Annotated in this window: 100 protein-coding genes, 2 tRNA genes and 1 riboswitch (2 of these 103 only partly in view); of the genes, 33 read left to right on the top strand and 69 right to left on the bottom strand. The window is 61.1% G+C overall.

Annotation, left to right across the window (positions count from 1 at the left end; genetic code table 11):
• Window positions 1-320: the final stretch of an urease subunit alpha gene (gene ureC / locus PF1751_RS02765; protein WP_044286564.1), read on the top strand. Its footprint begins 1,381 nt before the window's first position; the window shows 320 of its 1,701 coding nt (coding positions 1,382-1,701); the start codon falls outside the window, past its left edge; its stop codon occupies window positions 318-320.
• Window positions 321-393: 73 nt separating this feature from the next.
• Here ureC and PF1751_RS02760 read toward each other — a convergent pair whose 3' ends face one another.
• Complete coding sequence (locus PF1751_RS02760; protein WP_021493229.1) at window positions 394-1,332, bottom strand: DnaJ C-terminal domain-containing protein; 939 nt, start codon at window positions 1,330-1,332, stop codon at window positions 394-396.
• A gap of 238 nt (window positions 1,333-1,570) precedes the next feature.
• On the opposite strand from PF1751_RS02760, the gene PF1751_RS02755 reads away from it, so the two are divergent.
• Window positions 1,571-2,839, top strand: coding sequence for an Hsp70 family protein (locus PF1751_RS02755; RefSeq protein ID WP_044286563.1), 1,269 nt, complete (start codon window positions 1,571-1,573; stop codon window positions 2,837-2,839).
• A gap of 134 nt (window positions 2,840-2,973) precedes the next feature.
• Here the strand turns inward: PF1751_RS02755 and PF1751_RS02750 are convergent, their stop codons facing one another.
• The 3 genes from PF1751_RS02750 to PF1751_RS02740 all read right to left on the bottom strand — a co-directional run bounded on the left by PF1751_RS02750 (window position 2,974) and on the right by PF1751_RS02740 (window position 5,343).
• Window positions 2,974-3,987, bottom strand: coding sequence for an AI-2E family transporter (locus PF1751_RS02750; protein WP_010213545.1), 1,014 nt, complete (start codon window positions 3,985-3,987; stop codon window positions 2,974-2,976).
• Window positions 3,988-4,180: 193 nt separating this feature from the next.
• Window positions 4,181-4,483, bottom strand: coding sequence for a PsiF family protein (locus tag PF1751_RS02745; RefSeq protein WP_010213547.1), 303 nt, complete (start codon window positions 4,481-4,483; stop codon window positions 4,181-4,183).
• A gap of 71 nt (window positions 4,484-4,554) precedes the next feature.
• Window positions 4,555-5,343 carry an AraC family transcriptional regulator gene (locus PF1751_RS02740; RefSeq protein ID WP_010213548.1) on the bottom strand — a complete coding sequence of 263 codons (789 nt, stop codon included), beginning with the start codon at window positions 5,341-5,343 and terminating at the stop codon, window positions 4,555-4,557.
• Between the two features lie 97 nt (window positions 5,344-5,440).
• Here PF1751_RS02740 and PF1751_RS02735 point away from each other — a divergent pair, with 97 nt between their 5' ends.
• Window positions 5,441-6,310, top strand: coding sequence for a DMT family transporter (locus tag PF1751_RS02735; protein ID WP_010213549.1), 870 nt, complete (start codon window positions 5,441-5,443; stop codon window positions 6,308-6,310).
• Here the strand turns inward: PF1751_RS02735 and PF1751_RS02730 are convergent.
• Window positions 6,307-7,197: an esterase/lipase family protein gene (locus tag PF1751_RS02730; RefSeq protein ID WP_010213550.1), complete on the bottom strand. Its 891-nt coding sequence runs from the start codon at window positions 7,195-7,197 to the stop codon at window positions 6,307-6,309. The two genes, PF1751_RS02735 and PF1751_RS02730, sit on opposite strands and share 4 nt — an antisense overlap.
• A gap of 80 nt (window positions 7,198-7,277) precedes the next feature.
• Window positions 7,278-7,919 carry an FMN-dependent NADH-azoreductase gene (locus tag PF1751_RS02725; RefSeq protein ID WP_021493231.1) on the bottom strand — a complete coding sequence of 214 codons (642 nt, stop codon included), beginning with the start codon at window positions 7,917-7,919 and terminating at the stop codon, window positions 7,278-7,280.
• A gap of 136 nt (window positions 7,920-8,055) precedes the next feature.
• Here PF1751_RS02725 and PF1751_RS02720 point away from each other — a divergent pair, with 136 nt between their 5' ends.
• Complete coding sequence (locus tag PF1751_RS02720) at window positions 8,056-8,955, top strand: LysR substrate-binding domain-containing protein (RefSeq protein WP_021493232.1); 900 nt, start codon at window positions 8,056-8,058, stop codon at window positions 8,953-8,955.
• Between the two features lie 98 nt (window positions 8,956-9,053).
• Window positions 9,054-9,584: a ferritin-like domain-containing protein gene (locus PF1751_RS02715; RefSeq protein ID WP_010213553.1), complete on the top strand. Its 531-nt coding sequence runs from the start codon at window positions 9,054-9,056 to the stop codon at window positions 9,582-9,584.
• Between the two features lie 201 nt (window positions 9,585-9,785).
• On the opposite strand, the gene PF1751_RS02710 is transcribed toward PF1751_RS02715, so the two are convergent.
• Entirely contained in the window at window positions 9,786-11,855 is a 2,070-nt protein-coding gene (locus tag PF1751_RS02710) for an AsmA family protein (protein WP_010213555.1), read from the bottom strand.
• Between the two features lie 359 nt (window positions 11,856-12,214).
• Here PF1751_RS02710 and PF1751_RS02705 point away from each other — a divergent pair, with 359 nt between their 5' ends.
• Entirely contained in the window at window positions 12,215-12,667 is a 453-nt protein-coding gene (locus PF1751_RS02705) for a hypothetical protein (protein WP_010213556.1), read from the top strand.
• A gap of 150 nt (window positions 12,668-12,817) precedes the next feature.
• A complete protein-coding gene (locus PF1751_RS02700) occupies window positions 12,818-13,450 on the top strand; it encodes a TetR family transcriptional regulator (protein WP_010213557.1) in 633 nt (210 codons plus the stop codon).
• Between the two features lie 5 nt (window positions 13,451-13,455).
• Here the strand turns inward: PF1751_RS02700 and PF1751_RS02695 are convergent, their stop codons facing one another.
• Window positions 13,456-13,953, bottom strand: coding sequence for a C40 family peptidase (locus PF1751_RS02695; protein ID WP_021493234.1), 498 nt, complete (start codon window positions 13,951-13,953; stop codon window positions 13,456-13,458).
• Window positions 13,954-14,229: 276 nt separating this feature from the next.
• On the opposite strand from PF1751_RS02695, the gene ureE reads away from it, so the two are divergent.
• The 5 genes from ureE to PF1751_RS02670 all read left to right on the top strand — a co-directional run bounded on the left by ureE (window position 14,230) and on the right by PF1751_RS02670 (window position 17,924).
• Entirely contained in the window at window positions 14,230-14,730 is a 501-nt protein-coding gene (ureE, locus tag PF1751_RS02690) for an urease accessory protein UreE (RefSeq protein WP_010213559.1), read from the top strand.
• Complete coding sequence (locus tag PF1751_RS02685; protein ID WP_042570867.1) at window positions 14,727-15,401, top strand: urease accessory protein UreF; 675 nt, start codon at window positions 14,727-14,729, stop codon at window positions 15,399-15,401. Before ureE ends, PF1751_RS02685 begins: the two co-directional genes overlap by 4 nt.
• Window positions 15,402-15,414: 13 nt before the next feature.
• A complete protein-coding gene (gene ureG / locus PF1751_RS02680; RefSeq protein ID WP_010213562.1) occupies window positions 15,415-16,029 on the top strand; it encodes an urease accessory protein UreG in 615 nt (204 codons plus the stop codon).
• 22 nt (window positions 16,030-16,051) lie between these two features.
• Entirely contained in the window at window positions 16,052-16,624 is a 573-nt protein-coding gene (locus PF1751_RS02675; protein WP_021493235.1) for a HupE/UreJ family protein, read from the top strand.
• A gap of 181 nt (window positions 16,625-16,805) precedes the next feature.
• The gene (locus PF1751_RS02670; protein ID WP_044286562.1) at window positions 16,806-17,924 is read left to right on the top strand and encodes an AGE family epimerase/isomerase; all 1,119 of its coding nucleotides are present in this window, start codon (window positions 16,806-16,808) and stop codon (window positions 17,922-17,924) included.
• Here the strand turns inward: PF1751_RS02670 and PF1751_RS02665 are convergent.
• The 9 genes from PF1751_RS02665 to amaB all read right to left on the bottom strand — a co-directional run bounded on the left by PF1751_RS02665 (window position 17,896) and on the right by amaB (window position 29,009).
• The gene (locus PF1751_RS02665; protein WP_021493237.1) at window positions 17,896-18,801 is read right to left on the bottom strand and encodes a cation diffusion facilitator family transporter; all 906 of its coding nucleotides are present in this window, start codon (window positions 18,799-18,801) and stop codon (window positions 17,896-17,898) included. The two genes, PF1751_RS02670 and PF1751_RS02665, sit on opposite strands and share 29 nt — an antisense overlap.
• Before the next feature lie 179 nt (window positions 18,802-18,980).
• Window positions 18,981-19,748 (bottom strand): SDR family oxidoreductase, encoded by a 768-nt coding sequence (locus PF1751_RS02660; protein WP_010213568.1) that lies wholly within the window; start codon window positions 19,746-19,748, stop codon window positions 18,981-18,983.
• A 786-nt stretch (window positions 19,749-20,534) separates the two neighbouring features.
• Entirely contained in the window at window positions 20,535-21,251 is a 717-nt protein-coding gene (locus PF1751_RS02655; RefSeq protein WP_010213569.1) for an ABC transporter ATP-binding protein, read from the bottom strand.
• Window positions 21,248-22,123, bottom strand: a complete 876-nt coding sequence (locus PF1751_RS02650; RefSeq protein WP_010213571.1) for an ABC transporter ATP-binding protein — start codon at window positions 22,121-22,123, stop codon at window positions 21,248-21,250. The genes PF1751_RS02655 and PF1751_RS02650 overlap by 4 nt, the downstream gene beginning before the upstream one ends.
• Complete coding sequence (livM, locus tag PF1751_RS02645) at window positions 22,120-23,397, bottom strand: high-affinity branched-chain amino acid ABC transporter permease LivM (protein ID WP_010213574.1); 1,278 nt, start codon at window positions 23,395-23,397, stop codon at window positions 22,120-22,122. The genes PF1751_RS02650 and livM overlap by 4 nt, the downstream gene beginning before the upstream one ends.
• 2 nt (window positions 23,398-23,399) lie before the next feature.
• Window positions 23,400-24,314, bottom strand: coding sequence for an ABC transporter permease subunit (locus tag PF1751_RS02640; RefSeq protein ID WP_010213575.1), 915 nt, complete (start codon window positions 24,312-24,314; stop codon window positions 23,400-23,402).
• Between the two features lie 231 nt (window positions 24,315-24,545).
• Entirely contained in the window at window positions 24,546-25,682 is a 1,137-nt protein-coding gene (locus PF1751_RS02635) for a branched-chain amino acid ABC transporter substrate-binding protein (protein WP_044286561.1), read from the bottom strand.
• A 374-nt stretch (window positions 25,683-26,056) separates the two neighbouring features.
• Window positions 26,057-27,340: an L-pipecolate oxidase gene (gene amaA, locus PF1751_RS02630; RefSeq protein ID WP_010213579.1), complete on the bottom strand. Its 1,284-nt coding sequence runs from the start codon at window positions 27,338-27,340 to the stop codon at window positions 26,057-26,059.
• Window positions 27,341-27,518: 178 nt separating this feature from the next.
• On the bottom strand, window positions 27,519-29,009 hold the full coding sequence (amaB, locus tag PF1751_RS02625; protein ID WP_010213580.1) for an L-piperidine-6-carboxylate dehydrogenase: 1,491 nt from the start codon (window positions 29,007-29,009) through the stop codon (window positions 27,519-27,521).
• Window positions 29,010-29,163: 154 nt separating this feature from the next.
• Between amaB and PF1751_RS02620 the strand changes: the two genes are divergently transcribed.
• The 3 genes from PF1751_RS02620 to nadE all read left to right on the top strand — a co-directional run bounded on the left by PF1751_RS02620 (window position 29,164) and on the right by nadE (window position 32,307).
• Window positions 29,164-30,054 carry a LysR family transcriptional regulator gene (locus tag PF1751_RS02620; RefSeq protein ID WP_044286560.1) on the top strand — a complete coding sequence of 297 codons (891 nt, stop codon included), beginning with the start codon at window positions 29,164-29,166 and terminating at the stop codon, window positions 30,052-30,054.
• Between the two features lie 207 nt (window positions 30,055-30,261).
• Complete coding sequence (gene pncB, locus PF1751_RS02615) at window positions 30,262-31,476, top strand: nicotinate phosphoribosyltransferase (protein WP_010213584.1); 1,215 nt, start codon at window positions 30,262-30,264, stop codon at window positions 31,474-31,476.
• Between the two features lie 3 nt (window positions 31,477-31,479).
• Window positions 31,480-32,307 (top strand): ammonia-dependent NAD(+) synthetase, encoded by an 828-nt coding sequence (nadE, locus tag PF1751_RS02610; protein WP_010213585.1) that lies wholly within the window; start codon window positions 31,480-31,482, stop codon window positions 32,305-32,307.
• A gap of 136 nt (window positions 32,308-32,443) precedes the next feature.
• Here the strand turns inward: nadE and azu are convergent, their stop codons facing one another.
• Entirely contained in the window at window positions 32,444-32,890 is a 447-nt protein-coding gene (gene azu / locus PF1751_RS02605) for an azurin (protein ID WP_010213586.1), read from the bottom strand.
• A 332-nt stretch (window positions 32,891-33,222) separates the two neighbouring features.
• On the opposite strand from azu, the gene PF1751_RS02600 reads away from it, so the two are divergent.
• Window positions 33,223-33,405, top strand: a complete 183-nt coding sequence (locus PF1751_RS02600; protein WP_010213587.1) for a hypothetical protein — start codon at window positions 33,223-33,225, stop codon at window positions 33,403-33,405.
• Window positions 33,406-33,451: 46 nt separating this feature from the next.
• Here PF1751_RS02600 and PF1751_RS02595 read toward each other — a convergent pair whose 3' ends face one another.
• The 13 genes from PF1751_RS02595 to rnr all read right to left on the bottom strand — a co-directional run bounded on the left by PF1751_RS02595 (window position 33,452) and on the right by rnr (window position 51,633).
• Window positions 33,452-34,342, bottom strand: a complete 891-nt coding sequence (locus PF1751_RS02595; RefSeq protein WP_010213588.1) for a transglutaminase family protein — start codon at window positions 34,340-34,342, stop codon at window positions 33,452-33,454.
• On the bottom strand, window positions 34,342-36,828 hold the full coding sequence (locus tag PF1751_RS02590; RefSeq protein ID WP_010213590.1) for a circularly permuted type 2 ATP-grasp protein: 2,487 nt from the start codon (window positions 36,826-36,828) through the stop codon (window positions 34,342-34,344). The genes PF1751_RS02595 and PF1751_RS02590 overlap by 1 nt, the downstream gene beginning before the upstream one ends.
• 157 nt (window positions 36,829-36,985) lie before the next feature.
• Window positions 36,986-40,276 carry a transglutaminase family protein gene (locus PF1751_RS02585; protein WP_044286558.1) on the bottom strand — a complete coding sequence of 1,097 codons (3,291 nt, stop codon included), beginning with the start codon at window positions 40,274-40,276 and terminating at the stop codon, window positions 36,986-36,988.
• A 187-nt stretch (window positions 40,277-40,463) separates the two neighbouring features.
• A complete protein-coding gene (locus PF1751_RS02580; RefSeq protein ID WP_010213594.1) occupies window positions 40,464-40,913 on the bottom strand; it encodes a hypothetical protein in 450 nt (149 codons plus the stop codon).
• Complete coding sequence (locus PF1751_RS02575; RefSeq protein WP_021493241.1) at window positions 40,910-41,842, bottom strand: Ssp4 family T6SS effector; 933 nt, start codon at window positions 41,840-41,842, stop codon at window positions 40,910-40,912. The genes PF1751_RS02580 and PF1751_RS02575 overlap by 4 nt, the downstream gene beginning before the upstream one ends.
• Before the next feature lie 118 nt (window positions 41,843-41,960).
• A complete protein-coding gene (locus tag PF1751_RS02570) occupies window positions 41,961-44,264 on the bottom strand; it encodes a YgiQ family radical SAM protein (protein ID WP_010213596.1) in 2,304 nt (767 codons plus the stop codon).
• A gap of 96 nt (window positions 44,265-44,360) precedes the next feature.
• A complete protein-coding gene (gene dnaB, locus PF1751_RS02565; RefSeq protein ID WP_010213597.1) occupies window positions 44,361-45,758 on the bottom strand; it encodes a replicative DNA helicase in 1,398 nt (465 codons plus the stop codon).
• A 109-nt stretch (window positions 45,759-45,867) separates the two neighbouring features.
• Complete coding sequence (rplI, locus tag PF1751_RS02560) at window positions 45,868-46,314, bottom strand: 50S ribosomal protein L9 (protein ID WP_003171376.1); 447 nt, start codon at window positions 46,312-46,314, stop codon at window positions 45,868-45,870.
• A gap of 18 nt (window positions 46,315-46,332) precedes the next feature.
• Window positions 46,333-47,226, bottom strand: coding sequence for a YybS family protein (locus PF1751_RS02555; protein WP_010213598.1), 894 nt, complete (start codon window positions 47,224-47,226; stop codon window positions 46,333-46,335).
• 36 nt (window positions 47,227-47,262) lie between these two features.
• Window positions 47,263-47,493: a 30S ribosomal protein S18 gene (rpsR, locus tag PF1751_RS02550; RefSeq protein ID WP_002551829.1), complete on the bottom strand. Its 231-nt coding sequence runs from the start codon at window positions 47,491-47,493 to the stop codon at window positions 47,263-47,265.
• A 28-nt stretch (window positions 47,494-47,521) separates the two neighbouring features.
• The gene (gene rpsF / locus PF1751_RS02545; RefSeq protein ID WP_003236224.1) at window positions 47,522-47,944 is read right to left on the bottom strand and encodes a 30S ribosomal protein S6; all 423 of its coding nucleotides are present in this window, start codon (window positions 47,942-47,944) and stop codon (window positions 47,522-47,524) included.
• Between the two features lie 309 nt (window positions 47,945-48,253).
• A complete protein-coding gene (gene rlmB / locus PF1751_RS02540; protein ID WP_010213600.1) occupies window positions 48,254-49,009 on the bottom strand; it encodes a 23S rRNA (guanosine(2251)-2'-O)-methyltransferase RlmB in 756 nt (251 codons plus the stop codon).
• Window positions 49,006-51,633 carry a ribonuclease R gene (gene rnr, locus PF1751_RS02535; protein ID WP_021493243.1) on the bottom strand — a complete coding sequence of 876 codons (2,628 nt, stop codon included), beginning with the start codon at window positions 51,631-51,633 and terminating at the stop codon, window positions 49,006-49,008. Before rnr ends, rlmB begins: the two co-directional genes overlap by 4 nt.
• A gap of 225 nt (window positions 51,634-51,858) precedes the next feature.
• On the opposite strand from rnr, the gene PF1751_RS02530 reads away from it, so the two are divergent.
• From PF1751_RS02530 to PF1751_RS02515, 4 genes are all read left to right on the top strand, one after another.
• Window positions 51,859-51,945: transfer RNA gene (locus PF1751_RS02530), tRNA-Leu, on the top strand.
• Between the two features lie 152 nt (window positions 51,946-52,097).
• Window positions 52,098-52,184, top strand: a tRNA-Leu gene (locus PF1751_RS02525).
• A gap of 144 nt (window positions 52,185-52,328) precedes the next feature.
• On the top strand, window positions 52,329-53,354 hold the full coding sequence (locus tag PF1751_RS02520) for an extracellular solute-binding protein (protein ID WP_044286555.1): 1,026 nt from the start codon (window positions 52,329-52,331) through the stop codon (window positions 53,352-53,354).
• Window positions 53,354-54,925, top strand: coding sequence for an ABC transporter permease (locus PF1751_RS02515; RefSeq protein WP_044286553.1), 1,572 nt, complete (start codon window positions 53,354-53,356; stop codon window positions 54,923-54,925). Before PF1751_RS02520 ends, PF1751_RS02515 begins: the two co-directional genes overlap by 1 nt.
• Before the next feature lie 93 nt (window positions 54,926-55,018).
• Here PF1751_RS02515 and PF1751_RS02510 read toward each other — a convergent pair whose 3' ends face one another.
• The 12 genes from PF1751_RS02510 to PF1751_RS02455 all read right to left on the bottom strand — a co-directional run bounded on the left by PF1751_RS02510 (window position 55,019) and on the right by PF1751_RS02455 (window position 69,369).
• The gene (locus PF1751_RS02510) at window positions 55,019-56,953 is read right to left on the bottom strand and encodes a methyl-accepting chemotaxis protein (RefSeq protein WP_044286552.1); all 1,935 of its coding nucleotides are present in this window, start codon (window positions 56,951-56,953) and stop codon (window positions 55,019-55,021) included.
• A gap of 139 nt (window positions 56,954-57,092) precedes the next feature.
• Window positions 57,093-58,382: an adenylosuccinate synthase gene (locus tag PF1751_RS02505; protein WP_010213605.1), complete on the bottom strand. Its 1,290-nt coding sequence runs from the start codon at window positions 58,380-58,382 to the stop codon at window positions 57,093-57,095.
• A 54-nt stretch (window positions 58,383-58,436) separates the two neighbouring features.
• Window positions 58,437-59,624, bottom strand: a complete 1,188-nt coding sequence (locus PF1751_RS02500; protein WP_010213606.1) for an ATP phosphoribosyltransferase regulatory subunit — start codon at window positions 59,622-59,624, stop codon at window positions 58,437-58,439.
• A gap of 294 nt (window positions 59,625-59,918) precedes the next feature.
• Window positions 59,919-60,785, bottom strand: coding sequence for a protease modulator HflC (gene hflC / locus PF1751_RS02495; RefSeq protein ID WP_010213607.1), 867 nt, complete (start codon window positions 60,783-60,785; stop codon window positions 59,919-59,921).
• Window positions 60,785-61,960 carry an FtsH protease activity modulator HflK gene (gene hflK, locus PF1751_RS02490; protein WP_010213608.1) on the bottom strand — a complete coding sequence of 392 codons (1,176 nt, stop codon included), beginning with the start codon at window positions 61,958-61,960 and terminating at the stop codon, window positions 60,785-60,787. Before hflK ends, hflC begins: the two co-directional genes overlap by 1 nt.
• A gap of 96 nt (window positions 61,961-62,056) precedes the next feature.
• On the bottom strand, window positions 62,057-63,358 hold the full coding sequence (gene hflX, locus PF1751_RS02485) for a ribosome rescue GTPase HflX (protein WP_010213610.1): 1,302 nt from the start codon (window positions 63,356-63,358) through the stop codon (window positions 62,057-62,059).
• 12 nt (window positions 63,359-63,370) lie between these two features.
• Complete coding sequence (gene hfq, locus PF1751_RS02480) at window positions 63,371-63,631, bottom strand: RNA chaperone Hfq (RefSeq protein ID WP_003171355.1); 261 nt, start codon at window positions 63,629-63,631, stop codon at window positions 63,371-63,373.
• Between the two features lie 95 nt (window positions 63,632-63,726).
• On the bottom strand, window positions 63,727-64,698 hold the full coding sequence (miaA, locus tag PF1751_RS02475; RefSeq protein WP_010213612.1) for a tRNA (adenosine(37)-N6)-dimethylallyltransferase MiaA: 972 nt from the start codon (window positions 64,696-64,698) through the stop codon (window positions 63,727-63,729).
• The gene (mutL, locus tag PF1751_RS02470; protein WP_010213614.1) at window positions 64,698-66,614 is read right to left on the bottom strand and encodes a DNA mismatch repair endonuclease MutL; all 1,917 of its coding nucleotides are present in this window, start codon (window positions 66,612-66,614) and stop codon (window positions 64,698-64,700) included. The genes miaA and mutL overlap by 1 nt, the downstream gene beginning before the upstream one ends.
• On the bottom strand, window positions 66,614-68,035 hold the full coding sequence (locus PF1751_RS02465; RefSeq protein WP_010213615.1) for an N-acetylmuramoyl-L-alanine amidase: 1,422 nt from the start codon (window positions 68,033-68,035) through the stop codon (window positions 66,614-66,616). Before PF1751_RS02465 ends, mutL begins: the two co-directional genes overlap by 1 nt.
• Before the next feature lie 15 nt (window positions 68,036-68,050).
• Window positions 68,051-68,521, bottom strand: a complete 471-nt coding sequence (gene tsaE / locus PF1751_RS02460) for a tRNA (adenosine(37)-N6)-threonylcarbamoyltransferase complex ATPase subunit type 1 TsaE (protein ID WP_010213616.1) — start codon at window positions 68,519-68,521, stop codon at window positions 68,051-68,053.
• Window positions 68,509-69,369 (bottom strand): NAD(P)H-hydrate dehydratase, encoded by an 861-nt coding sequence (locus tag PF1751_RS02455; RefSeq protein WP_010213617.1) that lies wholly within the window; start codon window positions 69,367-69,369, stop codon window positions 68,509-68,511. The genes tsaE and PF1751_RS02455 overlap by 13 nt, the downstream gene beginning before the upstream one ends.
• 63 nt (window positions 69,370-69,432) lie before the next feature.
• Between PF1751_RS02455 and queG the strand changes: the two genes are divergently transcribed.
• Window positions 69,433-70,497: a tRNA epoxyqueuosine(34) reductase QueG gene (queG, locus tag PF1751_RS02450; RefSeq protein WP_010213618.1), complete on the top strand. Its 1,065-nt coding sequence runs from the start codon at window positions 69,433-69,435 to the stop codon at window positions 70,495-70,497.
• On the opposite strand, the gene PF1751_RS02445 is transcribed toward queG, so the two are convergent.
• Together PF1751_RS02445 and orn are read right to left on the bottom strand one after the other, a co-directional pair.
• The gene (locus PF1751_RS02445) at window positions 70,494-71,111 is read right to left on the bottom strand and encodes a trimeric intracellular cation channel family protein (RefSeq protein WP_174555606.1); all 618 of its coding nucleotides are present in this window, start codon (window positions 71,109-71,111) and stop codon (window positions 70,494-70,496) included. The genes queG and PF1751_RS02445 overlap by 4 nt on opposite strands.
• A gap of 191 nt (window positions 71,112-71,302) precedes the next feature.
• Window positions 71,303-71,845, bottom strand: coding sequence for an oligoribonuclease (gene orn, locus PF1751_RS02440; protein WP_010213620.1), 543 nt, complete (start codon window positions 71,843-71,845; stop codon window positions 71,303-71,305).
• A gap of 108 nt (window positions 71,846-71,953) precedes the next feature.
• Between orn and rsgA the strand changes: the two genes are divergently transcribed.
• Window positions 71,954-72,985 (top strand): small ribosomal subunit biogenesis GTPase RsgA, encoded by a 1,032-nt coding sequence (gene rsgA / locus PF1751_RS02435; protein ID WP_003171340.1) that lies wholly within the window; start codon window positions 71,954-71,956, stop codon window positions 72,983-72,985.
• 51 nt (window positions 72,986-73,036) lie between these two features.
• Here rsgA and motB read toward each other — a convergent pair whose 3' ends face one another.
• Window positions 73,037-74,056: a flagellar motor protein MotB gene (gene motB / locus PF1751_RS02430; RefSeq protein ID WP_010213622.1), complete on the bottom strand. Its 1,020-nt coding sequence runs from the start codon at window positions 74,054-74,056 to the stop codon at window positions 73,037-73,039.
• Window positions 74,057-74,059: 3 nt separating this feature from the next.
• Window positions 74,060-74,911: a flagellar motor stator protein MotA gene (gene motA, locus PF1751_RS02425; protein WP_010213623.1), complete on the bottom strand. Its 852-nt coding sequence runs from the start codon at window positions 74,909-74,911 to the stop codon at window positions 74,060-74,062.
• A gap of 166 nt (window positions 74,912-75,077) precedes the next feature.
• Here motA and PF1751_RS02420 point away from each other — a divergent pair, with 166 nt between their 5' ends.
• Genes PF1751_RS02420 through asd form a run of 3 tightly spaced genes read left to right on the top strand, consistent with a single transcriptional unit; the run spans window position 75,078 to window position 78,362 of the window.
• Window positions 75,078-76,613: an HDOD domain-containing protein gene (locus PF1751_RS02420; RefSeq protein WP_044286550.1), complete on the top strand. Its 1,536-nt coding sequence runs from the start codon at window positions 75,078-75,080 to the stop codon at window positions 76,611-76,613.
• Window positions 76,614-76,670: 57 nt separating this feature from the next.
• On the top strand, window positions 76,671-77,486 hold the full coding sequence (locus tag PF1751_RS02415) for a rhodanese-like domain-containing protein (protein ID WP_021493248.1): 816 nt from the start codon (window positions 76,671-76,673) through the stop codon (window positions 77,484-77,486).
• Between the two features lie 15 nt (window positions 77,487-77,501).
• Window positions 77,502-78,362 carry an archaetidylserine decarboxylase gene (asd, locus tag PF1751_RS02410; protein WP_010213628.1) on the top strand — a complete coding sequence of 287 codons (861 nt, stop codon included), beginning with the start codon at window positions 77,502-77,504 and terminating at the stop codon, window positions 78,360-78,362.
• Window positions 78,363-78,485: 123 nt separating this feature from the next.
• Here asd and serB read toward each other — a convergent pair whose 3' ends face one another.
• On the bottom strand, window positions 78,486-79,700 hold the full coding sequence (gene serB, locus PF1751_RS02405; protein ID WP_010213630.1) for a phosphoserine phosphatase SerB: 1,215 nt from the start codon (window positions 79,698-79,700) through the stop codon (window positions 78,486-78,488).
• Between the two features lie 133 nt (window positions 79,701-79,833).
• On the opposite strand from serB, the gene PF1751_RS02400 reads away from it, so the two are divergent.
• Complete coding sequence (locus PF1751_RS02400; RefSeq protein WP_010213632.1) at window positions 79,834-81,336, top strand: AhpA/YtjB family protein; 1,503 nt, start codon at window positions 79,834-79,836, stop codon at window positions 81,334-81,336.
• Window positions 81,337-81,510: 174 nt separating this feature from the next.
• Here PF1751_RS02400 and PF1751_RS02395 read toward each other — a convergent pair whose 3' ends face one another.
• The 8 genes from PF1751_RS02395 to PF1751_RS02360 all read right to left on the bottom strand — a co-directional run bounded on the left by PF1751_RS02395 (window position 81,511) and on the right by PF1751_RS02360 (window position 90,477).
• Window positions 81,511-82,221, bottom strand: a complete 711-nt coding sequence (locus tag PF1751_RS02395; protein ID WP_031291429.1) for a PqiC family protein — start codon at window positions 82,219-82,221, stop codon at window positions 81,511-81,513.
• Window positions 82,222-82,397: 176 nt separating this feature from the next.
• Window positions 82,398-84,662 (bottom strand): DNA topoisomerase IV subunit A, encoded by a 2,265-nt coding sequence (gene parC / locus PF1751_RS02390; RefSeq protein ID WP_010213634.1) that lies wholly within the window; start codon window positions 84,660-84,662, stop codon window positions 82,398-82,400.
• Window positions 84,663-84,735: 73 nt separating this feature from the next.
• Complete coding sequence (locus PF1751_RS02385) at window positions 84,736-85,740, bottom strand: esterase-like activity of phytase family protein (protein ID WP_044286548.1); 1,005 nt, start codon at window positions 85,738-85,740, stop codon at window positions 84,736-84,738.
• Window positions 85,740-87,647: a DNA topoisomerase IV subunit B gene (parE, locus tag PF1751_RS02380; protein WP_010213638.1), complete on the bottom strand. Its 1,908-nt coding sequence runs from the start codon at window positions 87,645-87,647 to the stop codon at window positions 85,740-85,742. The genes PF1751_RS02385 and parE overlap by 1 nt, the downstream gene beginning before the upstream one ends.
• 45 nt (window positions 87,648-87,692) lie before the next feature.
• Window positions 87,693-88,301, bottom strand: a complete 609-nt coding sequence (locus tag PF1751_RS02375; RefSeq protein WP_010213640.1) for a YqiA/YcfP family alpha/beta fold hydrolase — start codon at window positions 88,299-88,301, stop codon at window positions 87,693-87,695.
• A gap of 205 nt (window positions 88,302-88,506) precedes the next feature.
• Window positions 88,507-89,322, bottom strand: a complete 816-nt coding sequence (cpdA, locus tag PF1751_RS02370) for a 3',5'-cyclic-AMP phosphodiesterase (RefSeq protein ID WP_021493250.1) — start codon at window positions 89,320-89,322, stop codon at window positions 88,507-88,509.
• A gap of 97 nt (window positions 89,323-89,419) precedes the next feature.
• Window positions 89,420-89,869 carry a DUF1249 domain-containing protein gene (locus PF1751_RS02365; protein ID WP_003171323.1) on the bottom strand — a complete coding sequence of 150 codons (450 nt, stop codon included), beginning with the start codon at window positions 89,867-89,869 and terminating at the stop codon, window positions 89,420-89,422.
• A complete protein-coding gene (locus tag PF1751_RS02360; RefSeq protein ID WP_010213645.1) occupies window positions 89,860-90,477 on the bottom strand; it encodes an NUDIX domain-containing protein in 618 nt (205 codons plus the stop codon). Before PF1751_RS02360 ends, PF1751_RS02365 begins: the two co-directional genes overlap by 10 nt.
• Before the next feature lie 193 nt (window positions 90,478-90,670).
• Between PF1751_RS02360 and PF1751_RS02355 the strand changes: the two genes are divergently transcribed.
• Window positions 90,671-91,417 carry an RsiV family protein gene (locus tag PF1751_RS02355; RefSeq protein ID WP_042571384.1) on the top strand — a complete coding sequence of 249 codons (747 nt, stop codon included), beginning with the start codon at window positions 90,671-90,673 and terminating at the stop codon, window positions 91,415-91,417.
• On the opposite strand, the gene cytX is transcribed toward PF1751_RS02355, so the two are convergent.
• Together cytX and thiC are read right to left on the bottom strand one after the other, a co-directional pair.
• Window positions 91,386-92,675 (bottom strand): putative hydroxymethylpyrimidine transporter CytX, encoded by a 1,290-nt coding sequence (cytX, locus tag PF1751_RS02350; RefSeq protein ID WP_044286547.1) that lies wholly within the window; start codon window positions 92,673-92,675, stop codon window positions 91,386-91,388. The two genes, PF1751_RS02355 and cytX, sit on opposite strands and share 32 nt — an antisense overlap.
• A gap of 166 nt (window positions 92,676-92,841) precedes the next feature.
• A complete protein-coding gene (gene thiC / locus PF1751_RS02345; RefSeq protein WP_010213648.1) occupies window positions 92,842-94,746 on the bottom strand; it encodes a phosphomethylpyrimidine synthase ThiC in 1,905 nt (634 codons plus the stop codon).
• 148 nt (window positions 94,747-94,894) lie between these two features.
• A riboswitch (TPP riboswitch) is annotated at window positions 94,895-95,000 on the bottom strand.
• A gap of 196 nt (window positions 95,001-95,196) precedes the next feature.
• Between thiC and PF1751_RS02340 the strand changes: the two genes are divergently transcribed.
• Window positions 95,197-96,636: a TolC family outer membrane protein gene (locus PF1751_RS02340; RefSeq protein ID WP_010213649.1), complete on the top strand. Its 1,440-nt coding sequence runs from the start codon at window positions 95,197-95,199 to the stop codon at window positions 96,634-96,636.
• A gap of 120 nt (window positions 96,637-96,756) precedes the next feature.
• On the opposite strand, the gene waaA is transcribed toward PF1751_RS02340, so the two are convergent.
• A complete protein-coding gene (gene waaA / locus PF1751_RS02335; RefSeq protein WP_021493252.1) occupies window positions 96,757-98,034 on the bottom strand; it encodes a lipid IV(A) 3-deoxy-D-manno-octulosonic acid transferase in 1,278 nt (425 codons plus the stop codon).
• A gap of 23 nt (window positions 98,035-98,057) precedes the next feature.
• Window positions 98,058-98,948 carry a LysR family transcriptional regulator gene (locus tag PF1751_RS02330; RefSeq protein ID WP_044286545.1) on the bottom strand — a complete coding sequence of 297 codons (891 nt, stop codon included), beginning with the start codon at window positions 98,946-98,948 and terminating at the stop codon, window positions 98,058-98,060.
• Window positions 98,949-99,049: 101 nt separating this feature from the next.
• Between PF1751_RS02330 and PF1751_RS02325 the strand changes: the two genes are divergently transcribed.
• From PF1751_RS02325 to PF1751_RS02310, 4 genes are read left to right on the top strand one after another with little or no spacing between them, the layout of a single operon-like run.
• Window positions 99,050-99,385, top strand: a complete 336-nt coding sequence (locus PF1751_RS02325) for a DMT family transporter (protein ID WP_010213655.1) — start codon at window positions 99,050-99,052, stop codon at window positions 99,383-99,385.
• 55 nt (window positions 99,386-99,440) lie between these two features.
• Window positions 99,441-100,616, top strand: a complete 1,176-nt coding sequence (locus PF1751_RS02320; protein WP_010213658.1) for an NAD(P)/FAD-dependent oxidoreductase — start codon at window positions 99,441-99,443, stop codon at window positions 100,614-100,616.
• Window positions 100,613-101,425, top strand: coding sequence for an aldo/keto reductase (locus tag PF1751_RS02315; RefSeq protein ID WP_044286544.1), 813 nt, complete (start codon window positions 100,613-100,615; stop codon window positions 101,423-101,425). The genes PF1751_RS02320 and PF1751_RS02315 overlap by 4 nt, the downstream gene beginning before the upstream one ends.
• Window positions 101,426-101,466: 41 nt before the next feature.
• A complete protein-coding gene (locus tag PF1751_RS02310; RefSeq protein WP_010213662.1) occupies window positions 101,467-102,426 on the top strand; it encodes a hypothetical protein in 960 nt (319 codons plus the stop codon).
• Window positions 102,427-102,466: 40 nt separating this feature from the next.
• On the opposite strand, the gene PF1751_RS02305 is transcribed toward PF1751_RS02310, so the two are convergent.
• The 3 genes from PF1751_RS02305 to msbA form a co-directional block, all read right to left on the bottom strand.
• Window positions 102,467-103,393: an NAD-dependent epimerase/dehydratase family protein gene (locus PF1751_RS02305; protein ID WP_010213664.1), complete on the bottom strand. Its 927-nt coding sequence runs from the start codon at window positions 103,391-103,393 to the stop codon at window positions 102,467-102,469.
• Window positions 103,386-104,810 (bottom strand): bifunctional D-glycero-beta-D-manno-heptose-7-phosphate kinase/D-glycero-beta-D-manno-heptose 1-phosphate adenylyltransferase HldE, encoded by a 1,425-nt coding sequence (gene hldE / locus PF1751_RS02300; protein ID WP_010213665.1) that lies wholly within the window; start codon window positions 104,808-104,810, stop codon window positions 103,386-103,388. The genes PF1751_RS02305 and hldE overlap by 8 nt, the downstream gene beginning before the upstream one ends.
• Before the next feature lie 113 nt (window positions 104,811-104,923).
• Window positions 104,924-106,729 carry a lipid A export permease/ATP-binding protein MsbA gene (gene msbA / locus PF1751_RS02295; protein WP_044286542.1) on the bottom strand — a complete coding sequence of 602 codons (1,806 nt, stop codon included), beginning with the start codon at window positions 106,727-106,729 and terminating at the stop codon, window positions 104,924-104,926.
• A gap of 158 nt (window positions 106,730-106,887) precedes the next feature.
• On the opposite strand from msbA, the gene PF1751_RS02290 reads away from it, so the two are divergent.
• Complete coding sequence (locus PF1751_RS02290) at window positions 106,888-108,744, top strand: O-antigen ligase family protein (protein WP_021493255.1); 1,857 nt, start codon at window positions 106,888-106,890, stop codon at window positions 108,742-108,744.
• Between the two features lie 55 nt (window positions 108,745-108,799).
• Here PF1751_RS02290 and PF1751_RS02285 read toward each other — a convergent pair whose 3' ends face one another.
• The 6 genes from PF1751_RS02285 to PF1751_RS28155 form a co-directional block, all read right to left on the bottom strand.
• Window positions 108,800-109,681 carry a glycosyltransferase gene (locus PF1751_RS02285; RefSeq protein WP_010213668.1) on the bottom strand — a complete coding sequence of 294 codons (882 nt, stop codon included), beginning with the start codon at window positions 109,679-109,681 and terminating at the stop codon, window positions 108,800-108,802.
• Window positions 109,678-110,826, bottom strand: a complete 1,149-nt coding sequence (locus PF1751_RS02280; RefSeq protein WP_010213669.1) for a glycosyltransferase — start codon at window positions 110,824-110,826, stop codon at window positions 109,678-109,680. Before PF1751_RS02280 ends, PF1751_RS02285 begins: the two co-directional genes overlap by 4 nt.
• 59 nt (window positions 110,827-110,885) lie before the next feature.
• Window positions 110,886-112,286, bottom strand: a complete 1,401-nt coding sequence (locus tag PF1751_RS02275; RefSeq protein ID WP_044286541.1) for a PIG-L deacetylase family protein — start codon at window positions 112,284-112,286, stop codon at window positions 110,886-110,888.
• Window positions 112,283-113,179 carry an antimicrobial resistance protein Mig-14 gene (locus PF1751_RS02270; protein ID WP_044286540.1) on the bottom strand — a complete coding sequence of 299 codons (897 nt, stop codon included), beginning with the start codon at window positions 113,177-113,179 and terminating at the stop codon, window positions 112,283-112,285. The genes PF1751_RS02275 and PF1751_RS02270 overlap by 4 nt, the downstream gene beginning before the upstream one ends.
• The gene (locus PF1751_RS02265; protein ID WP_010213673.1) at window positions 113,180-114,937 is read right to left on the bottom strand and encodes a carbamoyltransferase family protein; all 1,758 of its coding nucleotides are present in this window, start codon (window positions 114,935-114,937) and stop codon (window positions 113,180-113,182) included.
• A gap of 133 nt (window positions 114,938-115,070) precedes the next feature.
• On the bottom strand, window positions 115,071-115,343 hold the 3' portion of the coding sequence (locus PF1751_RS28155) for a YceK/YidQ family lipoprotein (protein WP_010213675.1). The gene runs 63 nt beyond the window's last position; only the last 273 of its 336 coding nucleotides appear in the window; the start codon falls outside the window, past its right edge; it ends in the stop codon at window positions 115,071-115,073.

Genomic DNA, 115,343 nt, shown 5'->3' with positions numbered 1-115,343 from the left:
ACGCTTCGATCCCCACGCCGCAGCCGGTGCACTACCGCCCGATGTTCGCCAGCTTCGGCGGCTCGTTGCATGCCACCAGCCTGACCTTTATCAGCCAGGCTGCGCAGGATGCCGGTTTGCCCGAAGCCCTGGGGTTGAAGAAACAGATCGCGGTGGTCAAAGGGTGTCGCGACGTGCAGAAAACCGACCTGATCCACAACGATTACCTGCCGGATATCGAGGTGGACCCGCAGACCTACCAGGTCAAGGCCGATGGGGTGCTGCTGTGGTGTGAGCCGGCGGATGTGTTGCCGATGGCGCAGCGGTATTTCCTGTTCTGACTCGAACCAACAGGCCACGACTTGTGGCGAGGGCGCTTGCTCCCTCGCCACAAGGACAGTGTTCGCTTTCGCCTTAGAACTGCTCGCGCGGATTAAAAGCAGCTTTCTGCGCCAGCTCCTGCCACAAGGCTTTCACCTCGTCATTGCCTGCCGGTGGCATCACGGCCTTGAGCTGCACGTACAGGAAGCCACGCTGCCCGGCCTTGTTCAACAAGCCATGGCCCTTGGCGCGCATGCGCTGGCCGTTCTGGCTGCCGGCTGGCACCTTGAGGTTGATCTTGCCGGTCAGGGTCGGCACGGCCACTTCCGCGCCCAGCGCCAATTCCCACGGCGCCAGCGGCAGGTTGATGATCAGGTTTTCGCCATCCACTTCAAACTTGGGATGCGGCGCAAACTTGACGATCAGGTACAGGTCACCGTTGGCCCCACCGCCAACACCTGGTGCGCCCTGGCCTTTGAGGCGGATACGCTCACCGTTGACGACACCGGCGGGGATCTTCACGTTCAAGCTCTTGGTGGTGTTGCTCACATGCCGGCCCGAGGCGTCGTATTGCGGCACCTGGAAGCTGATCTGCTTGGACTCGGTTGACAGCGTCTCCTCAAGGAACACCGACAGCTGCATCTCCACGTCCTGGCCTTTACGTCCGGCAGGGCGGCGCTGGCCGCCACCGAAGGCATCGCCACGGGAGCCGAAGATCGAACTGAAGAAGTCCGAGAAATCCTCACCGCCACCGCCGCCGCCAAAGCCGCCACGGCTCTGCCAGCCCGGTGGTCCCTGGAACGGCTGGCCATGCTGGCCGTATTTGCGCAGCTCGTCGTATTCGGCGCGCTTGTCGGCGCTTTTGAGCGCTTCATAGGCTTCGGACGCATCCTTGAACTTGGCTTCGGCGTCTTTCTCCTTGCTCACGTCGGGGTGATATTTGCGCGCGAGCTTGCGATAGGCCGCCTTGATTTCCTTGTCGTCGGCCGTCGGCTCTACGCCCAATATCTTGTAGTAGTCTTTGAAATCCATCGGCGGTTCACCATCCTTAATCGAGATCGCACAGTCCGGGGCACAACGTGCGCTGCATTGCACTTGTTGAGTCTCGTGGCCTGGGTATGCGTCAAAGTGTTATCGGCACTTGCCGTATGCAACAGATGTTGGGGCAAATACCCAACTTTCAAGCGCGATTTAGCGGATAGTCGGCCTACGCATCCGCCTTCGACTGGCATACACTGCGCGGCCGTTTTTCAACCGGAACCCGATAGACATGAAAAACCCATCCCCAGCCCGTGCCTGCGGTATCGACTTTGGCACGTCCAACTCCACCGTCGGCTGGATCCGCCCCGGCGAGGAGACGCTCATCGCGCTGGAGGACGACAAGATCACTCTGCCGTCGGTGGTGTTCTTCAACTTCGAGGAGCGCCGCCCGGTGTACGGTCGCCTGGCGCTGCATGAGTACCTGGAAAACTACGAAGGCCGGCTGATGCGCTCGCTCAAGAGCCTGCTCGGTTCCAAGCTGATCAAGCACGACACCAGCGTGCTCGGCACAGCGATGCCGTTCACCGACCTGCTGGCGCTGTTTATCGGCCAGCTCAAGTGCCGCGCCGAAGCCAATGCCGGCCGCGAGTTCGAAGAAGTGGTGCTGGGCCGCCCGGTGTTTTTCGTCGACGACGACCCGATGGCCGACCAGGAAGCCGAAAACACCCTGGTCGACGTGGCGCGCAAGATCGGTTTCAAGGACATCTCGTTCCAGTACGAGCCGATCGCGGCGGCGTTCGACTACGAGTCCACCATCCAGAAAGAAGAATTGGTACTGATCGTCGACATCGGCGGGGGTACCTCCGACTTTTCCCTGGTACGCCTGTCCCCGGACCGTCGCCACAACGACAACCGCCAGAGCGACATCCTCGCCACCGGCGGCGTGCATATCGGCGGGACCGACTTCGACAAGCAGCTCTCGTTGAACGGCATGATGCCGCTGTTCGGCTACGGCAGCCGCATGAAGAGCGGCGCCTACATGCCCACCAGCCATCACATGAACCTGGCCACCTGGCACACCATCAACTCGGTGTACTCGCAGAAATCCCAGCTGGCGCTGGGCAGTATGCGTTATGACATCGAAGACACCGGCGGCATCGACCGTCTGTTCAAGTTGATCGAGCAGCGCGCCGGCCACTGGTTGGCCATGGAAGTGGAAGAAACCAAGATCCAACTCACCCACGAAGACAGTCGCCATGTGCTGCTGGATCGGGTTGAACCGGGCCTGAGCGTGGAACTGAGCCGGGCGCTGTTCGAGTCGGCCATTGATGGCTTGCTGGAACGCGTGCGCAACAGCGTCACGCAATTGCTCAACGATGCGTCGGTGAGCGTGGCCCAGGTGGACACCGTGTTCTTTACTGGCGGTTCCAGCGGAATCCCGGCGCTGCGCCACAGCATCTCGGCGATGTTGCCGAATGCGCGGCATGTGGAAGGGAATATCTTTGGCAGTATCGGCAGCGGGTTGGCGATTGAAGCCAGTAAGCGCTACGGCTGCTGAGCGTTAGCTTGAACGGCGGTGCGCCCTTCGCGAGCAAGCCCGCTCCCACCTTTGGCTGAGTTCCAACGTTGGAACGCGTTCAAAGGTGGGAGCGGGCTTGCTCGCGAAGGGGCGGGCCCAAGCAACGTCAATCTCTAAACCATTCCCCCAAGCTTCAACTCACTCTTGAGATACGCGTAATAAATCGGCCCCGCCACCACGCCGGGTAGCCCAAACGCAGCCTCAAACACCAGCATCGCCAGCAACAACTCCCACGACTTGGCACTGATCTGTCCACCCACAATGCGCGCATTGAGGAAGTACTCGACCTTGTGGATCACGATCAGATACCCGAGTGCCGCCACCGCCACCCAGATCGACAGCGACAGCGCCACGATGGTGATCAGCGTGTTGGACATCAGGTTGCCGATGACGGGCAGCAAGCCGAGCAGGAACGTGAGGACGATCAGGGTTTTGGTCAGCGGCAGGTGAATCCCGCACAGCGGCAGCACCACGGCGAGGAACACGGCGGTGAAGGCGGTGTTGAGCGCGGCGATCTTGATTTGCGCGAAGACAATGTTGCGAAAGGCCTGGACCAACAAGTGCAGACGATCGAACAGCACGGCGGCCAGGGGTTTGCGCTTGGTCAAGTCGGGCACGCGCTGCAGGGCAATGATGGCGCCGAGCACCATGCCGATCAGCAGGGTGACAAACATGTGGGCGGCGTCTTTGCCGACCAGTTGCAGTTCACTCAGGTGCTTGCTCATCCAGTCGCCGATGGCCACGCGGAACTCGGCGGCGCTGGCGGGCAGGTAGGCATCGATGAACGGCGGCAACTGGCCGCGCGCGCGGTCGACGACGCCCATGAATTTGTCCAGGGAAGCCCCGGGGTTTTCCGCTTCGTGGAGCAGGAAGCTGATGGCACCGGCGAAGATCAGGGTCAGCACACTGACGATCAAGGTGCCGAGCAGCGCCACCGCCAGCCAGCGCGCGCGCCGGCCTTCGATCAGCCGTTGCAGTTGGGGGGTCAGCATGTTGACCAGCTCGAACACCAACAGACCGGCCAGCAGGCTGGGCAACAATTTGAGCGGCAGCACCAGCAGCAGTCCGCCGAAAATGATGATGTAGCTGGCCAGCAATATCACGTGACGCTGAGAAAACGTTGGCATACAGCCTCAAAACGAACGGCGTTAAAGGATGGGCAGTCTGCCAGCCTTGAAGGAATCAAGCGAGAGGTCTTGGTGTTGCAAACTTGTCAGCGTGGCAACGGGCTTGCTCGCGAAAGCGGGGGTTCAGTCACTGAGGTGTTGAACGAAAAACAGCTTTCGCGAGCAAGCCCGCTCCCACAGGGGATTCGCCTACTCAACTGCCTTTGAGGCAGGTGCTCATGAAGGTTTTGCGCGCATCGCCAGTCAGCGCCTTGGTTTTCGCCGACGCATTGCAATCCTTCATCTTCTGCTGCTGCGGCGTCAGGGTCTTGGCGTCATTGGCCGCCGGGGCGGACAGGCAGGTCTTCATGAAGGCCTTGCGCTCGTCCCCCTTGAGCGTCTTGGTGGTCGCTTCGGCATTGCAGGTGGTCATTTTATTTTGCTGGGCGGTGGCGGCAAAACCTTGGGAACACAGCAGCAGGCCCATCATCAACAACGGAATTCGCAGCATCTTCATGGAGTTTTCTCCCTGTTGCCGTGCAGGAGGGCACGGCCTACCGGGTAGTGTAGTCAAAGCCTGTTACATCTTCACCGACTACGGATATGCGTCCGCCGGTATTGCTCTGGGGTGCAGCCCGCCTGGCGCTGGAACATGGCGATAAAGGCCGAAGCGCTGCTGTAGCCCAGATCAAATGCGACATGTTGCACGCTGCGCTGACTGTCGAGGGCTTCAATGGCCGCCAGGTAGCGCAGGCGCTGGCGCCACTCGCCGAAGCTCATGCCCAGCTCCCGCACAAACAGGCGAGCCAGGGTGCGTTCGCTCACGTGGACTTGCTCTGCCCAGTGAGCCAGGGGGCGATTGTCGGCAGGGTCGGCCTGCAGGCCTTCCAGTACGCCCAGCAGGCCGGGGTGACGGGCGTAAGGCAGGAAGCAATCGTGGATCGGCGCCTGCTTGAGCTGGTCCACCAGCACCTGGGCCAGGCGAATGTCGGCGTCGGTCTGCGGCATGTTCACGTCACGCTGGGCGAAATCGCTGAGGATGGCCTTGAGGATATCGCTGATGGCCAGGGTGCAAGGCTGTTGCGGCAGCCGCTCACAGAGTTCCGGCGCCAGCCCTACCGAGTGATAGACGATCGCCTCGGCATTGTAGGAGCTGTGTTCGGTGTGGGGTGGCACCCACACCGCGTATTGCGGCGGCGACATGAAGCGGTTACCGGCCACTTCCATGCGCATCACGCCGCTGGCCGAATAGTCCAGCGAACCCCAGAAGTGCTGGTGCGGGGTGCACTCGGTGTCGGGCGCGAAATCCGAATAGCGAAAGTACACCGGGCTCGGCAGCCGGGGAAAATCCGGAAGGCGTACGTTGTGCTTGGCCATATTGTCTGGATACAGAGGTGGTTTGTCTGGATCGCAGTATAGGCTTCGATCCAGACAATGGATAATCCTGCCTCATCAACACACTTGGTTCATTTCGATGCAATACGCTTATCCCTTGCTGGCCATTTTCATCTGGGCTGGCAACACCGTCGTCAACAAGCTGGCCGTGGGGGCGCTGTTCCCTGCAGAAATCGGCTTTTACCGCTGGTTGCTGGCGGCGCTGCTGTTTACACCGTTCATGATCAAGCCGGTGATCGCCAACTGGGCGCTGATCCGCCCGAACCTGGGCAAGGTATTCATCCTCGGCGTGCTGGGCATGGCGGTGTACCAGAGCCTGGCGTACTACGCCGCGTCGCTGACCACGGCGACCAACATGGGGATCATCCTGTCGTTGATGCCGTTGATGGCGCTGACGGCGGCGATCATCAGCCTGGGCCAGCGCCTGACCTACGGCGCGCTGACCGGTGCCGTGCTGTCATTTGCCGGCGTCGTGGTGGTGGTCTCCGCCGGCAGCCTCGACGCATTGCTGCAACACGGGGTCAACCTGGGTGACGGCATGATGCTGGTCGCGACACTGGCCTACGCGGTCTACAGCACCCTGCTGAAAAAATGGCAGCTGCGCCTGCCGCCGTTGGTGTTGCTGTATCTGCAGGTGCTGGTGGCGGTGGTGGTGCTGTTCCCGCTGTTCCTGTTCTCCGCGAAAGCGGGCCTTGGCTGGGCGAACATTCCGTTGGTGCTGTATGCGTGCCTGCTGGCCTCGATGTTGGCGCCACTGGCGTGGATGCATTCGGTGAAGACCTTGGGCCCGAGCCGCACCACGCTGTTTTTCAACTTGCTGCCGTTGATCACTGCATTGATCGCCGCCGTAGTGTTGAAGGAAGAGTTGGCGCTGTATCACTTGGTGGGCGGTTTGCTGACCTTGGGCGGGGTGATTCTGTCGGAGCGCTGGACCACCCCGGTGCGCTAAACCCCGGCAGCCTTCAAGCGCCGGGCATGCTCGACAAACAGTCGGATAGGCTCGGCGCCCTTGCCCACCAGGCCCAGGGACTGGTTGACGATATCGAAGTGGTCCAGGGCGTAGTCATCGCCGATCACCCATCCCAGGTGCGAGCTGTAGCGTCCGACCATGCCGTCGCACTGACCCTTTTCACGCACAAAGCTGCGGGCGAACAGGCGGCAACTGCGGTGGGTGCCATCGAACAGGTTGCGACCACGGTCAGTGATGCCCGGCTGCAAAGTGCCGGACCACGAGTAATAACGCACGCCGTTGACCTCTTCTGCCCCCTGCCCACCCCATGTCTGTGGCAACCCCTGTGGATAGTGCTGATTGAACAGCGCCACGCCCGCACTCGTCAGCGAATGATGGGAGGCCTGCAAGTCCGCCTTGAAGCGCGGCCCGCGATAGCCGGTCTCCAACACGCCCATCACCCAGGCGACCAGGTGAAACAGCGCGCTCATGATCCGCCCCTTCACGCCGTCCACTGGGTAATTGAGATGAATGTGGTCCGCCAGCTCGGAGCCATGGTTGGGCCCGGCCACCGACGTGACCGACGCCACCCACTCCGGGCGCTTGGCCGCCGCATACCGCGCGGTGAGCGCGCCCTGGCTGTGACCGATCAGGTTGACCTTGTCGGCCCCCGTTTCACGGCGGATGCGCTCGATCTGCACCAGCAATTGCTCGCCACGTACCTCACTGGAGTCCAGCGGCGCCACCTGCACAGGAAACACCTGTGCGCCACCCGCCTGTAGCGCCGGGACGATGCCGTACCAATAGGGAAACCAAACGAGGCGCACGAACCCGAGCATGCCGGGGACCAGCACCAAGGGGTAACGCGTGGCAAGGGATTGCGGCATGGAGCAGGCGTCCAGGGCGATGGAAGTAATAGGTCCATCCTAGATCAACCGACGTGACCACCCCATGACATCCGGGCTTTTTAGAAGTGCCCAGCCAGGTCATGCAACTGGCGCTCGGCGTCGGCATAGGCACGCTGGAATACGCTCTTGTCCGACTCTTCACCTTCGGCAGCAATCACCCGCACATCCTCGATACCGATATAGCCCAGTACCGTGCGCAGGTGCGGGTCGGCATGGTTCATCCATTCAAACTCGCCACCCGGACCAAAGCCATTGCCGCCCCGGCTGGTGATGATGAGTGCACGTTTGCCCTGGAGCAAAGGCTGATACTGCGCGATGCCCTGGCTGTCTTGAGTGATATCAAAGGTCAGGCCCATGCGCACGATCTGATCAATCCAGGCCTTGAGGCCGCTGGGCACGCCGAAGTTGTACAGGGGCATGGAAATCACCAGGATTTCGTGGTCAATCAACTCTGCGACCAGTTCATCGCTCAGTTGCAGGTCGGCCTTCATCACCTTGGGCATGGATTGCGGTTCGGGGTAGAAATTCGCCGCGACGAACGCTTCGCTGACGTGAGGAATCGACGCTCGACCCACTTCGCGCCGCGTGACCTGCGCGCCAGGGTTGGCGGCCTGCCACACGTCGAGAAAGGATTCGGCCAGGCGCCGCGAGTGGGAACGTTCGCCACGGGGGCTGGCGTGGATAACTAGCATTTTTTTCATCTGTATGACCTTCGCGAGTTAGACTCAGACGGCCTGGATAGCCGTCGTTCTTAAGCGCAAATCTAGAGTCGCTGGGTACTTCCGACAAATGAGCAATAGTTGATCCGGATGAATCCATTTCATCCATGGAGCTGAAATGTTTGCCTCGCTACCCCTCACCGCGCTGCGCACCTTTGAATCGGCGTCGCGCCTGCTCAGTTTCAAGGCTGCCGCCCAGGAACTGTCGGTCACACCCACGGCGGTCTCCCACCAGATCCGCAGCCTGGAAACCTGGCTGGGGGTGCCGCTGTTTGAACGTCTGCCACGCCAGGTGCGCCTGACGGAGTGTGGCGAACGGCTGTTCCACAGCGTGCACGGTGCCCTGCTGGACGTGGCGCAAAGCCTCGACACCCTGCGCCCGCAACGCAGCACCGGGCACCTCACCGTATCCACCACGCCAGCCTTCGCCGCCTTATGGCTGGTGCCACGGTTGGGACGGTTTTACGCCGCACACCCTGGTATCAACCTGCGCCTGGATACGCAGTGTGAAGTCGTCGACTTGCAGCAAGATGCCAGCGTCGATCTGGTGATCCGCTATAGCCTCGATGACTACCCCAACCTCTATGGTTTGTGCTTGTTCGATGAATCTTTTGCGGTATACGGCTCCCCCGAGCAGGTGGTGCTGGCCCAAACGCAAGCTCCCACACTGATCAGCGTGCGCTGGCACAACTCCAAGCTCTACGCGCTGGGCTGGCAAGCCTGGTGCGAGAAGGCTGGGGAACGCTGGTTGCGGGACGCGCCGATATTGCGCGAATACGACGAAGAGCACTACGCGCTGCAAGCAGCCATCGCCGGTCAGGGCCTGGTCCTGGCCAGCAACATTCTGGTATCGGAAAGTCTGGCTTCGGGGTTACTGGTGCCTTACCGGCCCCGGATCAGCGTGGACGGGGCGGGTTACAGCGCGTTGTGCGTACCGGGCCGCGAGCGCCATCCGCCAGTGCGAGCATTCTTCCAGTGGATGCAGGAGGAAGTCAGGCTGTCCGGTCACGCCTTGTAAAATCCGATAAAACTTTTTGTGTTGCGCGGGACTCACAACTTGGAGCGATCACGCCGGCAGAGCGTGGCGCAAAACCGGATTAGTACCAGGAGATTGAGATGACCGAAGCAAACTTGACTGACGTTGCGACCCTGCGCAGCCGCGCCCGCCAGAACGTCGAGAACGGTGCCGTGACCGAAGGCTACGATGCCGACCGCGAAGAAATCATTCGCCTGCTGAACGCCTCGCTGGCCACCGAGCTGGTCTGCGTACTGCGCTACAAGCGCCACTACTTCATGGCCAGCGGCATCAAGGCTGCAGTGGCCGCGCAGGAATTCCTTGAGCACGCCACCCAGGAAGCCGAACACGCCGACAAACTCGCCGAGCGTATCGTGCAGTTGGGCGGCGAGCCGGAGTTCAACCCGGACCTGCTGTCGAAAAACTCCCACGCGCAATACGTGGCCGGCAAGGACCTCAAGGAAATGGTCTACGAAGACCTGGTCGCCGAGCGGATTGCCGTCGACAGCTACCGCGAAATCATCCAGTACATCGGTGATAAGGACCCAACCACGCGTCGTCTGTTTGAAGAAATCCTGGCTCAGGAAGAAGAGCACGCCGATGACATGGCGGATATTCTCGAAAGCCTGTAGGCCACCCTCGATAGGCGCCGCCAAAAAAGCCCCAAGGGGAGCGACCGCTCCTACTTGGGGCTTTTTTATACGCAATCACTGCGATAGAGACGGGCATCTACCTGTTAGCGTTGACAGTAGACGAGTTACCGTCAACAGGGCTAATGGATACTTCCCTTCAGGCTCCTGCATATCAGACGCGATTTTCATCCCTACCGGAGGCTAGCCTTTTACTGTTTTCGGCGCCTTGCCTTCCTTCATCTGCTGCAGCAACGGCGCGCACTCATTCGGCTCACCACCACTCGGCGCGACCAATGCCAGCAACCCGGCCGCCGGGCCGGCAACCACACCCAGCGCAACCATGCCCGCCCCCCGCAATGCCAGCGGAATGGCTTTCACACCCGCATTGGGCTTGATGAACGGCCCGTTGACGTACAGCGGTGAGCGCAGGGAGAACAGGCGGAAGCCTTTGGATTCCGGATTGATGGTCAGGTCCAACTGTTCCGTGGCCATGTTCGCCGTGCCCTCGATGTAAATGATGGCGTTCTCGGTATCGAACACAAACAAACGCGTGGTCGCCAGGCCTGTCTTGATGCCGAAGTCCGCCGCCGCGCAGTTGATCTTCACTTCCTTGTCGCCAAACAGGCGGCCCACCACGTAGTTGCCCACGTTGAGCCCGGCGATTTCCATCAGGCCACGGCTAATGGCGCCGTCGTTGATCAGCATCTTCAGGTCACCGTTTGAGGTGCCCAGGAGTGCCGCCACGGAGTTGCCACGCCCGGAAATGTCGGCATCGCCGTTGAGTTCACCGAAGCTGGTTTTCATCGGTTCGAAGGTCGGGAACAGCTGCTTGAGCTTGAAGTTGCGCGCAGTGAGTTTGGCGCGACCTTCCATTGGCGTGATACGGCCGTTGAGGCGAATCTGCGCGTCCAGCTTGCCGCCGGCGACGCCGAAACGCAGGGGTTCGAGGCTCAGCTCGCCATCATTGAGCACCAGGTGGGTGTAGAGGTCGGTGAAGGGCAAATCGGCACTGTGCACGATGCGCTTGCCGGTGAACTCCACATCGGCATCCATGACACGCCAGCGCTCGGTGCGAAACTCTTCCACCGGCAACACTTTGGTCGCCGGCTGTTTGCTGTCGCCGCCACGGGCTTTTTGTTTGGCGTTGGAGTCGGCGCCGATCAGCGGTGCGAGGTCGGTCATCAGCAGTTGGTTGGACACCAAGGCGCCACTGAGCTTGGGCCGTGGCTGGCTGGCGACGTAGGCGAGGTTGCCGTGGATGTCGCTGTTGCCGATCTTGCCGTTGAAATTTTCATAGCGGAACGAAGCGCCGTTGGGCTCGTGCAGCTTGGCGATGAGATGACCGTCGGTGGAATAGGCTGGCGAATCTGGCAGGGTCACGCCGGTCAGTGGGTAGAGATTGCCCAGACTGGAACCGGCGAGTTTCAGGCGCAGGTCGAGCGCGCCGAGGTTCATCGGGTCGGTCAGCGTGCCGGCCAGGGCGATGCGGGTGTCGCCAATGTTGACCTGGGCTTGCAGCGGGAACGGCTTGGCCGCGTCCTGCAGGGCCAGCAGGCCACCAATCTTGCCGCTGCCGTCGAGCTTCTGGCCGTGGTACTGACCTTTGACCTTGAGGCCGAACGCATAGTCCTGCGGGGCGGAGCCTTTTTCCAAGGCCTTCTTGGCATCAGCGTCGCCGACGATTTCGCCGAAGGGAATGGGTTTGCCCAGCGGGTCGATGATCACATCCAATTGAGTCTTTAGAGTCTGGTCGTCGAGGGTCACGTGGCCCTTATCGAAGCCGATGGCACCGATGTCCACCACCCAGTTGGAAGGCTCGGCGTTTGGGTCCTTGGGGTCGAACTTGAAGGTCCAGTTGGCGCGGCCATCGCTCAGGCGCTGCAATTGCGCGCTCGGCTCGGTGAGATCGATACGCGGGATCACCACACGCTGCACCAGCAACGCCAGGGGAGAAATGCGCAGTTCCACCTTCTTGAGGGTGACCATCTGCGGGTTCTTCGACCAGTCCGGGTTGCCCAAGGTCAGGTCTTCGGCAATCACATGAGGCCATGGCACCCAGGCGCGCCAGCCGCCTTCATCGGGTTCACGCGCCCACACCACCGCCAGGTTGCCGTTGATGGCAAATGGCCGATGCAGTTCTTCAGAAACCTTGGCATTGAGGGGCGGCTTGATGCGGTTCCAGTCAAAGAACACCAGGACCAACACCGCCACAGCGATTAACAGAGCGAAGCTGGCGCAGCTCCAAGCGACAATTTTACGAGTGCGCGTCATTGCACAGGACTCCTGAATACGACTGGCTGGGTGACAGCCTTTTAAGACAGTTTATAGAACTCCGACTGGCAAACCGCCTGGGGGTTTAACCCAATCCCCGATTTGCCTGGAAAAACCTCAATTTCTGACCAACTCGACAGATTCGGCCTACGACGGCGCACCATTGTTACCCACGAACGTGTCGAAAATACCCACCCCGGTGCAAAACCGCGTGCTTGAGAGGCCCGTTCTAGAGCCTCCGCCTAGAACAATCAATTCTGTTGATTATTACCATTGTGTTTATGAACTTTTATATCGACTTATCGAGAGTAGCATTAGCCCTGTACCCACTTTATCGCCCTCCCAAGGAGCAACCCATCATGAAACGCCAACTACTCGCTACCGCCCTGTTATCTATCCTGGCTTCCAGTGCCTTCGCCCTGCCAGCCGCCGAACAGGCCACACCCCAAGTCAAAGCTGACGCCATTCATTTCAGCCAGACCGTCGCTCGCAGCGGTTCGCAAGAAGACGAGAACCGTGACTACGCCAAAGGCGCTGTCGCTGAAAATGGTTCGGAACACGCCAACAAACGCGCTTACACCGAAGGCCTGACCGAAAACGGCCGCAACCGCCTGGAAGAAAAAGGCCTGGTTGAAGGTGGTGCTGATCGCCTGCTGGAGCGCAATGCTGTTGCCGAAGGTGGCCGTGATCGCCTGGAACAGAAAGGTCTGGTCGAAGGCGGTGCAGAACAAGCCAACAAACGCGCCTACACCGAAGGCGTTGCTGAAGGCGGTGCTGACCGTCTGCAAGAACTGCATCAAGCACAGAGCTAACCCCGTGGTGGCCGAGAAAAAAGCCCGATCTGTCGATCGGGCTTTTGCTTTCCTGTAGATCGCGTCACGCCCTTCCCCGCCAAGTTCGACGCCAACAGAACTGTTTTGCTAGAGTGCGTCGCTGTACTCGCCGACAAAGCCCGCCCGCCCATGCTGCCCCGCGCCGAACAGAAGCAACAGACCCGCCTCGCCCTGATGGACGCAGCCCGCCATCTGATGGAGTGTGGCCGTGGGTTTGGCAGCCTGAGCCTGCGCGAAGTGGCAAAAACGGCTGGTATCGTGCCCACCGGTTTCTATCGGCATTTTGCCGACATGGACCAATTGGGACTCGTGCTGGTGAGTGAAGTCGGCCAGACCTTCCGCGCCACGATCCGTCTGGTGCGCCACAACGAATTCGTGATGGGCGGCATTATCGATGCCTCCGTGCGGATCTTTCTCGACGTGGTCTCGGCCAACCGTTCGCAATTCCTGTTCCTGGCCCGCGAGCAATACGGCGGCTGCCTGGCGGTGCGCCAGGCGATCGGTGCATTGCGTGAAGACATCACCCGCGACCTGGCGGCCGACCTGACGCTCATGCCAAAACTGCAGCACCTGGATGCCGAAGGTCTGCATGTGATGGCCGACCTGATCGTCAAAAGTGTGTTCGCCACCCTTCCCGACATCATCGACCCACCGGCCCAGGCGCTGCCTGAACACCTCACGCCCCAGGCAAAAATCACCCAGCAATTGCGCTTTATCTTTATCGGCTTGAAGCACTGGCAGGGTTTGGGCAGCACCGAGTAAAGCCATCACCCTGCCGTGTGGAAACGCTTGGCGGTGGTGTAATTCTTGTTCCAGTAGCTGTTGCTCAATGAGTCGATGCGGATGTGCTTGCCTGCGCGGGGTGAATGGATAAATTTGCCCTCGCCTATATAAAGGCCCACATGGCTGACTTGTCCGCCCCCATTTCCTTTGAAAAACACCGCATCACCCGCCTTGAGCGCATTGCGCCTGATAGTGGCTGCTGTTGACCGCTGCATGGCCGCAGTGGTGCGCGGTAACTGGATATTGGCTTCGGTCTTGAACAGATAGACCAGCAGGCTGCTGCAATCAAAACCCTGGTCCGCCGAGGTGCCACCCCACTTGTAAGGCGTACCCAGCAGTTCGTGGGCGCGGTCGACCACATCCTCGATAGACGCTTGCTTCAGCGAAGTGCTGAAGGACGGATGGGACTTCAAATTCGCGGAAGCCGATGAAAGCGCGAGAGATAGGCTGACAATAACCAGGCAACAAAATGATTTGAACATGATGAACGTCGCAGTGAATTAAACACGGCGCACAGCCTAATGATCTCGCAGGTAAGGTGATGAACGCCGATTCCCCATAACGTGTAGGGAAAATCCGAAAATGCCCATCACGCGTGCAACACGCAACATTGCGCACCACTTTGGCGCACGTCGAGCATTTTTCCTCGCCCTGTTTAGTGGCATGCCGCGCTTGCCTACAGGCAATTCCTACTCCCCATCGAGGTTGGCAAGCCCCTTGCTCTAGCTGCTTCATCGCTCATAGCTGGAAGCTTCCTGATGCTGGTGATCCACCGCCGAATCGCCCCCCAAGCCCTCTGGGCCGCCGAGTTGCTGCTGAACTTCGAAGCCCGCAGCAAAAGCCGCCTGCGCTGTTTCAGTGCCGACGGTGAAGACGTCGGCCTTTTCCTGGAGCGCGGCCAGCCACCGCTGCACGATGGCGAATTCCTACAGGCCGAGGACGGACGAGTCGTACGCGTGTGCGCCCGGCCTGAACACCTGCTGCACGTCACCTGCAGCAGCGCATTTGAACTGACGCGTGCGGCGTATCACCTGGGTAACCGCCATGTGGCATTGCAGGTCGGCGATGGCTGGTTGCGCCTGCTCGATGACTATGTGCTCAAGGCCATGCTCGAACAACTGGGCGCGCAGACGGCAACCATCGAGGCGCCGTTCCAGCCGGAACATGGCGCCTACGGCGGCGGACACCACCACTCGCGCCATGGCGATGAAGATTTCAACTACCCGCCCAAGCTGCACCAGTTCGGCGTGCGTCTATGAACCCAGCCTGGGCGCTGTTGCGTCTGGCCAGTCCGCAATTGCCGATTGGCGGCTACAGCTATTCCCAGGGCCTGGAAATGGCGGTGGAGAACGGTCGCGTCAGCGATGCTGCCAGTGCGCGACGCTGGATCAGCGATCAGTTGCTGCTCAACCTGGCGCGCTTTGAAGCCCCGGTGTTACTCGCCCACTGCCAAGCGGCGGTCGATGCTGACTGGCCGCGTCTGACCCAGCTGTGCGAGGCACATCGCGCCAGCCGTGAGACCCGCGAGCTGTATCAAGAGAGCCGGCAGATGGGCTACTCCCTGCAACAACTGCTCAACGGCCTGCCGGAACTGGATGAAGCCGCCCGCGCCGTCCTTCAAGCTTGCCCCGAACCGCATTTGGCGTTGGGCTGGGCCCTGGCCGCACGCGCCTGGCACATCAGCCCCGCCGATGCCCTCGCCGCCTGGCTGTGGAGCTGGCTGGAAAACCAATTGGCCGTGCTAATGAAAACCTTGCCCCTCGGCCAGCAAGCCGCCCAGCGCCTGACCAGCGAATTGCTGCCGTTGCTGCAACAAGCCCAGCAGGACGCCAGTCGCATCGACCCCCACCATTTCGGCAGCGCCGCGTTCGGCCTGTCCCTGGCATGCATGGCCCACGAGCGCCAGTACAGCCGCCTATTCCGTTCCTAGGAGAAAAGCACATATGAACACCCAACCTTTGCGTGTCGGTATCGGCGGCCCGGTGGGCTCCGGCAAGACGGCTCTGACCCTGGCCTTGTGCCTCGCGCTGCGTGATCGCTACAACTTGGCGGTGGTCACCAACGACATCTACACCCGCGAAGATGCGGACTTCCTGGTGCGCAACCAGGCCCTCGCGCCGGAGCGCATCATCGGCGTGGAAACCGGCGGCTGCCCGCACACGGCGATCCGCGAAGACGCCTCGATCAACCTGGAAGCCGTCGACCAGCTCAACCGCCGCTTCCCTGGACTCGACCTGATCCTGGTGGAGTCCGGCGGCGACAACCTCTCGGCCACCTTCAGCCCGGAGCTGTCGGACCTGACCATCTACGTGATCGACGTGTCCGCCGGCGACAAGCTGCCACGCAAGGGCGGACCTGGCATCTGCAAATCCGACCTGCTGGTGATCAACAAGATCGACCTGGCGCCCTTGGTCGGCGCGTCGCTGGAGCTGATGAACAGCGACACCACCCGCATGCGCAACGGCAAACCCTTTGTGTTCAGCAACCAGAAAACCGGTGTCGGCCTGGAGGACATCGTCGCCTTCATCGAACGCCAAGGCCTGCTGACCGCCGCCTGATCACCCCTTAAGGAACCTGTCCATGAGCCTCAAGAAACTCTTCACCGCCGCCGCCCTGCTGCTGGCCCCAGCCCTGGCCTTCGCTCACCCTGGCCATGGCGACAACGGCCTGGTGGCCGGTATCAGCCACCCCCTGAGTGGCATCGACCACTTGCTGGCGATGGTCGCCGTCGGTTTGTGGGCCGCCCAACAAAAAGGCGCCGCCCGTTGGGCCCTGCCCTGCACGTTCGTCGGCACCATGTTGATAGGCGGCGTACTGGGTTTTGAAGGCCTGGCGTTGCCGGCATTGGAAAGCGGGATTGCTGCGTCGGTGCTGGCCCTGGGTCTGGCGGTGGCACTGGCGGTGCGGCCGCCGCTGTTCATGGCTGTGGGGGCGACGGCGTTGTTCGCACTGTTCCACGGTGTGGCCCATGGCCTGGAGCTGCCGGACATGTCCAGCCCGTGGGCGTATGCCGCAGGGTTTGTCGGTGCAACCGCTGTGCTGCACGCGGCCGGTTATGCCGTGGTGCGCTTTCTGCCGGCGGCAGCGGCGCCGTTGGTGCGGATTGCCGGGGCAGCTTCGGCGGCGACTGGGGTTTGGTTGCTCGCTGGCTGATTTGCAGCGCTGCTGAAGGCTCCTTCGCGAGCAAGCCCGCTCCCACAGTTGACCGAGTACATCCTTGAAATACGGTCCAGATGTGGGAGGGGGCTTGCCCCCGATAGCGGTAGACCAGACACCACCGAACCCAAGCCTGATACCATGCGCGCCTACACCCCTGCCGTGACGACGCCAGCCAATGCCCAGCGCTTCCCAACCCTCCTTGAACACCGTGCTTTCGCACTTCCACAGCCTGATCGTGCCGCTCTGGCAAGGTCCGGGCTGGAATGCCGAACTGGCATTGCCCTATGAGGCGCTCGACGCCGATCATCGCCCTCTGCCCCCGCAACGCTACCGCGCCATGGCCTGCGCCCGGCAGTTGTACCTGTTTGCCAGCCTGATCGACGAGCCCGGCGCAGCCTTCGCGCAAGAGCGTGCAGCGGCACTGTTCCGGTCCCTGCAACGGCACTTCCACGACGCCGAGCACGGCGGCTGGTTCTACAGCATCGACCCGTCCGGCCAGCCGCTGGACAAGCGCAAAGACCTCTACACCCACGCCTTCATCATCTTTGCCTGCGCCCATTACTGGGCCAAGGTGCGTGAGCCGTTGGTGGAATCGGTGCTCAATGCCGCTCTGGAAGTCGTTGCCAAACGGTTTTCCACAGGCGACGGCCTGTACGAGGCCGTATTGGAGCGCAACTGGTCATCGCTCAAGTCCGGCCCGCTGCAAAACCCGCTGATGCACTTGGCCGAAGCGTTCCTTGCCACCCTCGCGGTACGAGCAGACGCCGAGGTGCAAGCCGCCCTGCTGGGGCTGGCGACGGCCATGCAGCGGTGTTTCATCGACCGCCAGCACGGCGTGATGATGGAAAAACCGCTGGGCGCTGTGGATAACTGGTTCGAGCCGGGGCACCAGTTCGAATGGTTCTTCTTGCTGGCGTCTTCGGAAGTGCTGCGGGGTACGCCGCTGCATGCGTCCCTGACCCGGGCCTTCGCCTACGCGGAACTCAAGGGTGTGGATAACGCCAGCGGTGCGGTCAGCGGCATGTTGGCGCTGGACGGCACGGTCCGCGACGGCACCCAGCGTATCTGGGCCCAGGCCGAGTACCTGCGGGCACTGACCTTGCGGCCGGACAGCGAAGCGCTGCTGCAACGCCAATTGCTGGCGTTGCAACAGCACTTCCTGCATGCAAAAGGCTGGAATGAATGCCTGGATGCCAAGGGCGTCGTGAGCCGATGGGACATGCCGTCGACCACGCCGTATCACTTGGCGACCTGTTACCAGGGCCTTATGCAATCCACTTGCGATCTCCGGTAAAGCTGATCGTCAGCCAGCGCGCCGCATCCGGCGTGCCGAGCCCTGTGGATATTTCTTCGCGCAGCCCGTCCAGGGTCGCAACGTTATCCACCGGGTAATCCGCCGGCAACACCACATGTATCTCGATAAACCGTGCCCGCCCGTGCTTTTGCACGTAGGACACGTAGTCGTCGAAACCATGCCTGGCCTGGGCCGCATCCATCACTTCGCGCACCTTGTCGTCCAACTGGTCCGGAGCGATCCCCAGTACCTCGCGCAAGGCCGGGCGCAGGATCTTGAACGCCGGCGCCAGCATGCTCAAGGCCAGCAGGATCAGGATCAATGGGTCGACATACACCGCCCACTCGCCATAGCCTTGGGACTTGAGCAACAGTGCCGCGAGGAAACTGATGAGCAAGCCCACCGACAGCATCGCGTCCACCAGCCAGCTGATGTTGTCGAACTGGATCAGCGATGATTTCAGCTGGCGATTGCGATAACGCACGTAGAAGAAGTAGGCGAACTCGACGACGGTAAACACCGCCGCGTAGATGATCACCAGCCCCAACTCGATCTCGCGGCCGCCATTGATAATGCCGAACACGCCGTTGAGGAACGCATAAATGGCGATCAGCAACAGGAAACTGCCTTCGATCAGCAGCACCATGGGCTCCAGATGCCAATAGCCGAACTGGAAACGTTCGTTGCTTTTCTTCGCGATCAGCTTGGCCGTGATCAACATCAACACCTTGATGGCGGTGGCGATCAGCGAGAAAAACCCGTCGAACAGAATGGATTGGGCGCCGGATACCACACCCGTGACAATCCCGGCGATCGCGACTGCGAACATCAGGATGGTCGATTGTTTGAGCAGTGCCTGCTCACCTCGGTTACTCACATTTCCTCCCGTCAAAACCTTAAATCCGCACGGTGCGGAGGGGTTTTACCGGGTGGAGTGTACCTTATGTCGTGTTTTGGCCGATTTGGCGCCATCGCCGGCAAGCCAGCTCCCACCTTTGACTGTGTGAATACGCTCAAATGTGGAGTTGGCTTGCCGGCGATGCGGGCGAAGCGGTCTTAAGCCTTGGCCCCACGCTCGATCGCAAAGCCAGCCCAGGTCTGGCTCACCGGCATCAACTCCAACCGGTTGATGTTCACATGCGCTGGCGTATTCATGACCCAGAAGATCGTGTCTGCAATATCCTGCGGCTGGATCGGCTCGGCCCCCGCATAAGTCGCGTCATACCGCGCCTGGTCACCGCCAAAACGCACCAGCGAGAACTCGCTCTCGCACAAGCCCGGTTCGATATTGGTTACCCGCACGCCAGTACCTTGCAGGTCACAGCGCAGGTTCAGTGAGAACTGCTTAACGAACGCCTTGGAGCCACCGTACACGTGGCTGCCCGGATACGGGTAATTGCCAGCAATCGAGCCCAGGTTGATGATGCCCGCGCCGCGACCGTGAGCGATCAAGCGAGGCAGCAGCAGGTTGGTGGTGGTCAGCAGGCCCTTGATGTTGGTGTCGACCATGGTTTCCCAATCATCGAGGTTGCACTTGGGCGCAGGGTCGGTGCCTACGGCCAGGCCGGCGTTGTTGATCAGCCCGCGCAGCGTGGCGAACGACGGCGGCAGGTTGGCGATCGCGTCTTCCATGCCTTTGCGATCCCGTACGTCCACCACCAGGCCGTGCACTTCGGTTTGCTTGGACAGCTCTTCGACCAGCGCATTCAAACGCTCGGCACGACGGCCGGTGAGCACCAGTTTCCAGCCGGCTTCGGCAAAACGACGGGCGCAGGCTTCGCCGAAACCTGAGGTTGCGCCAGTAATAAACAGCGTGTCGGACATGGTGTTCTCCTTGCGGGCATCGGGAAAAAATCAGCCAGCAGAATGCCCTTACGCCGCGATTGCGGCAACCGCTAAGCACACAACTTGACACTGGACTGATCACTTTTTAACCACGTCACGCAAAGCCATACAGACCGTGGCTTGTAGCCATATGCGCGCAGGTTATCCACAACTGCGCCCACAGTCTTTGGGGGCAACTACACAATGCTTCAGGCCTCTATTCATAAGGGCTACAGGCGGTTTTAGAAAGTTTTTTGCTTGACCTTGGCCGGGGCGTATGTAGGCCCGTCGCCCCTCGAAAAAACAGAACGATGGCTCCAGGCCAGTCATTCCGGCCTCTGCGGCCGTCTTTCCAGAGTTTAGTCACAGACTTATCCACAGGCTGGCGAGACATATTTCGGTCATATACCTGTGTCTATAAACAGGTTGACAAAGACCTCTACCGGTTGCCAAAAACTTGCTGATCAAAAAACAACCGTCGCGCTACAAGCCACGCGGTTATTGGCTTTCAGCCAGCTACTCCCACGTTACCCACAGCCGGTTCCACAGCGGATGGGGACAAGTCAAAACTGTGACAAAACAGAGATTTGCGGCGGCTATATGTCGCGCTTTGGAGGGAGCCTGGATTTGTTTTCCACAATTTGGCGGAGACGTTGTGAATGCCACAAAACAAATGTGGGAGCGGGCTTGCTCGCGAGTGCGGTGGGTCAGTTTCAGGTGTACTGACTGATCCACTGCATTCGCGAGCAAGCCCGCTCCCACAGGGGGGCTGCGCCAACCTTTAGATTAGTGCCCGCCGAGGTAGGCGTTGCGCACTTCCTCATTCACCAGCAATTCCTTACCGGTGCCTGTCAGGCGAATCTCGCCGTTAACCATCACATACGCGCGGTCCGACAGGCGCAGCGCGTGGTTGGCGTTCTGCTCCACCAGGAAGATGGTCATCCCGGTGGATGCCAGCTCACGCAGGGTGGAAAAGATCTGCTTCACCACAATCGGCGCCAGGCCCAGGCTCGGTTCGTCGAGCAGCAACAGCTTGGGCCGGCTCATCAGCGCGCGGGCGATGGCGAGCATTTGCTGCTCGCCGCCGGACATGGTCATGGCGCGTTGATTACGTCGTTCCTTGAGCCGTGGGAACAGCTCGAACATGCGTTGCATGTCTTCCTGGGCAAACTTGTCGCCAATGGGGATGGTGCCCATCAACAGGTTTTCCTCGACGGTCATGTCGGGGAATACCCGCCGCCCTTCCGGTGACTGCGCAATACCGTTGGAAGCGATGTAGTGCGACGATTTGTGGGTAATGTCGACACCGTTGTAGAGAATCTGGCCCGACTCGGCCCGTGGCTGGCCGAAGATCGACATCAGCAGCGTGGATTTGCCCGCGCCGTTGGAGCCGATCAGGCTGACGGTTTCGCCTTCGTTGATATGCAGCGAGACTTTTTTCAGGGCCTGGATCGGGCCGTAGTACACGTCCAGGTCCTTCATTTCGAGGATAGGTGCACTCATACCAGCTCCTCTTCGTCGGCGCCCAGATAGGCGGCAATCACTTTCGGGTCGTTGCGGATCGCGTCCGGCCCGCCCTCGGCGATCACGTTGCCGTGGTCCAGTACCACGATGTGGTCGGAAATACTCATCACCATGCCCATGTCGTGTTCGATCAGCACCACCGTCAGGTCGTGTTCGTCGCGCAGCAGGCGAATCATCGCGCTGAGGGCTTCGGTTTCCTGAGGGTTGAGGCCCGCAGCAGGTTCGTCCAGGCAGATGATCTGCGGCCGGGTGCACATGGCGCGGGCGATCTCCAGGCGGCGCTGCTGGCCGTAGGAGAGCTCACCGGCCAGGCGGTTGGCGCAGTCCACCAGGTCCACCACTTCCAGCCAGTAGAAGGCGTGATCGAGGGCATCGCTTTCGGCCTTGCGGTAGCCCTTGGTGTTGAGGATACCCGCGAGCATGTTGCGGTTGACCCACATGTGCTGGGCCACCAGCAGGTTTTCCACCACTGACATTTCCTTGAACAGGCGAATGTTCTGGAACGTCCGCGCCAACCCGGCGCGGTTCACCCAGTGGGTGCCGCCGAACATCTTGTAGAACACCCGGCTGAAGAAGCGTTTGGGCGACACAAAGTCGGTGGGCTGGAAACGTTCACCGAGCAACTGGATCACGTTGGTCCGCTTGCCGCGAATGTTCAGTTCGATCTTGCCGCCGCTGGCTTTGTAGAAGCCGGTGAGGCAGTTGAACACCGTGGTCTTGCCGGCGCCGTTGGGGCCGATCAGGGCGAAGATCGAGTTGCGTTCGACCTTGAGACTCACATCGCTCAAGGCCTTGATGCCACCGAAGTGCATCATCAAATGTTCCACGGAGAGCACGACTTCCTTGCTCATGGCGCCACTCCTTTACGTGGGGTCACACCGGTACGGCTGATCCGAATCAAGCCGCGCGGTCGCCAGATCATCATCACCACCATCAACACGCCAAACAGCAGCACGCGGTATTCGGAGAAGCTGCGCAGCAGTTCCGGTGCGACGGTCAATACAAACGCCGCGATCACCACGCCGACCGTCGAGCCCATGCCGCCCAGTACCACGATGGCGAGGATCAGCGCCGACTCGAAGAAGGTGAACGACGACGGGTTGACGAAGCCCTGGTAGCTGGCAAAAAACACCCCGGCCAGACCGGCGGTGGAGGCACCGATGGTGAACGCCGAAAGCTTGACCAATACGTGGTTCAGGCCCATGGAACGGCAGGCGATTTCATCTTCGCGCAAGGCTTCCCAGGCGCGGCCGACCGGCATGCGGGTCAGGCGATGCTTGATGTACAGCACGGCCAGCACCACCAGGAAAAGCACGATGTAGATGAACAGGAATTTGATGTTGGGGTTGTAGTCGATGCCGAAGAACTCATGGAAAGGTATCCCGCCATCCTTCGCACGCTTGCCGAACTCCAGGCCGAGGAAGGTCGGCGATGGCACCGGCATGCCGTTGGGCCCACCGGTAAACGACAGCCAGTTGTTGAGCACCAGACGGATGATTTCACCAAAGCCCAGGGTCACGATGGCCAAGTAGTCACCGTGCATTCGCAACACCGGGAACCCGAGTATGCATCCCGCTAACGCCGCCGCGATGGCCGCCAGTGGCAGCACCGTCCAGAAGCCCAGGCCGAGGTATTGATAACCCAATGCCAGGCCGTAGGCGCCGATGGCGTAGAACGCCACGTAACCCAGGTCGAGCAGGCCCGCCAGGCCGACCACAATATTGAGGCCCAGGCCAAGCAACACATAGATCAGCCCGAGGATCACCACCGTGAGCAGGTACTTGTTGGCGAAGATCGGGAACACGATGGCAATCACGATCAGTGCCGGGATGATCCAGCGCAGCCGCGACTTGTAGTCCGGCGCCAGTACGTGCACGCCGGAGCCGGTGCTCTCGAAGCCCTGCAGGATCTTCACGCCCTTGGGGGTTTGCAGGAACAGGCTCATGGCAAAGCGGCCGACCATCACGATGGCCACCAGCAGGGCCACGCGGGCCGGTTCCAGGTTGAAGCTGTAGCCGTCGAGGACCACGCCGACGATCGGACCGAACACGACCAGTGAAATCAGCCCGGCGAGGACTGTATCGACCACACTTTTCTTGATATCGATGGGTTTGGCAGCAGACATGTTTACACCTTCGCCACAAGTGGGCGACCAAGCAGGCCCTGGGGACGGAAAATCAGAATCACCACCAGCAGGGAGAAACTGAACACGTCTTTGTAGTCAGAGTTGATCAACCCCGAAAACAACGACTCGGAGATACCGAGGATGATCCCGCCCAACATCGCCCCAGGCAGGGAGCCAATGCCGCCGAGTACCGCCGCGGTGAACGCCTTGATGCCGATGATGAAGCCGGCATAGAAGTCGAAGGTGCCGTAGTTGAGGGTGATCAGCACGCCGGCCAATGCAGCCATGGCGGCGCCGATGACGAACACATAGGAGATCACCCGGTCGGTATTGATGCCGAGGATCGATGCCATCTTGCGGTCTTGCTGGGTAGCGCGGCACATGCGGCCGAGCTTGGTGTATTTGATGACATAAGTGAGCAACGCCATGCCGGCAAACGCCGCCACAAGGATGAACACCTTGGTATAGGTGAGCTGGACGAACCCGCTGCCGATGTCGACACGCCAGGCCCCGGCCAGCAGGGTAGGAATACCCTGTTGCTTGGCGCCCTGGGCGATCTGCGCGTAGTTCTGCAGGATCAGCGAGATACCGATGGCGCTGATCAGCGGTGCCAGTCGGGTGGAGTTGCGCAGCGGTTTGTAGGCGACACGCTCGATGACCCAACCGTAAACGCCGGTGACGACCACGGTGAAGATCAAGGTGCCGAGAATGAGCAGCGGGAAGGATTCGATGCCGAAGTAAGCCAGCAGTGCCAGACTGATCGCCGCGAGGTAAGCGGAAATCATATAAACCTCGCCGTGGGCGAAGTTGATCATGCCAATGATGCCATAGACCATTGTGTAGCCGATGGCGATCAGGCCATAGACCGACCCGAGGGTCAGGCCGTTGACCAGTTGCTGCAGGAAAATACCATCCATAACGCAATCTCACGCGGTGAGCACCTGCACACCGGAGGGTGTGCGGCGCTTCTGGAGGAAAAAACAGATATTCATCACGACACCACTCCCCTCCGGGAGCGGGCTTGGGTGGGGGCTGGCTTGCCTGCGATGTACACGCCTCGGTACTTCAGCGCTACAGAGGTGATGCAATCGAAGGCAAGCCAGCGCCCACACAAACCCTGCTCCCACAGGGTCTTTGGGTGATTAGTCTTACTTCTGCTTTTCCAGCTGGTGGTATTTGCCGTCTTTATCCCACTGGTAAACCACGTAGTCGGAGATTTTCAGGTCGCCCTTGGAATCCCAGGCTTTTTCGCCCATGACGGTTTTTACCGGGTGAGCCTTGAGCCACTTGGCGGCATCTTCGCCCTTGTTGGACTTGGCACCGTTGAAGCCGGCGGCCAGGGCCTGGACCGAGGCGTAGGCGTACAGGGTGTAGCCTTCCGGCTCGGTGCCGTTTTTACGGAACTCTTCCACCACCGCCTTGCTGTCTGGCAGCAGGCGCGGGTCGGCGCCAAAGGTCATGTACACGCCGTCGACGTATTGCGCGCCGCCAGCGGTGGCAACCAGTTCGTCAGTCACTACGCCGTCATCGGACATGAACTTGACGTCTTTCAAACCGGCTTCACGGATCTGGCGAACCAGTGGACCGGCTTCCGGGTGCAGGCCGCCGAAGTACACAACGTCAGCACCGGTGGAGCGGATCTTGGTGACCAAGGCGCTGAAGTCTTTCTCGCCACGGGTCAGGCCTTCTTCCAGCACCGGCTTGACGCCGCGCTTGGTCAACTGGGCTGCGGTGGCATCGGCCAGGCCTTTGCCGTAGGTGTCCTTGTCGTTGATGACGGCGACTTTCTTGCCCTTGAGCACGTCGACGATGTAGTCGCCGGCAACGATGCCTTGCTGGTCGTCACGCCCGCACATACGGAACATGGCCCCCAGGCCGCGCTCGGTCACTTGTGGGTTGGTGGAGCCTGGGGTGATGGCGATGATGCCGGCTTCGTCATACACCTCGGAGGCCGGGATGGTGTTGGAGGAGCAGAAGTGCCCGACCACGCCGATCACTTTGTCCTGGTCGGCCAGGCGGTTGGCAACAGCGACGGCCTGCTTGGGTTCGCAAGCATCGTCACCGGCCACCAGCACCATTTTCTCGCCGTTGATGCCGCCGGCCTTGTTGATCACATCGGCTGCCGCCTGGGCACCCTTCATGTACTGCTCACCGAAAGCGGCGTTGGCACCGGTCATCGGCCCCGCGACGCCGATCTTCACATCAGCTTGAACAAACGTAGAAACACCCAGCGCCGCTGCAACGGCGAGGGCCAGAAAACCTTTCTTGTAAAACGTCTGGGACATGAGTGGTGCTCCGATATTTTTGATTTTTGGCACGACAACTTGCATTCAAACCTTTCACTGAAAGCCCAGAGCAAGGCGCGTGCCATTACGTTTTTATTCTTCAAAAAGACACGGTGTCATTGTTATTGCAGGTGTTTCGGCTCCATTCGCCAGGACGTGCAACCCTCTAGCACCTAAAGGTGCAACCAATGGATCCAAACAGTACAACCGCGACAGGTCGCACCTGCAACCAGACCTATAAACGACAGTTCCTATCGCTGTAACAAACGGCGTAACGGAACTGCACATTTACAGTGCGTGATTGCTACGACTTGCACCAATACAGATTAGTAGCCTGCTAAGAAAATGCAGGCTTCTGAGCGGTATTTCGCTGATCAGATCACGATCCTCAGGCATTGGCCCGCGTGATACAGCGAAAATCCAGCCTCATACAGACAGCTACGCAAGCCCACCCCCGCCAGGGGTTGCATCGGCGCGAAGGGAATCGGCAGCGCCTGGGGATTCTGGTGACATAAATAGTCGGCAAACGCCTTGCCGACCACGCTGCCGGTGGTCACGCCGCGGCCGTTATATCCCGTAACGGCCACAAGGCCGGGCGCCGGCTCGAACAGGCGCATCAAGTGGTCCGGGGTGAAGGCGATGCAGCCAGTCCAGGTGTACTCCCACTGCACCGATTTGAGGTAGGGGAAGTAGTGCTGCTGCACCCGATCGGCCCACGCCTTGAGGAACCACGTCGGTTTCTGGCTGCCATTGCCCAGGCTGCCGAGCAACAGACGACCGTCGGCATCGCGGCGGATGCTGCTCAAGACCTGGCGCGTGTCCCAGGAACCTTGACCACCCGGCAGGATTTGGCTGGCCGCGTCGTCCGTCAGCGGGGCCGACGCGACCTGGTAGTAATAACCGGGGAAAAAATTGCGCCGCAGTTCGGTCCACTCGCCTTCGGTGTAGGCGTTGGAGGCAATCACCACCTGTGCAGCCTGCACTGAACCCTGCGCGGTTTGCACCGACCAGTGCGCGCCCTGGCGTTCCAGCTGGGTGACAGGAGAATGGTCGAACAACTGCCCGCCCAGACCGACCGCCGCGTTGGCCAAACCACTGGTGTAGGCCATCGGGTTCAGGGTACCGGCACGCCGATCCAGCAAGGCGGCGGCGATCCTTTTGGTACCGGTGGCCTGCTCGCAGGCCTGGCCGGTGAGTAACTCCACCGGCGCGCCACGGCGCTTCCATTGTTCTTCACGGCTGCGCAAATCCGCCTCGCCACGGGCGTTGTGCGCCATGTGCAAGGTGCCTTCGCGGCGTAATTGGCAATCGATGTTGTATTTGTCGATCAGGCTGAACACCAGGGACGGTGCCGCACCCAGCATGCGATTGAGCTGGCTGCCCACCGCTTCGCCGAAACCGGCTTCGATTTCGTCCGGCGGGATCCACATACCGGCGTTGACCAGTCCCACATTGCGCCCCGAACCACCATGGCCGGTGCGATGGGCCTCCAGCACAGCGACGCTTTTACCTTGCTCCAGCAAATGCGTGGCCGCCGACAAACCGGTTATTCCGGCGCCGATCACGCACACATCCACCTTGACCTCGCCCTTGAGCGCGGCACGGTCCGGCCGGCTGGGGGTGAGGTGTTCCCACAAACATGTTTCGCGCAGTGCCATTGCCAGACTCCGATGAGACCTAACAAACAACTAAATTCAGTGTCGACTGGGTAATCCAATCAAATGTGGGAGCGGGCTTGCTCGCGAATGCGGTGGATCAGCTGTAAATCTATTGACTGACACCCTGCATTCGCGAGCAAGCCCACTCCCACATTTTCAACCGCGTTTCGTCAGTGGTTTAGTCGAAGGTAATGCCCTGGGCCAGCGGCAATTCCAGCGAGTAGTTCACGGTGTTGGTCTGGCGACGCATGTACCCGCGCCACGCATCCGAACCCGACTCACGCCCGCCACCGGTCTCTTTCTCACCGCCAAACGCACCGCCGATTTCCGCGCCGCTCGGGCCGATGTTGACGTTGGCGATACCGCAGTCGCTGCCCACAGCTGACATGAACTGCTCAGCCTCCCGCACATCGGTGGTGAAGATGCACGACGACAGGCCTTGAGGCACGGCGTTGTTCAGGCGCAGGGCTTCGTTGAAGTCGCTGTAGCCGATCACATAGAGGATCGGGGCGAAGGTCTCGGTACACACCACATCACTTTGCTCGGGCATTTCCACAATGGCCGGCGACACGTAATAGGCATTGGGGAATTGGTCTTCCAACTGGCGCTTGCCGCCGAACACCTTGCCGCCTTCGCTCAAGGCTTGCTCCAGGGCGTCCTGCATGTTGTCGAAGCCGTGCTTGTCGATCAGCGGGCCGATCAGGTTGCCCTCCAGCGGGTGGCCGATGCGCACCTTGGAATAGGCGGCCTTGAGACGGGTGACGATTTCGGCCTTCACCGACTCATGGGCGATCAGCCGACGCAGGGTGGTGCAGCGTTGACCAGCAGTGCCGACGGCGCTGAACAGAATGGCGCGCACGGCCATGTCCAGGTCGGCGCTTGGGCCGAGAATCATCGCGTTGTTGCCACCCAGCTCCAGGATGCTGCGGGCAAAGCGTGCGGCGACTTTCGGCGCCACTTCACGGCCCATGCGCGTGCTGCCGGTGGCGCTGATCAGGGCGACGCGTGGGTCGTCCACCAGTGCGGCCCCGGCATCGCGGCCACCGATAATCACTTGGCTCAAGTACTCAGGGGCGCCGTCGAATTTCTTCAGCACGCGCTCGAACAACGCCTGGCAGGCCAAAGCCGTGAGCGGGGTCTTTTCCGAGGGTTTCCAGATCACGGCGTTGCCGCATACCAGCGCCAGGGTGGTGTTCCACGCCCACACCGCGACCGGGAAGTTGAACGCACTGATCACACCAACCACGCCCAGCGGATGCCAGGTTTCACGCATATGGTGGCCTGGGCGTTCGGAGGCGATGGTCAAGCCGTACAACTGACGCGACAGGCCAACGGCGAAGTCGCAGATATCGATCATTTCCTGGACTTCACCCAGGCCTTCCTGGGTGATCTTGCCGGCTTCCCACGACACCAATTCGCCCAGGTCGGCCTTGTATTCGCGCAACACGTCACCGAACTGGCGCACCAGCTCGCCACGACGCGGGGCCGGCACTTTGCGCCAGGCCTCGAATGCATGCTCCGCACGACTGACCTGTTGCTCCACCTCGGCGGCACCTTCCCAGTGCACGCTGCCGATACGGCTGCCATCGATCGGCGAATGCACGGGCTGCTTGCCCGACTGGTACAGCGCCGGGTTTACCCCGAGACGATCAAGCAATGCGGCAACCATGGGTCACTCCTTCACTTTAAAAACAGAAAAATTGCGCCGCGGCCCGCACGACGATCCAGACCTTATTTGTAGCTGGCCCAAGACTTGCCAACAAACGACGATTAGGCGAGATATCATTCCGTTTATTCATGCAAAAAATAAAAAGAGGCGTGCCGTGCTGAACAAAAGACATTTGCCCTCGATCACCGCCCTGCAGTGCTTCGAAGCCGCCACCCGCCACCTGAGCTTCACCCGCGCCGCCGAGGAACTGAACCTCACGCAGAGCGCGGTGAGCAAGCAGGTGGCGCAATTGGAAGAGTTGCTGCAGCATCTGCTGTTCCGTCGCGTGCGCCGTCGCTTGCAGATGACCCCGGCCGGCGACCTGTACCTGGTGGAAGTGCGCAAGATCCTCACCCAGGTGGAGATGTCTACCCATTACCTGCGCTCCTACGGCGGCGAAACCGAAGTGCTGCGGGTGTCCACGCCCTACACCTTCGGCGCACGCTGGCTGGTGCCGCGCCTCAAGGGCTGGCGGCTGCGCCATCCGCAGATCCACCTCGACCTGTGCAACGAGCAGGAGCCGGACGAACTGCTGCAAGGCAAGGCCGACATGGCCTTCTACTTCGGCCAGGGTTCACGCCCCGGCACCGAGAGCCAGAAGCTGTTCAGCGAAGAACTTGTACCGGTGTGCGCGCCGGAGAGCTTGCCCGCACAGCCGTTCACCGACCCCACACAGCTGAGCAACCTGGTGCTGCTGCAAAACGCCTCGCGCCCCCAAGGCTGGCATGACTGGTTCGCCAGCCAGGGCTACCAGACCGAGCACAGCTATCACGGGCCGCGTTTCGACACCTTTTATATGTGCATCCGTGCAGCGCAGGTCGGCTGTGGCGTGGCGCTGTTGCCGCGATTCCTGGTGGAAGAGGAACTGGCCGACGGCAAGCTGGTGATCCCCTGGCAGCATGCGATGCCGAGTGAGGACGCGTATTACCTGGCCTACCCGGAGCATTCGGCGGAGGTGCCCAAGGTTCGCGAGTTCGTGAAGTGGATGATGGAGCAGGTGCTTTAGCGCCTGGAAAATCGCCACCCCAGGCAAGCCACCTCCCCCAGTTTGGCATGCGTTTCAAATGTGGGAGCTGGCTTGCCTGCGATGGCGCCAGTGGCTTCACCGAAAAAATCACTGGCAAAACCCCACAGGTCTATGCGCCACTAGCCCCCTTCCTTAATTGTGCGTAAAGGCCGGCGACCATCGCCGACCCGTCTGGAGATTCCCGTTATGAGCGAGAGTGTGTTTGCCGATCGCATCGTGCAGAACTTGCTCGACACCGACTTCTACAAGCTGACCATGATGCAGGCGGTGCTGCACAACTACCCCAACGTGGAAGTTGAATGGGAGTTTCGTTGCCGTAACAGCGAAGACCTGCGTCCCTATCTGGCGGAGATCCGCTACCAGATCGAACGCCTCGCCGAGTTGAGCCTGAGCCCCGACCAATTGGGTTTCCTGGAGCGCATCAGCTTCATGAAGCCGGACTTCCTGCGCTTCCTCGGGCTGTTCCGTTTCAACCTGCGTTACGTGCAGACCGGTATCGAAAACGGCGAATTATTCATTCGTCTGCGCGGGCCATGGCTGCATGTGATCCTGTTTGAAGTGCCGATGCTGGCCATCGTCAGCGAAGTGCGTAACCGCTACCGCTACCAGACCGTGGTCCTCGAACAGGCTCGCGAACAGCTGTACCGCAAATTCGACTGGCTGACCGCCAATGCCAGCAGTGACGAGTTGTCGGAGCTGCAAGTGGCAGACTTCGGCACGCGTCGGCGCTTCTCGTACCGCGTGCAGGAAGAAGTGGTCAGCGTACTCAAGCACGACTTCCCCGGCCGTTTCGTCGGCACCAGCAACGTGCACCTGGCCCGCGAACTGGACATGAAGCCACTGGGCACCATGGCCCACGAATGGATCATGGCCCACCAGCAACTGGGCCCCCGCCTGATCGACAGCCAGATCGCCGCACTCGACTGCTGGGTCCGCGAATACCGTGGCCTGCTGGGCATCGCCCTGACCGACTGCATCACCACCGATGCGTTCCTGGGCGACTTCGACCTGTACTTCGCCAAGCTGTTTGACGGCCTGCGCCATGACTCCGGCGACCCCGTGCAATGGGCGGAAAAAGCCATCGCCCATTACCACAAGCTCGGCATCGAGCCGATGAGCAAGACGTTGGTATTCTCCGACAGCCTTTCACTGCCAAAAGCGCTGGAGATATTCCGGGCGCTGCGTGGTCGCATTAACGTGAGCTTCGGCATCGGCACCAACCTGACGTGCGACATTCCAGGTGTGGAACCGATGAGCATCGTGCTTAAAATGACCGCCTGCAATGGCCAGCCCGTCGCGAAGATCTCCGATGAAGCGGGCAAGACACACTGCACCGACCCGAATTTCGTCGCCTATTTGCGTCATGTTTTCAAAGTACCTGCCATCTCTAGCAAGGAGTGAATCATGCAAGCCGTACAGCGTGAGATTGCTGAACAGCTCAAGGTCCAAGCGCCGTTCAACGACCAGGCCGCCCTTGAGGCCGAGGTTGCCCGCCGCGTGACCTTTATCCAGGACTGCCTGCGAAATTCCGGGCTCAAGACGTTGGTGCTGGGCATCAGCGGTGGCGTCGATTCCCTAACCGCAGGCCTCTTGGCTCAACGTGCGATGAAAGAGCTGCGGGAACATACCGGTGATGAGGCTTACCGCTTTATCGCGGTGCGCCTGCCCTACGAAACACAGTTTGACGAAATCGATGCCACGGCCTCGGTGGACTTCATCGAGCCGGACGAGCGCCACACCGTGAACATCGGTCCGGCGGTCAAGGCCCTGGCCAATGAAGTGGCCGCGTTTGAAGGCAAGGCGGCGGTGTCCCGGGATTTCGTGCTGGGCAACACCAAGGCGCGCATGCGCATGGTGGCGCAGTACACCATCGCCGGCGCGGCCGGTGGCCTGGTGATCGGCACCGACCATGCAGCGGAAGCGGTGATGGGCTTTTTCACCAAGTTCGGTGACGGCGCGTGCGACCTGGCGCCGTTGAGCGGGCTGGTGAAAAACCAGGTGCGTGCGATTGCGCGGCACTTTGGTGCGCCGGAATCGTTGGTGGAGAAAGTCCCGACAGCCGACCTGGAAGACCTGTCACCCGGCAAGCCGGACGAAGCGTCACATGGCGTGACCTATGCCGAGATCGATGCATTCCTGCACGGCGAGCCGGTGCGTGAGGAAGCGTTTAGGATTATCTGCGACACGTACCGCAAGACCGAGCACAAGCGGGTCATGCCGTTTGCGCCGTGAAGTGACCCCGATAGGTTTGTACTGATTTTCAGACCGCTTTCGCGAGCAAGCCCGCTCCCACACTTGACCGATTTCCAACATGGGAACGCGGTCGAATGTGGGAGCGGGCTTGCTCGCGAAGAACGATAACGCGGTCTTACTTGACGGTCACAGTGCCTTTCATCATCGAGATGTGGCCTGGGAACGAGCAGAAGAACGCGTAGTCAGTCCCGGCGGCCAGCTTCGACACGTCGAAGGTCACCGAGTCTTTCTCACCGGCACCAATGATCTTGGTGTGGGCGATGATGCGGTCGTCACCGGGTTTCAGGTAATCCTTGTCGATGCCGGCGGCCATGCCGTCGGTGGCAACCGGCTGCATGTTGGCCGCGCTGGTCAGCACCCAGTTGTGGCCCATGACGTTTTTCGGCAGGTTGCCGGAGTGAGTCAGCTCAACGGTGAATGTCTTGCAGCTCTTGTCGATTTCAATGGCTTTGGTGTTAAAGGACATTTGGTCGGTGGAGTCGACAGTGACCTTGCACTCTGCAGCAAGCAACTGGCCGCTCGCCAGAGTCAGCAGGGAAACAGCAACGAGTTTGGCAAACATGTGAATCTCCAAGGCAGGGTTTAGAAAACGCGAATTGCGACAAGGGTGCCTGAAGCAGGCAGGAATTCTTATGATCTGAATCAACAGATTGTATACAACTTTAGGCTATCAGCCTTATCAACACAATCTACCAGCCAAAGTACTGCTACCTGCCTATGATCGGCTCATCACCCATCGGAGTCCGAGCCATGCGCCTCGACCAACTGTTCAACGGCCTATTGGCCGCCTACGCCTGCGGTAAGTGAAGGCCAAGCGCACCCTGAAGCTGCTACCATGTCGTCCCAAGGCAGCTGCGCGCCGCCACCCTCACCTTCGACCTTAGAGGATCGCCCATGGCCAAACCTAATTACTCCTTCGCCAAACGTCAGAGAGACTTGGCCAAGGAGCAGAAGAAAGAGGAAAAACTGCAACGCAAGAAAGCCGCTGCAGAAGAAGAGGCCAATGGGCTGAACGCCGATGTTGATGGTAAAGAAACGAGCGAAGAGACCGAAACACCAAAAGATCCGGCTGAATAAATTCCTTTGTGCTGAGCCGGCCCGCCCGGCTCGACACAATCAACCGTTATTCCAGCGGCATCACCGTCACCCGCACCTCCGGGTCGTGGCTCCCTCCCCCCAGAATCACCCCTCGCAACGGCGACACATCAGAAAAATCCCGGCCCCAGGCCAGGGTGATGTGCTCCAGTGCCGGCTGCACATTGTTCGTCGGATCAAAATCCACCCAACCTGATACCGGGCAATACACCGAGACCCACGCGTGGGATGCATCGGCGCCGATCAGCCGTGGCTGGCCGGGCGGTGGCTGGGTGAGCAGATAACCGCTGATATAGCGCGCCGCCAGGCCTCGCGAGCGCAGGCAGGCAAGCATCAAGTGGGCGAAGTCCTGGCACACGCCACGGCGGCGCTCCAACACTTCGACAAGCGGCGTGGCGACTTGGGTGGCTTCGGCATCGAAGGTGAATTCGCTGAAGATCTTTTCCATCAGCGCCTGTACGCCCAGCAGCAACGGTTTACCAGCGGGGAAACAGCTCTCGGAGAATTCGACGAAGGTTTTCTTCAAGTGCACGTAGGGCGATTCGAAGCGGTAGCGACAGGCTTCAATCAGCTCATCGGACATAGCCTGGCTGCTGTAGGTCAGGCTGTCGCGGGTCTGGTCCCAGGCGGGTGATTGCTGGAAATCCAGCGCCGGCCGCGCCAGTACTTCCACGGTCAGCCCGGCGTTCACCAGCAACTCATCATGGGGCCGCTCGAATGCCAGCCGAGTGATAGGGTTACCGAACACGTCCAGCTCGTCGCGGCGCGAGGTCGGTTCCGGGCTGATATCCAGTTGCTGCGAGCTGCAGCGCTGCCAGGCGCACGGTCGTGGCCACAGGTGCGCCAGCTGCTGGGCCAGGGACACCGGGCTGTCATAGTGGTAATGGGTATCGTGGAAAATCTGGTAGCGCGCACTCATCACACCGACACCGTTTGCTGGCTGACATCATCCACATGGGCAAAGTGACGCAAGGCCAGGCGGTCCGACACTTGCCCACTCTCATCGGCCACCGCTTGCAGCAGGTCGGCCAGGCCGTCCAACGCCGCACGCACGCTGGATTCACCAAACAGCGGGTTCTCCAGGCAGCCCAGGTCGAATCGCGCCAGGCGCTCCACCAATGGGCCCAGGCCGGTTTCCCGCGGCACACCAAAGTCATCGTTGAGGCGTCGCAGGGTGCGACTCACCAGCTTGAGCTGGAACAACACCGCGTGGGGGTTCTGCTCGTCGAGCAGCAGCAAGTCGAGTACCGGGATCAACTGCGGCACCGCCAGGTAGCGGGAGCGGTAGGTGATGCTGCTGTTGCCCAACTCCAGCAACCACTCCAACCCAGCCTGATCAAATACCGCCACGCCACGCAGAAAGGCTGCCAGGCTACTGCTAAGAAATTGCAGGCGCTCGATGCGCCGGCCCATCATCAAAAAGCGCCAGCCTTCGTCACGGGTCATATCGTCCAGGGCAAACCCGGACAGCGCCGCCAGGGACATTACCAGGCGGTTGAGGAAATCCAGCAACTCGCCAAAATCCGGTGACTCGCTTTCCAGCTCCAGGGCTTCACGTTGCAGCTCCACCAAGGCCTGCCAGTTTTCCCTGGACAGCTTGCCGCGCACCTGCGATGCCGCCCACTGCAAGCGTTGCAAGTTGGCACGCAGGCTCGATGGCCAGTCATCACCGAGCAGCGCCGCCAGCAGGCGTTCGGGCAATTCGCCCTCCTCCGGCAGCAGCCGCAGGCTTTCGCCCAGCTCAACGGCCGCCTGCAAGGCCAGCGGGTCGTCGCCATCCACATAACGCGCCAGCACGATACGCAGCCAGCGCGCGCTGTCGTCACAGCGTTCGCAGTAACGGCCGAACCAGAACAGGTTTTCCACCACGCGGGAAGGTAGATAAGGATCGCGGCGCACCAGGTCATGGGCGCCAATCGCGCGCTGTGCACGCCAGTGTTCGCCACCGGCGGCGCGTTCGCCGAGCACCCAGGTGTCCTTGCTGGCGCCGCCGCGCTGCATCGACACCACTTCGGCGTCGGCTTCGGCCGCCACCCGCGTCAGGCCGCCAGGCAGCACGCGGTAACCCTCGGCACTGGCCACGGCGTACACACGCATGCCGATGGCGCGGTGTTGCAGGTGGTCGTCCACGGTGTGCCACACCGGCGCTTGGGACAGTTGCGCCAACTCTTGGGCGACATAGGCGTAAGGCCGCGCACGCATACGTTCGGCCAGGGCCTGGCGCTGTTCGTCATTGAGGTCACGGCCGAACACCGGCGCGAAACTCTGGGACGGGAATGCGGGCTTGATCAACAGCTCCGGCATTTTTTCCAGCGCTTCGGCCAGCACCGGCGCTTCACCGCACCACCAGGTGGCGATGGACGGCAGGATCAGTGCTTCACCAAACAGGAACTCGTTGATCTTCGGCAAGAAGCCCAGCAAGCCGGGGGATTCCAGCACGCCGCTGCCCAGGGCATTGGCCACCAGCACGTTGCCTTGGCGCACGGCATCCAGCAATCCAGGTACGCCGAGGGCCGAATCGGTGCGCAGCTCCAGCGGGTCGCAGAAGTCATCGTCCAGACGACGCATGATCGCGTGCACCCGGCGCAGGCCGCTGAGGGTTTTCAGGAACACCGTGCTGTCGCGCACGGTAAGGTCGCCGCCCTCCACCAACGGGTAGCCAAGCTGGCGCGCGAGGTAGAGGTGTTCGAAGTAACTTTCGTTGAACCGGCCGGGCGTGAGCAGCACGATCAGCGGCGGCTGGTCATCACCAGGCGCCTGGCGGGCAAGGGTTTCCTGCAAGGTGCGGAAGAAACCGGTGAGGTGCTGCACCTGCAGGTCACGGTAAAGATCCGGAAAGGCCCGGGACACGATGGTGCGGTTTTCCAGCGCATAACCGGCACCCGACGGCGCCTGGGTACGATCGGCAGTGACCCACCAGCGGCCATCCGGTGTGCGCGCCAGGTCCACGGCGTACAGGTGCAGGAAAGCGCCGTCCGGTGGCTGGATGCCCTGGCACGGCCACAGGAAATTGTTATGCCCGAATACCAGCTCCGCCGGCAGCAAACCTTCCTTGATCAGGCGCTGCGGGCCGTACAGGTCCGCCAACACGGCATTGAGCAGGCGCGCACGCTGGGCAATACCGGCCGACAGGTGCTGCCACTCATCAGCGGCCAACACATGGGGCAGCAAATCCAGCTCCCACGGGCGATCCGCGCCCTTGGGATCGGCGTAGACGTTGTAGGTCACGCCGTTTTCCTGGATCTGCCGGGTCAACAGCGCCTGGCGTTGGGCCAGTTGCGCGGGTGTGCTGCGTTGCAGGTGGTCCAGCAGGCGCCGCCAATGGGCACGCACCGAACCGCTGTCGTCCAGCAGTTCGTGATAAGTGCCCGCGGTCAGCGGGTAACGGTCGAGCAAGTCGGACATGGAACGCTCGGCAGAGGCAAGGGGGCTCAGATTAACTCAAATTACGGCAATCTAATGTGGGAGCGGGCTTGCTCGCGAATGCGGTGGGCCAGTCAATACATGTATCGGCTGATGGACCACATTCGCGAGCAAGCCCGCTCCCACATTTTAACTGCATTTAGTCGTTGTTATTGGGGAAACGCCGGAGATCCAGGGTCATGGGCAACTCATCGTTCACCACAACCGTCGGCACCGGAAGCTTGCCTGGTGTGTGCCCCAACCGGAAAAACCGTGCCATGCGCCGGCTCTCTGCCTCGTTGGCATTCACCGGCAAGCTGTCGTAATTGCGCCCGCCCGGATGGGCGACGTGATACTGACAGCCGCCCAGCGAACGCTGCATCCAGGTATCCAGCAGATCGAACACCAGCGGCGCGTGCACCGCGATGGTCGGCTGCAGGCAGTTGGCCGGTTGCCAGGCGCGGTAACGCACGCCAGCGACGAACTCACCGACACGCCCGGTGGCTTGCAGCGGCACCGGGATGCCGTTGCAGGTCAGCAGGTAGCGCTGCGGTGGCAGCCCGGTCAACTTGACTTGCAGGCGCTCCAGAGAGGAGTCCACATACCGCACCGTACCGCCCACCGCGCCCTCCTCGCCCAGTACGTGCCAGGGCTCCAGGGCCTGGCGCAGCTCCAGCTCGATCCCGTTGACGGCGTAGTCACCGACTTTGGGGAAACGGAACGCCAGGTGCGCGGCAAACCACTCGGCGCGCAGCGGGTAACCGGCGGCGTTGAGTTCGACGATTACGTCGGCAAAGTCTTGCTCGATGAAATGCGGCAGCAGGAAACGGTCGTGCAACTCAGTGCCCCAGCGTGCCAGCTTCGGCGGCGCGTAGGGTTCGCGCCAGAAGCGTGCCACCAAGGCGCGCAGCAGCAATTGCTGAGTCAGGCTCATGCGTGCATGGGGCGGCATTTCAAACGCGCGCAATTCCAGCAAGCCTAGGCGGCCCGTGGCGCCGTCCGGTGAGTAGAGTTTGTCGATGCAGAACTCGGCGCGGTGGGTGTTGCCGGTCACGTCGATCAGTAGGTTTCGCAGCAGGCGATCCACCAACCAGGGCGGGCATTCCTCGCCGGGCGAAGGCATTTGCGCAAAGGCGATTTCCAGCTCGTACAACGCGTCGTTGCGCGCCTCATCCACCCGTGGTGCCTGGGAGGTCGGGCCGATGAACAGACCGGAAAACAGGTAGGACAACGAAGGATGGTTATGCCAGTAGCTGATCAGGCTACGCAGCAAATCGGGTCGGCGCAGGAACGGTGAATCCTTGGGCGTCGCGCCGCCCAGCACAAAGTGGTTACCGCCGCCGGTGCCCGTATGGCGCCCGTCGATCATGAATTTTTCGGTGGTCAATCGCGTTTGCCGCGCCTCTTCGTAGAGGAATTCGGTGCGTTCCACCAATTCGTCCCAGGTGGCGGAGGGCTGCACGTTGACCTCAATCACGCCCGGGTCCGGCGTGATGCGGAAGTTGCTCAGGCGCGTATCGGCTGGCGGCTCGTAGCCTTCGAGCAATACCGGACAATGCAGTTCCTCGGCAGAGGCTTCGATGGCTGCCACCAGTTCCAGATAGTCTTCAACGCGCTCCAGGGGCGGCATGAACAGATAGAGGCGCCCTTCCCGTGCTTCGGCGCACAGGGCGGTGCGAGTCAGCCAGTCCGCGGACTCGTCCACCTTGGGCACGCGCTCATCACTCGGCGCGGGCTCACCGTGGCGTTGCAACTGCGCACTGGATGGCAGCTCCGGCTGATCCTGATTAGGATCAGTCGGATGCACAAACGGGTACTCTGCCGCCGTCACCCAAGGCTGCGAGGCCAATGGCAGGCGATATCCCAGCGGCGAATCCCCCGGCACCAGTCGGCAGTGGTTATCGCGCAGATACCAGCGCCCACTTTGCCAGCGGTCATTGGCCGCCGTGCGCGCCAGCGGCAGCACCTGGCCGATGACTTTATCCAGGCCCTGGTTGAACACCTTGCGCAGGCGCTCGCGCTCCAGGTCGTCACTCAGGCGCGGGTCCTGGGCGCTGACGTTTTGCGGCAGCGCACCCTCGCGCCACAGGTAGTAGAAATTGTCTTCGAAGGCTGGAAACACGAAACGCGCCGGCAGCTTCAGACGCTCGGCGACACTGGCCAGGAACCGCCCGGCCAGCGCACCGTCCGCGCCATAATCCTCTTGTTCATCGGCAATCAGCGCGCTGTTGTGCCAGATCGGCACACCGTCACGGCGCCAGTAGCAGTTGAGCGACCAACGCGGCAATTGCTCGCCGGGGTACCACTTGCCCTGGCCGAAGTGCACCAAACCCTTGGGCGCATAGTGCTTGCGCATGCGCTGGAACAGCTCGGCGGATAACCGGCGCTTGTCCGGGCCAAGGGCGGCAGTGTTCCATTCGGCGCCGTCGGGATCGTCGATGGAAACGAAAGTCGGTTCGCCGCCCATGGTCAGGCGTACATCGTTTTTGAGCAGGTCGCCATCGATCTGACGGCCCAAGGCCTGGATCGCCAGCCATTGCTCTTCGGTGTAGGGCTTGGTGACGCGCGGCGCTTCCCAAATCCGCTCTACCGACATCTCGTGAGTGAATTCGCACTCACACGGTTCCACCAACCCACTGATCGGTGCCGCCGAAGATGGATCGGGACTACAGGCCAATGGTATGTGGCCCTCACCAGCAAACAGCCCGGAGGTGGCGTCCAGGCCGATCCAGCCGGCGCCGGGCAGATACACTTCGCACCAGGCATGCAGGTCGGTGAAGTCCACCTCGGTACCGGACGGGCCATCGAGCGCTTTGACGTCGGCGGTCAATTGGATCAAGTAGCCGGACACAAATCGTGCGGCCAAGCCGAGGTTGCGCAACAACTGCACCAGCAGCCAGGCCGAATCGCGACAGGAGCCGGAGGCGTTCTCCAGGGTGAACTCCGGGGTTTGCACACCCGGCTCCATGCGGATCAGGTAGCCGATATCGGCCGCCAGGCGTTGATTGAGGCCCACCAGAAAGTCCACGGCAGGCAGCGGCGTGCGGTCTATTCCGGCCAGGTAGGCGGCAAACCTCGGCGTCAGCGGCAAGGTTTCCAGGTACGGCGCCAGTTCGCGCTGCTCATCGGCGGCGTAGCTGAAGGGGATGTTTTCGGCGTAGGGTTCGAGGAAAAAGTCGAACGGGTTGAATACCGCCATCTCGGCGACCAGGTCGACTTCGATGCGTAGCTCGTCGGTCTTTTCCGGAAACACCAACCGCGCAAGGTAATTGCCCTGGGGGTCTTGCTGCCAGTTGATGAAATGCTGCTCGGGCAGCACTTTCAGCGCGTAGGACAAAATCCGCGTGCGGCTATGGGCCGCCGGGCGCAAACGCACAATCTGCGGGCCGAGTTCGACCGCGCGGTCGTAGCGGTAATGCGTAACGTGGTGCAACGCGACATGAATCGACACGGCGGCCTCCTGCGAGCCAGGGCATGGGAACAAAGCGCGCAAGACTTATGCCAGAGCGGCGGTCATTGCGCTTTATCGTAAGACCCGGTGCAGTACAGCACCAAAACGGCGCCAACGTACGGGCCACGGTGCAAGAGCCGCACACATTTGTGGCGCCAGTATGAGGATGGGTGGTGAATCTACTCAATCAACGGGTTTTGCGCCTTGCGATTGCGGCTTGGCGCAGGTGGCGTATCTCGAACAGTTTTTTGCGCATTTCGCGGTGGCGTTTGCTGTTGAGCAGCAGTAACCCCAACAGCGGAAAGAGTACAGCCGAGCCATAGACCAGCATGTTGAGATCGTATTGCATCATTGGCAGTACGAACAACAGACAAACGCCCAAGTAAGCCGCCACCAGCCGCGTAGCCCAGGGATAGCCGCGGGCGATCATGACGTTGCCAAAGACCAGCACCGCCACCAGTACCAATATTGCGCCTATTGAATAGTTGGCCTTGAGCGCGGGATCAAGGCCGCGCAAATAGGTCACGCCAGCCATGGAAACCGCAGCGGAGCCGGAGAAGATCGCCATGAAAATCGTCCCCATGAATACGGGGAAATAGCGCGCGAGGAAACTGCCCATCTCGGGGAAGCCGTTCATTCCGTCAAGTCCTCGTACAGGCCAATGGCGATGGTCTCGGCAGTGCCTACGTGGCCCGTTCTATGGCTGCCCCAGATACCCAAGAGCCCGCCCAGGGCATCCTTGAGTTGGGTCAGGGTGGCATGACGGATCTCCGTGGAACTGTAGCTCTTTGTCATCTTGCCGGCGCGCTGCTGCAATTTGAGTAGCTTGGGCGTCAGGCTTGGGTCCCTGAGGCTAAGCAGTTCCCTGGTCAACTTCTTGCGTTCCTGGCGGCTCAGGCCCTTGAGCAGTTCATACCAACTCTTGCCCAATGCTGCGGCCTTGTTGGCCTTGAGCAGCCTGACGGTAGTCAACGCACCCGTGCCAATGCCCACCAAAGAGGCCGCATCGAGGATAGGTGAAACGGCGCCGTACCATTCGGCGTCGTCCATACGGTCATTGGCATCAGGATCAAGCACTTCGTTATACGTACGCGCCACACCAAACCCACATTGCGCGCTGCTGGCCAGCGCCGCCGTGATACCAATGCCAACCACGAATGCACTGGCACCGGCCGTGAACGGTACGGCGACACTGCCGCTGAACACCACAATCCAACCGATTACCGCCGCACCACAGGAAAGGCCCATATCAAACGCCTCTTTTTGAAGGCGTCCTTCCCGAGGATCGGTCTTCACTTGTTCCACAAACTGCGCAGGCGAAATGTACTTCTGCGCCTCGCGCAAAATAATGCGCTTGGGCCTGATGCTGCAGATAGGCTTGAACTCGCGCAGGGTGATCACGTTGAAATCGGCATCGATATACACGACACCCGCGCCGACAATGCCGGGGTCGGCGTCGATGGCCGCGAACAGGCGCGGCAGGTTGATCTGGCTTTCGATGCGCTGGCGCGCCATGAATTGGGAGCGGTTGGAATCCATGCCGATATTGAGCAGGGGGTTGCTCATAAGTGTTCTTCCTTGAAAGGGGTGGTGGCCGTGCGCGCCACCTTAACAAACAGCCTACCCACCGGCTAGAAAGCAAAACGCCAGCACAAGGCTGGCGTTTTGCATGTTCAGGCTGCGATCAACGCGGCACGACCGGCTTGCGCGCAGGCTTGCCGCCCTTGCCCTTGGCCGCATCGGCGCGCTCCTTGGCGGCCTGCTTGTTGCGCGCCTGGGCCGCGGCCTTGGCTTGCTCACGCTTGTCCCACGGGTTGCTGCCGTCGCTACCACGTGGCGGCAGCCCGGTGTGCTGGGTGAGGATCTTGGTGGTGGTTTCCTTGGCGACCTTATGGCTGCCGGCTGGCGTCGAGTTCTTGCGACGCGCGCTCTGGTAGCTGTCGGTAGCCGGCTGGTGCAGCGGGATCAGTTGGTCCTTGCCCGGTCCGATCAGGTCGGCGCGGCCCATGCGGGTCAACGCTTCACGCAGCATCGGCCAGCCTTTCGGATCGTGGTAACGCAGGAAGGCCTTGTGCAAGCGGCGCTGTTCCTCGCTCTTGACGATGGTCACCGCGTCACTCTTGTAGGTGACCTTGCGCAACGGGTTCTTGCCTGAGTGGTACATCGCGGTGGCGGTGGCCATCGGCGACGGGTAGAACGCCTGCACCTGGTCGGCACGGAAGCCGTTGCCCTTGAGCCACAGGGCGAGGTTCATCATGTCCTCATCGGTGGTGCCGGGGTGGGCGGCGATGAAGTAAGGAATCAGGTACTGCTCCTTGCCCGCTTCCTTGGTGTACTTCTCGAACATGCGCTTGAACTTGTCATAGCTGCCAATGCCCGGCTTCATCATCTGGTTGAGCGGACCTTCCTCGGTGTGTTCCGGGGCGATCTTGAGGTAGCCACCCACGTGGTGGGTAACCAGCTCTTTCACATATTCCGGCGACTCAACAGCCAAGTCATAGCGCAGGCCGGAGGCGATCAGGATCTTCTTCACACCCGGCAATGCACGAGCGCTGCGGTAGAGCTGGATCAACGACGAGTGATCGGTGTTCAGGTTCGGGCAGATACCCGGGAACACACACGACGGCTTGCGGCACGCGGATTCGATTTCCGGGCTCTTGCAGGCGATGCGGTACATGTTCGCGGTCGGGCCACCGAGGTCGGAGATCACGCCGGTGAAGCCTGGGACCTTGTCGCGGATCTCTTCGATCTCGCGGATGATCGACTCTTCGGAACGGTTCTGGATGATGCGACCTTCGTGCTCGGTAATGGAGCAGAAGGTGCAGCCGCCAAAGCAGCCACGCATGATGTTCACCGAGAAACGAATCATGTCGTAGGCCGGGATCTTTTCCTTGCCATACGCCGGGTGCGGAACACGTGCGTAAGGCATGCCGAACACGTAGTCCATTTCTTCGGTAGTCATCGGGATGGGCGGCGGGTTGAACCACACGTCCACTTCACCGTGCTTCTGCACCAGGGCGCGCGCGTTGCCTGGGTTGGTTTCCAGGTGCAACACGCGGTTGGCGTGGGCGTAGAGCACCGCGTCATTGCGCACTTTTTCCACCGACGGCAGGCGGATCACGGTCTTGTCGCGGGTCATGCGCGGGCTGGCCAGGATCTGTACGACCTTGGCTTCTTCCGGATCATCCTGCGGCCCCTTTTCCTGCTCGATGGCGCAGGCCTGGGTGTCCTGGGTGTTGACGTACGGGTTGATGATCTTGTCGATCTTGCCCGGACGGTCGATCCGCGTGGAGTCGACTTCGTACCAACCCACCGGCGTATCACGACGAATGAACGCGGTGCCACGCACGTCGGTGATGTCTTCGATCTTGTGACCCCACGACAGGCGCTGGGCAACTTCGACAATCGCACGCTCGGCGTTGCCGTACAGCAGGATATCGGCGGTGGCATCGATCAGGATCGAGTTGCGCACACGGTCCTGCCAGTAGTCGTAGTGAGCGATGCGGCGCAGGGAGGCTTCGATGCCGCCGAGTACGATCGGCACGTTCTTGTAGGCTTCCTTGCAACGCTGGCTGTACACCAGGCTGGCGCGGTCCGGGCGTTTGCCGGCCATGCCACCAGGGGTGTAGGCGTCGTCGGAGCGGATTTTCTTGTCGGCGGTGTAGCGGTTGATCATCGAGTCCATGTTGCCGGCCGCGACGCCGAAGAACAGGTTCGGCTCGCCGAGCTTCATGAAGTCGTCTTTGGACTGCCAGTTCGGCTGGGCAATGATCCCGACGCGGAAGCCCTGGGACTCCAGCAACCGGCCAATGATCGCCATGCCGAACGACGGATGGTCAACGTAGGCATCACCGGTGACGATGATGATGTCGCAGGAATCCCAGCCAAGCTGATCCATCTCCTCCCTGCTCATGGGCAGGAATGGCGCTGGACCGAAACATTCGGCCCAGTACTTGGGATAGTCAAATAACGGCTTGGCTGTTTGCATGACGGTGACCGGTGTTGAGATGGAAAATCGCGGGCGCGGAATATAGCACAAATTTTGACCAATTCCGACGGTAATGGTCGGAATTGAGCAGACGGGTTATTCGTCGTCGTCGAAGTTGTAGCTGCCTGGCGCGAGGTTTTCGAAGCGGGTGTACTTACCGATGAACGCCAGGCGGATAAAGCCGATGGGACCGTTCCGTTGTTTGCCGATAATGATCTCGGCAATGCCCTTGTGCTCGGTCTCGGGGTGATACACCTCGTCGCGGTACACGAACATGATCACGTCGGCGTCCTGCTCGATCGCTCCGGATTCGCGCAAGTCGGAGTTCACCGGGCGCTTGTTGGGACGTTGTTCCAGGGAACGGTTGAGCTGGGACAGCGCCACCACCGGGCAATTGAATTCCTTGGCCAAGGCTTTCAAGGACCGAGAGATCTCGGAAATCTCGTTGGTCCGGCTGTCACCGCTGGAGCCCGGGATCTGCATCAACTGCAAGTAGTCGATCATGATCAGCGCGATGTCGCCGTGTTCACGCACCAGGCGGCGGGTACGTGCACGCATTTCCGATGGGCTGATGCCCGCGGTGTCGTCGATGAACAGCTTGCGGTCATTGAGCAGGTTGACCGCTGAGGTCAGGCGCGGCCAGTCGTCGTCTTCCAGCTGGCCGGAACGCACCTTGGTCTGGTCGATACGCCCCAGGGACGAGAGCATACGCATGATCAGCGACTCACCTGGCATCTCCAGGGAGTAAACCAGGACGGTCTTGTCGCTGCGCAACACGGCGTTTTCCACCAGGTTCATCGCGAAGGTGGTCTTGCCCATGGACGGACGACCGGCGACGATGATCAAGTCGGACGGCTGCAGGCCGCTGGTCTTCTCGTCGAGGTCGGTGTAGCCGGTGGAAATACCGGTGATGGCCGCGTCAGTGTTGAACAGCGTGTCGATACGGTCGATGGCCTTGGTCAACAGCTCGTTGACGCCCACCGGGCCGCCGGTTTTCGGGCGGGCCTCGGCGATCTGGAAGATCTGGCGCTCGGCCTCGTCAAGGATCTCTTCGGCGGTGCGCCCTTCCGGGTTGAAGGCGCTGTCGGCAATCTCGGTGCTGATGCCGATCAGTTGGCGCAACGTGGCCCGCTGGCGAACGATCTGGGCGTAGGCCTTGATGTTGGCGACGGACGGCGTATTTTTCGCCAGCTCACCGAGGTAGCCGAGGCCGCCGACCTGGGAGGTCTGGCCTTCCTTGTCCAGTTGCTCGGCCAAGGTCACCACATCGATAGGTGAGTTCTGGTCGGCCAGCTTGGCGATGGCGCGGAAAATCAGGCGGTGGTCATGGCGATAGAAGTCACCGTCCGAGACTTGATCCAGCACGCGTTCCCAGGCGTTGTTGTCCAGCATCAAACCACCGAGCACAGCCTGTTCGGCCTCGATGGAATGCGGCGGCACCTTCAGGGCAGCGGTTTGCAGATCGTATTGCTCAGGAGCTGAAATATCGTTCATGGCCACTTGGAATTAGGGGTGTGTAGAAAAACAAAAGGCACGACCTGTAAACAGGATCGTGCCCGATGTTAACCGCCTGACACCGGGGGTGCCAGTCAGTTAGCTTGCTTTAAGCTGCTACCACGACAACGCGTACGGTGGCTTCAACTTCGGCGTGCAGGTGCACGGCTACGTCGAATTCGCCTACGTTGCGGATGGTGCCGTTCGGCAGACGAACTTCGCTCTTCTGCACTTCAACGCCGGAGGCGGTCAGTGCATCAGCGATGTCGTGGGTGCCGATCGAACCGAACAGCTTGCCTTCGTCACCGGCGGTGGCAGTGATAGTCACTTCCAGCTCAGCCAGTTGGGCAGCGCGAGTTTCGGCCGAAGCTTTTTTGTCTGCTGCTGCTTTTTCCAGCTCAGCACGACGCTCTTCAAACGCAGCCAGGTTGGCAGCGGTTGCAGCGGTGGCTTTGCCGTATGGCAGCAGGTAGTTACGACCGTAACCGGCCTTAACGTTCACTTTGTCGCCCAGGTTGCCCAGGTTGGCGACTTTTTCCAGAAGGATCAGTTGCATGTGAAAATCCTCTAACTTTTAACCTTCACCGTTCGCGTTATCGGCGTCTTTCGGCGCCAGACGACCGCGAAAATCAATCAGGCCGTCGACAATGGCCAAAACCACGAGTAACGGATAGATCAGTTGCATGAACACCAGCATCGTTACGTACATCCCCACCAGCCAGAACTTGGCCAGGCGCTTCTGCGCGACCAGCCCATGCATCAGGGCCAGTCCGGAAAACACCAGCGGTACGCTGCAAAACAGCACCAGCAAGGCGGCGTGTGAACCGAAGTACGGTCCGACCACCATGAGTGCCAGCAGCAACATCGCCGGGCCCACGGGGATTCTGATACTGCGAAACTCGCGACCAAAACCACCCGGGTTGTACAACAACGCCTGCCAATAACGCCCAAGCATCAGGCTCAGCAAACTGACGATCTGCATCATTACCGCCATCAGGCCGATCAGGGCCGGTGCAATCAGCGTTGCCAGTCGCGCTCGCTCTTCTACCGACAGCTGCTGGTAGAGTTCCCCGAGGGCCATCGGCAGGATCTTGACGATCTCTTGCGACAGCGCCTCGATCTGCGGGCGGAAAGCCGCGTCAATCAACACCGAAAACACCAACCCCAGTGCCACGCTGACCAGCAGCGTGCGGACCCAGGACTCACTTGCGCGCAAAACCAACGCAAGGCTCGACGACCCCAGCAGCACCAGAAGCACTTTGGGTTCGCCCAGTTGCAGCCACCAGATCAAGGCAGCCACGACTCCCAGGGCCAGGACGCCAATGGCATCCTGCAAACCGCGCCGCAGGAGCACAAGGCATCCAGCGGCAGCACCCAACCAATACAACAACGGCAATGCTGCACATCCAGCCACTACCAGAGTGGCCTGCACACGACCGCGCATGATGAACTCAGCTAAGGCGCGCATGCATTCAATCCCTTACTACTTGTCGACTGCCCGGTCTCAGCGGCCGTGGCTGTCGGTGTAGGCCAGCAGGGCCAGGAAGCGGGCGCGCTTGATAGCGGTGGCCAGCTGACGCTGATAACGTGCTTTGGTACCGGTGATACGGCTTGGAACGATTTTGCCGGTCTCGGATACGTAGGCTTTCAGAGTGTTGAGATCTTTGTAATCGATCTCTTTCACGTCTTCAGCGGTGAAGCGGCAGAATTTACGACGACGGAAGAAACGTGCCATTTGATAGGCTCCTTAAAAGGTCCGTGGATTACTCGTCAGCGTTATCGCTGTTGTCGCTGTCATCACTATCAGCGCTATCAGCGCCTTCGTGCTCAGGACGGTCGCGACGCTCACGGCGCTCACTGCGGTTTTCTTCAGCCTTGAGCATCTCGGATTGGCCGGTAACGGCTTCTTCGCGACGGATGACCAGGTTACGGATCACAGCATCGTTGTAGCGGAAGTTGTCTTCCAGCTCGGCCAGGGCCTTGCCAGTGCACTCAACGTTCAGCATCACGTAGTGAGCCTTGTGAACATTGTTGATTGCATAGGCCAGTTGACGACGGCCCCAATCTTCCAGACGGTGGATTTTGCCGCCGTCTTCTTCGATCAGCTTGGTGTAACGCTCAACCATGCCGCCGACTTGCTCGCTTTGATCCGGGTGGACCAAAAAGATGATTTCGTAATGACGCATGAATGCTCCTTACGGGTTGTAGCCTGCCGCTCAAAAACGGTCAGACAAGGAGTGAATGACACTTATGGATCTTGCCACGGGGAGGCACATCGGTGCCCGCCTGGAAGGCAAGGGGCGCAATTGTAGAGAAGGGGGAGAAGCGGCGCAAGGTGATTGGTGATTATTTGAACAATGGTTACTGACACCGGAAACCAATGTGGGAGGGAGCTTGCTCCCGATAGCAGTGTGTCAGCCAAACATCAGCTGACTGATACACCGCAATCGGGAGCAAGCTCCCTCCCACATTTTGGTTCTGTGCCAGGCTCGGGATTACTTCTTGGCCTTGGCCTTGGCGCCACGCTGGCGCTGGGCTTCGAACAGGCACACGCCGGTGGCGACCGACACGTTGAGGCTGCTGACGCTACCGGCCATCGGCAGATGCACCAGGTAATCGCAATGCTCGCGAGTGAGGCGGCGCATGCCCTTGCCTTCAGCCCCCATGATCAGGATGGTCGGGCCGGTGAGGTCCTGGTCATAAATACTGACCTCAGCCTCTCCGGCCGTGCCCACGACCCACAGGCCGCGCTGCTGGAGCTTCTCCAGCGTGCGCGCCAGGTTGGTCACAGCCACCAACGGAATCACTTCCGCCGCGCCGCATGCGACCTTACGCACGACGGGTGTCAGGGTCGCCGACTTGTCTTTAGGCACGATCACCGCCAGCGCACCGGCAGCGTCCGCCGAACGCAGGCAGGCGCCGAGATTGTGCGGATCGGTCACGCCGTCCAGCACCAGCAGCAATGGCGCACCTTCGGTACGGTCGAGCAGCTCGTCGAGCATCGCCTCGCCCCAGACCTGGCTCGGACTGACATCCGCCACCACGCCCTGGTGGACGCCCTCGACCCATACGTCCATTTCGCGACGCTCGGCCTGGCCGATGGCAACCTTGTTTTGGGTCGCCAGCTCGACCAACGCTTGCACGCGCGGCTCGCTGCGGCCTTCTGCCAACCACACTTGCTTGACGCGTTTAGGGTGGTGACGCAGCAGTGCTTCTACGGCGTGGACGCCGTAGATTTTTTCCAGACTCATGACTTGGCCTTAGGTTTGCGCGACCCGCCGCTTTTCGCGGGAGCCGAACCCGCTTTGGGCGGGCCTTTACGGTGTTTACTAGGCTTGCTCGACGGATTTTCCGCCCCGCGGGACTTTCCCCCAGACGCCGCTTTACCACCGCTTTTGGCTTCGTTGAGCAACTGCTGCTTCAACTCGCGGCTCTTGCGCAGCTCGGCGTTTTTCGCCGCAGCGTCGCTTGGGCGGTAGGCTTCGGGGGCCTTTTCCTTGGTCGACGAGCGACGACCGGCCTTGGCTGGCGCAGGCTCGGCGGCCGTTGCCTTAGCGGGCGCAGCCTTGCCTTTACTGGCCGGTTCGCTGCCACGCTTTTTACGGCTGCCAGGCGATTCGGCTGGCTTGTCAGACATGCCGAAGTCGATCTTGCGTTCGTCGAGGTCGACACGCATGACCTGCACTTCCACGGTATCGCCAAGGCGGAAGCTACGGCCGGTGCGCTCGCCCGCCAGGCGGTGATGCACAGGGTCAAAGTGGTAGTAGTCACCCGGCAAGGCGGTAACATGCACCAGGCCTTCGACGTAGATGTCGGTCAGCTCGACAAACAAGCCAAAGCCGGTCACGGCCGTGATCACGCCAGGGAAGGTCTCGCCCACACGATCTTTCATGAACTCGCACTTGAGCCAGTTCACCACGTCGCGGGTGGCCTCGTCGGCACGGCGCTCGCTCATGGAGCACTGCTCGCCCAACTGTTCCAGGGCCGCTTCGTCGTACGGATAGATCCGTGCCTTCGGAATGGTCATCGCACCGGCGCGCTTGACGTGCGGCGTGTTCTGCTTGGAGTGGATCACGCTGCGGATCGCGCGGTGCGTGAGCAGGTCCGGGTAACGACGAATCGGCGAGGTAAAGTGGGTGTACGCCTCGTAATTCAGGCCGAAGTGGCCCTGATTGTCGGCGCTGTACACCGCCTGGCTCAGGGAGCGCAGCATGACGGTCTGGATCACGTGGTAATCCGGACGGTCCTTGATGCTGGCGAGCAGAGCCTGGTAGTCCTTCGGCGTCGGGCCGTCCTTGCCTTTGTGCAGGGACAGGCCGAGCTCGCCGAGGAAGGCGCGCAGTTTTTCCAGACGCTCAGGCGGCGGACCGTCGTGCACACGGTACAACGCAGGAATCTCATGCTTCTTCAGGAATTCAGCCGTGGCCACGTTGGCCGCCAGCATGCACTCCTCGATCAGCTTGTGCGCATCGTTACGCGTGGTCGGGGTGATCGCGGCAATCTTGCGCTCGGAACCGAAGACAATCCGGGTTTCCTGGGTTTCAAAATCGATCGCGCCACGGGTATGACGTGCGCCCAGCAACACCTTGTACAGCGAGTAAAGCTGCTTGAGGTGCGGCACCACATCAGCGTACTCGCTGCGCAGAGCCTTGGCTTCGCTGGTCTTCGGCGTTTCCAGGATGGTGCTGACCTTGTTGTAGGTCAGACGCGCCTGGGAGTGGATCACCGCTTCGTAGAACTGGTAGTCGGTCATTTCGCCGGTTTTCGAGATGGTCATCTCGCACACCATGGCCAAACGGTCGACTTTCGGGTTCAGGGAGCACAGGCCGTTGGACAGCTGCTCAGGCAGCATCGGGATCACGCGCTCAGGGAAGTACACGGAGTTGCCGCGTACCTGGGCTTCGTTATCCAGGGCCGAACCGATCTTCACGTAGCTGGACACGTCGGCAATCGCGACGAACAACTTCCAGCCCCCGGAGAACAGGCGCAGCTTGCCGGGCTTGGCCTCGCAGTAGACCGCATCGTCGAAGTCGCGGGCGTCTTCGCCGTCGATGGTGACAAACGGCAGATGGCGCAGGTCGATGCGTTTTTCTTTGTCTTTCTCTTCCACTTCTGGCTTGAGCTTGCCGGCTTCTTTCAGCACAGCCTCGGGCCAGACGTGAGGAATATCGTAGGTGCGCAGCGCAACGTCGATTTCCATGCCCGGCGCCATGTAGTTGCCGACCACTTCAACGATGTCGCCCTGTGGCTGGAAGCGCGCCGTTGGCCAGTGGGTGATCTTCACCTCAACGAACTGGCCGACCTTGGCGGCGCCATTACGGCCCGGCGTGATCAGCACTTCCTGCTGGACCTTCGGGTTATCCGGCACCACAAAGCCGATGCCGCCTTCCTCGAAGTAACGGCCAACGATGGACTCGTGGGCGCGGGATACCACTTCGACAATGACGCCTTCACGGCGACCGCGACGGTCCAGGCCGGAAACCCGCGCCAGGGCACGGTCACCATCGAACACCAGGCGCATTTGCGCCGGGCTCATGAACAGGTCGTCGCTGCCGTCATCCGGAATCAGGAAACCGAAGCCGTCACGATGGCCGGCAATGCGCCCCAGGATCAGGTCGAGCTTATCCACAGGCGCGTAAGTGCCACGGCGGGTATAGATCAGTTGAGCATCGCGCTCCATGGCACGCAAACGGCGGCGCAGGGCTTCGAGCTGGTCTTCGGTGGTCAGACCGAATTCTTCAACCAACTGCTCGCGGCTAGCAGGCGAACCCCGATCGGCGAGATGCGCCAGGATCAGTTCGCGGCTAGGAATAGGGTTTTCATATTTTTCCGCTTCACGAGCGGCCTCGGGATCGAGGGACTGCCAATCGGCCATTAGAGAGTTTTCACCTTGTCTATATGCGGGTTAGTTTGGCATACGCGTATTGAAACGGGAAATTTCAGACGCCAACAAGCCTTTAAAAGCCCTTTGCAGCCCCCGACGAGCAGCTTGCACGACCATTGGCGAAATTTTCCAGGATTTTTTCGTGGCGGGGGTTTACAGCTTAATGACCCCTCCGTATAGTGCGCGCCATCGACGACGGCAACGTTGTTGGATAATGCCCAGGTGGTGAAATTGGTAGACACGCCAGCTTCAGGTGCTGGTGATCGCAAGGTCGTGGAAGTTCGAGTCTTCTCCTGGGCACCAAATTCAGATTAAACCCGCGAAAGCGGGTTTTTTCGTTTCAGGCCTTTGATTTTTAACGGAAAACTTGATTTATTTTTTCGAATCAGGGGTTTACAGATCAAAAAGGCCTCCGTATAGTTCGTTCCATCAACAGCGCAAGCGTTGCTGATAATGCCCAGGTGGTGAAATTGGTAGACACGCCAGCTTCAGGTGCTGGTGATCGCAAGGTCGTGGAAGTTCGAGTCTTCTCCTGGGCACCAAATTCAGATCAAACCCGCGAAAGCGGGTTTTTTCGTTTCCGGGCCTGAAAAACTTCCCCAGCGATTTGCCCCTCGCCCGCACCTGAGAAGCTTTATCGTTTATCCTTGCAATGATTTGTTGCACATAAGCGAGGAAAACTTCGGATGACCATCCGCGATACCCGTCTCAAGACATCTCTTCTGCGTGGCCTGACCCTCACTCTGCTCGGCCTGACCCTGCTCTCGCCCACCGCTTATTCCGCCGACAAGGTTTCCCTGACCTTGTACAACGGCCAGCACAAAGAAGTCGGCGATGAACTCGCCAAAGCCTTCAAGGCCAAGACCGGCATTCATGTCAACGTACGCAAGGGCAGCAGTAATCAGCTCGCCAGCCAGGTCGTTGAAGAAGGCGACCGCTCGCCTGCCGACGTGATCTACACCGAAGAATCGCCACCGCTGAACAAACTCGGCGAACAAGGCCTGCTGGCGAAAATCGACGCCAGCACCCTCGATGTATTACCCAAGGACTATGTCGGCGCCAATGGCGACTGGATGGGCGTGACCGCGCGCACTCGCGTTGTGGCCTTCAACCCGAAACTGATCGCTGAAAAAGACCTGCCGAAATCGGTCCTGGATTTCGCCGGCCCCGAATGGCAAGGCAAGGTCGGCTTCGTGCCCACCAGCGGCGCTTTCCAGGAACAGGCCGTGGCGATTATCAAGCTGCACGGTCGTGAAGCCGCCGAAGAATGGCTGACCGGCCTGCGCGCCTTCGGCAAGGTGTACAGCAACAACATGGTCGCCCTCAAAGCTGTTGAAAATGGCGAAGTGGCTACCGTGCTGGTGAACAACTACTACTGGTTCGCCCTGAAAAAAGAAAAAACCAACCTGGATTCCCAACTGCATTACTTCACCAATGGCGATGCTGGTGGCTTGATCACTGTGTCTTCGGCGGCGGCGCTGAAGTCCAGCAAGCATCCCAAGGAAGCCCAGCAACTGCTGGCATTCATGGCCAGCGAAGAAGGCCAGCGCGTGATCACCAACACCTCGGCCGAGTACCCTCTGCGCAAAGGCATGGAATCCAACCGCGGCCTCAAGCCTTTCAGCGAGCTGCAACCGCCGAAAGTCACCCCTGCCGACCTGGGCAACGCCGAAGAAGCCCTGGACCTGGAACGTGACGTTGGCTTGAACTGATGAACCCATCGCTACCCGCCCCCGCCCCCGCCCTGCGCGGGGGTTTCAGCCCAAGGCCCAAGCGACCGTCGATCTGGCTGTTGTTGCCGGTGCTGTTTTTGGTCGGCTTGAGCCTGCTGCCGCTGGCCTATGTCGGGCTCAAAGCCTGGCAGGCCGGCTGGGCGGAAGCGGTACACCTGCTATGGCGGCCGTATGTGTTCGGGTTGCTGCGCAACACCTTGGCGTTGATGGTCGGGGTGACGGTCACGTGCGCCGTAATCGGCCTGTCCCTGGCCTGGCTGCTGGAGCGTAGCAACCTGCCAGGGCGACGCATCTGGGGCGTGATCCTGTGCCTGCCATTCGCGGTACCGGCGTTTGTCAGCAGCTTCACCTGGGTGTCGCTGAGCGCGAGTTTCGAAGGGCTCGGCGGCGCCATCCTGGTGATGAGCCTGTCGAAATATCCGCTGGTTTTTCTGCCGGTGGCAGCGACCCTGCGCAATCTTGACCCCTCCCTGGAGGAGTCGGCCCGCACCCTGGGGCTGAATCGCTGGGGCGTGTTCTTTCGCATCACATTGCCGCTGCTGTGGCCGTCGCTACTGGCCGGGGCATTATTGATTGCACTGCATATGCTGGTGGAGTTCGGCGCGCTGTCGATCATCGGCTTGCAAACTTTTACCACCGCGATCTACCAGCAGTTCGAACTGGAATTCAGCAATGCCAACGCCGCGATGCTCTCGGCGGTGCTGTTGGTGATGTGCCTGACGCTGCTATGGCTGGAATTGCGGGTCCGCGGCAAGGGCCGGCATGTGCGTATCGGTCAGGGCGCGGCGCGGCATGCGGAGCAGGTTCGACTGGGTCAGTGGGCACCCTTGGGCCAGGTGTATTGCCTGGCGTTGGCGATCATCGGCAGCGGGATTCCGCTGGGGATGCTCGGTTACTGGTTGGCAGTAGGATCTTCCGCAGCATTCCCGGTGGCGGAGATCGGCGAGGCGTTGCTGTCCTCATTGGCGCTGTCCCTGGCAGGCGCCGCGCTGTGCCTGGTATTGGCCGTACCGGTCGGGTTGCTGGTGGTGCGCTACAAGGGCCGGCTGGCGATCTGGGCCGAACGCCTACCGTACCTCCTGCACGCCCTGCCAGGCCTGGTGATTGCACTGACCCTGGTGTATTTCGCCCTGCACTATGTGCCGGCGCTGTACCAGACCTCCGCGCTGTTGCTGATTGCTTATGCGCTGCTGTTCTTGCCGCTGGCCCAGGCGCCGATTCGCACAGCGCTGAACAAGGCTGCGCCGCAGCTTGAAGACGCTGCGCGCACGCTGGGCGCCTCGTCGTTCAGTGCATTTTGCCGGGTGACCTTGCCGATTATCTTCCCGGCGCTCGGCGCAGCATTTGCACTGGTATTCCTGGATGCAATGAAAGAACTGACGGCGACGCTGCTGCTCAGTCCGACCGGGCTCAATACCCTGGCGACGGCGGTGTGGGCGCACACCTCGAATGTGGAATTCGCGGCGGCGGCGCCCTATGCAGCACTGTTGATCCTGGTGTCTGGGTTGCCGGTGTATGTGCTCACGACACGGATATACCTGAGCCGCTGAGACCGCTATCGCGGGCAAGCCCGACTCCCACCTTTGGAATGCATTCCAAGGCGGGAGCTGGACTTGCCCGCGATGACGCCGTAACAGGCGACGCTAGGCCCGGAATTGCCCCAGGCTCGCCTTCAACTGCGCTGCCAATCCATCCAGCACCTTGCCACTGGCGGTGGTCTCCTGCACCGCCTGGGCGGCACGTTCGGCCTGGGCATGGATGACCTCGACCCGACCACGCACCGCATGGGCACCCTGGGCCTGGTGCTCTGCCGCACGCGTCGCCAAGCCTATCGCGGCATGCACCTGCTCCACCGAAGCCTGCACCGTCTGCTGCAGGCGCACGCTGTCGCGCAGTACCAGCAAACCTTCACTGGCCTGGCGCCCAGCCTTGCCGATGGTGTCCACCGCCTCCCGCGCGCCCTGCTGCAACGCCACAATATGCGCCTGGATATCGCCCGTGGAGCTTTGTGTCTTGCTCGCCAACGCCCGCACTTCGTCCGCCACCACGGCAAAGCCGCGTCCGGTTTCACCGGCACGCGCCGCTTCGATTGCCGCATTGAGCGCCAGCAGGTTGGTTTGCTCGGCGATACCATGAATCACGGTCAACACCACCTCGATCTGCTCGCTTTGCTGGGCCAGCCGCTCGATCACCTGGGACCCCGCCTGTACCTGGCCCGCCAACGCTTCGATCAGGCTGCCGACCTCGGCTGAAGTGCGCGAGTTCTCATCGGTCGCCTGGCGAATATCCACGACCTGCTGCAACGCCGCCTGCATCGCATGGCTTTCGGCCTGTGCCTCGTCGGCCATCTGCGACAGTGCGCGCAAGCTCTCGGCCACTTCATCGCGCTGCAAGCCGGCCGCTGCATCAGCACCGGCATTGCGCAAGGTCATGGCACCGATTTCCACACCCGTACGCTGGGCCACATCCCCGGCTTCGCGCACGATGGGCTGCAACTTATCCACAAAGCGATTGACCGCCGAGGCCATGTCGCCGATTTCGTCCTTGCTGCTGATTTGCACGCGCTTGGTGAGGTCGCCCTCGCCCGCAGCCAAGTCATCCATGGCCGCGATCAGCAACTTCAGGCGATTGACTACCCGGCGCCCCAGCACGATGGCGATCAACAGTAATACACTCAAACCGACCAGCGCGAGCCCCATGCCGATACGCCAGCGCAAGGTGCCAGCAGCGTCCTGGACGGCGCCGGTGGTATTGGCGGTCATCTGGGTTGCAGTGGCCTGTGCGGATTGCAGGCGGGCGCCCATGGCGGCAGCGCTATCAGCCGCCGCGCCCTTGAGACTGTCGCCCACCAGCTGGTCACCACTGGCGATCAGTGCGGCGAAACGCTTATCCAGCGCCACCAGGTCAGCCTCCACCGCGGCAGTGGAAACCCCCATGCGCACCTTGCCGATCTCCACGCCATTGGGGCTGATGGACGCTTCGACATAAAACACAGAAGGGTCGTCTTTCGCCGCGTTCAACACTTTATCCAAGGCGCGGTCACCCTTGCCCTTTTCCAACAACGCCTGGTTGATCGGGTTTTCACGATTGAGGTAGCGGGTCAAATGCTCACCCGCCGCGTCGTCATACACTACGAACAGCACGTTGGGATTACGCTGGGCACGCCGGGCGAACTCCGACAGCGTCGGCACGTCGCTGTCCCACATGGCACGCGGCGCCACCGAGGCCAGCAGCTGCGCCATGTCATTGGCGGAGTCCTGCAGGTCTTTTTCCAGGGTCGCACGCAGCTGCTTCTGCTCTTCCTGCAGGCGGGTTGAAAGCCCCGCGGTCAGACGCTGACGGGTACTGGTCGACAAGCTGTCCAGGCTGGATGTGACTTCTTTACCAGCCTGGGCCAGCTCAGCCGACAGTTTCTGGCTGTCGATACCCAGGCGATTGCCCAGATCAGCCTCCAGCGCCGTGACCGTGCTGCGTGTGAGAGCAACCGCCACCAGCACTTGCACCAAAAGAGCGATACCTAGGGTAACGAACACCGGCCGCAACAGACGGCTTTGTAACAATGAGAGAACGGCAGACATCGGGAATCCCTCGACCACGGGTGCCATTAATTTGATAGCACCGCGAAAGAGAGAACCGAAGCAAAGGTCGTGCCGCCCGAACGACAGAAACGACAAAGGGCTCCCCGAGGAGCCCTTTGCTTTTTACATCAACAGCTTATTAAGCGAACGGGTGACGCAGAACGATGGTTTCGTTGCGGTCCGGACCTGTCGAAATAATGTCGATCGGTGCGCCGATCAGCTCTTCAACACGCTTGATGTAGGCACGGGCGTTCGCTGGCAGTTCTTCCAGGGTTTTGGCACCCACGGTCGATTCGGTCCAGCCCGGCACTTCTTCGTACACAGGCTGCAGACCTACGTAGCTGTCAGCGTCAGTCGGGGCCACATCTTTACCTTCTGCGTCTTTGTAGCCGATGCAGATGTTGATGGTTTCCAGACCGTCGAGCACGTCCAGCTTGGTCAGGCAGATGCCCGAGATGCTGTTCACATCGATAGCGCGACGCAGGATAACCGCGTCGAACCAGCCGCAACGACGAGCACGGCCGGTGGTCGCGCCGAACTCGTGACCTTGCTTGGCCAGGTGCGCACCGACTTCGTCGAACAGCTCAGTCGGGAACGGGCCCGAACCTACGCGAGTGGTGTAAGCCTTGGTGATGCCCAGGATGTAGTCCAGGAACATCGGGCCAACACCCGAACCGGTCGCAACGCCACCCGCAGTGGTGTTGGAGCTGGTCACGTACGGGTAGGTACCGTGGTCGATGTCCAGCAGCGAACCTTGGGCACCTTCGAACATGATGTCTTTGCCAGCGCGACGCAGGTCGTGCAGCTCGGCGGTCACGTCCAGCATCAGCGGCTTGAGCAGCTCAGCGTATTCCTTGCACTCGGCCAGGGTCTTTTCGAACTCGATGGCTGGCTCTTTGTAGTACCCCACCAGCATGAAGTTGTGGTAATCCACCAGTTCACGCAGCTTGTCTTCAAAGCGCGGCATGTTGAGCAGGTCGCCCACACGCAGGCCACGACGTGCAACCTTGTCTTCGTAGGCCGGGCCGATGCCGCGACCGGTCGTACCGATCTTCAGCTCGCCACGGGCCTTTTCACGGGCCTGGTCCAGCGCAACATGGAAGGACAGGATCAGCGGGCAAGACGGGCTGATACGCAGGCGCTCACGCACCGGTACGCCTTTCTCTTCCAGCTTGGTGATCTCACGCAGCAGGGCGTCAGGTGCAACCACGACGCCGTTGCCGATCAGGCACTGCACGCCTTCGCGCAGTACACCCGACGGGATCAGGTGCAAGACGGTTTTTTCGCCATCGATGACCAGGGTGTGGCCAGCGTTGTGACCACCTTGGTAGCGCACTACGGCGGCAGCATGTTCGGTCAGCAGATCAACGATCTTGCCTTTGCCCTCATCACCCCATTGGGTGCCCAGGACTACGACATTCTTACCCATAACACTTGTCCTCATTCGCGCAAACTTGGTGCCGGCGATGGCCGGCAGGAAAACTCAAGAAGCCAGTGGCGATACTTGCCAAAGCCCGTTCTGCAGAATCAATTGCCGGTCGCAGTCCGCTTCACGGGCGGCGGCCAATGGTTGCCCAGGCAAAGCCTGGACGACACGCTGACCCTCACTGCGCAACTGGCAAACCTGCTGCCAGAGTGCTGCGTCCGTACTGTCGGGCATCCAAATGCCACCAGACGGTAGCTCGACCTCAGCACGCCCCAGGGTCACCAGGGTTTTCAAATCGGTGGAGAAACCAGTGGCCGGACGCGCCCGACCGAAGTCGGCGCCGATATCGTCATAACGACCACCTTGGGCGATGGCCTGGCCAACACCCGGTACAAATACCGCGAACACCACACCAGTGTGGTAGTGGTAGCCGCGCAACTCACCCAGATCAAAGTACAGCGGCAGCTCCGGGAAGCGCGCCGACAACTGCTCGGCAATCGCCAGCACGTCGTCCAGCGCAGCCAGTACCGGCGCCGGCGCGTTGGCCAGGCGCTGACGCGCGGCGACCAGCACTTCACGGCCGCCGCACAGGTTGACCAATGCACGCAGCATGTCAGCCAGATCGGCAGGCACACCGGCGGTCAGGGCGATCACTTCATCGATGGCCTTGCGTTGTAAGGCATCGAAGAGCTGCTGTTCCACTTCACCGGACAAACCGGCCGCACGGGCCAGGCCACGGTAGATACCCACGTGTCCCAGGTCCATGTGAACATCCGGCACATCGGCCAATTGCAGCATGGCCAGCATCAAGCTGATCACTTCAACATCGCTGCTCGGGCTGGCATCGCCGTACAACTCGGCGCCCAGCTGGATCGGGCTCCGGGACGACGACAACGCACGCGGCTGTGCATGCAGCACGCTGCCGGCATAGCAAAGACGGCTCGGACCTTCGCGGCGCAGGGTATGCGCATCGATACGCGCCACTTGCGGCGTGATGTCGGCACGGAAACCCATTTGCCGGCCCGATTGCGGGTCGATGACCTTGAAGGTGCGCAGATCCAGGTCCTGGCCCGCGCCGGTCAGCAGGGATTCCAGGTACTCGATATGGGGGGTCACGACAAACTCGTAACCCCAGCTCTGGAACAGATCCAACACCTGGCGACGCGCTACTTCAATGCGCGCAGCTTCTGGTGGCAGTACTTCTTCGATGCCATCTGGCAGCAGCCAGCGGTCTACCGTTGCCATTACGCCATTCCCCTTTGATCCGGGCGGCCAGCCCTCGGCCGAGCCTTGAGTGAAGCAGAAAACACCCGCCCCCTGCATAAACCACGCGCAAGAGCGACGTGACGAACGGCCTGTAATCGGCCTCGTCGGGCACTTTCCTCGAAAAACCTGTCACGCCTGCCGAATCAAACATGCAGACGCAAAAAAGCCGGGAATTTCCCGGCTGCCGCATCATACACCCGTTTTCTGAAAGGATCACCCCGCCAGGCGTTTTAGCCGCCCGACGGAGATGACACCTACAGAATCACAGGCTGGTTACTTGGACTTTTCCAGGTAGCGGAAGAAGTCGCTGCTTGGGTCCAGCACCATGACGTCGGTTTTGTTCGCGAAGCTTTCACGGTAGGCGCGAAGGCTACGGTAGAACGCGTAGAACTCCTGGTCCTGTCCGTAGGCCTTGGCGTAGATCGCCGCCGCTTGAGCATCGCCATCACCACGGGCCTCTTCAGACTCGCGATAGGCTTCGGCCAGCAGGACACGGCGCTGACGGTCGGCATCCGCTCGGATGCCTTCTGCCAACTCGTTACCCTTGGCGCGGTGCTCACGGGCTTCACGCTCACGCTCGGTGCTCATCCGCTCGAACACGCTGCGGTTCACTTCCTTCGGCAGGTCGATAGCCTTGACCCGGACATCAACCACTTCGATGCCCAGCTCTTTTTCCGCCATCGTGTTCAGCGAACGGGTGATGTCAGCCATCAGCGCATCACGCTCACCGGAAACCACCTCATGCAGGGTGCGCTTACCAAACTGGTCACGCAGGCCCGACTCCAGACGGCGCGACAAACGCTCGTCGGCAATCTGCTTGAGGCCGGAGGTCGCAGTGTAGAAGCGCTCGGCATCCTTGACGCGCCACTTGGCGTAAGCGTCAACCATCACGGCTTTCTTTTCCAGGGTCAGGAAGCGCTGTGTCGGTGCATCCAGGGTCATCAGGCGGGCGTCGAACTTGCGCACCTGGTTGACGTAGGGGACTTTCACATGCAGGCCCGGCTGGACATCCGCCTGGACCACGCGACCGAATTGCAGCAGCACCGCACGCTCGGTCTGAGCCACGATGTAGAAGCAGTTCCAGGCAGCGATGACCACGACGACGCCCACAATCAGGGCGGTCAGCGATTTATTGCTCATCAACGACTCTCCCTGGTACGTGTTTGCTGTTGCAGCAAGTCAGCGGCCGCACGGGCGCTCGCTTCGTTGGCAGCGGCAGTGGAACCGGTGGACGGTGCGCTGGTGCTGCTACGACCACCTTCGATCATCTTGTCCAGCGGCAGGTACAGCAGGTTGTTCTGCCCACCTTTGCTGCCGGTCACGAGAACCTTGCTGGTGTTGCTGAAGACTTCCTGCATGGTGTCCAGGTACAGACGCTCACGCGTGACTTCTGGCGCCTTGCGGTACTCGGCGACCAACTTGGTAAAGCGATCCGCCTCACCCTTGGCACGAGAGACCACTTCGTCGCGATAACCGTTGGCGTCCTCGAGGATGCGCTGGGCCTGACCACGGGCTTCCGGCACGACGCCGTTGGCGTAGGTTTCAGCCTGGTTGCGCGAGCGCTGCTCGTCTTCACGGGCACGGATCACGTCATCGAAGGCTTCCTGTACTTCGCGCGGTGCGGCTGCGCTCTGTACGTTCACCTGGGTGACGGTAATACCGGTGCGATAGGTATCGAGGAACCGTTGCAGGCGCTCCTTGATCTCGCTGGCCATCAATTCACGCCCTTCGGTCAGCACCTGGTCCATCGCGGTAGAACCGACGACATGGCGCAGGGCACTTTCGGTAGCGTGTTGCAGGCTGATTTCCGGCTGATCAACGTTCAGCACGAAGTCCTGCAGGTTGCTGATCTTGTACTGCACGGTCAGCGGCACTTCGACGATGTTCTCGTCTTCGGTCAGCATCTGGCCCTGCTTGGTGTAGGCACGCTCACGCGTGACGTTTTCCATGTACTTCTTGTCGATCGGCGGGAAATAGATGTTCAGGCCAGGGCCGACAGTCTCGTAGTATTTGCCGAAGCGCAGCACCACGGCTTGCTCCTGCTCGTCCACCACGTAGACGGCGCTGTACAGCCATACGGCCGCCAGCACGACAAGACCCAGGCCCAGCAGGCCATAGCCGCCGCCCTTGCTTGTGCGACCACCGTCGTCACCACCCCGTTTTTTTCCACCACCGAACAACCCATTCAGGCTTTCCTGCAGCTTTCGGAAGGCCTCGTCGAGATCTGGTGGCCCCTTGCGGTCGCCATTATTGCGGCGTTTACCACCCCAAGGATCCTGATTATTCGAGTTGCCACCCGGCTCATTCCAAGCCATAGCGCTCTCCATCTGATAAAGCAAAGACGCACCCACGGCGCGCCGACCAATGCTACAGAATGCCTGCCACCGCGGCACAACCGCTTTAGGAGGCTTTTATTGCAAAGTGTGTTGTTCGATGAACTCTGCCGGTACAACGCCTTCACGGCTGACCAGCCGATTCAGCTCCGAGCGCGGCAATCGAACGGCCAGCAAGCTGACACCTTCTTCGTCGTGTTCTTCTTTCTGCACCGCACCCAGCTCGAAAAACTGTGCACGCAGTCGAGCAAAACGCTGGGGCAAGCGCAAGGTGCCGACGAACAAATCGCTGCCAAGCAACTCGGCAATGGCTTGTTCAAGCAACTCAAGACCACTGCCATCACGCGCCGACAGCCAGACCCGCTGGGGCTTGCCGTTCTCATCGCGCTGGATTTGTGGCTCAACGCCTTCAAGCAAATCGAGTTTGTTATAGACCTCGAGGATCGGCAAGTCCTGGGCACCGATCTCGCCCAGTACCAGCATCACCTGTTCAATCTGCAACATGCGATCCGGTTCGGCCGCATCGATCACGTGCAACAGCAGGTCGGAGTTGCTCGACTCTTCGAGCGTAGACCGAAATGCCTCGACCAGCTTGTGCGGCAAGTGACGAATGAAACCTACGGTGTCGGCCAGGACAATCGGCCCCAGGTCGTCCAGATCCAGACGACGCAAGGTCGGGTCGAGGGTGGCGAACAGTTGGTCGGCCGCGTACACGTCCGATTTCGTCACGTTATTGAAGAGTGTGGATTTGCCGGCGTTGGTATAGCCCACCAGCGACACGGTCGGGATATCCGCACGGGAACGACCCCGTCGTGATTGCTCACGCTGGCTGCGTACCTTCTCCAGGCGACCCTTGATCTGGCGCAGGCGAACCCGCAACAGGCGTCGGTCGGTTTCGAGCTGGGTTTCACCCGGACCACGCATGCCGATGCCGCCACCTTGACGCTCAAGGTGAGTCCAGCCGCGGACCAGGCGGGTGCTCATGTGATCAAGCTGGGCCAGTTCGACCTGGAGCTTGCCTTCATGGGTACGGGCGCGCTGGGCGAAAATATCGAGAATCAGACCGGTACGGTCGATCACGCGACACTCGAAGACACGTTCGAGGTTACGTTCCTGACTGGGCGTGAGGACGTGATTGAAGATCACCAGATCGGCTTCTTCGGCGTGCACCAGGTCGCGCAGTTCCTCGACCTTGCCGCTGCCAATCAGGAATTTGGCGGTTGGCCGATGACGCGGTACGTTAAAAAACGCAACGGTCTCGGCGCCGGCCGAATTTGCCAACTCCTGAAACTCCTGCGGATCTTCGCGCGCCTCAGGGTCCTGTCCATCCAAGTGAACGAGGATTACTCGCTCACCACCACCGTGGCGCTCAAAGAACAAAGGAGACTCCTATCAGGCGTTACCTGGCTCAGCGTCAGCTGCATCATCACCTGCTGCGCTAGGCAGACGGATTGGACGAACTGGAACGACTGTCGAGATAGCGTGCTTGTAGACCATCTGGCTGACGGTGTTCTTCAGCAGGATCACGAACTGGTCGAACGACTCGATCGTGCCCTGCAGCTTGATACCGTTGACCAGGTAGATGGAAACCCCCACTTTCTCTTTACGTAAAGTATTCAAGTAAGGGTCTTGTAGCGAATGCCCTTTTGACATGTGCCGCACTCCTTTAAGGATCAATAATAAAAAAATCGGAAAATAGATAGCTTATGGCCGTCACACCCCCAAGGATAGACGGCAATTGCAGGGACTCAGCTCAATATGGAGACCGTTCCCAAGTATTTCAAGGCGCGTGACAGATTGTCGCTGTCCAGACTGTCCAGCCAGTGCAAATCGCTCCAGCTGCGCAACCAGGTGAACTGGCGTTTCGCCAATTGGCGCGTGGCAATGATGCCGCGTTCCTGCATTTCGGCTGACGTCAGCTTGCCATCCAGATGATCCCAGACTTGACGGTAGCCTACAGCACGTATCGAAGGTAACCCTGGGTGCAGGTCACCTCTGGAACGCAGAGCTACGACCTCGTCCACAAACCCCTGTTCCAACATAATTGTGAATCTTTGTGCAATTCGTTCATGCAGCACCTGGCGATTTGCCGGAGCGATGGCCAGATTCGCCACAGTATAGGGCAATTGTGATGCGCCAGATGCGCCTGCGTCAGCACTTTGCGCACTTTGTTTCAGCCGGTGTTCAGTCATGGTCTGCCCGCTGACACGCCAGACCTCCAAGGCGCGAGTGAGGCGCTGGGGGTCATTGGGGTGAATGCGCGCGGCAGATATTGGGTCTACCGACGCCAACTGGTCGTGCAAGGCTTGCCAGCCAAGGCGTGCAGCCTCTTCTTCCAGTTCGGCGCGCACCTGGGCGTCGGCCGGCGGCATGTCCGCCAGGCCCTCCTGCAAAGCCTTGTAATAGAGCATCGTGCCGCCCACCAGCAGCGGAATATTGCCTCGCGCGGTGATGTCAGCCATGGCAGCCAGGGCGTCTGTGCGAAAATCCGCGGCCGAATAGCTCTCTGACGGGTCGATGATGTCGATCAACTGATGCGGATACTGGGCCAGCAGCGCTTTTGATGGCTTGGCGGTGCCGATGTCCATGTCCCGGTAAACCAGGGCCGAGTCGACACTGATCAGCTCGCACGGCAGCACCTTGGTCAGCTCGATGGCCAGGTCGGTCTTGCCGGCGGCCGTAGGGCCCATCAGGAAGATGGCGGGGGGCAAGGCACTCATCAACGGCCGCGCAGGAAGAGTTTGTCCAGATCGTCCAGGCCCATCTGGGTCCAGGTCGGTCGGCCATGGTTGCATTGCCCGCTGCGTTCGGTGTTTTCCATGTCGCGCAGCAGGCCGTTCATTTCCGGCAAGGCCAGGCGGCGATTGGCGCGAATGGCACCGTGGCAGGCCATGGTGCCGAGCAGTTCGTTGATGTGGGCCTGGATGCGGTCACTGGTGCCGTATTCCATCAGGTCAGCCAGTACGTCGGCCACCAGCCGGTTGGCCTCGGCCTGCTTGAGCAGCGCAGGAATCTGACGGATGGCCAGGGTTTCCGGGCCCAGGCGCTGCAGTTCGAAGCCCAGCTTCTGGAACACGCTGTGGTGCTCTTCGGCACAATCGGCCTCGCGCTGGCTGACTGCCAGCGACTCCGGCACCAGCAGCGGCTGGCCGCTGAGGCCTTCGCTGGCCATGGCAATCTTGAGGCGTTCGTACATGATCCGCTCGTGGGCGGCGTGCATGTCCACCAGCACCAGGCCATGGGCGTTTTCCGCCAGGATGTAGATGCCCTTGAGCTGCGCCAACGCGTAGCCCAACGGCGGGATATCTCCACCGCCTTCCGGCAGGGCAACCGGCGCGCCCGGTTCAGCACCCGGCAGCGGCGCGAAAAACTCGCGGTAAGCAGCCTGGGCCTCAGCCACCGGCACCGCCGACTGTGGACGCGGGGTGTATTGGTATTGATAACCCGAGCCGGCGCCGGCATTCGGCGCGGTATAGGACGGTTGCGACTGCGGCGATTGCAACAGGTTGGCCGCCAGGCTCATTTCGCCCTGGGGGCCAAACTCACCGGCTTGCGGGCCACTCGGGCGGACCACGGCCGTCACAATGGGCGCGGCCAATTGATCGTCTGGGCGCACATCACCCAGGGTGCGGTGCAAGGTGCCATAGAGGAAGTCGTGCACCATGCGTCCGTCACGGAAGCGCACTTCGTGCTTGGTGGGGTGCACGTTAACGTCCACCACCGACGGGTCGACCTCAAAAAACAGCACAAACGTTGGGTGCCGCCCGTTGAACAGCACATCGCGATAGGCCTGGCGCACCGCGTGGGCCACCAGTTTGTCGCGCACCGCACGGCCATTCACAAAGAAATACTGCAAGTCCGCCTGGCTGCGGGAGAAGGTCGGCAAGCCGACCCAGCCCCACAGCCGCAGGCCATTGCGTTCGATTTCAATCGGCAGCGCCTGCTCCAGGAACCCCGGCCCGCAGATCGCCGACACACGGCGAGCACGCGCGGCGTCATCGTGGGCTTCGTGCAAACTGAGGATGGTCTTGCCGTTATGACGCAAGTGAAACGCCACGTCGAAGCGGGCCAAGGCCAGGCGTTTGATGACTTCCTGCAGGTGATCGAATTCGGTTTTTTCGGCCTTGAGGAATTTACGCCGCGCCGGGGTGTTGAAGAACAGGTCGCGCACTTCCACCGAAGTACCGACGGGATGGGCTGCCGGCTGGACCCGAGGTGCCATGTCGCGACCTTCGGTTTCCACTTGCCAGGCCTGCTCGGCGCTGCGAGTGCGAGACGTCAGGGTCAGGCGCGCCACAGAGCTGATAGAGGCCAGGGCCTCACCGCGAAAGCCCAGGCTCATCACCCGTTCCAGGTCTTCCAAGTCGCGAATCTTGCTGGTGGCGTGACGCGCCAAGGCCAGCGGCAAGTCGTCGGAAGAAATGCCGCTGCCATCATCACGCACCCGCAGCAGCTTGACGCCGCCCTGCTCCACGTCGACATCAATGCGCTTGGCGCCGGAGTCGATGCTGTTTTCCAGCAGTTCCTTGATCACCGATGCCGGACGCTCCACAACCTCGCCCGCCGCAATCTGGTTGGCAAGACGTGGGCTCAGCAGTTCGATGCGTGAGCCGTTGTCCAGAATGGATTCGCTCATTACTGTGCCGCCAATTCAGTGCCAGGGATGGTCAACACCTGGCCGACTTTCAATTCATCCGTCTTCAGGTTGTTGGCGCTGCGCAAGGTAGCGGCCGACACCTGGAAACGCACGGCCAGCATGGCCAGGGTGTCGCCGGGCTGCACGCGATGGTCGCGCGGGCCCTGAGCGATTTTCCCGGAGTCACGCAGCCAGGCGATATAGGTGCCCGGTGGCGGATTCTGCTGGAAGAACTGGCGAACACCGGCGCTGATGGAACGCGCCAGCGCCTGCTGGTGGCTGCCGGTCGCCAGTTTCGAGGCTTCGTTGGAATTGGAGATAAAGCCGGTTTCCACCAGGATCGAGGGGATGTCCGGCGATTTCAGCACCATGAAGCCCGCTTGCTCTACGCGCTGTTTGTGCAGCGGCGTAACGCGGCCGATATTGCTCAGGACCTTCTGGCCGACGTTCAGGCTGGACGTCAGCGAAGCGGTCATCGACAGGTCGAGCAACACACCGGCGAGCATTTTGTCCTTGTCATCGAGTGATACGTTGCCGGCTCCGCCGATCAGGTCGGAACGGTTTTCACTGTCGGCCAGCCAACGCGCGGTCTCGGAGGTAGCGCCGCGATCCGACAGGGCAAACACCGAGGCGCCAAAGGCTGCGGCCGAAGGCGCGGCGTCGGCATGGATCGACACGAACAGGTCGGCGCCCTTCTTACGGGCGATTTCGGTACGGCCGCGCAATGGAATGAAGTAGTCGCCGGTACGGGTCAGCTCGGCGCGGTAGCCTTTCATCGCATTGATCTGACGCTGCAGTTCACGGGCAATCGCCAGTACCACGTCTTTTTCATGCTGACCGCGTGAACCGGAGGCACCCGGATCCTCACCACCGTGACCAGCATCGATCACCACGATAATGTCGCGCTTGCCGGCCGGAGCCGGTGGTGGCGGAGGCAGCTTGACCTGCGGTTGCGACGGATTGACCGGAACCGCCGGGACAGTCGCAACGCTCGGGGGCGGTGCAGGTGGCGGGTTGGCATCGGCGGCATTGTCGAACAGGTCGACCACCAGTCGGTTGCCGTACTGGGCGTTAGGCGCCAGGGAGAAGCTTTTCGGGGTCACGACCTTTTTCAGGTCGATCACCACGCGCAGGTCGGTCGGTGTCCGTTGGGCCGAGCGCATGGCGGTAATCGGGGTATTGGCGGTGGACACTTTCAACGGCGCGGCCAGGGTCGCGCCGTTGATGTCGATCACCAGGCGATCGGGCGCCGTCAGGGTAAAGACGCTGTGCTGGACCGGCCCAGACAGGTCGAACACCAGTCGCGTGTTATCCGGCGCTCGCCACAGGCGCACACTTTTTACCTGTGAAGCAGCCAGAGCATTGACAGTCATTGCCGCAAGCAACACCCCCACGACAGCAACCAACGCGCGAAAGCGCATACCTAACCCCACCAATTATTTGAATTCCAATGCCAAAGCGGCGCACCACGACTGGCCGCGCGCGCTCTGGGGCAACAACTTCAACTGACGCCCGTGCTCATGCGGCGTAATGGTAATGGTCATGTCAGGCTTTGGCAAAAAGCCTGTGCCTTTATCTGGCCACTCAATCAGGCACAACGCATCGTCATCGAAGTAATCCCGGATCCCCATGTATTCCAACTCTTCGGGGTCCACCAGACGATAGAGGTCAAAGTGGAAGGCGCGCACCGCACCGATTTCGTAGGGTTCGACCAGGGTGAACGTAGGGCTTTTTACTGCCCCAGTGTGGCCCAACCCGCGGATAATCCCTCGGGACAACGTGGTCTTGCCCGCCCCCAAGTTGCCTTCCAGAAAGATCAGCCCTGTCCCCGCCGTCACCTGCGCAAGGCGTTGCCCGAACGCAACGGTGGCCTCTTCATCGGCCAGGAAAAGGATTACTTCAGACACGGCGACTGCTCCTCCAACAATTGACGAATGGCAGGTATCAAGTCGCTGGCAGCCAAGCCACGACCAAAGGTGCCCTGGCGATCGCCCGCCGTGGCGTGCAACCAAACCGCCAGACAGCTTGCCTCATAGGCCTGCATGCCCTGGGCCAGCAACGCGCCCACCAGGCCGGCCAGGACATCGCCCAGCCCTGCAGTTGCCATCGCCGGATGACCTTGTTCACACCGTGAAACTCGTCCGTCCGGGCTGGCAATCAAACTGCCAGCCCCCTTGAGGATAGCCACTGCATTGAATGTCTGGCTCAACGCGCGCGCCACCCTAAGACGATCGGCCTGAACCTCGGCTATCGAAATGCCCAACAACCGCGCGGCCTCCCCCGGATGCGGGGTGATCACGCAGTTGGCCGGCAAGCTGACGCTGCCGCTGGCGAGTTGGTTCAAGGCGTCGGCGTCCCAGACTTGCGGTTGCTTGGCGTTGGCGGCCACAGACAGCAGGCTTTTGCCCCAGGACGCGTCTCCAAGGCCAGGCCCGATCACAATGACCGAGATTTTTTCCAGCAGGCCCATCAGTTGGTTGGCCGAGCTCACACCCACCGTCATGACTTCCGGCAAGCGAGCCAAAGCAGCTGGCACGTGCTCCAGGCGCGTTGCCAGGGACACCATGCCCGCGCCACTGCGCAAGGCACTTTCTGCGCTCAGCAAGGCTGCGCCACCCAAGCCGCGGTCGCCACCTATGACCAACAGGTGGCCAAACCGGCCTTTATGGTCGTCCGGGGAGCGCGCCGCCAGCTGCGGCAAATGGCCGTGCAAGAGGGACTGTACGTCGGTTATTGCGTGTTTTGTCTGCGGCATGCGTCTTCGAGCTCCGATGTCTGGCAGAATTATACCTATCTAACCTGCGGTTTCCCTTGTCTCATGCCTGCCATCACCACCGATCTGCCCGCCCTCGCCCAATCGATCAAAGACTGGGGCCGCGAACTGGGCTTTCAACAAGTCGGCATCAGCGGCCTGGACCTCGCCGAGCATGAGCAGCACCTGCAACGCTGGCTCGACGCGGGCTACCACGGCGAGATGGAGTACATGGGCGCCCATGGCAGCAAACGCTCTCATCCCGATGAACTGGTGCCCGGTACCTTGCGCGTGGTGTCGCTGCGCATGGATTACCTACCGGGCGATACACAAATGGCCCAATTACTGGCCAAGCCGGAAAAAGCCTACATCTCGCGTTACGCCCTGGGCCGCGACTATCACAAGCTGATCCGCAAGCGCGTGCAGCAACTGGCCGACCGCATCCAGGCGCAGATCGGCCCTTTCGGTTTCCGCGCCTTTGTCGACAGCGCACCAGTGCTGGAAAAAGCCATCGCCGAAAAAGCCGGGCTGGGCTGGATCGGTAAAAACACCCTGGTACTCAATCGCAAGGCGGGCAGTTACTTCTTCCTCAGCGAGCTGTTTGTCGACTTGCCGCTGCCGATCGACGCGCCTCACAGCACTGAACACTGCGGCCGCTGCACTGCTTGCCTGGACATCTGCCCCACCAATGCCTTCGTCGGTCCCTATGTGTTGGACGCGCGACGCTGCATTTCCTACCTGACCATCGAGCTCAAACACGCGATTCCCGAGGACCTGCGCCCACTGATCGGCAACCGCGTGTTCGGCTGCGATGACTGTCAGATCGTGTGCCCGTGGAATCGTTTCGCCCGCGCTACCGGCGAAAGCGATTTCAAGCCACGCCACAATCTGGATAACGCAGAACTGGCCGAGTTGTTTATGTGGGACGAGGATAAATTCCTCAGCAGCACCGAAGGCTCACCGCTGCGTCGTGCCGGCTACGAGCGCTGGCTGCGCAATCTCGCGGTGGGCCTGGGCAATGCGCCGTCGAGCATTCCAGTGCTGGAGGCTTTGAAGGCACGCCGGGATTACCCGTCGGAACTGGTGCGCGAACACGTGGAATGGGCACTGAACCAGCACGCCAGCCGCTAGTGCACATCGTCGTTGTAGACGAACTTGGGCATTTCCCAGTGAAAACGGATCGCCAGCAGGCGCAGTAGAAAGCCGCTGAACAGGGTCAGCAGGATCGCTTGCTCGCTGGGCAGCTCCAGATAAAGGCACAGCATATAAAACCAGGCGGCGAGGAACGACACACTGGCGTACAACTCGCGGCGAAAGATCAGCGGGATGTCGTTGCAGAAGATGTCGCGCAGGATGCCGCCGAAGACCCCGGTGATCACCCCGCTGACCGATGCCACCAGCATGCCGTGGCCCATTTCCAGCGCAGTCATGCAACCGATCAGGGTGAAGGCCACCAGGCCCACGGCGTCCAGCGCCAGGAACAGCGAGCGCAGGCGGCGCATCAGCGGTGCGATAAAGATCGTCACCAGTGCGGCAATGGAGGTCAGCACCAGGTATTCCGGGTGCTTGACCCAGGTCAGCGGGTAGTGCCCAAGCAGCACATCACGCACCGAACCGCCACCCAACGCCGTCACACACGCGATCAGCACCACGCCGAACCAGTCCATGCCACGCCGTCCGGCCGACAGCGCGCCGGTCATGGCTTCGGCGGTGATGGCGATGAGGTAGAGCATCAGCAGCATGATGGCGATCCTTGCATTGAGGCCGGCAGTCTAATCATTTGCTGATGGCACCAAAAGAGGGCGCTTGGCGAAAGACCGCGTCGACCCTACCGCAGGCGAGCCAGCTCCCCCATTTGTTCCGCGCGCGTCGTGACAAAACGGTCAAGCGTGGGAGCTGGCTTGCCTTCGATGGCGCCGGGCCAGGCGCCACATCTTCAGGCCTTGATGAAATGCTTGCGGTAATGCTGCAGCTCGGCAATCGACTCGCGAATATCATCCAGCGCCAAGTGCGTGCTGCCTTTATGGAAGCTGTCTTTGACTTCCGGCGCCCAACGCGCAGCCAGCTCTTTAAGCGTGGACACATCCAGGTTGCGGTAGTGGAAGTAGCTTTCCAGCGCTTTCATATGCGTATAAAGGAAGCGACGATCCTGGCAGATGCTGTTGCCGCAGATCGGCGACTTGCCCTTGGGCACCCACTTTTCCAGGAAGGCGATGGTCTCGGCTTCTGCTTCGGCCATGCTGATACGGCTGTCGCGCACGCGCTGGGTCAGGCCGGAGTTGCCATGAGTGCGGGTATTCCACTCGTCCATGGTGGCGAGGACGGCGTCGCTGTGGTGGATGGCAATCACCGGCCCTTCGGCCAAGGTGTTGAGGTTGCTGTCGGTGACAATCGTCGCCATTTCGATGATGACGTCGGTGTCAGGGTTCAGACCGGTCATTTCCAGATCGATCCAAATCAGGTTCTGTGGGTTTTGCATGGCTTGATTCTCTTGGCACCTTGGCTTAGCTGCGCAGTTTAGCAGGCAGGGGCATGCTAGACTCGCGACCGTTTTACCTAACCTTTGTATTATCGACACGGAACACCAATGGCCAAACGCCAGCTCAACCGTCGCCAAAACTGGCGCATCGAAAAGATTCAAGGTGAACGCGCCGCTCGCGCCGCCAAACGTGAATCCTCCGCCGTGGAAGCGCTTGAAGGCGGCGACCTGGGCCCCGAGCAAACGGGCCTGGTGATCGCGCACTTTGGTGTACAGGTCGAAGTCGAGGCGCTGGAAGGCGAACTCGCAGGCTCGGTATCCCGTTGCCACCTGCGCGCCAACCTGCCTGCGCTGGTCACCGGCGACAAAGTGGTCTGGCGAGCCGGCAACCAGGGCATCGGCGTGATCGTCGCCCAACTGCCTCGCACCACCGAACTGCGCCGCCCGGACAGCCGCGGCCAGCTCAAGCCAGTGGCGGCCAACGTCGACATGATTGTCATCGTGTTCGCGCCACTGCCTGAGCCGCATGCCAACCTGATCGACCGCTACCTGGTCGCAGCCGAGCACGCCGGCATCCGCCCGCTGTTGCTGTTGAACAAATTCGACCTGATCGACGAACAGAACGCCCCGGCGCTCAACGCCTTGCTGGCGGTGTACCGCACCCTCGGTTACCCGGTGCTGGAGGTTTCGGCGCATCACGGTAATGGTATGGAACAGCTGCAACAGCAGTTGGACGGGCGCATCAGCGTGTTTGTCGGCCAGTCAGGCGTGGGTAAATCCTCGCTGGTCAACAGCCTGCTGCCGGAAGTCGACACCCGCGTGGGCCCGCTGTCGGAACTGTCCGGACAGGGCACCCACACCACCACCACCGCGCGGCTGTTCCACTTCCCCGGCGGCGGTGAGTTGATCGACTCCCCAGGCATCCGTGAATTCGGCCTCGGCCACGTCAGCCGCAGCGATGTGGAAGCGGGCTTCATCGAATTCAACGACCTGATCGGCACCTGCCGCTTCCGCGACTGCAAACACGACCGCGAGCCGGGCTGTGCGTTGCTCAAGGCGCTGGAGGATGGGCGTGTGCAGCAGCAGCGGATGAACAGCTATCGGTCGATTATTGCGAGTCTGCCCGAAAGCAGTTATTAAACTGCTGAAACAACAAGGCCGCGATCATCGCGGCCTTGTTGTATGTGAAGTCTACGAACCCGTACCTGGCACCGTAGGATCCTTCACCCCACCCTCATCAAACAAATTCAGCTTCTGGCGCAGTTCATGCGCCGGCAACGGCTCCTGCCCTGGCGGAATAGCGTTCGGATCGGCCGGCACTTCACCCGGCGCGCCCGCACCTTGGGTGGGTTGCGGTGCCGGCGGCGGGTCACCCTCAATCGCACGCTGGGCCTTTTTGGTCAGCACCACGATATCGATACGGCGGTTGATCGGGTTGAACGGGTCTTTCGCATCAAACAACTGCGAAGACGCAAACCCCACCACGCGCGCGACTTGCGGGTCCGGGTAGCTACCGGCCACCAACGCACGACGAGCTGCGTTGGCACGGTTGGCCGAGAGCTCCCAGTTGCCGAAGTCGCCCTGCCCCGCATAGGGTTTGGCGTCGGTGTGGCCACTGATGCTGATCTTGTTCGGCACCGCCTTGATGGTGTCGGCCATGGCCAGCAGGATGTCTTCGAAGTACGGCTTCAAGCGCGCACTGCCCGAGTCGAACATCGGTCGGTTGGCCGCATCGGTGATCTGGATGCGCAAACCGTCCGGGGTGATCTCGAACGAAATCTGATCCTTGAACTTCAGCAACTGCGGGTTTTCCTCGACCTTGTTCTGCAGCTCTTGCAGCAACAGCTCAAGACGCTCCTGCTCGACCTGTTCAGCCATGGCCTCGACGGTATCGCGCTCGATCGGGATTTTCTCCTGAGGCGATTCGGTCTTGATTTCCGGGTTGATGGTGCGCTCAGGCGCCAACTGCGGTGAGCCGCCCAGGTCGATCACGAAGGGCGTGCCGCTTTCCGAGAAACCAATCGGGTCTTTGAAGTAGCCGGCAATGGCGATCTTCTGTTCCGGCGTGGCAGTGGACATCAGCCACAGCACCAGGAAGAACGCCATCATCGCCGTCGCAAAGTCGGCGAAGGCGATCTTCCAAGCGCCGCCATGGTGCCCCGCAGCGAAGCGCTTGACGCGCTTGATGATTATCGGCTGGTTGTTTTCCATGGCTTAGCGACCGCGAACCGCTTGTTCCAGCTCGGCGAAGCTTGGGCGATGCTTGGGGTACAGCACCTTGCGACCGAACTCCACCGCCAGCGATGGCGGCATCCCGGAAGCGGAGGCGACCAGGCTGGCCTTGATCGATTCGTACAGGTTGATTTCTTCCTTGGCGTCATGGGCCAGGGAGGTGGCGAGCGGACCGAAGAAGCCGTAGGCCGCGAGAATACCGAAGAAGGTACCGACCAATGCCGCACCCACGTGCATACCGATGGCAGCCTGGTCGCCCTCACCCAGGGACGCCATGGTCACCACGATGCCGAGTACCGCCGCGACGATACCGAAACCCGGCATACCGTCAGCGATGCCGGTCACGGCGTGGGAGGGGTGCTCAAGCTCTTCTTTAAGGCTGAACAATTCCATGTCGAACAGGCCTTCCAGCTCATGGGGGGCCATGTTGCCGGAGGACATGATGCGCAGGTAGTCACAGATGTAGGCGGTCATGCGCTCATCTTTGAGCACGGCCGGGTACTTGGCGAAAATCGGGCTGGCCGCGGCGTCTTCGATGTCGGCCTCGATGGCCATCATGCCTTCGCGGCGGCTCTTGTTGAGGATCTCGTAGACCAGGCCCAACACCTCCAGGTAGAAGGTATGGGTGAAGCGCGAACCGAACATGCCCAGCGACTTCTTGATCACGTGCATGGTCATGTAGCCGGGGTTCGCCTGCAGGAAGGCACCCAGTGCGGCACCGCCAATAATCATCACCTCGAAAGGCTGGATCAGTGCCGCAATTTTACCGTGGGACAGGACGTACCCGCCGAGCACGCTCGCGAAGACGACGATGATGCCGATAATTTTAGCCATAGGAGATGAGTACTTGCGCCGTCGGGTTCATGGACATATTGGGTGTAGCAGAAAACTCTTGTTCTACTTATCGGCAAAACTGCGCCAGACTATAGCCCGTTAAGGCGAAAAGCCAGTTCGGCCCGCTCCGGGCGTGTAGACCGCAAGTGATGATCGCGCCCCTATCATGGCTAATGAAACGACAGTCCCAACTGCAAAACCCAACTCTCTCGCCGCTTGGATCAAGTGCCTGGACGATGTACGGCTGCCTGTCCCCCAGGCCAGTCACGACCGCGTGTGCAAAGGCATCCGCGACAGCCGCAGTTCATTGCGAGATATTGCCGAGCTGATGCAAAGCAGCCCGGCGCTCGTCCTCAGCGTGATGCGCGAGGCCAACAGCCACACCCATGGCAGCCTGGCGGAACCGGCGGAAAACCTTGAAGTGGCGCTCAACCGCCTGGGCCTCAAGCGCGCCGAAGAACTGCTGGCACGTCTGCCTTCGGTGCCGGCCAATGAGATCCCCGTGGCATTGCGCCAACTTCTGCTGATCAGCCAGCACGCGTCGCAGCAAGCCAACGGCTTGTTCGGCAGTCGCCTGGCGCGGCTGTGGCAGGACATTCACTGGGGCAGCCTGTTGTTTCTGTCGCCGCTGTGGCCAATGGCGGTCGCCTATCCCAAACTCCTGGAAGAATGGGAACTGCGGGTGATCCACAAAGGCCAGTCAGCCCGCGAGGTCGAGCGAGAACTGTTCGGCGTGCGCCTGCTGGACCTGTGCGTCGGCCTGACCGAAGCCTGGCACCTGCCGATCTGGGTATGCCAGGGTTACACGTTGCTGATGAGCGAGCAGCGCCTGCTGGTCAAGGCCCTGCACATCGCCCGTGAAGACGACCCGCTGCGCCACCAGCAATTGCTCGATGCCGAACCCAACCTGCGCCGCTGGCTGAACCAGCCGGCCAACACCGTGCTGCTGGCCAACGGCCTGGCAATGTCGGCCCAGGAGTCCTGGACCTGCCCGCACACCGAACGCTGGCAGTTGCTCACTGCGCTGTACCTGCAACAGCCCTTGGGCGAGGTGCAGCAACTGGTCCACCAACAGGCTGTCACCAGCGCCCGCACCACCTTGATGCCTGACCTCTGGCACCCGGCGCTGTCGCTGATCTGGCCGTGGCATGTACAGAAGATTCATCGCGGCCTGCTCCCCGCGCCGCCGCCCACCGCCGAGGCCCTGGCCGTGTGGCGCAAACGCTGTACTGAACTGCTGGTGGAGCCGAGCCGCTTTGCCAACGCCATGCACTTGACCACGTGCGCCAAGGAGGCCCTGGTCGCCAGTGGTATGCAGCGGGTCATGCTGCTGATGGCTGACCGCGCCTTGAGCACGTTGCGTGTGCACCAGGCCGATGGCCTGCCGAAGGATGCAGCCAATTTGAGCCTGGATGTGGTCAATAGTACGTTGCTGCAGCGCTTGCTGGAAAAGTCCGCCCAAGTGCGCCTCAACCCTGAAAACCACGCCCAGTTCTCGGCCTTGCTGCCGCCGGTCCTGCGCCGCCTGTTCACCGGCGAACACCTGTTGCTGCGGTCCCTGAGTTGCAATGGCAAGGTGGTGATGCTGATGGTGGCCGACCAGGGCGGCGGGCCGTTCTCGGAAACCACCGTGCAGGCCTTCGGTAAAACCGCCCAATGCATCGAGAAAGCCCTGCACTGCTTTACCAACCGCAGCGCCTGATGCTTGCGCTACAATCGCCCTCTTTTATCGCCAACATTTGTGCACAGGAGACCTCACATGCCTGACTTCTCTGGCTTGCCGCTGGTGATCGAACCCAGCGACCTGCTTGGTCGCCTCGATGCCGAACACTTGATACTGGTGGACCTCACCAGTGCCGCCCGCTACGCCGAAGGGCACATCCCCGGCGCACATTTCGTTGACCCCAAGCGCACCCAACTGGGCCAGCCGCCGGCGCCTGGCCTGCTGCCCAACAAGGCCGACCTCGAGAAACTGTTCGGCGAACTGGGCCACACCCCGGACGCCACTTACGTGGTCTATGACGACGAAGGCGGTGGCTGGGCCGGGCGCTTCATCTGGATGCTCGACGTGATCGGCCACCAGAAGTACCACTACCTCGACGGTGGCCTGCTGGCCTGGCTGGAAGAAAAACGCCCGGTTTCGACTGACGTGCCCACCCCGGTCGGCAACCCCGTCAGCCTGACGCTGCATGATGGCCCAACAGCCACCCGCGAATACCTGCAAAGCCGCCTCGGCGCGCCCGACCTGGGTATCTGGGACGCACGCGGCCCGCTGGAGTATTCCGGCGAGAAAGTGCTCGCAGCCAAAGGCGGGCACATTCCCGGCGCAGTGAACTTCGAATGGACGTCCGGCATGGACAAGGCGCGCAACCTGCGTATCCGCCGCGACATGCCGCAGATCCTCGAAGACCTCGGGCTGACCAAAGACAAAGAAATCATCACCCACTGCCAGACTCACCACCGCTCTGGCTTCACCTACCTGGTGGCCAAGGCGCTCGGTTATCCGCGAGTCAAAGGTTATGCCGGTTCCTGGGGCGAATGGGGCAACCACCCCGACACCCCCGTCGAGATTTAAGGTTTAAGGACAGTTATGAAAAAGCAGTTGTTTATCCTCAGCCAGTACTTGCTGCCGCACCACTTGCTGTCGCGCCTGGCCGGTTGCATTGCCGAATGCCGCGTGCGTTGGTTCAAGAATGCCTTCACTGCCTGGTTCGCCAAGCGCTATCAAGTGGACATGTCCCAGGCCTTGGTTGAAGACCTGACCGCCTACGAGCACTTCAACGCCTTCTTCACCCGCGCCCTGAAAGACGGCGCGCGCCCACTGGACCAAACCCCAGGTGCGGTGCTGAGCCCAGCCGATGGCGCGGTCAGCCAGTTGGGGCCGATCGAGCATGGTCGGGTGTTCCAGGCCAAGGGGCACAGTTTCAGCGTGCTGGAGCTGCTGGGTGGCGATTCGGCCTTGTCAGCGCCGTTCATGGGCGGTGACTTCGCCACGGTTTATCTGTCGCCCAAGGACTACCACCGTGTGCACATGCCACTGGCCGGCACCCTGCGCGAGATGGTCTACATTCCTGGCCGCATCTTCTCGGTCAACCAGACCACCGCTGAAAACGTACCCGAGCTGTTCGCACGTAATGAGCGGGTTGCCTGCATCTTCGACACCGAACGCGGCCCAATGGCCGTGGTGTTGGTGGGTGCGATGATTGTGGCGTCGATTGAAACCGTATGGGCTGGCTTGGTGACACCGCCGAAGCGTGAGCTGAAAACCTTCCGCTATGACGAGGCTGCACGCGCGCCGATTCACCTGGAGAAAGGCGCGGAGCTGGGTCGCTTCAAGCTGGGTTCGACCGCGATCGTGCTGTTTGGGCCGGGTCAGGTGACGTGGGCTGAAGCGCTGGTGGCGGGTTCGCCGGTGCAGATGGGCCAGGGTATCGCTTTACCTAAAGCCTGACAAAACACCCAATGTGGGAGCGGGCTTGCTCGCGAATGCGGAGTATCAGTCAACACGTCAGTGACTGAACCACCACTTTCGCGAGCAAGCCCGCTCCCACATTTTTTTACCGCATTTATTCAGTTACAGCTGACCGTCGCGGTCGCGGAAGCCCAGCAGATACAGCACGCCGTCCAACCCCAAGGTCGAAATCGCCTGCTTCGCCGATTGTTTGACCAGTGGCTTGGCGCGGAACGCTACACCCAGCCCGGCAATCGCCAGCATCGGCAAGTCATTCGCACCGTCGCCGACCGCAATGGTCTGCTCCAGACGCAAACCTTCCTTGTGGGCCAACTCCTTGAGCAGATCCGCCTTGCGCTGTGCGTCGACAATCGGCTCGACCGCCATGCCGGTCACCTTGCCATCCACCACTTCCAGCTCGTTGGCGAACACGTAGTCGATGCCCAGCTTGGCCTGCAATTGCTTGGCGAAGTAGGTGAAGCCGCCGGACAGGATGGCGGTCTTGTAGCCCAGGCGCTTGAGTTCGGCGAACAGGGTTTCGGCGCCTTCGGTCAGGCGCAGGGAGGCGCCGATGGAATCCAGCACACTCACGTCCAGGCCCTTGAGCAGCGCGAGGCGCTCTTTGAAGCTGGCGCGGAAGTCGAGTTCACCGGCCATGGCGCGCTCGGTAATTTCGGCAACCTGCTCGCCGACGCCCGCAGCCTTGGCCAGTTCATCGATGACTTCGGCTTCGATCAACGTGGAGTCCATGTCAAACACCGCCAGGCGACGGTTACGCCGGAACAGTGAATCCTCCTGGAAGGCGATATCGACGTTCAGCTCCTGGGCCACGCTGAGGAACTCGGCCCGCAAGGCTTGCGGGTCGGCTGGCTCACCGCGCACGGAGAACTCGATGCAGCCCTTGCCCTGGTCGGCCGGGGTATCCAGCGGCATGCGACCCGACAGACGGTCGATATGGTCGATATTCAAGCCATATTGCGCAGTAATGGAGCTGACGCGCTGCAGTTGCTCGGCGGTGACCTTACGGGTCAGCAGCGTCACAATGTGGCGTTTCTTGCCCTGACCAGCCACCCAGTGCTGATAGTCCTCTTCGGACACCGGGGTGAAGCGCACCTGCTGATCCAGCTTATACGCAGTAAACAGGATGTCCTTGAGTACTGAAGACGCCTGTTCAGTGCTCGGAATCTCGACCAGGATGCCGAACGACAGGGTGTCGTGGATCACTGCCTGGCCGATGTCGAGAATGTTCACACCACCCTGGGCCAGAACGCCGGTAATGGCCGCGGTAAGACCCGGGCGGTCTTCCCCAGTGATGTTAATCAGGACAATTTCGCGCAAGGCGCACCCCCAGGCTGGAAAAAAACCGCATTCTACCCACTTTCAGTGACCATCGGGCACAGCCAGCGCTTTGCCGGTTCTAGGGCTGTCGCTATACTGCGCGTCAACTTCACGGACCAAGAGCCGAGCGCAAGTGAACCGGCCCACGCCAGTAAAAACCGATAACTTCTTCCTGCTGATCTTCCGGGCACTGCGCCACCGCCGTGTACCGATCGCATTACGCATCGCCAGCCATAACGTGATCCTGGTCGCCCTGGCCCTGGTGATCTACGCCTGCGTGATGGGTTTGCAGTTCAAACAGGCCATGCACGAGCAAGCCGACGCCCTGGGCGAGAGCTTGACCACCCAGACCGCCACCTCGGCGACTGAGCTGTTGGTGTCCAACGACATTCTCAGCCTCAACGTGCTGCTCAACAACCTGACCAAGAACCCGCTGGTGGCTCACGCCGCTATTTACAGCGTGGACAACCGGATCATGGCCGAAGCCGGGCAGCGCCCGAAAAACGGCCTGCTGGGTGAAGCCGAAGGCCTGTACCAGAGCAATATTACGTTTCAGGACGTGAAGGCTGGCCAACTGCGCATCAGCCTGGACATGCAGCAATTCCAGCAGCCGATGACCATCAGCCTGCAAAGCATGGGCATCTTGAGCGCAATCCTGCTGGCGTTGGCGTTGGCCTTGAGCCTGCGCCTGGGCCGACATATCTCCACGCCGCTGATGCAATTGCGTATCTGGCTGCGCGATATCGACGAACACACCCCGGCCACCGACCGCCAGGATGAGATCGGCGACCTCGCTCGCCAGTTGCACGCCAGCTTCGCCCCGGAGCCGGTGGTGCGCGAAGTGGAGCCAGAGCCCGAGCTCGACGAAACCGACTACGACGACGAGCCTGAGCGTGAAGTGCAAGACGCTCCGGTAGCGGGCCTGAAGCCTGCTACCCGCCAGGCGTTCAAAGCCGAAGAAGACGAGCTGGACGACGAAGATCCGTTCGCCGACCTGCGCGACACCTCGGCCAGCACACCGGCCGTCGCACCGAAACCGGCCCCGGTGAAGAACGCCGAACCCCAGTTCAGCGCGGTATTGGCTGTGCAACTGGGTGCGCAGGATCAGTTGCGTCGGCTGCCCCGTGCACGCCTGACCGAGCTGCTGGAGCGTTACCGCGACTGCCTCGACCAGGCCGCGTCGCTGTATCAGAGCGAACTGCACACCCTGAACGACGGCAGCACGCTGATGCTGTTCCACAGCGAAGACAGTGGCGAAGACTACCTGACCAACGCGATTTGCTGCGGCGAGCTGCTGCGCGCCCTGGGCCACGCCCTGCAGATCGAAGTGGCCGACAGCGGCATTACCTTGCAACTGCAGTTGGGCCTGACGGTGAGCGATGATCTGTTTGGCATGACCCAGATCGACCTGCTGCTCACCGAGAGCGCCCAAGACGCCCTGGCGCTGTCGCAGCACAGCCGCAACCTGTTGCTGGTGGAGCGCAAGATCAGCGAAGACACGCTGATCCGCCAACGCGCACGTATCCGCCCGATTGCCAGCCCAGAGGGCGCCAGTTGCGTGGAGAGATTGATGGAGCCGTACCCATCGATGCTGGAGCGGCAGTTGGCGCGGATGCACGAGACCCGCACCAAATAACCCTGTATGACTCATGTGAGAGCGGGCTCGCCCGCGATAGCGAAGTATCAGTTAGCCCATCAATAACTGAATCCCCGCGCCCCCTCCCACAGTGAAACGGTGCCAGGCCCCAACGCTTGGCCCCAAAAAAAAGGCCCGCTGAGTAAGCGGGCCTTTTTTTGTGCGCGTTTCAGATCAGAACCTGAACACTTCCATATCCGTGCGAATCGGCGTCGCCATCGGCATCTTCGGCTTCTGCGGTTGTGCCGGCTTGGCCTGTACCGGAGCGCTCTGCTTACGCGGCACTTCGGCAATCGGCGGTTGGTTGGCCAATGGCTTGAGTGCCACCGACAACTGCTGTGCCAGATGCTGCAACAACACGCCCTGGGCCTGGACCTGGGACGCGGTGGTGCCGGTATGCTCCTCCTGCAGGTGCACGATGCGGTTATCGCGCACCTGGCCACGACGATCGATCAAGCGCCACTGCGCATCGAGAATCGCCGGTTGCGACGTACCAGAGTCAAGACGGGTAATGGTCAGCAACACCTGCACATCCGGGGTAAACCCGGTCGGCGCGGGCGCCAGCACCACACGCTGGCTATCCAGTTGACCCGCGACCTGGCGCAACATCAATTGGTTGATGTCGGAAGACAAGCTGCCCGCCCAACGACCATCCGTGGAACCTTGCAGGCTGCCGTCGTTCTGACGTTGCAGCAGTGTTTCGCGTTGCAGGTAGTCGGCAACGATCACCGGGCCCAGCAAGACGGCCATGCCAGCCGTCTGTGCGGGTTGAGCCGGACTTCCGCTGTCCAGCTGGTACAGCGACACCGGCTGATGTGTGCTGCAACCCGCCAGCCCCAAAAGGCCAGCGAGCATAAAAAATAAAGGAAGGCGTGGAGCAGTCATCATCCCATCCAGGTGGCTGCCACAAGGCGAACCACAATGTAATACTAAAAATAACCTAAACACGCTCGGCCACGCCGGCGCTGGAAAGGCCATATCATCCGTGAATATGCGCCATGACTCCAGCGCCAAAGCGTCGATCTACGCGTTAAATCGTAGATCGAGGGCTCTAATACGCGTTAAACCGGCGTTTCCACCAGCAAAGCATCCACACGTTGGAAGCCACGTGGCAATTTGTTACCACGCCGGCCACGCTCACCCTTGTAGTGCTCAAGGTCATCGGGACGCAGGGACAACGTACGTTTACCGGCCTGAAGCACCAAAGTCGCGCCTTCCGGGATCACTGCGATGTCAGTCACGTACTCTTCGCGACTGGCCACGCGCTCGCCGGGAATACCGATGATCTTGTTGCCCTTGCCTTTGCCCAACTGCGGCAGATCACTGATCTTGAACACCAGCAAACGCCCTTCGGTGGTCACCGAGGCCAACCAGTTGCCCTCACGGTCATCCACCGGCCGCGGCAGGATCACCTTGGCGTTGTTCGGCAAGCTCAGCAAGGCCTTGCCCGCCTTGTTCTTGGCCTGCAGGTCTTCACCCTTCACCACAAAACCATAACCCGCGTCGGACGCAATCACGTACAGCGCATCATCGTCCGGCAGCAAGACACACTCGAAATTTGCACCTGGCGGCGGCGTCAGGCGCCCGGTCAACGGCTCACCCTGCCCCCGTGCAGACGGCAAGGTGTGGGCCGGCACCGAATAACTGCGCCCGGTGGAGTCGATAAACACCGCAAACTGGTTGGAACGTCCGGCGGCGGCGGTCTTGAAGCCGTCGCCCGCCTTGTACGACAAGCCAGTGGCGTCAATATCATGCCCTTTGGCGGAACGAACCCAACCCTTTTCCGACAGAACGACGGTAATTTTCTCGTTTGGCAGCAGTTCGGTTTCTGTCAGAGCTTTCGCCTCAGCGCGCTGGACGATCGGCGAACGACGGTCATCGCCGTAGGTTTCGGCGTCTTTGATCAGCTCGCTGCGCACCAACTTCTTCAGCTTGGCTTCGCTGCCCAGCAGGGCTTGCAGCTTGGCTTGTTCCTTGAGCAGCGCGTCCTGTTCGTCGCGCAGCTTCATTTCTTCCAGCCGCGCCAACTGACGCAAACGGGTGTCGAGGATGTAGTCAGCCTGGATCTCGCTCAGCTCGAAACGCGCGATCAACTCGGCTTTCGGATGCTCGGCGGTACGGATGATATGGATCACTTCATCCAGGTTGAGGTAAGCAATCAGCAAACCGTCCAACAGGTGCAGGCGACGCTCGACCTTGTCCAGGCGGAATTGCAGGCGACGACGCACGGTCTGCACCCGGAACTCCAGCCACTCCACCAGCAGGTTGCGCAGGTTTTTCAGCTGCGGCTTGCCGTCCAGACCGATGATGTTGACGTTGACCCGATAGCTGGACTCAAGGTCCGTGCTGGCAAACAGATGCTGCATCAGCACTTCGTGGTCGACCCGGCTGTTGGTCGGGATGATCACGATGCGGCAGGGGTTTTCGTGGTCGGATTCGTCACGCAGGTCGGCAACTTGCGGCAATTTCGACGGTTTGGCCTGCATCAGCGCGGCGATCTGCTCCAGCACCTTGGCACCCGACACCTGGTGCGGCAGTGCGGTGACGATAATGTCGCCATCTTCGATGTGGTACACGGCGCGCATGCGCACCGAGCCCTTGCCGGTCTCGTACATCTTCAACAGGTCGGCGCGCGGCGTGATGATTTCCGCTTCGGTCGGGTAGTCCGGGCCCTGGATGTGCTCGCAAAGCTGTTCCACCGTGGCCTTCGGCTCATCGAGCAAGCGCACGCAAGCGGTGGCGACTTCACGCAGGTTGTGCGGCGGCACGTCGGTGGCCATGCCGACTGCGATGCCCGTGGTGCCATTGAGCAGGATATTCGGCAAACGTGCCGGCAACACCAACGGTTCGTCGAGGGTGCCGTCGAAGTTAGGCCCCCAGTCGGCAGTGCCCTGCCCCAGTTCGCTCAGCAGGACTTCCGAATAACGCGACAGACGCGCCTCGGTGTATCGCATGGCGGCGAACGATTTGGGATCATCCGGCGCCCCCCAGTTACCCTGGCCGTCTACCAGTGTGTAGCGATAGCTGAACGGCTGGGCCATCAGCACCATGGCTTCGTAGCAGGCGGAATCGCCATGGGGGTGGAACTTACCGAGCACGTCACCCACGGTACGCGCCGACTTCTTGTGCTTGGAATCGGCATCCAGGCCCAACTCACTCATGGCGTAGATAATGCGCCGTTGTACAGGCTTCAGGCCGTCGCCGATATGCGGCAAGGCACGGTCCATGATCACGTACATGGAGTAGTTGAGGTAGGCATTTTCGGTGAAGTCAGCCAGCGACCGGCGTTCTACGCCGTCTAAGCTGTCTGCGAGGATGTCACTCATGCGGGCCTCATCATTGTCGGATAAGGCGCAGCGGAACTGCCGCTGCACCGGGTCAATTCAAAAAAACAGGGGCTCATGGGCGGGCGCTCCAGCCACCGGCAGGGGCGGCGAAACGATAGACCATGGGGCGTTTTTCACCATCGGCGCGGGGGCCGAAATTATTGTCAATGCCAAGCCAGGCCCCCTCCGCGTCGATCAACAGGGCTTCGGCCAAGCCATAAGGCTGGGCGTAGCGCCGCTCGGGCGCCAGGGTCTCGTCGGCAAACGACCAGCACAGCTCGACCTTGGCCGTGGCGGGATCGCGTCGGCAAATCTGGAACGCATTGCGCTCCAGGGTAAACAGTTTGCCGTTGAACAGCGCCAGGTCGGCGAAATCCTTGGATACCGCCTTGGCATTGGTGAACTTGGCTGGCTGCACGTCCTTGCCGGCCTCGCTCAGCAACACGCAGGCGCCCTCACAATCCCAAACGCTCTGCCCACGCTTGATCGAGATCAAGCCCCGTCGCTCACGCTCGGCCGCCAGCCAGATCTGATTGCCGTCCGGGCTGATTGCCAAGCCCTCGAACAAGGCATTGAAATGCAGCAACATGCCACTTGCACGCGCTTCGCGCACCATGCCTGGGGCGATCTTCAACCACTCGGTATCACCCTGCTCGCCGGAAAACGGCACTCTCAGCACCGCCGCATGGGCTTCACTGACAATGTAGCGATTTCCCTCGGCATCACAGCTGATGCCTTCAAAATCCAGGTCGCCACCGCGAATGAACGACGCGGCCTTGGTTCGCGAGCGCAACCCCCAGGGCAACCCAGACTCAGGCACTGGCGGCACAACGATCCCGTACCTCTCGGCTTTCCACACCGCTGCGCGGGTATCAAGTCGATAGATCTGGTCGTCGTCGCGATCGGAAACCGTCCATAACTCTTTGCCACACAGCGCCAGACCCGACAGGTTGCCACCGCGCATGCCGTCCACTGGGTGTTCGGACACCAGTTTCAGCTCAGCCACGGGCGCGGCAGCCACCTGGGTAGCCGCAAGCCCGCTCAACATCAGGATCGCCAGGGCGAAACCTGTGCGCATCAGCCCAGAACCTCGGCCAGGTTGCCTTTGGATTCCAGCCACGACTTGCGATCCGGCGCGCGTTTCTTCGCCAGCAACATGTCCATCATTTCCGAGGTGGCGGCGAAGTCGTCGCCCAGCGTCAACTGCACCAGGCGCCGGGTGTTCGGGTCCATGGTGGTTTCGCGCAGCTGCGGCGGGTTCATTTCACCCAGCCCTTTGAATCGCGTGACCTGTGGTTTGCCACGCTTCTTCTCGGCCACCAGGCGGTCGAGGATGCCGTCACGCTCGGCTTCGTCCAGGGCGTAATAGATTTCCTTGCCCAGGTCGATCCGGTACAACGGCGGCATGGCGACGTAGACGTGGCCAGCCTCGACCAACGGGCGGAAGTGCTGCACGAACAGTGCGCACAGCAGCGTGGCGATGTGCAGACCGTCGGAGTCGGCGTCGGCGAGAATGCAGATCTTGCCGTAGCGCAGTTGGCTCATGTCCGCCGCGCCTGGGTCCACACCAATGGCCACGGCGATGTTGTGCACCTCCTGGCTGGCCAGGACTTCGCTGCCATCGACTTCCCAGGTGTTGAGGATCTTGCCGCGCAACGGCAGGATCGCCTGGAACTCCTTGTCCCGTGCCTGCTTGGCGGAACCGCCGGCGGAGTCACCTTCCACCAGGAACAGCTCGGAGCGCATCGGGTCTTGCCCGGCGCAATCGGCCAGCTTGCCGGGCAACGCCGGGCCCTGGGTGATGCGCTTGCGCTCGACCTTTTTGCTCGCCTTCAAGCGACGGCCGGCGTTGTTGATCGCCAGCTCGGCCAGGGCCAGGCCCAGTTCAGGGTGCTCGTTGAGCCACAGGCTGAAAGCGTCCTTGACCACGCCGGAGACAAACGCCGCCGCCTCGCGGGACGACAGGCGCTCCTTGGTCTGACCGGAGAACTGCGGTTCCTGCATTTTCATCGACAGCACGAACGCGATGCGCTCCCACACGTCTTCCGGCGCCAGCTTCACGCCGCGCGGCAACAGGTTGCGGTACTCGCAGAATTCGCGCATGGCATCCAGCAAGCCTTGACGCAAGCCGTTGACGTGGGTGCCGCCCTGGGCCGTCGGGATCAGGTTGACGTAGCTTTCCTGCACGCTGTCGCCACCTTCCGGCAGCCACAGCAACGCCCAGTCCACGGCTTCTTTATTACCGGCCAGGCTGCCGCAGAACGGCTCGTTGGGCAGACGCTCGAAGTCGCTGACGGAATCTTCCAGGTACGAACGCAGGCCGTCTTCGTAGTGCCACTCGACCTTCTCGCCGGTGCCTTTGTCTTCAAAGGTCACCACTAGGCCTGGGCACAATACAGCCTTGGCCTTGAGCACATGCTTGAGGCGGCTGATGGAGAATTTCGGCGAATCGAAGTATTTCGGATCCGGCGCGAAGTACACGCTGGTGCCGGTGTTGCGCTTGCCAACGGTGCCAATCACTTCCAGGTCGGTGGCTTTGTAGCCATCGGCGAAGGTCATCTGGTACTCGTTACCGTCGCGCTTGACCTTGACCCGCACCAGCGTGGACAAGGCGTTGACCACGGAAATGCCCACGCCGTGCAGGCCGCCGGAGAACTGGTAGTTCTTGTTGGAGAACTTACCGCCGGCATGCAGTTTGGTGAGGATCAGCTCGACGCCCGGCACCCCCTCTTCGGGGTGGATGTCCACCGGCATGCCGCGACCATCGTCGGACACTTCCAGGGAGTGGTCAGCGTGGAGAATGACATGCACCGACTTGGCGTGACCGGCCAAGGCTTCGTCGACGCTGTTGTCGATGACTTCCTGGGCAAGGTGGTTCGGCCGACTGGTGTCAGTGTACATGCCGGGGCGTTTGCGCACCGGGTCGAGGCCCGAGAGGACTTCGATGGCGTCGGCGTTATAAGAGCTAGCGCTGGGAGTGGCCATGGGGTCTCGTCGTGAGTCGTTCGATTAAAAAGTGACCTGCGATTTTTACAGTGAAGAAAAATCGAAGGATTGATACTGATCTGCGCCAATGCCCGCAAAGCTCAACATCGCCGGCAATTGCCGGGCGAACCCCTGGTAACCGTGGTCGCCGCCGGCCTGGATGCGTAAGGCACAGGCCCGGTAGTACTGCTGGGCGAGGCGATAATCCAGGGTTTCATCCCCGGTCTGCAACCACACCTGATACCGCGCGGCGTCCTGGGGCGCCGGTACTTCCAGCTCGGCCAGCGCCGTGACGTGATCGTGGGTCAGTTCCCAGGTTTCATCGGTGTAGAGGTTCTTCTGGGTGCCCAGGTAACCATCGAACATCCGATGGGGGCTGACCGCCGGATTCACCAACAGCGCCTTGAGGCCATGGCGTTCGGCAAGATGGGTTGCATAGTAGCCGCCGAGTGAGCTGCCGACCAGCAGTGGCCGCCCCAGTTCAGCGATCGCCGCTTCCAACTGTGCAATCGCCTGACGGGGATGGTGATGCAGGGCCGGCACGCGTAATTGGTCGGCCAGGCCGATGGCGCCCATCACGGTGATCAACTGGCTGGCCTTGTTGGACACAGGCGCACTGTTGAAACCGTGGATATACAGGATCGAGGCAGACATGCCAGGCTCTCCGTGACTCAGCCAAAGAGGCGCAGTTTACAGGGATCGGGGTGGTGTGTGAGTCCCTCTATCCCCAATACACTGAAGATCCAATGTGGGAGCGGGTTTGCTCGCGAAGGCAGTGTGTCAGCCAATACCGCCGGTGACTGGAACACTGCATTCGCGAGCAAGCCCGCTCCCACATGTTGATCAGCGTTTACAGCTATTAATAGCCGTTGCTGCCGTAATCCACGGTAAATGCAAAATTTTGAAGCCGCTCCACCCCAGTTTCCAACCGTCCGTCGGCATGCAAGCGCAGCCAGCGGTAACCCGGCGCTTGCTCGCTGACCTTGAAATCTTCACTGCCCGGCGCGAACTGGATGCAGGTGGAGGGCGATGCCAGCAGCCGCACGCCGTTGCGCTCGCGGTCGATTTCCTGGTGCACATGGCCCCAGAGCACCGCCCGGACCTGCGGGAAACGGTCGAGCACGGCAAACAACGCATCGGGATTGCGCAAACCGATGGGCTCCATCCAGGCACAACCGATGGGCACCGGATGATGGTGGAAGCACACCAGATGATGACGATTCGGCGCTTCGCTCAGGGCCTGGGCGAGCCGCTGCAGTTGCTGGTCTTGCAGGTAGCCCGGCACCGAACCGGGGACAGCGGAGTCCAGCAGGGTGACGCGCCAGTGACCGATATCGACCACCGGCTCCAAGAGATCGCTGTGCACGGCGGCGTGGGCCATGATCTGCGGCTCGTCGTGATTGCCGGGAATCCAACGCGCCGGGGCGTCGATCTGCCGGGTCATGTCTCGAAATTGCTGGTACGACTCCAGTGTGCCGTCCTGGGACAGGTCGCCCGTCGCCAACACCAAATCAATACGCGGCTGCTGCGCGCGCACCAATTCGATGACGCCTTGCAGGCTGTCGCGGGTGTTCATGCCCAACAGCGTACCGTCGGCCTCGGCAAACAAGTGGCTGTCGGACAATTGCACCAGCAATGCAGGCGCATCGGGGCTCACAGTGGATACGCTCGGCAAGGCGCTCTCCCAAGGCAATCACAGGAATGGACGTGTGGCGTGATTATGCTGGGGCAGGACACAAGAGGAAACCTTAGGAAGCAGATGCAGTTCACATCTACCGCACAACTTCGAACTCGTGGCCCAGGGCCAGGCAGTGGCTCAACCATTCACCGAGGAACACATTGAGCTGTGCTTTCTCATCGGGCTGGTGCATGAACACGTTGGGGTAAGGATAGATGCTGCGAAAGCGGCGCGCATGTTCGGCGCTGATCACTTCGGCCATGCGCGCGTCGTGGTACACCTGCACTTCCAGTTGCGGCACCGGCAACCATGGCAGGCTGTGCTCCTGGCGCACGCGCAGGGTGGTGGTGTACGGGCAATTGACGATGACTTCCAGTGCCAGCACGCCAAGCATTTGATCGCCATGGGTCACGCCGATGCGCCGCGCCTCGGGGGCATGGCGCATGTCGGGCAGCAGGCGCATCAGCCGCGCATAGTTGGCCTCGCAGGCCGCTTGCAACCCGATCAGGTCGACTCGATAACGTTCCCGTGCCTTTACTGCCATAACCCCCTCACTTCCGCGCGATTAAGCGCAAGCCATTGCAGGGCGATAATGCTGGCTGCATTGGAAATTTTGCCGTCGCGCACCGCTTGCAGGGCATCTTCGAAGGCCCATACGGTGACGCGGATATCTTCAGCTTCTTCTTCCAATCCATGGACGCCCCCCGCGCCCGAGCTGTCGCAACGGCCCAGGTACAAGTGGACAAATTCGGTACTGCCGCCGGGCGACGGGAAATACTGGGTGATCGGCCACAGCGCCGAGAATGTCAGCCCAGCTTCCTCCTCGGCTTCGCGGTGTGCAACCTCCTCCGGCGCTTCATCCTTGTCGATCAGGCCGGCGACCATTTCCACCAGCCACGGGTTGTCGGTCCGACCCATGGCGCCTACGCGGAACTGCTCGATCAGTACCACCGTATCGCGCTTCGGATCGTAGGGCAGCACGCACACGGCATCGTGACGAACGAAGACTTCGCGATTGATCACCCGGCTCATGCCGCCATCGAACTTCTCGTGGCGCAGTTGCACGCGATCAAGCTTGTAGAAGCCCTGGTAGGCATTGTCGCGCTGAACAATTTCGATAGTGCTCGGCGTCGATTTTGCGATGTCCGTCATATCCCTTCCTCGTTGAGCCTGCGCAATTGGCGCCATCCTAACGCGCTCATGCCTCTGGATGCAGCCCCTTTCCAGTTGCCGGGATAGACGGCGGGCGTCAAACTCACTCTAATCAGCTTAGTGGCGAACTGACTGCCCTGCCGGTAGTCGAAGCTCCACAAATTTCGCTCTTATCGCTAGACGAAGGACATCCATGTCGCTTTTAAAAATCGCCTCCGTGGCCTGCATCGCATTGACCCTCGGTGCCTGCCAAAGCCTGTTCCAGCCGAGTTACAAAACCCCGCTGGACGCCACCCGCGACGCCACCGAGCAGAGCAAGCCAGGCTGCGCCAGCGCCGACTGCCCACTGGTGAATATCGACACCGTGCACTTTGCCAAGGAGCCGAAGCTGGATGCACTGATCGAACAGCGCCTGCTGGAAATGACCCGCACCAGCCCGAACGACCCGCTGCCGACCAGTCTTGAGACCTACCGCGAGCAATTCCTGAAAACGGCCGCCCCACGCAACAGCATGTACCTGCAGGCCAAGGTACGTGAACAGCATGACGGCTTGGTGATCATCGAGTTATCCAGCTACCTGGACCAAGGTGCCACCCACGGCGAACCGGGCCGTGCATTCATCAACTATTCGCGCCAGCAGCAAAAGGCCCTGACCCTGACCGACATGCTGTTGCCCGGCAAGGAAGAGGCGTTCTGGAAAGCCGCCCAGGTGGCTCACAACAGCTGGCTGATCAGCACCCGCCTGAGCCTGGAGCCGGAGTATGTGAAAACCTACCCCTTCCAGAAAACCCCGAACGTGGCGCTGACTTATGGCGGCGTGATCCTCAAGTACCCCACCACCACCATCGCACCGTATGCCCTGGGCCACGTCGAGTTGCAGATTCCGTACTCGCGCCTGGAGGGCATCCTCAAGCCTGAGCTGGTGCCCGCGCGCCGCTGAAGACCCGGCCCAGGATGAGTTGCAACAGCCCTGCCAGCACCAGCGCCGGCAGGGTTGCACCGATGTCCGGATACAGATGGGCCAGCAGATGGTAAGTGGCGATACCGCCCAGCCAGGCCAGTAGCGCCGGCCAGCGCAAGTTGGCTACTGCACCCCCGCTACGACGGCGCAGGATGAAATGATCCACCAACACCACCCCAAACAGCGGCGCGAATACCGAGCCGATCAACAACAGGAAGTTCTGGTACTGCGCCAACGGTGCAAAGCAGGCGATAAGCGTGCAGACCACGCCGATGGCCAACGCCAGGTGCTCGACCTTCAAACGCAGCAACATCCCGCTGGATACCGCCGCCGAGTGAATATCGGCGAAGGCGTTTTCCGATTCGTCCAGCAGAATAAATAGAAGCGGAATCCCCAGGCCGGCCCCAGCCAACGCCAGCAACAGCGCGTTGACTTCACCGCTCGGTGCAAACGCCAGGGTGTAGGCCACGCCCAGGCTCATCAACCAGAAATTACCGATAAAGAACCCCAGCGCCGTGCCACCGAACACGCTGTGGGCGCGCTTGCCGAAACGCGAGTAATCGGCGATCAGCGGCAGCCACGACAGCGGCATGGCGATGGCGATATCAAAACCCACCGCGAACGGCATCGAACCGTCACCCGCCTTGGCCCAGAGTGTGGCGAGGTCGGCTTTGGCGAACAGGTTCCAGGTGAGCCACAGGCAGGCGGCAAGCAACAACCAGATGCCCCATTTGCGCAAGATCTGGCGCACGAAGGTCAGCGGACCACTGACCGCCAGCAGCGTCGCCAGACCGCCGAAGAATAGGGTCCACAGCAATGGGCTGGCCAATAGGCTGCCTTCACTGAACGCCCGCGTACCCAACAGGCTGGCCGCGTCGCGCATCACGATGATTTCGAACGAGCCCCAGCCGATCAGCTGCAGCAAATTGAGCAACGCCGGCAGGCTCGCGCCCTTCGCCCCCAGGCTCAGCTTGAGCGCGGCCATGGCGGACAGGCCGGTGTCGCTGCCGATTACGCCGACAGCGGCCAGCAGCAGGACACCCACCAGGGTGCCGAGGAAAATCGCCAGCAACGAACCGGACAGGCCCAAGCCTGGCGCGAGCAATGCGCCGGTTTGCAGGACCATCAAGCCGATGCCGAGGGAGAACCAGAGGGAGAACAGGTCGCGGGCGCCGAAGACGCGTTTGTCAGCGGACACTGCAATGTCCGGGGAATAAGTGCTGGGTTGAATGCTCAAGGGTGTTATCTCTGAGGGACACTGTGTTGTTTTGGAGATCGCTATCGCGGGCAAGCCCGGCTCCCACAAGGGACCGGCTGTGGACACAAAAGCTGTGTACAACGCGATCAACTGTGGGAGCCGGGCTTGCCCGCGATGACGGCGGTGCAGGCACCGCCGCCTCGGATCAGACCTTTTTGTACAGCTGACTCCCTTCCTGCTTGAACCGCTGCGCCTGCTCGGCCAAGCCTTTGGCCACATCCACGTCCACCGCCTCAATGCGCTGGTTGGCCGCGTATTCACGCACTTCCTGGGTGATCTTCATCGAGCAGAACTTCGGCCCGCACATCGAGCAGAAATGCGCGACCTTGGCCGAGTCCTTCGGCAGGGTTTCGTCGTGATACGAGCGCGCGGTGTCCGGGTCCAGGCCGAGGTTGAACTGGTCTTCCCAGCGGAACTCGAAACGCGCCTTGCTCAAGGCGTTATCGCGGATCTGTGCACCCGGATGGCCTTTGGCGAGGTCCGCCGCGTGGGCGGCGATCTTGTAGGTGATGATCCCGGTCTTCACATCATCCTTGTTCGGCAAGCCCAAGTGTTCCTTGGGCGTGACGTAGCAAAGCATGGCGCAACCGAACCAGCCGATCATCGCCGCGCCGATACCGGAGGTGATGTGGTCATAGCCCGGCGCAATGTCGGTGGTCAGCGGGCCGAGGGTGTAGAACGGCGCTTCGTCGCAGCACTCCAGCTGCTTGTCCATGTTCTCCTTGATCAACTGCATCGGCACGTGGCCGGGGCCTTCGATCATGGTTTGCACGTCGTGCTTCCAGGCGGTCTTGGTCAGCTCGCCCAGGGTTTCCAGCTCGCCGAACTGCGCGGCGTCGTTGGCGTCGGCAATCGAACCGGGACGCAGGCCATCGCCAAGGGAGAAACTGACGTCGTAGGCCTTCATGATTTCGCAGATTTCGTCGAAATGCGTGTAGGTGAAGTTCTCTTTGTGGTGCGCCAGGCACCACTTGGCCATGATCGAACCGCCACGAGAAACGATGCCGGTCACACGCTTGGCGGTCAGCGGCACGTAGCGCAGCAGCACGCCGGCATGGATGGTGAAGTAGTCGACGCCCTGCTCGGCCTGTTCGATCAGGGTGTCACGGAACAGTTCCCAGGTCAGGTCTTCGGCGGCGCCGCCGACTTTTTCCAGGGCCTGGTAGATCGGCACGGTGCCGATCGGCACTGGCGAGTTGCGGATGATCCACTCGCGGGTTTCATGGATGTGCTTGCCGGTGGACAAGTCCATCACCGTGTCCGAACCCCAGCGAATGCCCCACGTAAGTTTCGCCACTTCTTCTTCGATGGACGACCCCAGGGCGCTGTTGCCGATGTTGCCGTTGATCTTCACCAGGAAGTTACGGCCGATGATCATCGGTTCCAGTTCGGTGTGGTTGATGTTGGCCGGGATGATCGCGCGGCCGCGAGCGATTTCTTCGCGCACGAATTCGGGGGTGATGATTTTCGGCACGCTGGCACCGAAGCTATGGCCGGCATGCTGCTGGTCGAGCAAGCCGGTGGCGCGGGCTTCTTCCAGCTTCATATTTTCGCGGATGGCGACGTATTCCATCTCGGCGGTGATGATGCCTTTGCGTGCGTAGTGCATCTGCGTAACGTTGGCGCCGGCCTTGGCGCGACGCGGGTTCTTCACGTGGGCGAAGCGCAGCGCGGTCAGTTCGGCATCGCTCAGACGCTGTTGGCCGAAGTGCGAACTGAGGCCCGGCAGGCGTTCGGTGTCGTTGCGTACTTCGATCCACGGCGAGCGCACATCGGCCAGGCCTTTGCGCACGTCGATGATCACATTCGGGTCAGTGTAGGGGCCGGAAGTGTCGTACACGGTAACCGGCGCGTTGATTTCACCGCCGAAATCGGTGGGGGTCACGTCCAGGCTGATTTCGCGCATTGGCACGCGGATGTCCGGGCGAGTGCCCTGCACGTAGATTTTTTGCGAGCGGGTAAACGGCTGCACGGAGCCGGAGTCGACCTTGGCCGATTCACTCAGGTGCACGGTGTTTTTCAGTTTTGTACTTTTTATTTCTGTGCTCATCACGGGCTCTCCAACTATCCAGGCGGTGGATTTTTGTCGGAGCGAACCTGGGACGGATGAACGCACTGAAACCAGTGCTGTGCTCTGTGCACGAGGGCTGCTCAATAAATGAACAGCATCCCGGACGAAGCACAAGAGGACTCGCCGGGTGACGAGAAATCTTGTTCCCTACGCAGGCGCTAACCTGATCAGGTTCAACGGGATCCGGTATTTACCGATCTCAGCCTTCCAACAAGGCACCCCGACAAGAACGCGGCCAGTCTAGACCATGCCGCGGGCAAATTGCCAATAGCGGTGCATTCAGCGTGATGAATGGCGTGATTGCGGGATTGTTGCGCCGAGTCAGCACCACTACACTCGGTTGCCGCCACAATGCTTGACGCCAGGAATGGCCCGCCTTAGCCTTGGGCGCTAAATTATCACCGTAATATTTAAACTAGGGATCGCCTCATGCTGCGCAAACTTTCACTGGCTCTCGCCGTGTCTTGTGCGACCAACGGAATGGTCTGGGCAGCTGAAGCGCCCTTGTCCGCCAACACCGACTTGGTCAGCGTCTACCAGGAAGCCGTGGACAACAACGCCGACCTTGCCGCTGCCCGTGCCCAATACGGCGCGCAAAAAGAAGTGGTGCCCCAGGCCCGCGCCGGGCTGCTACCGAACCTGACCGGTGGTGCCGATATCAATAACGTGCGCACCCAGATCGACACGCCCGCCGCCACCGCCAACCGCGACGCGCACTCCTGGCGCGCCACCTTGAGCCAGCCCCTGTTCCGCGCCGACCGCTGGTTCCAACTGCAGGCGGCCGAGGCCACCAACGAGCAGGCTGCGCTGCAACTGTCGGCCACCGAACAGAACCTGATCCTGCAAAGCGCCGAAAACTATTTCGCCGTGCTGCGTGCCCAGGACAACCTGGCCTCGACCAAGGCCGAAGAAAATGCGTTCAAACGCCAGCTGGACCAGTCCAACGAACGCTTTGACGTCGGCCTGTCGGACAAGACCGATGTCCTTCAATCCCAGGCCAGCTACGACACCGCCCGCGCCAACCGCATCCTGGCCCAACGCCAGGTGGAAGACGCGTTCGAAGCATTGATCACCTTGACCAACCGTCAGTACAACTCGATCCAGGGCATTGTCCACACGCTGCCAGTGTTGCCGCCGCTGCCGAACGACGCCAAGGCCTGGGTCGAAACCGCCGGCCGCCAGAACCTGAACCTGCTCGCCAGCAACTACGCCGTCACCGCCGCCGAAGAAACCCTCAAGCAGCGCAAGGCCGGGCATGCACCGACCCTGGACGCCGTGGCGCAATACGAAAAAGGTGACAACGACGCCCTGGGCTTCAGCAACCCGAATGCTTTCGGCACGCCGTACCGTGGCGATGTGGAACAACGCACCATCGGCCTGCGCCTGAGCATCCCGATCTACAGCGGCGGGCTGACCAGCTCGCAAGTGCGTGAATCCTACTCGCGCCTGGGCCAGACCGAGCAGCAGCGCGAAGGCCTGCGCCGCCAGGTGGTGGAAAACACCCGCAACCTGCACCGTGCGGTGAACACCGATGTGGAGCAGGTGCAGGCGCGCCGCCAGTCGATCATCTCCAACCAGAGCGCAGTAGAAGCCACGGAAATCGGCTACCAGGTGGGCACGCGCAACATCGTCGATGTGCTGGACTCACAGCGCCAGCTCTACGCGTCGGTGCGCAACTACAACAACAGTCGCTACGACTACATCCTCGACAACCTGCGCCTGAAACAAGCCGCGGGCACCTTGAACCCAGGCGACTTGCAGGACCTGGCGCGCTACCTCAAGGCTGACTACAACCCGGACCGCGACTTCCTGCCGCCGGACCTGGCCAAGGCCGCCGCCGAACAACTCAAGGCCCGTCCCGGCTATTAAACACAGCGTATAACCAATGTGGGAGCGGGCTTGCTCGCGAATGCGGTGTGTCAGCCAGTGCATCTGGTACTGATACACCGCATTCGCGAGCAAGCCCGCTCCCACAGTTGATTGGTGGTGTCAGCGGGTAAGCAGTTTGTCCAAACCGTCCAGCAGGCGCTTGAGCGCGCCCTGGTTGGCCTGCATCACCTTGAGGCCAGCCTGCGCCATCTTGCGGGCATCCTGCGGCAATTCGAACAACTGGCGCACGGCCTCGGCCAATCCTTCGGCGTCATCCACCTCGCGCAGCGCTCCCGCTTCGCGCATCATCGCCGTGATTTCGAGGAAGTTGAACACGTGCGGCCCCATGATCACCGGCAATGCCAAGGCCGCCGGTTCCAGTGGGTTATGCCCGCCCGTCGCCACCAGGCTGCCGCCGACAAAAGCGCTGTCGGCGAGGGCATACAGAAACAGCAATTCACCCATGGTGTCGCCGAGCAGTACCGCGGTTTGCGCGGTGACCGCGTCGCCGCTGGAACGGCGCACCGTGGCAAAGCCTTGTTGCTGACACAGTTCGAACATCGGCCCGAAGCGCTCCTGGTGACGCGGCACCAGAATCAGCAGCGCATTGGGATAGCTGTCGAGCAGTTGTCGATGCGCCGCCAGCACCACGTCATCTTCACCTTCATGGGTGCTCGCGGCGATCCACACCGGGCGCTCGCTGGCGCCCCATTGCGCGCGTAACGCAGCGGCCCGCGCCGGCAGTTCGGGGTCGATGGTCAGGTCGAACTTGATCGAGCCGGTGACTTCGACGGTTTCCGGGCGAGCCCCGAGGCTCAGGAAGCGCTGGGCTTCGGTCTGCGTCTGCACAGCGAAGAGGCTCATCTGCGACAGCATCGGCGCCGTCAGTTTGGCAAAGCGTGCGTAGCCCTTGGCCGAGCGCGCCGACAACCGTGCATTCGCCAACGCCACTGGAATCCCTCGCTGGGCGCAGGCGTGGATATGGTTGGGCCACAGCTCGGTTTCCATGATCACTGCCAGTTTCGGCTGCACGCGATCGAGGAAACGTTTGGCGGCGCACGGCAAGTCATACGGCAAGTAGCAATGCTGGATGCGCGGCTCGTTGGCGAACAACGCCTGGATGCGCTCGGACCCGGTGGGCGTCATACACGTGACGGTGATCGGCAGCGTCGGATAACGCGCCAGCAACCCGCGCACCATGGGCGCGGCGGCAATGCTCTCGCCCACCGACACGGCATGCACCCAGATCCCGCCCGGCTGCATCACCGGCAAGCCATAGGAGAAGCGCTCGCCGACGCGCTTGGCATAGGCCGGCGCCTTGCGCGCGCGCAGCCACAGACGTAAAGCCACCAAGGGCAGCGCCAGGTAAAACAGACAGCTGTAGAGAGTTCTATTCATGGCGGCGGAGTTTATCGGCTTTTTCAGTCGATCGCCTGCAAGCACTCGGCAAATCGTTTGGCCAGGAAGCGCGCGGCAGGCCCCAGATGCTCGTCGCGCCGCCAGACCAGCTCCACCACCAAGGCCGGCGGCGTCCATTCGCTGTCCAGCTCAACCATTTGTTTCTGATAGGTCGGGTACTGCACGATATGCCGGGGCAGCCAGGCCCAGCCCAGGCCGCTCATCAGCCATTCGGCCAACACGTAGAAACTGTCGGCGCGCCACACCAACGGGCTGGCGGCTTCGCTGCCGGGGTAGACGCTGGTCTGGGTCGACATCAACAACTGACGGAACTGCGCCAGACGCTGGCACGTCACGTACGGTTCCTTGGCCAGCGGATGATTCACGCCGCATACCGTGACCATCTCCACACTGCCGACAACCCGTCGCTCCAGGGCTTCGGGGATTTGATCGTGATAGAACAGCAGACCCAGGTCAGCCTTGCGCTCCACCAGCTTACGGGCCACATCGCCCTGCGCGGCGCTGGACAGCTGCACTTCCAGCAACGGGTACTTGCCCGCCAGCGCCTCCAGGCTATCGAGTACCGGCTGAAACAGCATGGCTTCATCCTGGGCCAGGCGCAGGCAAGCCTCCTCGCCGCGGGTCAGTGACAGTGCCCGGCCATTGAGCCGTTCACACTGGCGCAACACTTCGCGTGCCTCCTCCAGCAATACGCTGCCGGCTTCCGTCAGCCGCGGTTGGCGGCCGCTGCTACGCTCGAACAGGCTGACGCCAAGGTCCGCCTCCAGCATCGCAATCCCATTGCTCACCGCCGACTGCGCCTTGCGCTGCTGACGCGCCACGGCCGAAAACGAACGGTGTTCGGCGACGCTGACAAACAGGCGCATTTGCTCCAGATCCCACTGCACACTCATGGCTCGACCCATCTCTCATTCGGATAGGTAATGACTTTACCCCATCTGACTGAACGCTAGAATGCCAGCCTTATCTGATTGCTTTACCCGAGGATTGACCCATGAACGTCGCTTACTACTACTTGGCCATTGCCATCTGCTCGGAAGTGATCGCCACCGTTTCCATGAAGGCCATCAAGGGCTGGAGCACGCCGATCCCCCTGTTGCTGGTGATCGTCGGCTACGGTGTGGCGTTCTGGATGCTGACGCTGGTGGTGCGCACAGTGCCGGTGGGCGTCGCCTACGCCGTGTGGGCCGGGATGGGCATTGTGATGGTGAGCATCGCGGCGCTGTTCATCTACGGGCAGAAGCTGGATATCCCGGCGATGCTGGGGATGGGCCTGATTGTGCTGGGCGTGGTGGTGATCCAGTTGTTCTCGAAAACCGCCGGGCACTGACCACCCTTCAACACGCTGTATACTGCGCCTCTTGTCTTGAACACTGAGGTTGCCCATGCCATCCGTTATGTCCACCGACGTTCTGATTGTCGGCGCCGGGGTTGCAGGCCTCTGGCTGAATGCGCGCCTGCGCCGCCAGGGGTTTTCCACGGTGTTGGTGGAAAGCGCCACCCTGGGTGGCGGGCAAAGCGTGAAGTCCCAGGGGATCATTCACGGCGGTGCGAAATACGCCCTGCACGGTGCGCTCACCGGCGCCTCCGAAGCCATTGCCGACATGCCGCGCCGCTGGCGTGAAGCGCTGGCGGGTAACGGTGAGCTGGATCTGACCGGCGTGCGCCTGTTGTCCGACGCTCATTACCTGTGGTCCCCCGGCACGCTCGCCGGCAACCTCACCAGCTTTTTCGCCAGCAAGGCCGTGCGCGGCCGTGTCGATCAGGTCAAGGGGGACGACCTGCCGCCTGCCCTGCAAGACCGTCGCTTCAAGGGCAAAGTCTATCGCCTGGCAGAGTTGGTCGTTGACGTGCCGAGCCTGATCGAACGCCTGGCCCAGCTGGCCGGTGATGGTTTGCTCGCCGGACAACATATCGAACCCTTGCGTGAAGGCAACACACTGGTGGGTTTGAACGTGGACGGCCGCGAGATCCGCGCCCAACGTATCGTGTTGAGTGCCGGCGCCGGCACGGCGGACCTGCTGACCGCGCTGGGTCTGAACCAGCCAGCGATGCAAAAGCGCCCGTTGCACATGATCATCGCCAAAGGCCCCGGCCTGAAACCGTTGTATGCCCACTGCCTGGGGGGCGGCACCAAGCCGCGCATCACCGTCACCACTCACCCGGCAGCCGATGGCAACTGGGTGTGGTACATGGGCGGCGACATTGCCGAAGCCGATGGCGTAGCGCGCACACCGGAAGAACAGATCGCCACCGCGCAGAAAGAGCTGGCGCAATTGCTGCCGTGGATCGACATGAGCCAGACCCAGTGGGCCACTCTGCGGGTCGACCGTGCCGAGCCGCTGCAATCAGGCCTGACCCGTCCCGACAACGCCTTCATCGCCGAGGAAGGCCGCCTGCTGGTGGGCTGGCCGACCAAACTGGCACTGGCGCCGGACTTCGCCGATCGGGTGATCAACCGCCTGGAACGTGACGGGATCCGCCCGACTGCCAGCGAGCCTCTACCCGCCCTGCCAAAACCCGCCATCGGCGTACCTGCCTGGGAGCAATTGTTGCCATGAGCCTGCCCACCCTTCACGACCTGCATCGCCCCCTGGGCAGCACCGGCCTGATGGTCTCGCCACTGGGCCTGGGCACCGTCAAGCTGGGCCGCGACCAAGGGGTGAAATACCCCAGCGGTTTCCAGATTCCTGGTGACGACGAAGCCCGCATGCTGTTGCGACAGGCTCGCGAACTGGGCATCAACCTGATCGACACGGCGCCGGCCTATGGCATGAGCGAGGAACGTCTGGGCCCGCTGCTGCGTGGCCAGCGAAAGGACTGGGTGATCGTCAGCAAGGTCGGTGAAGAGTTCGAGAATGGCCTGTCCAGCCACGACTTCAGCGCGGCCCACACCCGCCTGTCGATCGAGCGCAGTTTGAAACGACTTGAAACCGATTTTATCGACATGGTGCTGGTGCACTCCGACGGCAACGACCTGCACATCCTCAACGACTGCGAGGTCTACCAGACGCTGGCCGAGTTGAAAAAGGAAGGCAAGATCCGTGGTTTCGGCTTCTCCGGCAAAACCGTAGAAGGCGGCGTGAAGGCTCTGGAACAGGGCGATTGCGCCATGATCACCTACAATTTGAACGAACAGACCGAGAAAGCCGTCATTGATTATGCATCGGCCCATGGCAAGGGCATCCTGGTAAAAAAGGCATTAGCCAGCGGCCACGTGTGCCTGGAGCCTGGAATGGATCCAATTCGGGCGAGTTTCATGCTGTTGTTTGCGCAAACGGGCGTCGCCAGTGCTATTGTCGGGACCATTAATCCGCTGCACCTGGCCCATAACGTGGCGACCGCTGCCCAAGTCATTCGTCAACTCTGATGCCGCCCACGCGGCCGACCCCGTCGCAAGAAGGAGCCGACATGCCGCGAACGCTCATAAGAAAAAACCCCAGCAACTTCAAGACACTGCCGCTGCACGTCGAAGCCACCCCCGAAGGCCTGAGTTACCAGAGCGTCGGCATGCCGCTCAATTTTGCCCAGACCCTGCAACGCCGCAAACCGGTGGAGGTGGCCGACCCGGAACGCTTCGCCCTGGAGCTGGCCAACCTCGGCGTATCCGTACGCCTGACCCTGCATTGGCAGAACCGCGATTATTGGGTGCTGGTACGCCAGCGCCGCCAGGACCGTGGCGACGTGGTCCTCAAGCTGATTTCCGGCTATGTGCCCGCCCACGAACTGAACCTGCCGCTGCACACTGCGATCCAGGAAATTGCCGAAGAGTGCCTGCTGGAAACCCCGGAAGGCTGGCTTGGCGGACGCTTCAACGACACCTGGCTACCGGCGCCATATTCCGCCGCGCTGCATTATCGTGAAGCCTTGCCCTTTCGCCTCAGCCCGCTGTCCGGTGCCGCCCGCCCGGTACGTTGCGCCACCACTCAATTGATCGAGCGCCCCCGCGCCTACGTACACCTGCCCACCGCCTCCCTGCAATTGATCTACGACCTGCGCCTGGAAGTGCCCAAGGAAGCCAAGTCCCTGAGCCTGTTCCATGTGGACGAGCGCCTGGAAGGCGATCAACTGGTGGCACGCCTGGACCGTCAGCGCCCCGACCTGTACCTGATGCCGCTGAAAGATGGCCAGCCTCTGGCCGAGTTGTACACCGTCAAGAAAGACCAGCTGTACCCGGCAAGTACTCGCGGCTTGTACCTGGCGGAGAGCTTCGCCCAACAGGAAGGCTGGCTGGTGCGTGAGGAGCGGATTCGCTGGAAGGATTGGCTACGCCAACAGGGTTTGGCTATGCCTGAGAAAGAGTCGAAATTGAAGCGCCTGGCACAGCGGGTGTTGCGCAAGATCGTGCCGAAGAAAAAAGCCAAGGCTTGAATGTGGGAGCGGGCTTGCCTGCTCCCACACTTGATTGCGTTCAGCCTTCGAGCAAGCGCTCCAGCCCAACCTTCAACGGCGTGGGCTCCGGCAGCGTGAAGCTCGCCAGCAAGCGCTGGTTATTCGCCCGTGAATGCCGGATATCCCCGGAACGCGCCGGCCCGTAAGTCACCGTTGGCAGCTTGCCGACGATTTCTTCCAAGGCCTGCAACACCTGCTTGAGGGTGGTGGTGCGGTTCCAGCCCACATTGATGGCGCCCAACGGTGCCGACGGCGCTTCAATGGCCTGCACCAGCACGTCCACCAGGTCTTCCACGTACATGAAGTCACGGGTTTGCTCGCCATCGCCAAACACGGCAATCGGCACGCCCTGCTGCGCGCGCTCGCTGAAGATACTGATCACGCCGGAATACGGCGATGAGGGGTCCTGGCGGGGGCCGAAGATATTGAAGAAGCGAAAAATCACCGGCTCCAGGCCATGCTGGCGACGGTAGAAGTCGAAGTAGTGCTCGCCAGCCAGCTTGTCGGACGCATAGGGCGTCAACGGCGCCTTGGTGGTTTCTTCGTCAATCGAAGCGCCTTCGCCATTGTTGCCATAGACCGCGGCGCTGGAGGCATACACCACACGTTTTACGCCGGCCTTGCGCATAGCTTCGCAGACATTCAAGGTGCCGACGAAGTTGCTCTGGTGCGTGCTGACCGGATCATCCACCGACGCTTGCACCGAGGCCACTGCCGCCAGGTGCACCACCGCCGTTGTGTCGACGGCGGCGCGGGCCACCAGCTCGGCATCGGCTACATCACCTTCCAGCAATTCAACGCGCGGATTGTCCAGCGGCAGGTTGCTGCGCTTGCCGGTGGACAGGTTATCCAGCACCCGCACGCCGTAGCCTTTGGCAAGCAGCGCATCGACCAGGTGCGAGCCGATAAAACCGGCGCCACCGGTGATAAGAACGCGTTTACTCATTGTTGCGGATTTTCTCGACAATGGCCGTGGTCGAGCTGTTTTCGACCAAGCCCAGCACTTTGACCTTGCCGCCGTAGGCACTGACGATATCCGCCCCGACAACCTGGTCGACGGAGTAATCGCCACCCTTGACCAGCACGTCGGGCTTGACCTGGGCCAGCAGGTTTTCCGGGGTCGCTTCAGGGAAGCTGATCACCCAGTCCACCGCGCCCAGCCCCGCGAGCACTGCCATGCGACGGTCGACACTGTTGATCGGACGGCCAGGGCCTTTGAGGCGGCTGACCGACGCGTCGTCGTTGACCGCAACGATCAGGCGATCACCTTGGGCGCGCGCCTGCTCCAGGTACGTCACGTGACCGGCGTGCAGGATGTCGAAGCAGCCATTGGTGAACACAATGCTTTCGTTGTGGGCACGGGCGTCGTCAATGGCCAGCAGCAGTTGTTCGATGGTCAGTACACCGCGCTCCGAACCTTCGGAGCGCTGGATCGCACGCCGCAATTCAGGCGCGCTGATGGCAGCGGTACCCAATTTGCCCACCACAATGCCTGCCGCCAGGTTGGCCAGGGCCACAGCGTGGGGCAGTTCTTCGCCCGCCGCAATCGAGGCGGCCAGGGTGGAAATCACGGTGTCGCCGGCGCCGGTCACGTCGAACACTTCGCGGGCACGTGCCGGCAAGTGCATCGCCGGGTGGCCCGGACGCAGCAAGGTCATGCCGTGCTCACCCCGGGTCACCAGCAAGGCGCCCAAGTCGAGATCGGCCATCAGCGCCGCGCCCTTGGTCACCAAATCGTGCTCATCGGTGCAACCGCCGACGATGGCTTCGAACTCACTGAGATTAGGCGTGATCAGGCTGGCTCCGCGATAAATCGAGAAGTCCTTGCCCTTGGGATCGGCCAGTACCGGAATGCCCTTGGCCTTGGCGGCCTGGATCAGTTCCTGGTGATTCTTCAAGGCGCCTTTGCCGTAGTCGGACAACACCAGCACCTTGATGCCTTCGAGCAACTGATCGACCTGGCCACGCAGGGCAAGGGCGTCAGTGGTGAAGGGTTCTTCAAAATCGATACGCAGCAATTGCTGGTGCCGGCTCATGACCCGCAGCTTGACGATGGTGGGCTGGTGGGCAATGCGCTGGAACAGCGCGCGCACGCCAGCACCGCGCAGGCTGTTGGCCAGGCTGTCGGCGGCTTCGTCGTCGCCGGTCACGCCGACCAGGGAGGCCGGGGCGCCGAGGGCGGCAATGTTAAGGGCAACGTTGGCAGCGCCACCTGGACGGTCTTCGATTTGCTCGACCTTGACTACCGGTACCGGTGCCTCAGGGGAAATCCGTGAGGTACCGCCATGCCAGTAACGGTCGAGCATGACATCGCCGACCACCAAGACAGGGGCTTGATCGAATCGCGGCATGGACAACTTCATGGAGCAACCCACATACAAAATGAACAGGGGCGCGATATTAGCACAGGGTTACAGGAGGATTGCGGGAGGGTTTTGCAATGCAGGAGCCGGCAAGCCGGCTCCTGCACAGAAGGTCAGGTGATGTCGGCGGAAACCGGCGCATCCAGTCCCATGGCGTGCAGGCGGGCATAGTAGCCGTTCTGTGCCAACAGTTCGCCGTGGGTGCCACGCTCGACAATCCGGCCATCGTCCATCACCAGGATCAGGTCAGCTTTCTCGATGGTGGACAAACGGTGCGCGATCACCAGGGTGGTGCGACCTTGCATGACCTTGTCGAGCGCCGCCTGAATGTGGCGCTCGGACTCGGTGTCGAGGGCCGAGGTGGCCTCGTCGAGAATCAGCAACGGTGCGTTCTTCAGCAGGGCACGGGCAATAGCCAGGCGCTGGCGTTGACCGCCGGACAGCAGCACACCGTTTTCGCCGACCTGGGTATCGAAGCCCTTGGGCAACTGGTCGATGAAGTCCTTGGCATTGGCATCCGCAGCCGCCGCCTCAACCTCCGCACGTGGTGCGCCGGCCAGGTCGCCGTAGGCGATGTTGTTGGTCACGGTGTCGCTGAACAGCGTCACGTGCTGGGTCACCTGGGCGATGTGCTTGCGCAGGTTGAGCAGTTTGTAGTTCTCGATCTCGATGCCGTCCAGCAGGATCTCGCCGCTTTCATGATGATAGAAACGCGGGATCAGGCTGGCCAGGGTCGATTTACCGCTGCCCGAACGCCCTACCAGGGCAATCATCTGCCCTGGCTCGGCGGTAAAGCTGATGTCCTTGAGCACATGGCGCTCGGTGCCTGGGTAGGTGAAATTGAGGTTGCGTACGTCAAGACGACCGCTGACTTTGTCACGCTCGATCGTGCCGCGATCAACTTCGACCTCTTCGTCCAGCTGTTCAAAAATGCTTTCGGCGCCGGCCACACCCTTCTGGATCGTCGAGCTGACTTCCGAGAGCTGACGAATCGGCTTGGGCAACAGGCCTGCCAAGGTGATGTAGGCCACCATGTCACCTGCCGAGGCATCGCCGCGAAGATAAAGGACCAGGAACATCAGCACCGCCATCGCGGTGTAGATCACCAATTGCAGCGCCGGCGTGTAGATCGCGCCGGTACGGGTCATGCGCAGTTGCTTGTTGGTGTTGCTCTGGCTGGCCTTGAGGAAGCGTTTTTCCTCGTAGAATTCGCCACCAAAGCTGCGCACCACGCGATAGCCCTGGATGGTTTCCGACGCGACGTGCGTCACGTCGCCCATGGCCACCTGGATCTTCTTGCTCTGCTTGCGGAATTTCTTGCTGGCCGTGCTCACCATCACTGCAATCAACGGCAGGATAGCGATCATCACCAGCGTCAGGCGCCAGTTCATGAACAGCAGCGAGGCGAACAGAAAGATCACCGTCATGCCTTCACGGATCACCACTTTGATAGCGTCAGTGGCCGCGCCCGTGACCATGGTCACGTTGAAGGTGATGCGGGAAATCAGGTGCCCGGAGTTGTGGTTGTCGAAATAGCGGTTCGGCAGTGTCAGCAGGTTGTTGAACAACTGCACCCGCAGGTCGTGCACCAGGCCCAGGGAAACCTTGGCCAGCAGGTAGTTACCGAGGAACGAACCAAGGCCCTGCCAGGCGGCGATCAGGATGATCAGCAGCGGTACCGCCTGCAGCAACTGCAGGTCCCGCAGGAATGGCACACTGGGGAACAGTACGGCTTCAGGATTGGACAGACCGTCGACGAAGTACTTGAGGATGTACCCCAGCATGGGCTGGGTCGACGCGAAAATCAGAAATCCGAGGATACTCAATGCGAACAGACCCGCATAGGGTCTGACATAGCTGAGCAGACGGAAGTATATTTTCAAGCTCGAAGGGCTTGCGCTCGGACTGGAGTCGGTCATATCACGCGGCGTTTTGAAAAAGGAGGCTGACTTTAGCACAGCTTCTCTGTTGTACTTGCACCCTGCATGACCCACAGCCTGGTCGGTCCCGACCAGCGACATTATATAGCCACTACTTTAAGATGGTCGGCTTTCTCTAAATGGAATGGCTTTTCTGTATGCACTCCAAGCGCCTGATCTATGGCTCAAATCGCGTTTTCGACTTCCTGGTCCTATGGATTTTGCCCATTGGCTTGTTGTTGTTACTGAGTTCGCTGTTCTTCGTATCCAACCGCAACGTGCTGCATCGAATCGTCTACATCCTGTTCAGCGTACCGACCCTGTTCATGTTGTGCATGCGCCCTCGGGAGTTAAAGGAGTTACTGCGTGAGCCCCTGGCGCTCGCATTCCTGGCCTTCTCTGCCTGGGCCCTGGCCAGCCTGATGTGGAGCCCCGAGCCCACCACCGACACCGACCTGTTCAAGCGCCCGCTCAATACCTTCATGCTGTTTGGCGGCTGCGGTCTGTTACTGCATTACCGCAACGAACTGTTCAAACCGATCTTCTTCAGTGCTGCTGTGATTGCACTCGTGGTGAGCTTGTGCAACCTGGTGGCCTTCGTCAAAGGCTTCGAACCGGGCATGCGCATGATCGGTGGGCGTGGCGCCCTCGACAACCCGCTGCTCAGCTCTCATCTATTCGGTTTCTTCTGCGTCTACTGGCTATATGTTTGCATGACCACCCAGCGCCTGAACGTCCTGTGGTTCAGCGCCCCGGCTCTGGCGGTCATGCTCGCGGCGGTTCTGGCCACGGGCTCACGCACACCGTTGGTCGCCCTGACACTGACCATCCTGTGGATGACCTTCGTCAGCCGCAACCGCCGCTCAGCCTTGCTGATAGCCGGCATGATCCTGGGCGGCGTCGGGCTTCTGCTGCTCTACCCCGAACAGATCACCACTCGCGGCAGCTCGTTCCGCTTCGAATTGTGGGGCATGTCCCTGCAGCGCATTGCTGAACATCCTTGGATCGGCCACAGCTATGACTCCGAGTTGTACCTGACCCTGTCCGACGGCTACGAGCTGCGCGAGCCGCACAGCTTTGCCCTGGGCGTGCTGTATTACGTCGGGATCATCGGTTTTATCCCATGGATCTTCATGCTCGGCTGGGGCCTGTATAAAGGCCTCAAAGAACGCGCGCAACCACTGTTTATCCTGGCATCGTCGCTGCTTGCCTATGGCATCGGCGCCGGATTGACCGAAGGCGGTGGCATCCTGTCACGCCCCAAGGAGCACTGGTTCCTGCTGTGGATTCCACTGGCCATCATCACCGGCCTGAGCATGGCCCAGCGCCGTCGCAGCCTGCTGCGCATACCGGTGCAAAACCTGCAGCCTGAAGGCTTCAATCAACTGTGCGCCGATGCCCACGTGATCGAAGCCGACGGCCTGGGCCCGAAGGTCCTGCGCCTGGCCGACGGTCGTTTCCTCAAAGTGTTCCGCCCACGCCGGTGGTATACCTCTGGCAGCTTCAACCCCTATTCCGAACGGTTTGCCAGCAACGCCGAGCAATTGCGCACCCTGGGTATCCCCACACCGCAGATTCTGGGCCTCTACCGTCTGCCCGATGCAAGCAGTGCTGTCAGCTATTCGCCACTGCCCGGCCTGACCCTGCGCCAGGCCCTGCAAAGCCTGGACAACAGCCTGCGCGAATCGCTGATCGAACGCTTCGGCCAGTTCATGGCCCAACTGCATGAGCGCGGCGTGTACTTCCGCTCACTGCACCTGGGCAACGTTCTGCTGATGGACGACGGCGAGTTCGGCCTGATCGATATCGCCGACCTGCGCATCTACCCGTCGCCGCTGCGCAACGCCTTGCGCCAGCGCAACCTGCGTCATATGCAGCGCTACCCGCAGGACCGCGCCTGGTTATTTGAGACACACTTCGAACAGCTGGCCAAAGGTTATGCTTCGGTTGCCAGTCAAGGCGCCACGGCGAAAATCCGCGAGCACGTACTGGCGCTGAGCCGCCCCGCCGTCTGATAAAAAAAGGCGACTATCACTGCTGATAGTCGCCTTTTTCACTGCGCCTGCCGCCTCACGCCCTGAGGGGTGCCAGATACAATCGCACCAAGCCACGCAAGGTCTTGCGCCCCCAGAACTTCAACGGGATCTGCTTGAGTATCTCTCGCGCCAGCGGCCGGTCACGGTCGGCGGTCTTCAAGAACATCGAGTTCAGGAAGTTGTAGCGCACCGCGTCGTAGGCCGGATGCTCGCTGAAATGGGCATAGGTCTTGAGAATGTTCTGGATCATGTAGCGGTGGTTCTTGTAGGTGTTGTTCGCGTGCTGCCGGTAGCGCGCCATCACCACGCCAAGAGCGTCGATGGTGTAGCCGGCAGCCGTGATCTTCAGCTGGATCAGCAGGTCTTCCAGAGGAATCAACGGGTCGAAACCACCCACTTCTTCCAGCACTTCGCGGCGAATCAACATGGTCGGCGCTGGCGGGAAAGGCTTGCGGTCCATGAACATGTCGTCGAAATCCAGGCTGCGAAAGGGCACGTCGCGGCGCTGCTTTTTCTCCGGGTGCAGGTTGCCATCACCATCGATCAGCTCGATATTACCGGCGCACATGCCCACCTTCGGCTTGTCCGCCATATAGGCCACCTGGATGGCGAGGCGGTCCGGCAGCATGATGTCATCGGAGCCGAACGGTGCGATCAGGCTGCCCTTGGCGCGGGCGATGGCAGCGTTGAGCGTGGCGGTCAGCCCCTGATTCTGCTGCACCTGGAAATCAAAGCCGTGCTTGGCCTGCAAGCGCTGGATGCGTTCGACACTGTCATCCGTGGAGCCGTCATCCACCACCAGCAGTTCGATATTCGGGTACGTCTGGCCGAGCACGCTGAGGATGCTCTCTTCGATATACCGGCCGTGGTTGTAGGACGCGATAATCACTGAGACCAGGGGTTGTTGCGCTGTCATGCTCTACCTACTTCTTTCAAACCGGTTTCGATGAGGTTCAGGTACTTCTGCTGGAACTCGGCCAAGGCGTGGTTCTCTTCCAGGTAACGGAACACCTGCTCACCCTTGGCGCGCAATTGCTCATCGCTCATGGCCAAATAAGTGTCCAGGGCAGTTGTCAGTTGCTCGACATTGCCCGGCTCGTGGGACAAACCGCCCGCCCCTTCTACCAGGGGCAGCATGGCCGGCCCGTTGGAGGCAATCACCGGCAGGCGCCCGCTCATGCCTTCCAGCAGCGCCAGGCCCAGCCCCTCAAGCAAGGAAGGCATGGTCCAGATATCGAAGGCACGCACATACTTGAGGCCATCCTCGCGAAAACCCAGCAGGTGCGCACGGCCGGTGAGACCGAGGCGCTCGATGTCTGCGCGCAAATCCGCCTCGGCACGGCCGGAACCGATGATGCCGACCTGGGCGTTGGGGTATTTGTCCTTGAGGCGGGCGAACGCCTGCAGCAGGTGCGTGTGCCCCTTGATCGGCACCAGGCGCCCCAATGCGCCGATGATTCGCGCGTCGAGCGGCAGCCCGAGCGCCTGGCGCGCCTGCTCGCGCGGCAGCTGCAAGGCTTCGGCCTGCGGAATATCGATGGCGTTGGTGACGAAGGTGGTGTTCTCTCGGGTAAAACCGCAGTTGAGCCCGACGAGGTAATCCCTGACCGCCGCCGACACCCCGACAAAGCGCCAGGCCGGGCTGACCAAACGACGCGTCTGGCGCCGGCGATAGGCGCGCTCGTACTCGCCGAAACCGTGAGAGATACCAATGCACAATGGGATCTTCAACCAGCGGTTGAGCGACAGCATCATGTTCACCGACTTGAAGCGATTGCAGATGACCACGTCGAACTTCTGCTCGCGGCAGTACTTGTAGATTTCCCACATGGCGCCCAGGCGAATGCCCTTGAGAGCCTTCTCGGGAAACTCGAAATACTTGGAATGATCCGCCACGCTCAACGGCTGGCCCGGCTGCGGTCGCCCGCTGAGAAAGGCCGACGTCACCTCGAATCGCTCGGTCGGCAACGCCTTGACGATCTGCTCACCGAGATCGGCGAAATCATTGAGTTTGACGTTGTAGTCAGGCTGCAACTGCAAAACCTTGAAACGAGGCTTCATATCACTCCATGAGGCAATCGGGCTGCTACGCGCACGCAGCCCGACGAAAAAAGTCAATTTCAGTCCTGCTTCAGCACCCAAAGCAGCTCGTGACGACGCACGGCCTTACGGAAAAACTCATTCTCGCCGTAAGGCGATGGACCACGACCAGCCAGCCATTGCTGCAACAGGCGACGCACCCGGCGCTTGAACGGCGCACGGGGCTGCAAGTCATGCATCATGCCCAGCGCCATGGCCTTGTCCTGCTGCTGGCTCTCGCTCAGCACCCGGCAATAAGGTTCAAGCACCTGGCCAGCATCGAACTGCGGCGGCAAAGCGACGCCAGCACCGGAATCACCCATGGGCCAACGGTCGTTATCGTGCAGATGGTTGGCGTAGCCAAGCAACGTGGTCGGTTGCCACTCAAGTCCCTGCAACGCCTGCACCACCGCGGTGTGGGCGCAGATATGGTCAGGGTGGGGGTCGAGCACTGGCGTGGGCAGTACAATCACCTCGGGACGCGCCTTGAGCAACACTGCCCGCAGGTCAGCGATCAGGTTATTCCAGGTCGGCGCACCGTCCACATCCCCCGGCAACGCCAGGGCATTGAACTGGCGGAACAGCCGCGTATCGTCCAACTGCGCTTCGCGCGATGCCTGGGGTTGATCGGGGGCGTCACGCATGGCCGGCAGTTGCAGGCAGAAATACCCCAACTGCACGCAGTGCGCCTCGGGCACGCCGGCCCAGCGCGGCACGGCAATGCTGTCCCAGGCGCGCAGGCGCCCTTTGATCCGCGCCGCTTCAGCCTTGGGCAGGCCCATCTGCTGATAGTGCTCGGCCTCGATCTCACCGGCGGTCAGGGTCACGATCCAGCTTTCATCCGCCTGGCCGTACAGGCCGAAGGCGGCCAGTTCGGCATCGTCGGCATGAGGGGCGATCACCATCACGCGATGGCGCGCAGCATCGGGCTGGCGAAATACCCACAAGACCGGCTGGCCGATCACGCGGCAAAAACGCCCGCGCAGGCGCAGCTCACCCGCGGCCAATGCCTGCGCCGAGCCCGTGAGGTTCAAGTAACGCTTGCCGACCACACCGCGCTCGAACGCCTGGCGATCGTCCAGAAACTCAACCGCAGGATCAAAGAAACGCCCCCACAGGTTGCTTTTGAGCTGTACTTCGACGATCAGCGTTTCATCGCCAGCCAGCTCAAGCGGCGTATCTGCCAGCAACCTGCCGCCCTCCAGACGCAATCCGACCTGTTGGCCACTCGGCGCAAAACTGTATTGGTAGTCATCCTTGGGCGAATAAAACAGGTGGTCGGCAAACCAGGCTTCATGGGCCACCCACAGCAGCACCACCAGGATCAGCGGCAGCCACCAGGCCACCAGCACACCGGCCGCGATCAACAGCAGCAGGCCGATCAGCAGCGCAATGCGTTTATTGCGCCGGTGGCGCTTGAGCAGTTGCTGTTTGCGGCTCATAGGCTGAACACCGGCACCGGGTTGCACCAGCGCTCCTTGTACTCGCGGTCGGCACGCCCGAAGGAAAAACGCAGCGGCTTATCCACGGCCCGCGCCTGTTCCCAGGCGCTTTGCGTGTTGAGGAAGCTCAGCACGCTGCCAGGGCTGAACGCACGGGTTTCAGGATCGACACCGCCGTTGACGTACTCAATGCTGATCCACTCTGGCGACTCGACCCGGTACACCAACTGCACGGCAATCGGCGCATCGTTGAGAAACAGCACCGAGCCGATCAGGAATTCCTTGAGCAGCGCCAGCACCTCAGCCAGACGCTCGGCCCCCGTGGCCGGAAAGCCCCAGCGGCGCTGAAACAGATCGCAGTAGATTGCCGCCAGCTCGGTGCTGGAAAACTCGTTTACCGCCCGCACCACACCGCCTGCCTCTTCCAGCAGGCGCAATTCGCGGCGCTGGTTGTAGCGAAACTTCTTCGACAGGTCTTCGGGGGTACGCGCCATGGCCAATTGCTCGGCCTGGGGCTTGAGGGTGATGATGCGGCCCTGGTTCAGTGCTGACAGGTAGCGCCCGCGATGGCGCACCGGCAACTGCGCATCGGCAGCGATCGGCAGGATGATCTCGGCATTGCCCAGGTCAAACAGGCCTTTCTTGCCGCTGCGTTTGAGCACGTCCTTGGACAGGGCCAGGTCGCGCCCCCAGGTGGCAATCGCGCCCTTGAGTTCGCCGTCCTGCTCCCAGCCCAGGTAACGCACAGGAATCTGCGCCAGGCCCGCCAACCGCTCGACCACCTGCGGATGGGTCGCCACGCTGCCGCCAAACCGCTGCCAGGCCTGGGCGTAAACCTCGGCCTCGACAGGCGTCCAGCCACGCTCACGCCACGCCTGGAAGCGGTTCAGCATTTAGACCACGGCGTCATAAGGGTCCACGCCGTCCTTGACGACCAGGATGTCTTCCATGATCAGGTACTGCAGGTCGGAGCCGAAGAACATGTCCAGCGCGTCTTTCGGCGAGCAGATCATCGCTTCGCCACGACGGTTGAGCGAGGTGTTCAAGGACACACCGTTGCCGGTCAGCACTTCCAGCTCTTTCATCATGTCGTAGTAGCGCGGGTTGTACTCGCGCTTGAGCACCTGGGCGCGGGAGGTGCCATCTTCATGGACCACTTCCGGCACGCGGGTCTTCCACTCTTCCGCCACTTCAAAGGTGAAGGTCATGAACGGCGCCGGGTGATCGACCTTGATCATCTGCGGGGCCACGGTGTCGAGCATCGACGGGCAGAAAGGCCTCCAACGCTCGCGGAACTTGATCTGGTGGTTGATACGGTCAGCCACGCCGGTCGCACTCGGGCAACCGATGATCGAACGACCGCCGAGGGCACGCGGGCCGAACTCCATGCGACCCTGGAACCAGGCCACCGGATTGCCGTCGACCATGATCTTGGCGATGCGCTGGGGCATGTTTTCGATCTTGCGCCAGTTCGGTTTGCTTTCGTGCTTGGCGCACGCGGCAATCACATCTTCGTTGCTGTAGGACGGGCCGAGGTAGACGTGTTCCATCTTCTCCACCGGTACACCACGGGCGTGGGACACATAGGCCGCGGCACCGACAGCAGTGCCGGCATCGCCGGAGGCCGGCTGTACGAACAGCTCCTTCACGTCGTCGCGGGCAATGATCTTCTGGTTCAGCTTCACGTTCAGCGCGCAACCGCCGGCAAAGGCCAGCTTGCCGGTGTCTTTCAGGATGTCGCCCAGGTAGTGGTCAATCATCTGCAGGGCCAGCTTCTCGAACAGCGCCTGCATGCTCGCGGCGTAGTGGATGTAAGGCTCGTCGGCGATATCGCCTTCGCGCTTCGGACCCAGCCACTCGATCAGTTTTGGCGAGAAGTAGAAACCCTTGCCCTTCTCTTTGTAACGACGCAGGCCGATCACGTTGGCATAGTCGGTGTTGATCACCAACTCGCCGTTTTCAAAGGAGGCCAGGCGCGAGAAGTCGTACTTGCTGGCATCGCCGTACGGGGCCATGCCCATGACCTTGAACTCGCCGTCAAGCATCTCGAAACCGAGGAATTCGGTGATTGCGCCGTACAGGCCGCCGAGAGAGTCCGGATCGTAGAATTCCTTGATCTTGTGGATCTTGCCGTTTTCGCCGTAGCCGAAGAACGTGGTGGCGTACTCACCTTTACCGTCGATGCCGAGGATCGCGGTTTTCTCCTGGAAGCCGGAGCAGTGGTAGGCGCTGGAAGCGTGGGCCAGGTGGTGTTCAACCGGCTCGATCTTGATTTTCTTCGGATCGAAGCCCAGTTGCTCCAGGCACCAGACGATCTTGTTGCGATAGCGCTTGTAGCGACGGTTGCCCATCAGGATTGCGTCAAGGGCGCGGTCCGGGGCGTACCAGTAACGCTTGGCGTAGTGCCAGCGCGCCTCGCCGAACAGGCTGATCGGGGCGAACGGGATCGCCACCACGTCAACGTCGGAAGGCTTGATGCCGGCCTGCTCCAGGCAGAACTTCGCCGATTCGTAGGGCATGCGGTTCTTTGCATGTTTGTCGCGTACGAAGCGCTCTTCTTCGGCGGCCGCGATCAGCTTGCCGTCGATGTACAAGGCTGCGGAAGGATCATGGCTAAGGGCGCCGGACAGGCCAAGAATCGTCAATGCCACAGGGGTCTAGCCTCTTTTAGTCTGCATACAGGCGGGGTGCGCCTGAAAAAAGTGTGCTTCCCGCCTGGGCAGGAAACAGCTAAAGGGCGGGATTATAGCGTAAAAGCAGCAGGAAACTGTTAGCGGCAAGCGGCTAGCGAAGCTCAATACTGCCGTCGGCACTCTGCCGGTAGACGGTATAGGGCAAGAAGAGTGTATCCAGGACAGCGGATACAGCCACATCGAGATAAGGCCATGGAACATCGTTCAAGGAAAGCCCACTTCCTGAGCTGGGGGGTGCATGCAGCACGCACAAATCATAAGACACGCCGCTGTAGACACGCGGAACCGACTGGCAGTAGGTTTTTTTCGCTTTGAGCGACTGGACCGTGACACGGTCTTCACGCAGCACCGTGGTCATTGTGCC

It is taken from the genome of Pseudomonas simiae (assembly GCF_000934565.1).
Classification (GTDB): Bacteria; Pseudomonadota; Gammaproteobacteria; order Pseudomonadales; family Pseudomonadaceae; genus Aquipseudomonas; species Aquipseudomonas simiae.
Note: the sequence above shows the minus strand (reverse complement) of the source record. Positions and strands in the feature narration are given on the sequence as shown.

Bases quoted from the DNA above. Each gene is read 5' to 3' on its own strand.
- PF1751_RS02760 (WP_021493229.1), bottom strand. From the start codon at position 1,332: ATGGATTTCAAAGACTACTACAAGATATTGGGCGTAGAGCCGACGGCC.
- PF1751_RS02755 (WP_044286563.1), top strand. From the start codon at position 1,571: ATGAAAAACCCATCCCCAGCCCGTGCCTGCGGTATCGACTTTGGCACG.
- PF1751_RS02750 (WP_010213545.1), bottom strand. From the start codon at position 3,987: ATGCCAACGTTTTCTCAGCGTCACGTGATATTGCTGGCCAGCTACATC.
- PF1751_RS02745 (WP_010213547.1), bottom strand. From the start codon at position 4,483: ATGAAGATGCTGCGAATTCCGTTGTTGATGATGGGCCTGCTGCTGTGT.
- PF1751_RS02740 (WP_010213548.1), bottom strand. From the start codon at position 5,343: ATGGCCAAGCACAACGTACGCCTTCCGGATTTTCCCCGGCTGCCGAGC.
- PF1751_RS02735 (WP_010213549.1), top strand. From the start codon at position 5,441: ATGCAATACGCTTATCCCTTGCTGGCCATTTTCATCTGGGCTGGCAAC.
- PF1751_RS02730 (WP_010213550.1), bottom strand. From the start codon at position 7,197: ATGCCGCAATCCCTTGCCACGCGTTACCCCTTGGTGCTGGTCCCCGGC.
- PF1751_RS02725 (WP_021493231.1), bottom strand. From the start codon at position 7,919: ATGAAAAAAATGCTAGTTATCCACGCCAGCCCCCGTGGCGAACGTTCC.
- PF1751_RS02720 (WP_021493232.1), top strand. From the start codon at position 8,056: ATGTTTGCCTCGCTACCCCTCACCGCGCTGCGCACCTTTGAATCGGCG.
- PF1751_RS02715 (WP_010213553.1), top strand. From the start codon at position 9,054: ATGACCGAAGCAAACTTGACTGACGTTGCGACCCTGCGCAGCCGCGCC.
- PF1751_RS02710 (WP_010213555.1), bottom strand. From the start codon at position 11,855: ATGACGCGCACTCGTAAAATTGTCGCTTGGAGCTGCGCCAGCTTCGCT.
- PF1751_RS02705 (WP_010213556.1), top strand. From the start codon at position 12,215: ATGAAACGCCAACTACTCGCTACCGCCCTGTTATCTATCCTGGCTTCC.
- PF1751_RS02700 (WP_010213557.1), top strand. From the start codon at position 12,818: ATGCTGCCCCGCGCCGAACAGAAGCAACAGACCCGCCTCGCCCTGATG.
- PF1751_RS02695 (WP_021493234.1), bottom strand. From the start codon at position 13,953: ATGTTCAAATCATTTTGTTGCCTGGTTATTGTCAGCCTATCTCTCGCG.
- ureE (WP_010213559.1), top strand. From the start codon at position 14,230: ATGCTGGTGATCCACCGCCGAATCGCCCCCCAAGCCCTCTGGGCCGCC.
- PF1751_RS02685 (WP_042570867.1), top strand. From the start codon at position 14,727: ATGAACCCAGCCTGGGCGCTGTTGCGTCTGGCCAGTCCGCAATTGCCG.
- ureG (WP_010213562.1), top strand. From the start codon at position 15,415: ATGAACACCCAACCTTTGCGTGTCGGTATCGGCGGCCCGGTGGGCTCC.
- PF1751_RS02675 (WP_021493235.1), top strand. From the start codon at position 16,052: ATGAGCCTCAAGAAACTCTTCACCGCCGCCGCCCTGCTGCTGGCCCCA.
- PF1751_RS02670 (WP_044286562.1), top strand. From the start codon at position 16,806: ATGCCCAGCGCTTCCCAACCCTCCTTGAACACCGTGCTTTCGCACTTC.
- PF1751_RS02660 (WP_010213568.1), bottom strand. From the start codon at position 19,748: ATGTCCGACACGCTGTTTATTACTGGCGCAACCTCAGGTTTCGGCGAA.
- PF1751_RS02655 (WP_010213569.1), bottom strand. From the start codon at position 21,251: ATGAGTGCACCTATCCTCGAAATGAAGGACCTGGACGTGTACTACGGC.
- PF1751_RS02650 (WP_010213571.1), bottom strand. From the start codon at position 22,123: ATGAGCAAGGAAGTCGTGCTCTCCGTGGAACATTTGATGATGCACTTC.
- livM (WP_010213574.1), bottom strand. From the start codon at position 23,397: ATGTCTGCTGCCAAACCCATCGATATCAAGAAAAGTGTGGTCGATACA.
- PF1751_RS02640 (WP_010213575.1), bottom strand. From the start codon at position 24,314: ATGGATGGTATTTTCCTGCAGCAACTGGTCAACGGCCTGACCCTCGGG.
- PF1751_RS02635 (WP_044286561.1), bottom strand. From the start codon at position 25,682: ATGTCCCAGACGTTTTACAAGAAAGGTTTTCTGGCCCTCGCCGTTGCA.
- amaA (WP_010213579.1), bottom strand. From the start codon at position 27,340: ATGGCACTGCGCGAAACATGTTTGTGGGAACACCTCACCCCCAGCCGG.
- amaB (WP_010213580.1), bottom strand. From the start codon at position 29,009: ATGGTTGCCGCATTGCTTGATCGTCTCGGGGTAAACCCGGCGCTGTAC.
- pncB (WP_010213584.1), top strand. From the start codon at position 30,262: ATGAGCGAGAGTGTGTTTGCCGATCGCATCGTGCAGAACTTGCTCGAC.
- nadE (WP_010213585.1), top strand. From the start codon at position 31,480: ATGCAAGCCGTACAGCGTGAGATTGCTGAACAGCTCAAGGTCCAAGCG.
- azu (WP_010213586.1), bottom strand. From the start codon at position 32,890: ATGTTTGCCAAACTCGTTGCTGTTTCCCTGCTGACTCTGGCGAGCGGC.
- PF1751_RS02600 (WP_010213587.1), top strand. From the start codon at position 33,223: ATGGCCAAACCTAATTACTCCTTCGCCAAACGTCAGAGAGACTTGGCC.
- PF1751_RS02595 (WP_010213588.1), bottom strand. From the start codon at position 34,342: ATGAGTGCGCGCTACCAGATTTTCCACGATACCCATTACCACTATGAC.
- PF1751_RS02590 (WP_010213590.1), bottom strand. From the start codon at position 36,828: ATGTCCGACTTGCTCGACCGTTACCCGCTGACCGCGGGCACTTATCAC.
- PF1751_RS02580 (WP_010213594.1), bottom strand. From the start codon at position 40,913: ATGAACGGCTTCCCCGAGATGGGCAGTTTCCTCGCGCGCTATTTCCCC.
- PF1751_RS02575 (WP_021493241.1), bottom strand. From the start codon at position 41,842: ATGAGCAACCCCCTGCTCAATATCGGCATGGATTCCAACCGCTCCCAA.
- PF1751_RS02570 (WP_010213596.1), bottom strand. From the start codon at position 44,264: ATGCAAACAGCCAAGCCGTTATTTGACTATCCCAAGTACTGGGCCGAA.
- dnaB (WP_010213597.1), bottom strand. From the start codon at position 45,758: ATGAACGATATTTCAGCTCCTGAGCAATACGATCTGCAAACCGCTGCC.
- rplI (WP_003171376.1), bottom strand. From the start codon at position 46,314: ATGCAACTGATCCTTCTGGAAAAAGTCGCCAACCTGGGCAACCTGGGC.
- PF1751_RS02555 (WP_010213598.1), bottom strand. From the start codon at position 47,226: ATGCGCGCCTTAGCTGAGTTCATCATGCGCGGTCGTGTGCAGGCCACT.
- rpsR (WP_002551829.1), bottom strand. From the start codon at position 47,493: ATGGCACGTTTCTTCCGTCGTCGTAAATTCTGCCGCTTCACCGCTGAA.
- rpsF (WP_003236224.1), bottom strand. From the start codon at position 47,944: ATGCGTCATTACGAAATCATCTTTTTGGTCCACCCGGATCAAAGCGAG.
- rlmB (WP_010213600.1), bottom strand. From the start codon at position 49,009: ATGAGTCTGGAAAAAATCTACGGCGTCCACGCCGTAGAAGCACTGCTG.
- rnr (WP_021493243.1), bottom strand. From the start codon at position 51,633: ATGGCCGATTGGCAGTCCCTCGATCCCGAGGCCGCTCGTGAAGCGGAA.
- PF1751_RS02520 (WP_044286555.1), top strand. From the start codon at position 52,329: ATGACCATCCGCGATACCCGTCTCAAGACATCTCTTCTGCGTGGCCTG.
- PF1751_RS02515 (WP_044286553.1), top strand. From the start codon at position 53,354: ATGAACCCATCGCTACCCGCCCCCGCCCCCGCCCTGCGCGGGGGTTTC.
- PF1751_RS02510 (WP_044286552.1), bottom strand. From the start codon at position 56,953: ATGTCTGCCGTTCTCTCATTGTTACAAAGCCGTCTGTTGCGGCCGGTG.
- PF1751_RS02505 (WP_010213605.1), bottom strand. From the start codon at position 58,382: ATGGGTAAGAATGTCGTAGTCCTGGGCACCCAATGGGGTGATGAGGGC.
- PF1751_RS02500 (WP_010213606.1), bottom strand. From the start codon at position 59,624: ATGGCAACGGTAGACCGCTGGCTGCTGCCAGATGGCATCGAAGAAGTA.
- hflC (WP_010213607.1), bottom strand. From the start codon at position 60,785: ATGAGCAATAAATCGCTGACCGCCCTGATTGTGGGCGTCGTCGTGGTC.
- hflK (WP_010213608.1), bottom strand. From the start codon at position 61,960: ATGGCTTGGAATGAGCCGGGTGGCAACTCGAATAATCAGGATCCTTGG.
- hfq (WP_003171355.1), bottom strand. From the start codon at position 63,631: ATGTCAAAAGGGCATTCGCTACAAGACCCTTACTTGAATACTTTACGT.
- miaA (WP_010213612.1), bottom strand. From the start codon at position 64,698: ATGAGTGCCTTGCCCCCCGCCATCTTCCTGATGGGCCCTACGGCCGCC.
- mutL (WP_010213614.1), bottom strand. From the start codon at position 66,614: ATGAGCGAATCCATTCTGGACAACGGCTCACGCATCGAACTGCTGAGC.
- PF1751_RS02465 (WP_010213615.1), bottom strand. From the start codon at position 68,035: ATGCGCTTTCGCGCGTTGGTTGCTGTCGTGGGGGTGTTGCTTGCGGCA.
- PF1751_RS02455 (WP_010213617.1), bottom strand. From the start codon at position 69,369: ATGCCGCAGACAAAACACGCAATAACCGACGTACAGTCCCTCTTGCAC.
- queG (WP_010213618.1), top strand. From the start codon at position 69,433: ATGCCTGCCATCACCACCGATCTGCCCGCCCTCGCCCAATCGATCAAA.
- orn (WP_010213620.1), bottom strand. From the start codon at position 71,845: ATGCAAAACCCACAGAACCTGATTTGGATCGATCTGGAAATGACCGGT.
- rsgA (WP_003171340.1), top strand. From the start codon at position 71,954: ATGGCCAAACGCCAGCTCAACCGTCGCCAAAACTGGCGCATCGAAAAG.
- motB (WP_010213622.1), bottom strand. From the start codon at position 74,056: ATGGAAAACAACCAGCCGATAATCATCAAGCGCGTCAAGCGCTTCGCT.
- motA (WP_010213623.1), bottom strand. From the start codon at position 74,911: ATGGCTAAAATTATCGGCATCATCGTCGTCTTCGCGAGCGTGCTCGGC.
- PF1751_RS02420 (WP_044286550.1), top strand. From the start codon at position 75,078: ATGGCTAATGAAACGACAGTCCCAACTGCAAAACCCAACTCTCTCGCC.
- PF1751_RS02415 (WP_021493248.1), top strand. From the start codon at position 76,671: ATGCCTGACTTCTCTGGCTTGCCGCTGGTGATCGAACCCAGCGACCTG.
- asd (WP_010213628.1), top strand. From the start codon at position 77,502: ATGAAAAAGCAGTTGTTTATCCTCAGCCAGTACTTGCTGCCGCACCAC.
- PF1751_RS02395 (WP_031291429.1), bottom strand. From the start codon at position 82,221: ATGACTGCTCCACGCCTTCCTTTATTTTTTATGCTCGCTGGCCTTTTG.
- parC (WP_010213634.1), bottom strand. From the start codon at position 84,662: ATGAGTGACATCCTCGCAGACAGCTTAGACGGCGTAGAACGCCGGTCG.
- PF1751_RS02385 (WP_044286548.1), bottom strand. From the start codon at position 85,740: ATGCGCACAGGTTTCGCCCTGGCGATCCTGATGTTGAGCGGGCTTGCG.
- parE (WP_010213638.1), bottom strand. From the start codon at position 87,647: ATGGCCACTCCCAGCGCTAGCTCTTATAACGCCGACGCCATCGAAGTC.
- PF1751_RS02375 (WP_010213640.1), bottom strand. From the start codon at position 88,301: ATGTCTGCCTCGATCCTGTATATCCACGGTTTCAACAGTGCGCCTGTG.
- PF1751_RS02365 (WP_003171323.1), bottom strand. From the start codon at position 89,869: ATGGCAGTAAAGGCACGGGAACGTTATCGAGTCGACCTGATCGGGTTG.
- PF1751_RS02360 (WP_010213645.1), bottom strand. From the start codon at position 90,477: ATGACGGACATCGCAAAATCGACGCCGAGCACTATCGAAATTGTTCAG.
- PF1751_RS02355 (WP_042571384.1), top strand. From the start codon at position 90,671: ATGTCGCTTTTAAAAATCGCCTCCGTGGCCTGCATCGCATTGACCCTC.
- thiC (WP_010213648.1), bottom strand. From the start codon at position 94,746: ATGAGCACAGAAATAAAAAGTACAAAACTGAAAAACACCGTGCACCTG.
- PF1751_RS02340 (WP_010213649.1), top strand. From the start codon at position 95,197: ATGCTGCGCAAACTTTCACTGGCTCTCGCCGTGTCTTGTGCGACCAAC.
- waaA (WP_021493252.1), bottom strand. From the start codon at position 98,034: ATGAATAGAACTCTCTACAGCTGTCTGTTTTACCTGGCGCTGCCCTTG.
- PF1751_RS02330 (WP_044286545.1), bottom strand. From the start codon at position 98,948: ATGAGTGTGCAGTGGGATCTGGAGCAAATGCGCCTGTTTGTCAGCGTC.
- PF1751_RS02325 (WP_010213655.1), top strand. From the start codon at position 99,050: ATGAACGTCGCTTACTACTACTTGGCCATTGCCATCTGCTCGGAAGTG.
- PF1751_RS02320 (WP_010213658.1), top strand. From the start codon at position 99,441: ATGCCATCCGTTATGTCCACCGACGTTCTGATTGTCGGCGCCGGGGTT.
- PF1751_RS02315 (WP_044286544.1), top strand. From the start codon at position 100,613: ATGAGCCTGCCCACCCTTCACGACCTGCATCGCCCCCTGGGCAGCACC.
- PF1751_RS02310 (WP_010213662.1), top strand. From the start codon at position 101,467: ATGCCGCGAACGCTCATAAGAAAAAACCCCAGCAACTTCAAGACACTG.
- PF1751_RS02305 (WP_010213664.1), bottom strand. From the start codon at position 103,393: ATGAGTAAACGCGTTCTTATCACCGGTGGCGCCGGTTTTATCGGCTCG.
- hldE (WP_010213665.1), bottom strand. From the start codon at position 104,810: ATGAAGTTGTCCATGCCGCGATTCGATCAAGCCCCTGTCTTGGTGGTC.
- msbA (WP_044286542.1), bottom strand. From the start codon at position 106,729: ATGACCGACTCCAGTCCGAGCGCAAGCCCTTCGAGCTTGAAAATATAC.
- PF1751_RS02290 (WP_021493255.1), top strand. From the start codon at position 106,888: ATGCACTCCAAGCGCCTGATCTATGGCTCAAATCGCGTTTTCGACTTC.
- PF1751_RS02285 (WP_010213668.1), bottom strand. From the start codon at position 109,681: ATGACAGCGCAACAACCCCTGGTCTCAGTGATTATCGCGTCCTACAAC.
- PF1751_RS02280 (WP_010213669.1), bottom strand. From the start codon at position 110,826: ATGAAGCCTCGTTTCAAGGTTTTGCAGTTGCAGCCTGACTACAACGTC.
- PF1751_RS02275 (WP_044286541.1), bottom strand. From the start codon at position 112,286: ATGAGCCGCAAACAGCAACTGCTCAAGCGCCACCGGCGCAATAAACGC.
- PF1751_RS02270 (WP_044286540.1), bottom strand. From the start codon at position 113,179: ATGCTGAACCGCTTCCAGGCGTGGCGTGAGCGTGGCTGGACGCCTGTC.